The sequence below is a fragment of the Microcoleus sp. S36a_B3 genome (genome assembly GCF_036700745.1).
GTDB lineage: Bacteria > Cyanobacteriota > Cyanobacteriia > Cyanobacteriales > Microcoleaceae > Microcoleus.
In genome coordinates, this window is sequence record NZ_JAUBPN010000011.1 from 57,672 (window position 1) to 173,014 (window position 115,343).

A 115,343-nucleotide genomic window follows, 5' to 3' on the forward strand; every position below is an offset into this window, starting at 1 on the left:
GCACTAAATCAACCCGGATCTTCCAGTTTACCGCATTCTCGATCGTTCCAAATTGCTCAAGTTGAGGGATGTCCCAAGGCCGAAATGGTGCAATCTTTCGCAACGGCTAACTTTTCTATATACATTTGCAAAACCCAGGAAGGCGCTATTTTTTACCGAGGGCTCAGCAAAATAAATGGTAGCCAAATCAATGTCATGCAAGTAACTACAAGTGACGACGGCACTTATGAAGCGACTAACGGCAATATTATCTATTCGATCAATCCCGATCGCCTGCAAGTGCGGCAGAATGGTAAGCTAATCTTGACTGAAGCTGTCATCAAGTAACACGAACTGTTATTCAACGATCGGATAAATTTAGGGTGTATTTGATTCACTTAAAAAAATCAAGACAAGCAAAAACCTATTGATTCCTTAATAATCAAAGAGAATCAGTGGTAACGGTTATACAATTGACTAATTTTTGTTCAAATATCTCTCAATTAGGACGATCGCCACTATATCATCTACAGGCCGCGGCGGAGTCCGCATTCCCTGCGGAATCAAGCGAGAAAGTCCCGTAGGAGGGTACATTTCCCAGTAACGATCCTTCGCTTCTAAGCTGCTGAATCTCTCGTCAACCCGAACAATTTCGATCTCCGGCGACAAACTCTGCGTTAGTTTTTGTTTCCAACTCTTAGAAGTCGTTTGATCTCCGAGTACCAATAACTCAACGGGAAACTGTTCGCACAGAGATTGAATAGTAGATATGGCTGATTCTGACGGTACTACTTGATGGTAGCAGATGTTTCTGTCTCTACCCATGACGGCGATGCCGCACTTGTCTTTACCCGGATCGAAACCTAAAATCATATTTATTACTTCTATATTAATAAGTTGGTAGTTGCGCTGTTGTAGTCGAGGAAACCCAATCGCCAACCTATATCTAATCTGACACTTGCATTTTTGAATGTCTCAAAATCTTTTTGGGCGATCGCACTTATTTTGCTTGACTTTTTTGCAGGATTGACATATTATATCATCATGGGAATCCGTGGGGTCATATAATGTCTAAAATCAGAAACCGGGTTTTTGCCACAATCTTTGCTTCCCCGTTTTAATTTATCGAAAAAACCCGGTTTCTTTCACCTCCGCGCAAAAATCAGAAACCGGGTTTTTGCCACAATCTTTGCTTCCCCGTTTTAATTTATCGAAAAAACCCGGTTTCTTTCACCTCCGCGCACAAACCCGGTTTCTCTCACCCCTGTACAGGCGGTGCGTCGTTATGAGATTGTCGATGTGATTTGCAAATTGTAGATGGCGACGCACCCTACTATCTAAAGAGTAGAGAAGAGTCCTCACAGGGAAGACGGGGAGGAAGGGACAGCCAAAGCTACCGCAACACGAAAACCCCCGTCCCCGTGCCCGTGCGAGTTGCGCGGGATGCAGCAGCGGTAGGCCGCACGGCACTGGAGCGCACGGTAGTTCCACGAACCTCCATGCAGCACACGGTAACTATTTATTTCATTTTTCCAAAAACCTCCGTCAGTCCCTGCGTCGTCATCGTTAATTTGCCACTTATCGCTGCACCATTCGCCAACCTGACCGTGCATATCATAAAGTCCAAAGGCATTGGGAGGAAAACTCCCCACATCCATTGTTTGTTGGCGGTCATAATTAACTAAATCTTTGGTAATTGTCTCGCCAAAATAGAAAGATGTTGTAGTTCCAGCGCGACAAGCATATTGCCATTCAGATTTTGAAAGTAAGCGATAAATCTTGCCTGTTTTTTCAGAAAGTTTTTGGCAGAATGCTACAGCCTCATTCCACCTTACACTTTCTACAGGACGTTTTTCACCTTTAAAGCGCGATGGATTATTTCCCATCACTGCTTGCCACTGTGGTTGGGTGATGGGGTATCTTCCTGCATAAAAAGTCGGTACTATTACTTGAGGCGGCGGACTTTCGTTATCGTACCTAGCTGATTTTGGTGCTTGCCAACCCATCATAAATTTGCCGCCAGGAATGTAAACCATTTCTAGTACAACTCCATTACCTAAGTCTTCAGGGAAGTAATGAGCAAAAGACTTTCTGGGACTGTTTTCTTTTCCTTCAGCATCGACTGTGATGACATCAAATTCAAATGTAGGGAGATATTCGTGAAACTGAGGTTTAATCTTTAAGTCATCTCGATCTTTCAGGAGTGAATAGGCAGCAAATTTCACCTGCATTGATTCATCGTGCAATGCTTGAATTATCAAATCTAAACCTGCTTCTCCATATTTGAGCGCTTCGGAGAGGGCGGCGATTCTCACTTCGACAATGGGTGAAGTTAATCGGCTTTTAACGCCGGGAATCCCTCCGAGTACCGCAGCATTGAGAGGAATTGAACTTTGACCGCCAAGGACGGCATCGTATTCTCTGGGTTGATTTTGATTGTCTGACATTACACCGCACGCTCCTGCATTTTAACAGTTGACAGTTGGCAGTTGGCAGTTGGCAGTTGATGGTTGGCAGTTGGCAGTTGGCAGTTGATGGTTGATGGTTGAATAGTATGGGAATTGAACCATTTATGCTTGACCGGTATTGGCTCTATTTCTGAGGTTATTTATGTCGGCGCATGATGTGGCGATTGCTATATATATGGCGGCACAGATTGCCATGATTTAATGATATGTGAAGGGCGCGACAATGTCAAGCAAAATTGTAATTTTATTGCCCAAAATCTTGGGTGTAATTCGATAGGTCGATCGCACTTATTACTTAACTTTCACATCTGGGCCGGCCGGTGGTTGTTGTCCGGTGCGGAAAACAACGACTCCGTTTTCCAGAGCAACTAAATCTATTTTCAGCGGGCCGGCGATGTACGTGACATCTGCGGCGATCGCCCGAACCTCCAGCGATTTCTCGTACTGCTGCAATCGATCGATAAAACCACCTAAAGTTTCAATCCGATTGTCCGCAACTTGCACTCTGCCGCCGACAACTCCGATCAAGCGAGCGCGAAATTGACAAGCTTCGATCAATTGCAGCAACTGCACCCGCACCTGTTCGTTTGTCAAAGTCACCGGATCGACAGCAACCGCTGCAATCACATCTCCGGCGCGGAATACAACTCGATTGATTTCGGCTTCGGCAAATACCTTAATTACCTTTTCTTCTCGCAGATAATTAGCGCCGGCGACGATTCGCACCACGTAGTCTTTACCGTCTTTAATCTGACTGATTAATTGATCGATTTCTGCTGTAGTAATTTGAATAATCTGTTTGCGAACCTTGGCATTTTCCGGCTGCATCAGTTCGACGGTGGTTTTATTTGCTTCTTGCAACAGTCGATCGATCGCCCGACTCGCCTTATCCGGTTCCAAGATGCGAACAACGCCAGCAGCTAAAATTTGACCGCGCCTGATCGCAACTGTACCCTCGCGGATGGCCTGAAAGTCCCGTTCCAAAACTTGCACTTGCTGCTGCAATAAAGTTTGTTGCTGTTCGAGTTTAGTTTGTTGCTGTGCGAGGGTTTCTAAAAGAGCTTCCCTCTCGGCAATTACTTTGTCCCTCTCGACAATTATGCGATCGCGATCGGCGAGATTTTGCACCCGCTGGGCAATTTCCTTGTCCCGCTGGGAAATTAGTTCGTTGCGATTGACAATTTCTGCGTCTCGCTTGGCAACTTCTTCCTGCCGCTGGGCAATTTCTGCGTCTCGCTTGGCAATTTCTCGATCGCGCTGGGCAATTTGAACTTTCACCTGCTCTCGCTGCTCGATCAACTGTTGGCGTTCCGCTTGCAGTTGGGCGATTTCCGAGCTCAAAGCTGTTTTTTGATCGGAAACTGTTTTCAATTGGTTCTCAGTGCGATCGAGCTGAGCTCTTGTAGTCGATCGGGCAGTTTCCACCAGTTTCAACTGTTCTTCGGTGCGGGATTTAGCAGCTTCCACGCTAGCAAGCTGTTCTTCCGTGTCCGATTTAGCTGCTTCTACCTGACTTAACTGCTCTTGGGTTTTAGACTTGGCTGCTTGCACGCTGTTGAGCTGGGCCCGGAGCGAGTTTAATTTTTTTTCTGTCCGAGCTTGCTCGGCATTAGCAGCTTGGAGCGATTGATTAATTTGCTCTAAATTGGCTTTAGCTTGCGCTTGAGCGGTTCTGGCTCCATTTAATTCAGTTTCAACTCGATTTTTTTCTTGAGTGGTTTCTTTGAGTTCTCTGCGGGCTTGGTTGAGCCTTTTTTGAATCTCGTCTATTTGAAAAACCCCGGTTCGCAGAGGCTTGCTGGTAGCAAACAAAATGGCCAAAGTAATTGCTGACAGGATGCTGCCGGCCATCACTGTCACCACAACAGCAGTGTCGCGGGGGCGAAGTTTGAACAAACTCAACCTTGCCTTGCCGACTTTCGTCCCGAGACGATCGCTGACAGTCGCGATCGTACCCCCCAACACTAAAATTACAAATACCAAGATGTATCCAGCAGTCATTCCGATTTTAAATTTAGGATGGTGGATTTTGGATTGAATCTAAAATCCAAAATCCAAAATCCTATACTTTCTCGGCATCAAGTGAATTGCTGGCTTAAGGCCACCGGGTTGTGGACAGTGATCTTTTTCTTGTGGATCGAGATCATGGTTTCTTGTCTGAGATCCCCCAGCAAACGAGTCACAGTTACCCGCGTCGAGCCGATCGCTTCGGCGATCGCCTGGTGGGACAGCTTCAAATCAATCGTAATCCCATCCGTACTGGGCACGCCAAAATCCCGGCACAGAATCAGCAAAAAGCTGACGAGTCTCGAACCCATATCTCGGTGTGCGAGGGTTTCGATCATCATCTCCGTTTGCAAAATCCGAGAAGAAAGTCCCCGCAGCAAAACCATAGGCAATTCTGCGTCTTCCTTGAGAGCTTTCTCGACTTGTTCGATCGGCAGCGAGATCAATTCTACCGGCGTAAACGCTACCGCGTGGTAAAATCTGTCCGAGCGGTGTCCCGTAATCAGAGACAGCACGCCGAACACGCTGTTTTCCCGCAGGAGCGCCACAGTAATTTCTTCGCCTGCTTCATACACCCTAGAGAGCTTCACAGCGCCTCTAAGCAGAACGTAGACGCGCTCAGCCGGGTCTCCAGGGAAAAAAATTGTCTTGCCCCGTTCAAAGTTTTCCACAATGGGTGGAAACGCCCCGCCGCTGATTTGGCGGAACACGGCTGCTAGCGGTCTATCATGTGTCACGACTAGATCCTTTGTACTAATCAATAGTTTGTAAATTGTCGATTAAGCTTATTGAGTAAATATACTGACCAACCTCCAATGTCCAGGGATTCTGTTACAGCCATCTAATGTTAAGTTAAACACACGCTGTATGATATTAAATCTAGCCATTCTCTTAACTTTTTCAATTCCGCCCATTTAGATCCACAACCAAATTAATCTCAATTGTGTCTCAATTGTCTGTCCATCAGTTAAATCTGAATCAGTTGTGTCTAAACTGGCGGAGTTGTCGGATATAGCCCACGAGAACGGTGCAAGTTGCTTCGAGAAGAAATACAGATGATAGATTTGACCGGAAAAAATGCTCTTGTTACGGGCATTGCCAACAATCGCTCGATCGCCTGGGGCATCGCCCAGCAGCTCCACAAAGCAGGGGCCAACCTCGGCATCACTTTTTTGAAGGATGAAAAAGGCAAGCACGAGCGCAAAGTCGCCGAACTTGTCGAACCGCTCAATCCCAGCCTGTATTTGCCCTGCAATGTCCAAAACGAGAGCGAAATCGAGTCTACTTTTCAAACCATCGCCGACAAATGGGGCAAGTTAGATATCCTGGTTCACTGCTTAGCCTTTGCCGGCAAGGACGAACTTTCAGGAGATTTCACCAACACCTCCCGCCAAGGCTTCTCCAATGCTTTGGATATTAGCGCTTACTCGCTGGTGCGGCTTTGTGCTGCGGCTAAACCGCTGATGGCGGAGGGCGGCAGCATTATCACGCTGAGTTATTTGGGCGGCGTGCGGGTAGTTCCTAATTATAATGTGATGGGCATTGCTAAGGCAGCTCTGGAGATGAATGTTCGCTATCTGGCGGCGGAACTCGGCCCGTTAAATATTCGGGTAAATGCGATTTCTTCGGGCCCGATTCGCACTCTGGCTTCGTCAGCAGTTGGCGGCATTCTGGACATGATCCACCACGTTGAGGAAGTGGCCCCGCTGCGGCGGACTGTGACTCAGCAGGAAGTGGGAAATGCTGCGGCTTTTCTGTGCAGCAATCTCTCTAGCGGGATTACGGGTCAAGTTTTATATGTCGATGCTGGTTACGAAATCATGGGAATGTAACAGCTTTTAAACAGTTGTCAGTTGACAGTTGTCAGTTGACAGTTGACAGTTGTCAGCGAAGTTTTTAGATAGTAAACAGTTGACAGCAAAATTTGCCAACAGTCAACTGTCAATAAGTAATTGGACAGAATTAATTACACACTGATTTTTTGCTGATTCTTTACTAGACAAGCCTTGTAGCCCAGAGTTTTGTGTAATTAATTGTGTCTTACTACTTAACTGTCCGTTGTCTGCTACAAAAGTGCTAATCCCAAATTACTAATTATCAACAATAACTATGAATGACAAATTGGGAATTATGGAAATAATCGATCGCCCTCCAGTACCTCCTGCAAATTCGGTTCAACCAGCCAGGGCCGCGTTGGTGAAACGCACGACACTGGAAACGGATGTCACTGCTAGCCTGAATCTCGACGGTGTGGGAACTTGCAAGGCGTCTACGGGGATTCCGTTTTTAGACCATATGTTGCACCAAATTGCTTCTCACGGATTGATCGATTTGGACGTGCAGGCGATCGGGGATTTGGAGATTGACGACCACCACACGAACGAAGATGTGGGAATTACCTTGGGCCAAGCCCTAGCAAAAGCTGTCGGGGATCGATCGGGCATTTCTCGCTTCGGACACTTCATCGCCCCTCTCGATGAAGCATTAATTGAAGTAGTCTTAGACTTTTCGGGACGGCCTCACCTAAGTTACAGCTTAGAAATTCCCAACCAGCGGATCGGCACCTACGACACCGAATTAGTGAGAGAGTTTTTTTCAGCGGTAGTGAACCACACTCAGATGACACTGCACATTCGACAGTTGCAGGGCGGAAATTCACATCACATTGTCGAAGCCGCGTTCAAAGCCTTTGCGCGAGCTCTGCGGATGGCGGTAGAAATCGACCCCCGGCGCGCCAGTCGGATTCCGAGTTCTAAAGGAGTTTTGTAGTTTCGGGTTTGTAGTAGCGCTTCTGGGCTACTGCAAACTTGTAAATCAAAATATATCTGCGATGTAGTTAAAAACACCTTGACTTCCCTCGCCGTACTTGCCGATAAATTGATCGATTAGTCGATCGCTACACCTTTCTATAGCATCAGCTATAGAACTTTGTGCTAAAACTTGACTAGCAGATTGACGCAAAACTTCAAACAAATTTACAGTAAAATCAGTATCTTCACTGACAAAATCCCACAGTTCTCGACCGATCAAAGTGCTCATTTCAGAATTCGGCAGAAGTTGCTTCAGCAGACCAAAAGTTACAGTCTTATTAGTTCTCTTGCCGTAAGCTATACCAATATAAGCGCGATCGCCTGCATTAATTTTTTCCTGAATTTTGTCAGCCCAATATACTATCTGGTCTTTATCCATATCATTCGGGCCGCTTTTGACCTGTATCCAGCATTTCTCACCATCACTGGTAGTTTTAATTGCATCCCATCCTGACTTACCGGGCGGACTTTCTGCACTTTCAGAACAAGATATCAATAGTTTTTCAATAAAAAACCCCATAGAAGTAACAATAGACCTAGTGGCTGCCATATAAACATTAAGTCTGACAACTTCTGCTGGAGTATCGAGATTTAACGCCCTAATTAAAAAAGGGTTGGGATGAATTTTTTCTAAAGTCAGATTTTCCACCATAGCTAACTGCCGCCTTGTAAAGTCCCGACAGATACTAGCTAGAAAATTTTCAGCTATAGTAAGTTGCAGAGAAAGCTTACCTGAAGATGTAAATGCTAAAATGCGTTCAATCTCATCAGGAGTAAATTTAAGAGCTCTTTTCCCAGAAATACTGCTGATACCGTTTCTAAGTGTTTCTGCTGTCAAACTCATGAATTCTTCTAAATCTGCAAAGTGACCAGCGAAAGATTGAGACTTTCTGCCAGGTAATCCCACTTCCTTTTCCAAGACAAATGTTAACAATTCATGAAGTTGATCTGACACTTTTATGTATCCTAAAATTAAATTCAAGTTTGAGTTATGCGAACAAGGAAAGTTGTTTAAATATTTCTCGCCCTTGTACTCGATCGCCTTTAATGACCTGGTAAAGATATTCACCGATCGCCTTTCCCAATAATACAGGAACCGCATTCCCAATCTGTCGGTATTTAGAAGTTGTTGAGCCATGAAAAACCCACTCATCGGGAAATGTCTGAATTCGCGCGCACTCTCTGACACTCAAAGGACGTAATTCATCAGGGTGGCACATATCAGTAGCCTTTTGATGGGGGCTTGTTGTGACAGTAGGCGATGGTTTCTCCCACGCTAACCGTCGATAAAAACCCACTTTACCACCTTCAGATTTATATGCCCCTCCCATTGCTGCTGCTTTTAATTCGCTGGGTAAATCCTTCCAGTTTTGACCAGCGGTTAACAAACGCAAATACTTGAGGCGACTTTCTGAGTAAGGGACAAATTCTGGCGGAGAATCTACTAAATCCTTTAATCCTTCTCTAAGTGTCAGCCATTTTGGTTTTTTACCAGTACCTTTTTGACTGTGAGTGGGCAGGGGCAAAGTAACTGGATCGTTACTTTTATAACCAATAAAAATAACTCTTTCTCTACATTGAGGAACGCCATAGTCAGCAGTATTGAGCAAATCATATACAACTTCATAACCAATTCGTTTCATCTCTGCCAAAATCACTTGTAAAGCTGCACCAGCAATCTCATCAGGTTCTAATTGCGGGCAACCTAAACCTCTGCGATCGTGAGGTCGATGTCGAATAGGAGCTGACAGTAACCCCTTAACATTTTCCATGATAAAAAAGCGGGGCTGAATTTCATCAACGATGCGTATGAAATCCATAAATAAGCTACCGCGCGGATCGCCAACAGACCCGCGTTTTCCGGCTGTACTGAAGGATTGGCACGGGGGGCCACCAGTTACTAAATCTACTTCATTAGAGCGCAGAGGTCTATCTAAACCTAAGATTTTTCCCCCTTCTTGCAATAGGGTTTCGGCGTTAATTTGGCAAATATCTCTCGGTACAGCACATGGTGATAAGTGAGGACGATTTAGAGAGATAGTTTTGGTAGCATCAGGTTCTATTTCTACTAAACTTACTGTTTGAAATCCTGCTTTTTCGAGTCCTAAATCTAAACCGTAGGCTCCAGCAAAGAGGCTAATAGTTATCGGTTTGTTGTCAATCAAAAGTTTTAGCCTCAAAACTAGGTATGGCTGGGATGAAAATTGTACTCTACTAAAATCCAAAAGCCAGAGCATCAAGCATATACTTACCCTTCTCCCGTCCGACTTCTTGATATATATCCAAAAGTTCTTCATAGGCAGTCTCTCCTCCTATGATATTCCAAAACTCCTGTCCCATAATTATAGCTTGATCGAAAGGCGTGTACTTCCTTGCCACTGACCATTTATAATCAGAACGATTTGGGCCGTAAGGATTGTAAGCCATAGCATAGTAAGATTGAGCATCAGGGCGATACTCTCCACACAGTAAATGAAACCTCAGCAGTCGTTGAATTACCTCCAAGCATTGTCCTTTGTTGGATTTTGACCCTTTAATTTCAAAGAAAAATTTTCTCCCGTCACGGGCAAGCACGTACAAATCTGCTTTGACCGATCGCCTAACTAAATGATTGTTTTTTTGAGCATCAAGAACAGCTTGGATCATTTCGTCAAAACTAGGTTTATTGGCATTTTTGTCTGCTGACTGCTCAAATAGCGCTATCTGACGCTCAATTTCATTGATAGCCTCAATGCTAACTTCGCCAGTAATTTCATAGCTTCTGTTTGCTTCTTGGTGATGTTCCAAAGCAAGGAGTTTTGCACATTCTTCATAAGTTGTGCCCAAGCTGCTGATGCAAAATCTCTCAAACTCGTTAATTCGCAGCAACTCTGACGGCATAATAGCAGCCTGAAACGGTTTCACTTGAGCTTTGGAGGACTCGCCTGATAAATATGCTGCTGGAATATCAAGTTTTGGTATTAGCCGTCCTCTGTATTCATTGACAAGATTTTCGATGAAAACTTCTAAGTATGCTTTGATGATGGCGCGTGTAATTGAGCTAATAGCTGACATTATTTTACTGCAAATATTCTGTTGACTAGACTTGTTGAAAAGTGTAATACCAAATCAAGCTTAAATATCCCCCTTATTTCTTAGTCCGCGGAGGCGGACTTTGTTTTTGTAGTTGCGGTTTCAACCGCCGAACCATCTATCGAGGGGGTAGCTCAATCTATCCAAACTTCGTCAAGAAACGGAAAGCATCCAATACGTGACTCGCGCAAACGTAGGGCGAAGTATTGTAAAAACCTTGCCACGCCGCCGCCTTATCTTCATCGTACCTGTCCGCTCTTTCCGAGTGTCTTCCCAGCCAATTAAGCCGCACCGCGTGACCCACTAATACATCTAAAACAATGTATTCTTCTACTTTCAATTCTGGGTTGCGCTGGGCGATCGCCGCCAACTCCATCAGCGCCTCAATATTGACTTGTCGGTATTCCGGCGCTACAATTTTGTTTAGCAAATGCTCGATTTGGAGCGCGAAATTCTTTTCGCCTGGGGTCATTTCCGCTAAAATAATATCGCTATCTAAGCGATTTCGACGCTCTAATTTATCGCCAATAATTAAGCCTTTGCAGTGCCGCAGCAATCCCCAAACACTCGGATAAAAATCCTTCGGTACGCGGTTGACTGCACCTTCCATTTGCCGCTTGCGCCGCCATCCACCCGCAGGCATTTTGGGTTCCTCAAACACGGACGCGACTACCCATTCAATATCTTTTTCCGGCTGTTTGACACGCAGTGATTCTTGCTGTTTGAGGATTTGATTCATTTCCTCATATTCTGCCAAGACTTGGCGCAGGCGATTTTTAATTTCAAAGGGACTTAGCTGCATTAAATATTCGTAAGCTTCATTTTGCGTAACTCGCAATTCGCGGGCTAATTCGCTAGTTAACAGCAAAATAAAGTAACTCACTCTCAGAGTTAGCAACCCTTTAAATAACTGCGGTTCGGCTTTAATTAGCAAGCCTAAGTAAATCAGAATTTCTTGAGTGAGAACTCGATCGCGAACGTCTTCTCCACAGAATTCGCGAATTTTGTCCATGATTTCTGTGTAAGAACCAGGCCGCGAAATCAGCGAATCTTCGCTGTAGGCTTTCCCGACAGCAATCTGTTTTTGCTTCACCAAAATGTCTGTTACCGCATCCGACAAGCTAATATCAACTTTGTCCAGCAATCCAGCAGCGTGACGGACAACGGCCCATTGAATTTTTGATTGCGAACTTTCTCCAGCTTTTGTATAAACTTCGTTGAGTAAATCCACAACTTCAACAGTTGCTTCCGCGCCGCCAAATCCTGTATCAAAGTTTAATCCTTTGAGGCGAATCAGCGTATGCAGCAACTCAATTTGTTCGTACAAATTCTCTGAGTTTTGCAGGCTGGTGAGCAATAATTGAGGATTAGTTTCGCACTCTAATTTAAATTCTTGGGTATGACCCAATGGCCAAGTTTTTTCGGGATTGTAACTCAGATAGGTGGGGGTTTCTACTGCACCTGTCACTGGAGATTCAGTGAATTCAAAATATTGCATGAAATCTATTCTCTCTGTGCCAGCAGTCAGCATTAACTGGTTAAGATTTCCGAGTTTGACAGGCGTATTTTCCGAGTTTCCGTCGCGGAGTTGCTTCATCAATTCCAGCAGTGCTTCGCGGCCGGTTTCGAGCATCGCGTGAGTCAGCATCAGCGTTACCGTGGGTCGTCCCAACTGATACCAGTGGCGGTGAATGTGAGCTATTTCGCTTTGAATTTTAGATACTAGAAAATGGTAGTCTAGAGTTAGGTAAAATTCTTCTCTGTCCAAGAATGAGGGAAGAAATACGATCGCCTCTCCGCGAATTTTGAACACCCGGGAAGTCGTCAAACTCCGCAAACGGCGCACGGGGCGGCCTGTTAAGCCTAGTGAATCGTTGCGTCCAATCTCCGCGTAAATAGCGGATAATTCTTTGGCTTGGCGGACTTGAATTGGTTCTACCTGTTTTGGAGTTTGCGCTGCAATACCGTTGGTGGCTAATTCTGCTTGCAAATCTTTGTCTTCAGCTAACAGGGCAATTTGCACTAAAGGTTCTCTGTGCCTGCCCACTGACAGGTGTCTTCCCAAGGGGTCAATATCGCCAACTGCGATTAATCCTTCGTTGAGTAATTGACCGAGAAAATACAAACTTTGCGCCCAAACTAGGGGAACATTTTCATTGGGTAGGCGCTGCTGGCTGCGGGGATTTAATTTTTCTGCTTCTATATTTTGGGCGGGGATGTAGTACAATTCTGGTAGAAGTGGCACACCAGCGCGATCGACTGTTAGAGATTCCAAACGCTGCTGGTACTCTTCGACTTGGGCTTGATTTCCCTCAAATATGCCGTCCAAGAACAAATAAGTAAAAAATAGCGGCCACTCGCATTCTATATGCTCGAACTGCTTTAATTCGGTCGGTTCGTAATGCAGGCGATCGACATCTTCCAAAACTGTTTGGTGTCCGTCCCGCAGAAACCGCTTGCAGCCGTAATTGCCTTGCAATTTGTCGATTATTTTATTTCTAGTTCGTTCTACTAATTCTTTATCTTCCACAGCAAAAGCCGGAAAACTAATCGCGCTCAATAAAGCTGCATCTACTTCTTTTGAACTAGATTCGCGAGGCAAAAGCGATTCCAAAGTTACGCGGCTTCTGGCAATTTCATCGGGCAAAACGTGAATCACTGATGTTTGAGAACCGTTAACTCCGAACAAATCCAATCCATTTATTGCTTCCAGCGCTGCTTTTGCCATGCCAACCGAACTAGCATTTAATTCTGCATTGCCGCGATTAACTTTATTGCCTCTTTCCCAAATTCCGTAATCGGGAGTGCGGTAAGCTCTACCAATGTAGTAGACTAAATTTTGCACGAAATTGACTTCATCGATTGTAAAAATTATATGCAATCCCGAAGCCGTCATTTGAGCAAGAATCAACAAAAATATAGATGTAGCATCTAACTGTAAATGTCCCCATTGGTCATCGCCAACAACAATACTACCAGTTTGAGTATTGTATTTAGCGTGTAGGGCATCTAGCGGCAACTGAGTATTTTTAAAACGTTCGACTTTGTTCGATTGCTGCATCATCGCAAACAGCAAGCCGCGCATCAATTTGACTGTGCTGTGTTCGAGTTCAAAGGTTCTACCGCGATCGCCGTCAATTTTGCGGTAAGCTAAACCCAAACCCCAAACTGCGAGAATGCTGTACACGTTATCCCGCACCCAAGCATCGGTATAGTCGCCGTGAGCGTTAACGGCGGTACTCGCCGGAAGCAAGCCAGTAATTGGGTTCTGGCGCTTGAGGATGACGTTTTTGATTTGCTGGTAGTAATGATCTAACTTCGTTTGTCGCTCTTTTGTTGCGATCGCCATTTCGTTTTCCTTGGTTTTCCTGATGCGAGTTCAATTGCGGTGAATAGACTTTTAAATATATCAGAGATTCTATCACTGCTCCGATTCTGCCAACAACAAAACAAGGTGATTGTCATGTCCAGCCGCAACAACAACAATAATAACCGCGTTCCTTTTGTAAAAATTGTCTACTCTACAGTGAAGGTTAATGGTAAAATTGAACTCGTGCCGATGGAATGGTACGCTGACGGCTCTGTCAAGAAAATTGAACGTTAATGAGCGATCGCACTTGGCAGCCTAACTCTAATGGACTTGCGCGTCGCGTACAAAAAAACCGGTTTCTGGGCCACGGAATGATGACTTACCAAAATCTTTGTGGCACAAACCGGATTTTTTTCGTTCAAAAGTAGTCTAGCATCGATCGCCAAACTAAGCTAATTTAAATAACTAGGTGTGTAGAAATCTCACAGAAAGAAATATGGATCGATCGCGCCCGCAATTTTCAGTGCTGGGACTACCAGTTCACATATTAGACGATTACGCAGGTTGGCTGATAGAGCGCCTGCATCAAGGCTTAGGAAGTCACGTCGTGACACTAAATGCTGAAATGGCAATGCAAGCCGAGAAAAATCAGGCATTAGGCGATGTAATTCGCTCTGCAGAACTCGTGATTCCAGACGGTTCGGGAGTGGTGCTGTACTTGCGAATGCGCGGCAAACCGGCAAAGCGCTATCCGGGGATTGAACTAGCAGAATCGCTGCTGCAAGAAGCCGGAAAATTGCCCGATTCCGAACCGGTATTTTTCTTTGGAGGTGCGCCGGGAGTGACGGCGAAGGCGGCAGAAACTTGGCAGCAAAAAGTGAAAGGATTGTCGATTTCTGCTCAACACGGCTATCTTTCTGCTGATGAAGAAAAAGACTTCCGTGAAAACCTCAAAAAAATGCAGCCCAAACTGATTTTTGTGGGCTTGGGAGTGCCTCGCCAAGAGTTTTGGATTGCGGAAAACCGACACCTTTGTCCGCAGTCTATTTGGGTGGGAGTTGGCGGCAGTTTCGATATTTGGGCGGGAACCAAAGACCGCGCACCGGCTTGGTTTTGCGACAATCATTTAGAATGGTTGTACCGGCTTTATCAAGAACCTTGGCGCTGGCGTAGGATGTTGGCTTTGCCACAGTTTGCATTGAAGGCTTTGGGGGATTTGCGAGGGTGAAAGTTTAATTAATAGAGTAATATCGTTTCCGGTTGCATCGGAATGATGTTAACTGTCAACTGTTAACTATTAACTGTTAACTGTTAATAGTGAATTTACTATTCCGCTGAAGAGAGGATTTAATATAACCGCAGATTCAAGGCAGATTCAGCACGGCTCGACGCAAATATTTTATTGAACGATAAAATTGGTTCGTAGCGCGGAATTTACCGCACTACGAACCTTTTTGTTATGGTAATTTATCGGACACGATATGAGTCTGTCGATCGCAAAATGTGGGTTGGGGGGGGGCGGGTTTACGGGTTTTATGGCTGATATTATAGATTGTTGGTGAACCCGCCGCTACAATAATTGTGGTTAATTTATTGACTAGACGATGTAAGGAGAATCGATCGCCCTAGCGCGATTAATTGCTACCAACGTCTGGTAAATTAAAGCTGAAATCTCGGCGCGGGTAATGTCCCGCTGCGGCGAAAGCCGATCGCGCGCCGGATAGTTTACTACAATATTCAAAGCAGTTGCTGTGGCTGCGGCGCTTAAAGCAAAATTAGGAATTTGCGATCGATCGGTGTAAACTTTCAAAACATCGGGATTGCCGCCCTTAAGTTCCAAACCGTTAACCAAAGATACGATCGCCTCAGTCTTAGTTAAATTCTGATTCGGGCCAAACTTCAACCCCGGAAACCCAGACAAAAACCCCGCCCGATTCGCCCGTTCGATCGCACTTCTCGCCCAAAAACTAGCAGAAACATCAATAAAATTTGTCGCCAACCGCTTCGGAATCGGACTAAACGCACTCACCAAAAGCGCCGCATATTGAGCGCGATTTAAACAGTCATCAGGTTTAAAAGAACCGTCAGGAAAACCGCTAATTATATTCCCCGCAGCCAAAGCCTCAATAAAGTTCTCCGCCCAATGTCCAGAAATATCGCTAAACCTCGCACCGCCAATATTCGGATTGCCGCCGCCCTTTCTCACCGCAGCTTGCACCGCTTTTAAAGCATTCACTTTTCCGTAACCGAACCAATCGCTGCGGCGGCTGCTAGGATCGTAATTTCCCATCCGATTTCCCAACTGCGGATCGGGCTGGGAATCGACAATTTTATCAGCAGTTTGTTCGAGAATTCCCCGCACTTCCCGCGCCGTCAAACGGGGGTTGGCCGAAAGCACTAAAGCTGCCACTCCAGCGACTACTGGAGTGGCGCTGGAAGTGCCGCCAAAGGTATTGGTGTAGTCCCCCGGATCGTAGCCGGCAACACCGACTCGATCGGCAGTAAACACCCCCAAACCGGGCAAATACTGCGTCACTTCCGGCGCAGTCGCAATAAATCCGGTTTCTGGCAGCCAAGTTCCCGGCGGCGCGTTGTTGCTGGGGGCGCACACCGAAATGCTGTTGCCCCAATTGCTGTAGGCTGCTTTTTTGTTGAGGGAAGTGGAAGCAGACACCGCAATCACATCGGGGTGCACGGCAAATCCTGCCAGCCAATTAGTTCGATCGCCCAAAATGTTATTCGGCCAGTCTTTCTCATCTACAGTACCGTTGACAGGGCGGTTGGCATTGCCCGCAGCGAACAGAATCACGCAGCCTCTACCGCCCCGCCCTTGGGTGGCGGCTTTGGTGATGACGGCACTCTGGCGCAGGGAAAGGGGATAGTAAACTGCCCCTGGGCCCCAACTGCAAGAGATGATGGCTGCGCCTTTTTCCACTGCCCAATTGAATATTTTTTCGATCGACTCGTCATCAAGAAAACCGCTAGTACGGATGGGCATCAGGGCGCATCCGGGGGCGACTCCGACAATGCCTTTGCCGTTTTCTTCTGCTGCGGCGACACCGGCGCAACTTGTGCCGTGGTTGTCCGATTCGGCAACGGGCATCGGGGAAGTGTCGCCGTCTTTGAAATCGATGGGTGAGACGATTTTGCCTTGGCCTTGAAAATCGGGATGTGTCAAGTCTACTGAATCGTCGGCGATCGCAATTACGATCGATCGCGCGCCGCGAGTCATATCCCAAGCCGCTTCTGCATAAATTTGAGCGTCGCCGACAAGTTCGTTGCCGCCTCGGTTATTGAGATACCACTGTTGGGGATAAAACGGATCGCGGGGTTTATAATGCTGCTGAGTTTCTACTAAAATATTGGGTTCAGCGATCAGAACTTCGGGATATCTTGTCAGGCGGTTGGCAATTTTGACCGGGTTTTCTGTTGCTTGTTTGTTGACTTCACAGACAAAGGTGTTGGGAATTCCTGAGACTGGCCGGACTATTGTTAAATTTGCTGCATTGGCGATCGACTTTCGCGATAGTTCGTCTACTTGTTCGCCAAATTGAATAGTAATTTGGTCTGTCAAATAAAAGAATGTACTCGGATTGTTCGCCGGACAATAAACATGGCTGGCAAAAGCTACAGCATCGCTAGCGCGGGCTGCTTGCATTGCTGCATCTAGGTTTTCTGGCCCAACGATATACTCTTCGAGATTACTTTGCCCGATGCGGCGGTTAAGTTTTGCCCCAGTTGTGGCAACCCAATTGTTTGAGGCTGATGCTATCGATGATGGGCGGACTGTAAAGCGATTGGGAACTTTTGACAGCAGCAATTCATCGCCGCCCCGCTGCAAAATCACTGCCAGACTTTCTTCGGGAACTCCAATACCTTGATAGTTTTGGAGAGTGTCGGAGGTTGGTTTGCTTGGTTGTACCATCAGAAATGTTCCTGTTTAATTTTGATGCAGAATAACGGGTGTTTGAAACCGCCTAGTCTCTTCAACCTGCGGAGGCAGGTTTTGTCTTTGTAGAAGCGGTTTCAACCGCCGTCTTATCTCTTATCTCAAATAAACACGCTAGGATTAACATTAAAGAATTCTCCTAGCGCCTTAGCTTGCGCCTTGCTAATCGCCCGTTTTCCATTAACCACCTCAGAGACTACTCCTTTGGAACCAATCACACCCACTAAATCGGCTTGTTTGAGTTCGCGAATTTCGATGAAATGCAATAGAACATCCTGGGGAGTCACTTCTGGATTTGGGTAATATTTTGATTCGTATTCTTCGATCAACAGCCCCCAGAGACTCAGTAAAGTTTCTTCTTCTAGTGTTAATTCTTCCTTAGACATCAGAAAATCGACTTCTGCGAGGGCAATATCGTTATCTTCTTCGTTCAGGATTGGCTTAGGCTGAGATTTTGCCAAAAGTTGACCGTAAGCTGTTTTTTCAATTGTGATGCTCATTTCTCATTCCTTTGCTTGCTTACTTAGACAGGGTTCTCAAATAGGAGGTGGGTGTTTGTTTCTAGGCATCATGATTTTAACCTTTGAACTAAATGTTTTGAATTCATTGAATACATCAGGGACTCTCTAATGAGCCTCCGATATATAGTTAGTGGGAATTAACCTATTGTTTGTTTAACTTCATCTTCATCATTCCACTGGATTTTGTTATATTCGGCATGGGTTAAAAACTTTTTAAAATATATAATTCTGGCTGTATAGTTGATTTTTACGATTAATCTATACTGATTGCCTTTAATATTAAATATGGTATATCCACAGACTCGATCGACCGATTTGGAATATGCCTGTCGAATCTCTTCTAGTGATTCCCAATCGTTATCTTTGATAGCTTTGCGCCAAAGTGCGATCGCAGCCTTGGCATCGTCGGGGTAGGGTTCGATCGCACTCTCAAGATTTTTCCGAGAAATTAGTCTCATTCGGGTACCGTTTTTACACGACATCTTCATGTTCTCACAACGAGAACCTACTGTCAAGTCTCTACTCTCATTTTTCCAAAAGAGCCTTTTGCCCGATCGAGCTCTTTGACATTTACACAAAATTGGTGTACACTTAGCCGGTTGCGATCGCCAATGGTACGATCGGCTCAAGCTAAATATCTTTTTAAAGTGCGCTGGGCGCAAAGTAATTTCATGGTATATTCTGGAACTGTTTGCTGGCTTCGCTTCACTGCCCGGATGACGATCGGGGCGATCGCACTTTTGACCCTGTTGCAACCGCTCCAAGCCCAAGCACAACAACCTTCTCGGCCAGATAACCAACAGCAAGTCGATCCCGCCGACGACCCCACAGACCCCAACAACCTCCGCCCTCTGACCCAAGACAGCAGCCTGCTGAGCGTTGCCGGAGGTCAGCGCTTGATGACAGAAGCCAGCGGTGCTATTTCCAGTCAAAATTATACTGTCGCCGCTCAAAAGCTCCAAGAATCCCGCCAAATTTTCAATCAACTATCCAACTTCTACCAACAACTCAGCAGCAGTTTTGCTGGAATTGATGTCCGCTTGGCCGACAGCAACCGCACCAAAGCTGTGGAAACAGCCCAAATGCGCGACGAAGCTACCTACCGGCTGGCTTTGGTACACCGGGCGCAAAACAAGCCGGAACTGGCTGTCCCCCTACTGATTCAGATTATTCGATCGCAGCAGCCAACTCGCGACTTGGGCAAAAAAGCTTACCAGCAGTTACTAGAATTGGGTTTTGTGGATGCGCCCTATCCGCGGCCTGCTGCAAATCAACCGCGATCGTCTAACAAATAGTTCCACTAAAATACTCAATACAGCCCTTTATCACAAATACCAATGGTTACACCGTCTCAAGTAGCAGAAATGATTAAGGCAGAATTGCCCGACGCTAAGATACAAGTTGACGATTTGACCGGCGGCGGCGACCACTACCAGGCGAGAGTAGTCTCTGCCGCCTTTGAAGGCAAAAGTCGAGTAAAGCAGCACCAACTGGTTTACGGCGCTCTCAAACAGGCAATGGCTAGTGAAGCTATCCACGCTTTGGCCTTGGAAACCTTAACTCCTGCAGAATGGGCAGCGAAAAGTCCAGTGGCTTAATTGTTGAGCTGCTCTCTGGAAATCACAAGTTTGCGCTTGTGTCAAGAGTTTCTAGAGAAACAATTGGAAACCAAAGAAACCAGTTTTGTTAACCGGAATCTATGGTTTTAACGAGAAATTTTCTCCAAAAACCAGGTTTCTGCGCCCTGAGAAACAACTGTCAACGTTTAAAAAAATTCAAACAATATTAGGAGCTACCATGACTACAGCACAGGAAAGAATTGACGGCTTGGTTAAGCAAAACAAAATCATGGTGTTTATGAAGGGCAATAAATTAATGCCCCAGTGCGGTTTTTCTAATACCGTGGTGCAAATTCTCAATACTTTGGGAGTGCCTTACGAAACTGTAGATGTGTTAGCAGACCAGGAAATTCGTCAAGGCGTTAAAGAGTATTCCAACTGGCCGACAATTCCCCAAGTTTATATCAACGGCGAGTTTCTTGGCGGCTCGGATATTATGATCGAGATGTATCAAAAGGGCGAATTGCAAGAAATTGTAGAAGTTGCTTTGGCTTCTTAAAATTAGACAAAACAAACATATCCCCGACTTATTAAATAAGTCGGGGATATAAGCTGTCACGCATTTAAATTGCCTATTCAGAGCGGGCGGGACACCCCACAAGACTTTGATTTTTTTTTGACATTCAATTTAAATGCCGCAACGGCTTAACAGCGATCGGGTTTGACGTTGAACTAGGTTGATTTACCGCAGAAGCAAGTTCGGCAACGGATTCGTAAGGGCAGATGTAACGGATATAAGGGATGTAACGGAGATCGGCAAGAAGGAATAAGGAAGAAGGAAGAAATAACAAACAACCAATTCCCGATGCCCAATTCCCGATGCCCAATTCCCAAATAATCCAGGGTTTATCAAACCGAATTTACTATTTAATAGTAGTCTGCTTCAGTTTGTGTCTGTGTCTGTGGCATTTCAAAATTTGACGGATCGTGAATGTAACGCGCTGCTTCTTCCTCTAATCTGTGAATCAGATAGGGTTCCAGGCTGTTACAATGTCGCAGGGCTGCGAGGTAGCCATCTAAGTAAAGGCGCAACTCATCGAAACGATAACCTCTATTCCACATTTCGACGAGGGCGTCGGTGAGTTTTTGGTAGTGCCGGATTGTTTGGGTATCTTGTAGCATGGTGTGAGTTAGAAATCCTTTGTGGTGTATAATGACGGCGGGATTTAGGAATAGCCTCGATGGCTGGGCTTGTTGCTCAGAACAGAGACAATTGCTAAATAAAAGTTTTTACCCTGCTCAACAGGCTACCCTCCATAAAAAATTTCACTCGCTGCAATGCAGTGGCTGGACTTTTTTGCGCGCACCTAAATAATTCGCTGCGCGTTTAGTAGAGTCGGGATGTTGGTGAATTTGATGAGCGCACTGGGTGAGTGTTCCGGCTACCGAGCGAACGGTTGGAGGAATTTTAGTTTCTGTTGCGCGATTTGTCAACCTCCTAGCACTAGGGGCCCTGTCGCGGGGTTCGGTAAAAGCAGGTGGTTGGGGCATAGGGTCGATCGGCTGTAGGCTGTCTTATTTTTATTGTAAACTCACCGCCAGAATGATTTAACCTTTCTGCGGGCTGACGATCCCAACTTGACAAAATCTTTAAAATTCATACTATCGGTTTGTTCGCCTCTATAAATAGAGCTAAAGCTTGAGTAGCGATGGTTACAAAACCTTGACAAAAGCTCTGTTAACCTGGTAGCCATTAGTGATAAGGGAAGCTCGCCGCTGTGGGATCTGTAAGTATTTCGATTGTTGAAGGAAATCCGCACCTGCGATCGCTCTTGGGCTGGCATTTACAGCAAGTCGGTCACTGGGTGCACCAGTCGGCGGATATCAGTCACGCTAGGGAAATATTTTTCAGCCGTCAGCCAACCCTAGTCATTCTGGATGCCCAATTGCCCGATGGGGACGGTTTAGAATTTTGTCGCTGGCTGGGGAAGCAGCAGCAATCGCTGATTTTGATGCTGTCGGCGCGGAATACGGAAGCGGATATTGTCGAAGGTTTGAAGTCGGGGGCTGACGATTACCTGACTAAACCGTTTGGGATGCAAGAGTTTATGGCCAGGGTGGAGGCTCTGATGCGCCGCAACCGCACGATGATACCGCCGGCGATGCTGGAATGCGGGCTGCTAAAAATTGATTTGGTGCAGCGCCGAGTCAGATTGTACGAGGAAAACATCGAGCTGACTCCTCAAGAATTCAGCCTGCTGTACGTGCTGGCTCAAGCTGGCGGAGTGCCGCTGTCGCGATCGGATTTGCTGCGCCGGGCCTGGCCTGATGCTATTGACAACCCCCGGACGATCGACACCCACGTACTCTCTTTGCGTAAAAAAATCGAAATCGACCCGCGACAACCGAGCCTAATTCAAACTGTGCGAAATGTCGGCTACCGGCTAAACCTGGAGTTTTTGAATACAAATCAATCGCATTCACCAGAACCCGGAGCGATGATTTCTGAGACTATTGTCAGCCGATAAATCTGATTTTAGGTTAGGAATTGATTGGCGATCGCATCTGTTTTCGCCGCCATGATAAAATCATTGCGGTGCAATCCAGAAATCGCGTGAGTCCACCAAGTAACGGTAACTTTCCCCCACTCGGTTAACAGCGCCGGGTGATGTCCTTCAGTTTCTGCGGCTTCGGCGACGCTGTTTGTAAAGGGGATCGCACTTTTGAAATCCGGGAATTTGTAGGTGCGTTCTAACTGGGGAACGCCATTTTTTTCGATCAAATTCCAGTCGGGAATTTGATGTTTGAGTTGGACAATTTCGTAAGCTGTGACGCGCGGAGAGTTTCGGCGGCAGGCGGCACAGCGTTCTTTTGCTAAAGGTTCCATAAATGGCTTGTTAGCGAGAAGATGCTAAAACATATTATAGACATTTTCTAATCTGAATGACTTAGAACAGGGCAACAGTCCGTTAAGAGTTACGTAGACATTGTGATGGAAATCGTTCATAAAACAGATGAGCAATCCTTGTAGCTGAACTTTTCGTCTATCATTCCACCGCACAAGCTCAGTATTTGCGGTTGTCCTATATGGATGCTTGTCAATAGATTCTAGTACACTTTGCCCAGGATCGATCGGTGCTTCGCTTTTACGCGCACTAAGGTTTTTTGAATTTCTCCGGTTCGCTTGGCAAGTTCGTTTACTTTGTGGTTGCGGAGGACAAAGTTTTTGGCCTAAATGTGTTGAGTTGAACTATTTGTTAGCAGAAGCATTCCCAGTTTTAAAGTTTCTAGTCGCAGCAAGTAGCTGGATGGAACGAAACCAGCAAAGGAGGCAGAGGCGATCGCTGGAATGACCAGAAATGATAAGATTTTTTTCACTTGAGGTACTCAAATGCGATTTTGAGGATAGACTTTACTACAGCGATACTTTTTTGTCAAGTGAATAAGACTTACCCACAGGTGGCCACACTGGTTAAATTATGAAAAATCCTCAAAGTTTAGAAGATTTACAAGATGTTATAGAATCTCAAAATTTGGCGTTTCTGTTGGGCAATTACAGGAAAGCATATTTCTTAATCAAGTATAGTTTGAATGACTATCTCAAAAGATGGGGATACTGGACTTTACTCCAAGAGTTGTACGAAAAAATATTACCTCATGTTGACGATCGCGAACGTTCCTATTGTTTGAGAACTATAGGTGCAATTCACCGGAATTTCGGGAATTGGGATTTAGCAGAAAAATATTTTCAAGATGCGTTATCAATTGCACAAAAAAAAGATAATAAGAGCGACATGGCTACTTCATTAGGGATGTTGGGAGGTATCGAGCGATGTCGCGGCAATTGGGATGAAGCTGAGAAACTCTACCGACAATCTTTGGCATTGAGAACAGAATTGGGCGATCGCTCAGGCATGACATATTCTTGGGGAGCGTTGGGGGATATCGAGCGATGTCACGGCAAGTGGGATGAAGCAGAGAGACTCTATCGACAATGTTTGGAAATGATGACAGAATTGGGCGATCGATCGGGCATGGCATTTTCTTGGGCATCGTTGGGAAGTATCGAGCGAAGTCGTGGCAAATGGGATGAAGCTGAGAAACTCTATCGGCAATCTTTGGCATTGAGAACAGAATTGGGCGATCGCTCGGGCATGGCATCTTCTTGGGCATCGTTAGGATATATAGAAAAATGTCGCGACAAATGGGATGAAGCAGAGAAACTTTACCGGCAATCTTTGGCATTGAGAACAGAATTGGGCGATCGCTCGGGCATGGCATCTTCTTGGGCATCGTTAGGATATATAGAAAAATGTCGCGACAAATGGGATGAAGCAGAGAAACTCTATCGGCAATCTTTAGCATTGAGAACAGAATTGGGCGATCGCTCGGGCATGGCATCTTCTTGGGGAAATTTGGGAGATATCGAGAAAAAGCGGGGCAATTGGGATGAAGCTGAGAAATTTTTTCGGCAATGTTTGGAAATGACGACAGAATTGGGCGAGCGCGAAGGGATAGCAAAGTCGATCGCTTGTCTCGGAGACAATGAGCTCGGTAGAGGCAATCTAGATACAGCAGAACAACTGTTAACAGAAGCTTTAGGAAAAATGCAAAAACTGGAGATGACTTGGCATATTGCCGAAGTTAACTACGATTTAGCACGACTTGAGCGAAAGCGCGGCAACACAGAAGTTGCTCAACAACATTACGATACAGCACATCAAATTTTTCAAGAATTGGGAGCCGCCAAGGATTTGGAGAAAATCGATCGAGAATGCCACAGCACCGATTAGAACAGGGATATGGGATTGAAGGAGGCGATCTTTGTTAACAACAAACACGTCAAACATTCAGTCCGGCAGGGGTTGAAACCCCTGCCGGACTTCGGGATAATGAAACAGGCCTGGGGGGTTAGGCGGCATCTGGGGCTTAGGCAATATCAACCGATCGCCTTTTTAATCAAATCCAACTTACCCTTATAGGGAGCATACCGCCATTTCAAATCCAGCCAAAAAGACTTTTGCAGCACGCTTTTGTAATGCGAAAAAGTATCAAAACTTGCTTTCCCGTGATAACTTCCAATTCCACTGTCGCCAACTCCTCCAAAAGGCAATGTTGTCACTCCCACTTGCATTACCGTGTCGTTGATACAAAGTCCACCTGATGAAGTTTCGCGCAAAACTCGCTGTTGTTTCTCTTTATCCTTCGAGAACAAATACAAAGCTAACGGTTTGGGGCGGGCGTTGATTTGGGCGATCGCCTCCCCGAAATCATCATACTCCAAAACTGGCAAAATCGGCCCAAAAATCTCATCTTGCATCACCGGCGAATCCCAAGAAACCTTGTCAATTACCGTAGGCGAAATATATCTATCTTCGGCGTTACTTTGGCCGCCCGCGACAATTTCCCCATCTTTGATAAACTCTACCAAACGTTTTAAATGATGCTGATTGATAATTCGCGAATAGTCCGGGCTTTGCTGAGGATCTTCGCCGTAAAATTCGTGAAGTGCTGTTTTAATTGCTGACATCAAATCCGGTTTTATTTTTTTGTCAACTAACAGATAATCGGGAGCGATACAAGTTTGACCGGCATTGATAAATTTGCCCCAAGCAATGCGTTTGGCGGTGTATTCAATCTGAATATCTGAGTCTACAATGCAAGGACTTTTGCCGCCCAATTCTAATGTTACAGGTGTGAGGTGTTTGGCGGCAGCTTCCATAACTATTTTACCGATTTTTGTGCCTCCGGTAAAGAAGATGTGGTCGAATTTTTCGGCTAGCAATTGTTTGCTGATTTCTACGCCTCCTTCGACGGCTGCTACGTAGGCGGGATCGAAGGTTTTTGAAATCATATCCGCGACAACTTCGGAGGTGTGCGAGGCGATTTCTGAAGGTTTGAGGATGGCGCAGTTGCCGGCGGCGATCGCCCCGACTAAAGGTGATATCATGAGCTGAAATGGGTAATTCCAAGGCCCGACGATCAAAACTACGCCTAAAGGTTCAGGGTAAATGCGGGCTGATGCGGGGAATTGGTCGATCGAAGTTGGCACTTTTTTCGGTTTTACCCAAGATTTCAGGTTTTTGATGGCATAATTAACTTCGGCAATGGATGCGATTTCAAAATAAGCCTCAAACTCCGGTCGATTCAAGTCTGCCTTGACAGCAGCGACTATTCGTGATTGATTAAGTTCGATCGCACTTTTGAGATGTTTGAGTTGTTCAATCCGAAAATCCACATCTTTAGTTTTTCCAGTCGCAAAAAATTGTCGCTGCTGGCGGATAATATCGCTGACACTCAATAGCATATTTTCTCCTGTATCTATATATATAAATGTTACAATAAAAAAATGAAAATATCAAAAAGCCATTTTTTATCTTCCTGTTTATCATTACTTTGCTTGTTTGCAGTCACAAGCTGCAATTCTAGTTCTCAAAAACAAATTGTTATTTGTTCCAAAGACTTTACAGAACAAGTCATCCTAGCAGAAATTTTAGCTATTCACATCGAAACCAAAACAGATATCAAAGTAGAACGCAAACTCAACCTCGGAGGCTCGCTTTGCCATCAATCCCTAGCAACGGGTAAAATTGACTTGTACGTCGAATATACTGGTACGGGTTTTACCAACATTCTCAAACAAAAGCCAATTTCTGACCCCAAAAAAGTCCTCGATTACCTCAAACAAGAATATCCCAAACAGTTTCAAGCAGAATTGACTGAACCGCTGGGATTTAATAACAGTTTTGCGATTATCATGCGCGGAGACGATGCCAAAAAACTTAACTTGCAAACTCTCTCGCAACTAGGAAAAGCTGCACCAAAATTGCGCGCGGGTTTCGGCCCGGAATTCAAAGAGAGAGAAGATGGATTTCCCGGATTAGCTAAAACTTACGGGATTAAATTTGCCGAAGAACCGAAGGAGTTGCTGTTAGGATTGCTTTATCAAGCGCTGCAACAAAAAGAAGTAGATGTGATTGCCGGTAATACGACGGATGGTTTGATTCAAAGTTTGGGTTTAGTAGTCCTGAAAGATGACAAAAACTATTTTCCGCCCTACGAAGCTGTTCCGATTGTGCGATCGCCAATTTTGGAAAAATACCCAGAATTGCGTCCAGTGCTAGCAGAGTTGGGCGGCAAAATCTCGGAGGAAGATATGCGAAAACTCAACTATCAAGTTGATGGAAAACAGGAGGATGCCGCCCAAGTGGCGCGGCAGTTTTTGCAGCAAAAGTTGGGCAACTCAAAGCCTGCGACTCCTGCGAAATAAAGGCAGGAATTATGTATGCAAAAAGTGGTTTGACACGCTACGTCTGGTAAGGTGTGCAGCCCACACATACATATACTTCTAGCGGATGTCGGCGTTAGCTTAATTTGCCAAGTTGCAAAACAGGAGCTTTGATTGATTCAATCTGGGACTCGGCAACTTCAACTGTAATTGCTTCGACATTGAAACCTTCTAAGCTATAACCGTCTTCTTCACCTTCCGGCATCGGGTAATGGTCAACAATAGTTGCTATAGCACCTTTTTTTAGATTGTAATTGGGGATGTCTTCGCGCAATGCTACTTGTGAAAAAAGTGCAAATTTCATGGCGGATTACCTCTTGTTAATCAGGAACTAATGTAACAAATCTCGTTTCGGATAAAGTGACTATCCAAACGGTTTTGACTTGTAAAGTTCTACCGTTTGGCCCTGTTAAACTGCCTCGAATCATGTACTTTTGACCGTATTTTGTGTTTTCCATTGGCTCCGCTTCCAATGAAAGTATCTGGACTCTCAAATCTCGATCGAGCTGCTGCCAGTTTTTTATACCGTAACCACCCCGAGCGAGAAACAGAGATTTGTCATCTTTAGGAAGCCGGATCAATAAATAGTTCGTCAGCTTTTCTGAAGGAATCACGGAGTTAAGGCTAAGTTGTGCCATTCGGTGAATTTCCTTTTAAGTTCCTTCGCTCAGCCGCCGCAAATTCAAAATATCGCTCATTTTTTTAATTTGCATACAAGTCCGCTCGAACTGTTCTTTATCCTGGATGTCCATGCACAAGTCAATTAATGCGGGGAATCCGGGATAGGTTTTGACTTGGGCGCTGCGGACGTTGACTTTGTTGTCTTTTAAATGCGATAAAACATCGTTGAGAACTCCGACTCGATCTAGGGCTTCAACTTGAATATTTACCGGATAAGTATGGGGGCGAGATTCGTTGCGGTTGCTGGAATTCCAACTCACGGGAACTAATTTATCTCCCGGTACGTTTTCAACATTGGAACAACCTTGGCGGTGAATGGAAATGCCGCGAGTGCGAGTCACTACTCCAATAATTGATTCGCCGGGAATGGGACAGCAACAGCCTGCTATATGGTAGAGCAATCCTTCTACACCTGCGATCGGCGATTTGCTCGGAGATGAACTCGGTACGGGTTTCGGTGCCGTCGATGCAGGTATTAGCAGGGGGATTTCCTGGGTTCCTCCGGGAGCAGATTCTATTTTTTGCTGCACTTTGACTAAATCTCGCAGGCGATTTACTACGAGGTTTAGGGTGACTTCGCCGTAGCCCAAACCGGCGATTAAGTCTTCGACGCTGTGGTAGTTGCAGCGCTGAGCTACTGATTGCATTGGTTCGGATTTCAGCAAGGATTCTAAGCCGTTTTTGCCTAATTCTTTTTCTAGCAATTCCCGCCCGCGAGCGAGGTTTTCATCTCGGTGCGATCGCTTCAACCACTGGCGAATGCGGTTTTTTGCTCCGTTTGTCTTGACAAAATTCAGCCAGTCGGAGCTGGGATGGCCGTTTTTTTGGTTCAAGATTTCTACAATATCGCCGTTCTTTAAAACCTTGTCTAGTGTCACCATCCGCCCGTTGACTCTCGCGCCGGTGCAGCGATTGCCAATTTCTGTGTGAATGCGGTAAGCAAAATCTACGGGTGTTGAGCCGGTGTTGAGTGAAATCACGTCTCCGTTGGGAGTAAAAACGTAGATATCTTCGTCGAATAAGTTGTCTTTAATACTTTGTAAATATTCGCGATCGTCTTTGAGGTCGCTTTGCCATTCTAGGAGTTGTCGCAGCCAAGTAAATTTTTCGTCGTCGCCGGTGACTGCGGTGCTAGAACCGCCGGTTTCTTTGTATTTCCAGTGGGCGGCGATCCCGTATTCTGCAATGTGGTGCATTGCTACTGTGCGAATTTGTACTTCGATGGGGCGGCCGCTGGTGCCGATGACTCCGGTGTGCAAGGATTGATAGCGGTTGGCTTTTGGTAAACCGATATAATCTTTAAATCGACCGGGGATCGGGCGGAATGAATCGTGGACGATCGCCAATGCGCGATAACAGTCATCGTTGCTTTCTACTATGATCCGCACCGCAGCAATATCGTACACTTGCTTAAACCCTTTTTGGCGGCGCTGCATCTTCCCGTAAATCCCGTACAAATGTTTGGGACGGCCGCTAACTTCATAGCATTTAATGCCTAAATTGTCAAGCTTTTCACGCAAACTATCTGTCACTTCTGCGAGTTGAGTTTCTCGATCGCCCCGCTTCTCGGCCACCAATTCCTGAATTTCGCGATAAGCATCCGGTTCCAGGTATTTAAACGCTAAATCTTCCAATTCCCACTTAAAGCGCCCGATACCCAAACGGTTCGCCAAGGGAGCAAAAATATCTCGGGTTTCTAGGGCAATACTGCGCTGCTTTTCTTCGGACAAATGCTCCAAAGTCCTCATGTTGTGCAGTCTGTCTGCTAGTTTGACGACAATCACGCGAATATCTTTAGCCATTGCTAGAAACATTCGGCGGAAATTTTCAGCAAGGCGCTCTGTTTTGCTGGAAAAATTAAATTTAGAAAGTTTGGTGACACCTTCGACTAATTGTCGCACTTCTGCGCCGAACCGCTGTTCTATTTCTTCGAGAGTAATATCTGTATCTTCAACAATATCGTGGAGAAAACCGGCGGCAATCATGACGTTGTTGCCGCCCATATATCGGAGTATCCCAGCTACAGCTACGGGATGGCAAATGTAAGGTTCTCCCGATTTGCGGTATTGTCCTTCGTGCAAGTCGCGGGCAAATTCAAAGGCCCGACAAATTAAACTGTTGTCAGTCGAGCAATTGGCGTTAGGGGCCGCATCAGTCTGCGATTGACCATTCAGGCATTCTTGCAGCCAATCGGGAACGACGGCAGGATCTATCGAAGGAGAGGCAGTGAGAGTGTTTGCGTTCATCGGGTACACCTTTAAAAATTAGAAATACAAATGGTTAAAAGTCAGCGTTCGGTTGAATTTCCGAAATTATGTGTGTAGCAATACTAAACTAATTGAATGCCACAATTGGCAATTCTCAAAAATCATCGATTTTTGTCTTAACTATATCGATTTAATTTTGAGTTTTCCCCCCCCCTCGCAGGTAGGAAAATATATTGACTCCACTGTCGCGGATGCGATCGGTCGATCGGGTAAAATAAGCATATTTTGGCGGCAGCAGTTGAGGTCAGTCTATTGGGGCATTCAAGATTTGAGATTTGAGATTGACTTTACAGATGCAATCTGGGATCTCGAACAAAAGTCTACAATTTGAGGATTGACCATGACGCGGGAGTCGGGGGCGCGGTACCTGTTGTTGGAGGTAGCGGGCGATCGGCATTCACAGGCAACGCTAAACTAAAAGCACGAGCTAGACCGATCGAGTCACGCTGGCAGCGTGATGAAATTTTCTCAACAAACAGGGAATTGCTGCAAAAATGCACGGCTTCCCTTAATATGAGCAAAGCTTAAGCAACAATCTACTTTGATTATAAAGAAAAATTTGTTTACAAAATCATGATATTGTCCGAAGACCGCCGCCAGTGCTACCAAGAATTACAGCAAGCACTCGAACAGCTACAAAGAACTGCTGCACAGGAAAATCTCGATCGGGCTGCGCTGGCTGCAGAATACACAAAAGTGCAACAATTTTTCGGAAACCAGATTATGAAAGCTAACAGCAGTGAGTTATACGCCTCAGAAACGCCTCCAGAGCAGTCCTATTTGACGGAAATTCACAAGCAACTGCGGTTATTGAGGACAGATGTCACGTTTTTGCAGGCTGCGAAGCAGCCAGCGACAGCACAGGCGAGGCAAACTGCGGCTGCTGAGCGACTAAACACGCTAATTGGCTACTGCGGCGCGCTGCTGCAAAAAAATTCTGGTTCTGAGCGGGCCCGCCCGGATGCAGAATTAATAACTGAATAAACAGGGAATTGAGAAGGCAAGGAGAAATCAAGTGGTGGAATGTCCAAAATGTAAACATCCCAACTTAGAAGGCGGCACCCTAGCCGGCCGAATGTCGGTGCAGTGGTGTCCCAACTGTTACGGTATCTGGATTCCAGGCAGAGAATACGAAGCTTGGCAGAAAGAGCAGAGCCAGTGGTACAACAAATCCCAGAAGCCAGAGGCGACAGGCACTCTCGGCATAGAATTCACGCCGTCTCCCTACGACAGCAAAGCAGCCCTGTGTCCCGAAGACGGTCATTATTTGTCGCGGGCAAAAGTTCCCTTCAGCAGAGTGCCCTTTTACATAGAGCGCTGTATGCTGTGCGGGGGAATTTGGTGCGATAACGGCGAGTGGGATATTCTCGAAAGTCTGGGATTCCACACCGAGATTGACAAGATGTTTTCTCCCAATTGGCAAGCCAAGGCCCGCGTCCAAGAACTCGCATCTCGGGAACGTCAAGTGCTCACAGATAAGCTAGGCCCGGATATTGCCGGATATGTGTTGGAACTGGCGGAAGTTTTAGCAGACCATCCGCACGTTGATTGTGCGGCTACTTATATACTGCGGAGAGCTGAGTTGAAGCGAAGGGAAATTTAGTCTGTTGGCAGTTGGCAGTTGGCAGTTGGCAGTTGGCAGTTGGCAGTTGGCAGTTGGCAGTTGGCAGTTGGCAGTTGGCATTAGTCATTAGTTATTAGTCATTAGTTGTTAGTTATTAGATACTGACTAATGGCTAACAACTAACTAGCTACTGACTGCTGATAAATAATAACTAATATCATGTTTGCTCAATTATCATTAAAAAATGTTTGTAGTAAGTATAGATTTCTCCCGTCACCCCGACAGATGATTCTGTGTTTTTACTACAAAGGATTAACGATTAAAAATCATATGACTGGACATGATATACCCAGTAACAAACAGCTAATAACAACGGTCAACAACTAATAACAATAGCCAACAACCAACAACCAATAACCAGTAACTAACACCTAATAACGAATAACCAATAACAATAGCCAACAACCAACAACCAATAACCAGTAACTAACACCTAATAACGAATAACCAATAACAATAACTAATAACTAATAACTAAGGACTAATGACTAATGACTAATGACTATTCTTTGTTTTCCATTGAAAATCTGCGAGTAGCTTATCCTCAGCGGCGGGGCCAATCCGGTTGGGCGGTTGACGGCGTTTCTCTGAGGCTGGAAGCAGGGGAAAAACTGGGATTGGTTGGGGAGTCTGGGTGCGGTAAGTCAACTTTGGGAAGGGCGGCGATGCGGTTGCTACCGGATTCGACGCAGATTGAGGGGCGGGTTGATTTTGCTGGAGAGTCGGTGTTTGAGATGGATGCTTCGCGACTGAGACGGTTTCGGGGCGAAGCTGTGGCGTTGATTTTTCAAGATCCGATGACTCGTCTCGATCCTTTGATGACTGTCGGGGAACACTGTATCGAGACTTTGCAGGCTCACAGACCGAATTTGAATCGCAAGCAGGCTAAGCAACGGGCGATCGAGATTTTGGAAGCTGTGAAAATTCCCGCCTCTCGCTGGTCGCAATTTCCCCACGAATTTAGTGGCGGAATGCGGCAAAGAGTAGCGATTGCTTTGGCTCTTTTGCTCGATCCGAAGTTAATTGTGGCGGACGAACCGACTACAAGTTTGGATGTAACTGTCGCCGCTCAGATTATGCAGGAATTAACCAGACTTTGCGCGGAACGGGGAACGGCTATTTTGTTGATTTCTCACGATTTGGCGATGGTGGCTGAGTATTGCGATCGCATTGCGGTGATGTACGGCGGCAAAGTGGTGGAAACTGGGTCGGTGCTGGATGTTTTTGAACGCCCGCAACATGAATATACTCGATCGCTCCTGAAAGCAGCTTTGCACATTCAGAAGGAAGAAGGAAGAGGGGAGAAGGAAGAAGGAAGAGGGGAGAAGGAAAATTATCGCCTTAAGTCCGAGTCAAATTTACCTCTTTTGACTGTGACGGATTTGCAGCAGCACTACAGTTTAGAAAGCAATTTATTAGAGCAGTTGTTTTCCGGGAAACAGCAGGTAATTAAAGCCGTAGATAATGTTAGCTTAGAGCTAGAACGGGGAGAAACCTTGGGGCTGGTAGGGGAGTCAGGCTGCGGCAAAAGTACCTTGTCGCGCACGATTTTGCGCTTGATTCCTCCGACTGGTGGCAAGGTTGAATTTCAAGGAATAGATATCACTGCTCTGAGTAACGATGCTGTCAGGAAGCACCGCCGCCAAATGCAAATGATATTTCAAGACCCCCACGCTTGTTTGAATCCGATGATGACTGTCGGGCAAAGTATTGCTGACCCTTTGTTGATTCACAAATTAGCTAAGGGAGAGGAAGCTAAAAAACAAGTAATCCAAATGTTAGAGCGGGTGGGTTTGACTCCAGGGGGGGATTTCTTTCGCCGCTATCCGGGGGAATTGTCAGGAGGACAACAGCAGCGGGTTTCGATCGCCCGCGCTTTGATTACTCGGCCGCAACTGATTATTTGCGACGAACCAGTGAGTATGCTGGATGCTAGCGTGCAGACTCAAGTATTAGAGCTGATGTTGGAGTTGAAACAGGAATTTAATTTGACTTATCTGTTTATTACCCATGATTTGTGGGTGGCGAGATTTTTTTGCGATCGCATTGCGGTAATGAATGCCGGAAAAATTGTGGAAATCGGCAAGACTAGGGAGATTTTTACTAATCCGCAGCACCCTTATACTCAGCAGTTATTGCAAGCAGCTCCTTTATTGGCTCGGACTCAATAAACCAATCTAAAATTGGGGAAATTTGATATCAGCCACCAGCTTCTAGATGGATTTCGGAAATTTCTGATTAAATTGGTTAAAGTGAAGGGATACTTTTCAAATCATCCCACGGACACCAAGCACTATATGGCAGAATCTGACCTAGGCAGTTTTGCGGTGGCTCCCGAAGCCTCACTCGCAATCGCAGAGGATGAGGACACCGAGATCGATCGTCCGACGGTAACTCGATCGTCAGCATACAACAACTGGTCTGCCGACGATCCCGTGGGAGCTTTGTTCAAAGAAATGTCTCGCTATCCTCTACTGACTGCCACCGAAGAGGTGGAGTTAGCTCGTCGCGTTCAAGAATTGGTAGCCCTTCTGGAAGTAGAAGAGCGTTTAAAACAGGAATTGGAAAGAGTGCCAACAAAAGCTGAACTCGCTGCAGCTTTGGGGGTGAGCGAAAGTCAACTGCAACAACTTCGCCACCAGTGTCAGTCGGCGAAACGGAAAATGATCAGCTCGAATTTGCGGTTGGTGGTTTCGATTGCGAAACGCTATCTCAACCGAGGCGTGCCTTTTCTAGATTTAATTCAAGAAGGAGCTTTAGGTTTGAATCGAGCCGCCGAAAAGTTCGATCCTGAGAAGGGTTACAAATTTTCTACCTATGCCTATTGGTGGATTCGCCAAGGAATTACTCGGACAATTGCCAATCAAGGGCGGACTATTCGCTTGCCGGTTCACATTGTCGAACAGTTAAATAAACTCAAAAGAGTTTATCGGGATTTAAGGCGTTCTCTTCAACGAAATCCTACGGAAACTGAAGTTGCTAGAGAAATGGAAGTTACTGCTGAACAGCTTCGTTACCTCCAGCAAGTACGCCGGCAATCTTTGTCACTCAACCACCGCATTGGTACGGAAGAAAGTTCGGAACTTTTGGATGTTCTGGAAGATAGCGCGACGCAATCTCCAGAAGCTCAGATGAATGAGATGATGATGCGCCAAGATATTTTGGAGGTGTTGGACAGTATTTTGACTGAACGGGAAAAAGAGATTGTGGCGATGCGTTACGGTTTGATAACCGGCGAACCTTACACTTTAGAAGAAGTCAGCAGTTTGTTCAATTTGTCCCGCGAACGAGTCCGTCAAATTCAAAATAAGGCAATGCGAAAGTTGCGCCGCCCTCAAGTGACGGAACGATTGAAGGGCTGGTTGAAATGAGCTAAAAAATATTGAATTGGCCTTTTTTAAAGTCTTAAATATCGAGTGTATGGTTAACTGGTTAACCAGTTAACGGGCAGGAGCCTGGTAACGAGTAGAAAAACATTTCGCACTGTGGAATGCGAGTCCGCAACTGAGCGAGCGGACTCGCATTCCACACTGCGAACCAATTTTAAAGCGGTCAATTGACCGGACATGATATGACTACTGACTACTGACTACTGACTACTGACTACTGACTACTGACTACTGACTACTGACCACTGACTACTGACTACTGACTACTGACTAATGACTACTGACTTCTGCTATATTTTTAATTATTGATTGTCGCTTACTACTTAATTGATTTATGTCTGATGAGGTGATTTTGCGTCCAGCTACCCGCGCAGATGTGCCGGTGCTGTTTGATTTGATTAAGGCTTTGGCTGAATACGAAAAATTATCTCATGCCGTTACTGGTAATGCGGTTGATTTGGAAAATCATTTGTTTGGCGCGAGACCTTTTGCAGAAGCGATTCTCGCAGAGTCGGAAAATCGTGTTGTGGGTTGGGCGCTGTTTTTTTATAATTATTCTACTTTTTTGACTCAGCCGGGGATTTATTTGGAAGATTTGTTTGTGCTTCCTGAGTTTCGAGGGCGGGGAATTGGCAAGTCTTTGATTGTTTATTTGGCGCGGTTGACAGTTGAAAGAAACTGCGGGCGTTTGGAGTGGAGTGTGTTGGATTGGAATGAATTGGCGATCGGATTCTACAAGGGTATTGGTGCTGATGTGATGCCCGAATGGCGGATTTGCCGGGTTGCTGGCGAGTCTTTGGCGAGTTTGGCTTCGAAGTAATTCGATCGGCGGGCGATCGTCCTCCGACTCTCAGAAACCGGGTTTTTTGGGGGCTTTGCGGCCTGCAACCTCTGTATTTTCGCCAAAAACTAGATTTCGACGCACCCGTGCGTCAATTCTCAGAAACCGGGTTTTTGTGGGCTTTGCGATTGAGAAGGAAATATTTTCGCAAAAAACCCAGTTTCTCGTCCCCCCTGTTTTGCTAGGTAAATTCCAGTCAATAATTGCCCAAAATATAGGAAAATTTAAGTAAAAGTAGATTTATATTGAGAGAGCAGATCGTGGTTATTTGGGTAAACGAGCAAATCGATCCATCGGGCATTCTTTATTCTTGCATTGCTTGTTGCGATGAGACTCAAGCAAAGGAATGTCACGAATCTTTTGAGCAGAATTTGACGGCAGATCAAAAGCAGCAGGGCTGGGTTGCTACCTTGCGGACTGTTAGTTCTTGGGATGAGGTGCCTGTTAATGCTTTGAAATTGAACTAATGAGTGCAAGTCATCAGCAGCTTTAGTCTCGCTTTGTTTCTGTTCATCGCAACGGCCGAAAAACACAGCACATAAGTTCGGAAAATGCAAGATAAGTCGATCGCACATTTGTCAAGTTAACAGAAGTCTAGTTTTTTGAATTTGAAGCTAAAAGCCTGCAATCGTTGGGGGCTGGGAGTCGATGGTGCCCGATGGTTGCCGGAATTGGGGCGGGAATTTGGGATCGCCGGAGTGCTGCAGGCAGCCTAGCACGAAAAAGTCTGCTTCGGGCGATCCTCTTCGAGGGTTACGCTAACGACAAATCGCATTTTTCAAACTGATTTTAGGATTAAAATTAATAGATAAAGGCATTTCAAATTGTCAAATTAATTTTTTATGATTGAGACATTATTTCATGCTTATACGCCTCTAATTATCTGGACGGGCTTGGGACTGCTGGTGTTTAAGTACATCCCAGTTGATTTTCCTAAACTGCTAAGCCACTTTCTTTTCTGGATCGGGATACCGCTGCAAATTCTAGTTTTAGCCCGTCAGAGCGATTTTTCGGGTGCTGTGGGATTCACGCCGGCGATCGCCATATTCGTGTTATTTCTGAGTACGAGTTGTGCTTGGCTGACTTGGGTATTATTGCGTAGGCTGAGTGCGGCCCACATCAAAAAGCCCTATTTTCAGGGCAAGAATTCTCTGGTAAATTTATTATTAGTAAATTTTAATTCCCTGAAGCGATCGAGCCAAGGGAGTTTTATCCTAGCTGCGATGTTAGGGAATACGGGCTTTGTCGGATTAGCAATCACGCCATCTATCATCAGCACCGATAACAACAACTGGGCTGTCTTATACAGCGTCACTAACAATGTTATTGGAACTTATTGTTTCGGTATATTTATTGCTAGCTATTTCGGGAACTCGGAGCAAAAAAATCACTGGTGGACTCAGCTCCGGGATGTGCTAACAGTTCCCGCCCTGTGGGCTTTTTTAATTGGTTTTTATACTAGAAACATCCCCCTGCCCGAAACAGTGGAATCGGGATTGCAGGTAGCAGTTTGGGTGGTAATTGCCAGTGCTTTGCTCCTGGTTGGTATCCGTTTGAGATCGATTAAAACATGGCAAAGTTTTGAACTAGCGTTAATCCCGTCGCTGTTAAAAGTGGTAATTGTGCCGCTGCTGATCGGATTGGGTGCTAGTTTTTTTGGATTGAGCGGCGATCCGAGGTTGGTGTTGGTGTTGATGTCGGGAACGCCCACAGCTCTTTCGGTGCTGATTTTAGCAGAAGTCTACGAGCTCGATCGCGATTTGTTAGCTAGCAGCATCGCCCTCACTTCCCTCGGTTTGCTGTTGATGCTTCCGCTGTGGCTTGCTTCGTTTAGTTGACGTTGTTGCAAGACTTTTGAGAAGTGATATAACATAGAAATAACTTCAAAGAGGTTACAGGCATGACAACTATATCCAACGAACAAACAGCGATTATCCGTACAGAAAGAGGACTGACGGTCGCAGGTACGCGCATCACCATCTACGACATCATGGACTATGTGACTGCTCAATATCCGCCTAAGTTTATTAGGGGATTGTTTGACCTTACAGAAGCACAAATTAACGCCGCTTTAGCTTACATTGAGCAAAATCGCGCTGATGTTGAAGCTGAGTATCAAATTGTGCTTAAAGAAGCTGAGGAACTCCGGCTGTACTACGAAGAAAAAAATCGCGATCTGATTGCCAGAATTGCGGCGCAACCACCAAGACCTGGAACGGAAGCTGCATGGGAAAAGCTTCGAGCCGCGAAGGCAAAACTTGATGCTAAAGCGTGATTTTTTTGGGCGATCGTAATCTCAACGGACACGCCATAATTTTCTTTGGTTCAATTGCTAATCAAGGTTGGCTTGATATCATCCCAATTCGTTTTGTCACCTTTGCACAAATGGAATTACCCATTGATAGCGATGACAGGGTAGTTTGGCGACTTGCTCAAGAAAATTAGATGATTTTGCTAACGGCTAATCGCAGTATGAAAGGCAAGGATTCTTTAGAACAAGTAATGCGCGAAGAAAATACCCCTAATTCATTACCAGTGATTACGATTGGAAATGCTGATAGATTACTGAATGATTGGGAATATCGGGAACGTTGTGTTGAGAGTCTAATTGAGATTGTGCTTGGTATTAATGGCTATATGGGTGTGAGTCGGCTTTTCATCCCATGAGGGGGGGTCGAGATTGTTGAAAAAGTGCGATCGCTATTTGATTACCAATAAATGTAGTGTTTAAAAAGTGATACCCATGTTAAAAGAATTAAAAACCATTACTCTTGCAACTCTTCTGGTATTAGGAACAGCTAAACTGGGTTCTACTGCTCCTCTCCCTAGTCCTAATAATCAAGGGGATTATACGGGCAGATATTATCATACTTATTGGGAAGTAGTAGACCCTGACCCAAAGGGGTTAAATTGTCGCATGAATTCTTCTTTTGAAGAATTCATGCGTATTGACAACCGCACTCCATTTGATGTTTTTAATTGGTCTGTAGTTGGTGTTTTAAAACAGGGACAGCGTTTTGAAAGCTTTCCTGGAAATGCTGGTGTTACTTTCCTGGATACCAGGGGTTTACCTTGGCTTTTTGTAGGAAAAAACTACACTACTGGTGCGGCGCAAGGTTGTTTTATTCGCGCTAATAGTCAATTTGTCAAACCAGTACAGATGTCATCGACTCGCGTACAACCCCAAGCGAGTCAACCGCTTACAAGTTCTACAGCACTACCGATGAAGCTTGGTTTTGACGAAGGATTTGGATCGATTGTAGTACCAGAAAGTGATACCAGAGCATCGGCCTATGGAGGACGCTTAAGGCGATATGATGTTCACATTGCTAAAATGTTTGAAGTCACTCACTTTATGTGTCAGCAGGGAAATTTAACACCCGGTATTACTTGGAATTACGAGGCTGGGGGTGGCACGATTAATATGGGAAGTTTTGTAATAACCTGCCGACTTGCTAATCAAATAGCTAGTGCCTATGGTTTAGGTAAATCAGAACCTACGAATATTACTTTTTCGGCTGGTGAAATCGGTCGCCCCGATGTCAGCAGTTTCAACATTCCTATCCTAAATATTACAGGTGATAAAGTACCACGCTGGATAACTTTTGTGCAGGGATTTCAGCCAGTGAGGAGGTAGGGGATTTGTAAGATGTAAGGTGTGTCATAAGTAAAATTACTCTTTCATCTAAAATCAATCTCAATTTGACGCACCCTACATCTAAGCCTTGTGATTAAAATATTTTTATTTATCGTTATCATTGATTAATTTTTTATCAAACTCAATAACATCAGAAATTGTTTCTAAATTTTCAATTCTAGCTTGTAAAATTTGAAGTTTTTTATCATTTTCTGAATTTATGGGCTTTCCAAAAAACCAAATAGATGCAGTGCTTATAGTAACAGAAATAAGCACTGCAAAAGGCAGGAAAAAACTATTTTCTGTAAGAGCTAAAATTGGCACACAAGCTAAGAGTGAAAAGATAGATAAAACCCAAATCCAAATAGTTGCTATTAGACGAGTATCTTTTTTTTGTTCGCCAGAACCTAAGTGAACCATCAGATTTTATCCTTATCTACTGTATTAGCTGAAGTGTTGCCGATCCTTCCTACTGAAAAAAATTAAATTTATTAGGGAGTAATTTCTACATTTTGAGGAGGATGTAACAATTCCCAACCTTTATAGGCAAGATAACCAACACTAACAGCAGCTATCACAGGAACCGAAGCTGAAACTGCTAATCCAGCGACCATTCCACCACCTGCAACGCTACCAATTGCCGCTAAACCTGAAGTAACTCCAGCGGCACTTAGTCCAGCGACCGAACCAGCACCCGAAACAGTGGCAATTGTAGTTGCACTACCACCAAGAGCTCCAACAACCACTCCTGCTACAAAGGCTTCAGCTTTACCTGAATCACCTGGCGGATGAATAATTACTGTGGTATTATTGGTATTATTGGTATTAGTAGTTTCATTACAAATTAGATGGTCTGTATGGCTCATTTTGTCTGTCTCTATAGTACAGAAAATAGTTTCACCTGCAGCCCATGCCTGGTTAGAAAGTATAGGAACCTGGATAGTTAGGAAGAACACAGTCAGAGTTATGACGGCAACTAAACGATGCCAAAATTTTTTTGATTTCACAGTTTATATTCTCCTATTAGGTGCAAAATTTACGATTTACATATTCTTAGTATAATTATATTGATTAATATTTACCTTTGACAACTCAAAACCGTAGCATTCAGTATCCAATTTTTCTAACCATCCCGAACCAATTTAGTATAATTGGTACAATTAAGTTGACAAAGTAGGATTTAGTAGGATATAGTTCACTCAACCTCACTCAACCCTGACGCATGAATGTTGAAGATGTCGTAGAATGGGCGAATAATTCAATTTTTGACAAAACTGGAGAAAATCTCACACCCCTACAGGAAGCAATACTATCCGGTGTTTGGCAAAGACAAAAATATCCTCAAATAGCTAAAGAGTTTAATTGTAGTGAATCTCACGTTAAAAAAGAAGCTGCTAAGTTATGGGAAAAGTTGCGTGAGGAGTTAGGAAAAGACCTTAATAAATTAAATTTTCGTTCCAAGGTAGAGAAAAAATATAGGGTTTCTAACATTTCTCATTTACATGACTCTTTATTACAAATTGATAATGTTATTTGTGGTCAATTTATACAAAATATTAAAAATGCAGAAACACAATCGCCCAATCCCCCAGATTCTCCCCAAAATAAAAATCAATCCCCAATCATCGATTTAACAGACGCACCCGAATTAACCAGCTTTTACGATCGCACTTCCGAACTCTCCACCCTCAAACAATGGATATTACAAGCCCACACCCGCCTGATTACCGTCTGCGGCTTAAGCGGAATCGGCAAAAGCAATCTCGCCCTCAAACTCATCGAACAAATTCAAACCGAATTTGATTGCATTATTTGGCGCAGCCTCAGCCACACACCCACACTCTCAACCCTCCAAACCGAACTCAAGCAATTGTTTGGGCGATCGCCACAAACCCCATTACCCACAATCATCGATTATTTTCGATCTTCTCGCTGTTTAGTAATCCTTGATGACGTACAGAATATTTTTAAAAGCAATCAATTAGCAGGTCAATATTTAACAGACTATGAAGACTACGGCAAATTTTTCAAACAAATTGCCACATCCTCTCATCAGAGTTGTTTAATCCTCCTGAGTTGGGAAAAACCCAGAGAAATAACTGCTTTAGAAGCCGGAAACAAAGCTACACAAACCTTACACCTCAAAGGGTTATGAGAACAAGCGGCAGAAATTCTTAGAGAAAAAGAATTGACAGATGAGGAAAAATGGCCAGACTTAATCGGCATTTATCAAGGTCATCCTTCCTGGCTAAATATCATCGCCTCAACAATTATCGAATTATTTGACGGTAGCGTTTCCCGGTTTTTAGCCAATAAAAATGATATTTATTTAGGCGATTTAGAGCCACTTTTAGAATCTCACTTAGAGCGTTTATCGGAATCCGAAAAAAAGGTAAGCTACTGGTTAGCAACTCAAGATGAAGCTGTAGATATTTCACAACAACCTGCTGACAGTGAATTATCCAAATCTGAATTTTGGCAAGCCATACAATCTTTAGCGCGGCGCGGCTTAGTGGAAAAAGTGTTAGTAGGAGGGCGATCCAAGTTTCAGATTAATCGTGTATTTCAACAATACATTCATTCAATCTAAGTAACATTCCACCCCTTTATATTTCTTAGTCTGCGGAGGCAGACTTTGTTTGACAAGACGCGGTTTCAACCGCCGGGTTTATATAGTAGCGGTTTCAACCGCCGGTACTATCTTAACCCAACGCGAAAAGATTGCCCCATCGCTTGAAATTCTTGAGTTTCTTCCCGCTGTAACTGCTGTCTAATTTTGGCAAATTTCCTAACTGTTTCCACAGAGTACAAGCGTTCTCCACAGCTTAGGCAAACTTCAGCGGATACTTTTAAAATAGCAGTATGGTTGCCACCTCGTAAAAGTTTCTCGACTTCTTTTATAACTATTTCACCGCCACAAATAGGGCATTTTTCTACAGATAGCATTGTTAATTTCTCCTTTGTATCCAATTAATCCATCGATTCGCATCGGGGCGATAAACTGTAATTAGGATGGCTAGTTTATTACTAGGAACATAAGACCAAACACTGTGAATAGGATCGCCTCTAAAGCTTTCACCATAGATTAAGTATCGGGGATAAGGTTTTTCTTTGGGATAATTTTCGATGATTTCACCATAAAGGACGGAAAAGTAGATTTCATCAAATGAGAGACTATCGTTCTCTGCTTCTTCGTCAGCATGGTCCGTAATTCGCACCCGATTTTCTAATATTGCTTCTACGATATCGTTGAGATTCATTCGTTGAAAGTTAAATCTTACATAACCTATGGATGGTTTCACCAGCTCCAAAAGCAATTAAACCATACGATCGCACTTCTCAACTTCTACATCGATCGCATAAAAGCATTCACCGCATCATATTGATCCGCCATCCGCGAATAAAACTCGATCGATCGCAAATCCAACTCCGGCAAAACTTCACTCTTGCTCACCAACTCATACCCCGTTGGACGCAAACAATAAACCGAAATTACCCCATCCTCCCAAAACCAAACCTCCCGCACACCCACCCGACGATAGATTTCCAGCGTATCAATTCCACCACTCGTCACTGTTATCTCGATCGCCAAATCTGGAACCGACTTGCGCGTACCCAAACAGTAAGACTCATCTGGTTCCTTCCGTGCACCCAACTCCTTCATCCCGATAGTTGTACTACCACGGGCATAAAAACGAATGTCCTTCGTCCGCATATAAACCTCTAAAACCTGACCTAAAGTTTTTTTAGGTTCTTCATGTTCCTCAGAAAAAGGAGCCATAATTTCTAAACACCCATCCAAATAAGTTAAACGCGCCCCAGTGTCCGCCAAATCTGCATCCAACTTTTCCAGAGTTTCCCATGTCACGTTTGACAGAAAAGCCGCACCTGTACCCAATCCTGCTTTAGAAATTGCGACAACCATTTGACTCACCTTTTACGATCGCTTTTCCATATTAGCGAATATTAGCTGAAAACTTAAATCAAATTGCTCTAAAATTTCGCAGTACAATCAACAATAACTGCACGGAAAAGACGATGAACAAAATAATAACTGCTACTGGTTTGCCTCCTGTATTCCCTGAATGTACCGAATTGCCAGAGGAAGACGGTAGATTTCTAAAAAATTTTCAGGAGCACCCCAGAGCATCATTCTGACAGATTCGATCGGGTTAGTTGTCGAGTGACTGCATCCAGAGGGACAATATGCGATCGGGCAAGATTGTGGCATTTACTGGCGAGAAACCGACCCGCCAGAGAAAGGCGCAGAAACACCGGATTGGTTTTATGCGCCCAACATACCAGCAACTCTCGACGGTTTTCGCCGCTCTTATGTACTTTGGTGGAAATACATGGCTCCACCCTGTAATAAGGGGGGAATAAGGGGAGTCAATTTGACTTTTGCAACTCGACTAAACGCCAGAGAGAGGACTCGCATTCCGAACGATCGAACGAAAGACGCCCAATTTCCCAACTCTCCTCAATCGATCAGCAAACTCGGAGAAGTCAGCACAAAGACATCCCTGGTTCCCACCCCTTCCAATTCCGGTTTAATCGGCGTAGTAAAGTGGAAAAATTGGTGGTCGTCAACCAGCAACAAGTCTCCCGGCTGCAGAACTTTATTAAAAACAGGCTTCTCTTTTTTAGCCAAATACAAATGCGTTTCGCCGCCCACAACATTAGTGCGATCGACCGAGAAAATCCCGATAAAATCAGTACCGTCTTGATGAATGCCTTCCGGTGCGGGGTTGCCAAAATTGTGCGGCGAACAAGTCGTCCTGATTTGATGCACTCCGATTTCAGCTTCCGGGTGAATTTTGCAGGAGTCGAAAAAAGCAAAAATTAGTTGTTTGAAGTTATCGAAGGCAATTAGCCGATCGTCCAATTCAGCAAATTCCCGCCTGATATCACCCGCTACCGGATTGTATTCTTTACTTTGAAACAAATAGCCGTGAGGTAACTTAACTAAATCATTTCCGTTGACTGCAAACCGCGACAATCTTCTCGAACGATACTTACCTTTGACATACGGATCGACAGGCATATCGTCAAAAAACTCCTTGAAACCTTCTAGCTTAATCGAGTTTACTTTTTTAAAAGTAAACATGAAAGCATAATCCAAATGAATGGATTCTAATACCGTTTTCATATATTTTTCTCCCTGAAGCCTTGCTCCCCTCCCTAATTTTGCCTTAAGGAGGTGTATGTTTCTAGTCTAGCTTAGGTTTTTTGTAAGTGTCATCAAAAAAAATACAAAAATTGCAAAGATATCGTAAAGATGGCAAACGATATTCGAGCGACGCGCACAGGAATTCATTCCCGCAATCTAAAATCTAAAATCTAAAATCTAAAATCTAAAATCGATTGACTGCTTTCACCAGCGACTGACAGGCCCGCAGGAAGACGGCCACATCCACCCCAAGTGCAACGTACTGAACGCCAGCATCAATCCACTGCTGGGCGATTTCGGGGTTTTCGGCAAAAGTACCCGCCGCTTTGCCTGCACTGCGGATGGTTTGTACCGCCTCCTGCATCATGTCGATGACTCGGGGATCGCGCACTTGGCCGGGAATGCCGATCGACTGCGACAAATCGTAAGGCCCCAGAAAAATCACGTCAACCTGCGGCACAGTAACAATTTCTGCCAGATTCTCGATACCGCCTTTACCTTCGACATGAATCACAACTAACGATTCTTCGTTGAGTTTGTCCGTGATATTTGTACCTGCGGCGGTGTAAAGTCCCGCCCGCGTAGCAAAGGAAAGGCCGCGCGAACCCAGAGGACTGTATTTAGCACTTTTGACAGCCATTTCCGCATCAATTTTGCTTTCAATTTGAGGTACTTGAACGCCCGCGCTGCCGATGTCGAGAGCTCGTTGAATTTGCGGCCCGTCGTTTTTGCGGACGCGAACAATTGGTGCAATGCCGGTGCAGTCTGCCGCGCGGCACAAATCTTCAGCAGCAAGCGGGTGCAACGGGCCGTGTTCCATGTCGATGACGGCAAAATCAAATCCAGCGTGACCGCAGATTTCTATGAATGCTGGATAGGCGCAGTTCATGAATAAACCGAGAACAGTTTCGCCTTGTTTTATTTTTTGTTTGAGTTGGTTGTGACGCATAAATTTGATGGTTTTTTTAGCGCAGATGAACGCGAATTGACGCGGATTTTTTTAGATTTTATAGAGCATCAGAATAAGTAGGAATAAATTGATTTATGTTAAAAGAATTGATAGAAGGTTTTTGGCTGCTTTTGCTTCTATTTTAAAGGGAATTAAGCACAAAAACCAGACCAAAAAAAACATTCCTAGAATTGGCAAAAATATTGCTCCCACCGATGGTTCGACAAACCAAGCAAATAAAGAAAACGTTCCAATACTGCCAGTAGTCCACAGCCAAAGAATCATCAATCCTAGCACGATTTTATGCAATACCATCCTGATTTTGATGGAACAACCGAACGGTTGAGAATCGATATTTCCTTTGATAATTGGCAAAAATAAATTGCGGCCGATCGCAATGCGATTGATTTGGAAGGTATTTCCCGAAATTGTGCCTTCATAAGGTTTGGCAGGTGGCGGGGCGAAGGGTAGAATGATTCTAAAAAGTTTGGGAGGAGTGACAACTTCGTCCAACCTTTGCAAAACTTCAGAAAAAGTTAAACTTGTCGTAATTGTTAAACTCTCAAAAAAAATCAACGCTCTAAAAAATTTGACTATTTTGAGCACAAGCTCGCTCCTGATTTTAGATAGTGGTAGATGGTATTAATTCCGATTATATAAAACAATTTTGCCGTGACCGCACCGCAAAATACCAGTATACTGCAAAACAAACATTTAAATGCTATGAATATTTTTCGCTGATGTCAAGATTAATGCCCCAACCAGCGATGAAACTGCGACGGTATCTATTGTCGCTCAAAGGTCGATCGCCCGTCAGCTTCACCCTCAGCCTAATTACCTCAATCTCAACTATTACCCCAACATTACCCGCGCCGACTCGCCATCGAGACAATCAACTAATCGGCAGTTAAAAAGGCTTGCTAGCGTGGCGCACAGCGCACTTCACCGACATTATTGATTTGCCGGTCAAATTTCCTCTCAGGGAACTTCCGCACTGGATCGACCTGCATTGCACTCCTTCCCCAAATATCTTAAACTTATCTGCTATAGGGTGTGTTTAGCTGTATAACATCTGCGGTTTCTGCATCAATAAATGATTTAGACGATTCAATTCAGATGAAAAATCGAGTCAGTTTCACCTTGCGTTAGTTTTTATTAGAGTTAGTTTTGATAGTCGATTAGTGCTACAATAAAAAGTAATTTTTGCTAAAATTATGTTGTTTTAAATATGCCCGCAACTACTCTAACTAAGTTTGTTTGATAAGGATTTGATATTTTTTGGGCTTTTATGCCCTTCGGAAATTTTGGGTGTGTTTAATGATTTTGTCTGATTTATGCAAAACTTCATCAAAAGTTAGATTGCTTGAAATTATAGCGGTTATCAAAAAAGTGAAGTATGCCCAATGCCCAATCCCTCCGCTTCGCTCCGCCCAATGCCCAATGCCCGCTCCCGGATAGTACCTCATCTTTCTGAAAAAGGCTATATACCAATCTAAAAATGTAGCAAATACTTATAAGATTTAATGATTTTGCTCGTTGACTTAATCCTGATATTCAAACTGTGTTTTGTTGTTAAAATTTGTCTAAAATAAAACAACTGCCCCGATCGCACCGGGAAATACCAGTATTATAGAAATTCATTCACTTTTTGGTCATTGGCTGTAAGTGTATTGATTTGTGTTAAAATTTAACCTAAAATTTCTGATGAAACTTCCGAAGTATATGTTTTCGCTCAAAGGTCGATCGCTCGTCACCTTCACCCTCAGCCTAATTACCTCAATCTCAGTTATTACCCCAACATTCGCCGCACAGACTCGCAATCCCGACAAAGAGGAAACTTGCGACATTCTCGTAGCAGGCGGCGGGCTTGCAGGTGCGGCTACCGCCTACGAAGGTTTGCTGGCGGGGCGCACCGTTTGCATCACGGAAATTACTGACTGGGTAGGCGGTCAAATTTCCTCCCAAGGAACTTCCGCACTCGATGAAAGAGAAACTCAGCGATCGCTCTTATTTTACCCCCGCGGCTACCTAGAATTGCGGCGGCGAATCAAAGAACATTACGGGAGACTAAATCCCGGCGGCTGTTGGGTTAGCTATTCCTGTTTCATGCCCTACGACGGCCACAAAATTTTATTTGGCATCTTGCAAGATGCTGCCAAAAAAGGCAATGGTAAGCTAAAATGGTTTCCCAATACCATAATTAAAGAACTAGCAATTACTCCGGCTGTGGCGGAGAATGCCGTTGGCGGACAACAAATTAAAAGTGCGATCGCCATTCAACACAAACCCGCCCAAAACACCCCGCCAATCAACACCGAAACCCTTTCTACAACCATCGAAGATGCCTACCGTTACGAAAATTCGGCGCGATTTAACAAAACTATTATTCGGTTTATTCCCAAACCACCTAACCAATCAAATTCAAAACCTAGAGGTGCCGATTGGTTCGTGGTAGATGCTACCGAAACAGGCGAATTAATCGGACTTGCCGATGTTCCCTACCGCCTGGGAATTGACCCGCGTTCCCCTCTCGAACCTTCCTCCGCCAGCCCCGAAGGCGACCCTTACTGCACACAAGGTTTTACCTACACCTTTGCGATGGAAGCAACGAAGGAACCGCAGCAGCATCAAATGCCGTCTTTCTATCAACAATACGCTCCTTACTACAGTTACGAACTGGCCAGATTAGCCAGCTTTCCGCTAGTTTTCAGCTACCGCCAAATTAGGAGCATGAGACCGGATGAGCCGCGCCCTGCCGATCCCAAGCAATTCCCGATTTATCCTGGTGATATTTCGATGCAAAACTGGACTTGGGGAAATGATTATCGTCCGGGTTCTGCCCAGGATAATTTAATTTATTCTCGATCGCAATTGGAGGCTAACGGTCAACTGCAACCGGGCGGCTGGATGGGCGGTTTGCGAACGGAAACTTTGCGTCGCGGTGAAGAAAATGCCAAAGGATTTTTCTACTGGCTGGTAGCAGGAACTACTGACTCACAATTAGGTAATGGAGTGAAAAAGCCTTATCCTAATAATCGCTTTTTGAGCGGCTTGGATTCGCCGATGGGGACGGTTCACGGACTTTCTAAATATCCTTATATGCGGGAGGGTCGGCGGATTATTGGGCGACCGACTTTTACTCAGCCTCAAGGTTTTACGGTGTGGGAAGTTGATATGTCTCGTAATGATTTTAAGACGGATTTTTACCGCCAGAATTTGTCGGAGGAAGAGTACCGAGATTTGTGGTTGGCTGTGGGTGGTTTGAACGCGCCGGCTTTGGCTGTAGGAAGTCAGACTGTTGAGGAGACAAAATCTCGATCGCGCGCTACGATTTATCCTGATAGTGTGGGTATTGGTCATTACGCGATCGACTTTCACCCCTGCATGACCAACAGCCCGCCGGAAGCGCCGGGAAATACCGAACGCGAAGGCACTCGCAAAGGTCAAGGATCAGCTTATCCGTTCCAAATTCCGCTGCGGGCGATGATTCCTCAGAAGATTGACAATATGTTAGTGGCGGGTAAAAGTATTGCTGTTAGCCACACGGCGGCGGCTGCTTATCGAGTGCATTCTTTTGAATGGTCTGCTGGTGCTGCGGCGGGTGTTACGGCTGCTTTTTCCCTGGAAAATGGGATTGTTCCCTATGAATTGGTGGATGAATTGCCCTCCCGCGAGCCGAATTTGGAGGCGTTACAGTTGCGGTTGCAGCAAAATAAGAATCCGATCGCATTTCCGGGTACTTCTATTTTCAATAGTTCGTGGCAAAATTGGAAATAATCGCAGTTGGTAATCTGTAGGGCGGACATCCTGCCCGCCGCACAATAAAATTCACTCTTTGTGGAACAGGGTGGAACAGGCTTTCGGGCCTGTTCCTGACACCCCACAATTAACTCCTTACCAAGAAGAGCCTGTTAACAGTATAAAATAACCAATAAGTGAATATTTGACCAACAGCAATTTGTCATCCATCTTTCGATAGAAGTAATCAGAGACTGCTTTAGTCGGATAATATTAATAATCCCCAGAAATATTCCCCCCTTCCCCTTCAAACTCGTCAAAGGTAACGGTCATGTCAACTGCACAGCTCACAGCCAATCCCAATAATGTTTATGCCAAACAGTTACTCAGAACCTTAGTAGCTGTCAAAAAAGGGGACTTTTCAGTGAGGATGCCCATAGACCAGACCGGTCTAGCCGGCAAAATTGCTGACGAACTTAACGACATTATCGAGCTCAATCAGAGAATGGCCGCCGAACTCGATCGCATCGGCACAGTTGTCGGGAAAGAAGGCAAAATCGCCCAGCGCGCCACCATCGGCAACGTAGAAGGTTCCTGGGCAGCTAGCGTCAATTCTGTCAATACCCTAATTACAGATTTAGTGCAACCAACATCAGAAACCGCCAGAGTAATTCGGGCCGTAGCAAAAGGAGATTTATCGCAAACCATCCCCCTAGAAATAGAAGACAGACCACTCAAAGGAGAATTCCTCCAAACAGCCAAAATTGTCAACACAATGGTAGACCAATTGAGTTCCTTCGCCTCAGAAGTAACCAGAGTTGCTAGAGAAGTAGGAACCGAAGGCAAATTAGGCGTACAAGCAGAAGTGGAAGGAGTAGCAGGAACCTGGAAAGATTTAACAGATTCAGTTAACTCAATGGCCGGGAATTTAACAGCCCAAGTCCGCAACATTGCCGAAGTGACAACCGCTGTAGCCAATGGCGATTTATCTAAGAAAATTACCGTAGATGTTAAAGGGGAAATTCTCGAACTGAAAAACACGATTAACGTCATGGTGGATCAGTTGAGTTCCTTCTCATCAGAAGTAACCAGAGTGGCGCGGGAAGTAGGAACAGAAGGCAAATTAGGCGTACAAGCAGAAGTCAGAGGAGTAGCAGGAACCTGGAAAGATTTAACAGATTCAGTTAACTCAATGGCCGGGAATTTAACAGCCCAAGTCCGCAACATTGCCGAAGTGACAACCGCTGTAGCCAATGGCGATTTATCTAAGAAAATTACCGTAGATGTTAAAGGGGAAATTCTCGAACTGAAAAACACGATTAACATCATGGTTGATCAGTTGAATTCCTTCGCCTCAGAAGTAACCAGAGTTGCGAGAGAAGTTGGTTCCGAAGGCAAACTAGGCGGTCAAGCAGAAGTTAAAGGAGTTGCGGGAACTTGGAAAGATTTAACTGATAGCGTTAACTTCATGGCCGGCAGTTTGACATCACAAGTCCGCAACATTGCTGATGTGACAACCGCTGTGGCCAAGGGCGATTTATCTAAGAAAATTACCGTCGATGTCAAAGGTGAAATTCTGGAGTTAAAAAACACCGTCAACACGATGGTTGACCAGTTGAATTCCTTCGTATCAGAAGTGACCAGAGTAGCGCGGGAAGTAGGAACCGAAGGCAAATTAGGCGTACAAGCAGAAGTGCAGGGAGTAGCAGGAACCTGGAAAGATTTAACGGATTCTGTTAACTCGATGGCCAACAATTTAACAGCACAAGTCCGCAACATTGCTGATGTGACGACTGCTGTTGCTAACGGTGATTTATCTAAGAAAATTACGGTACAGGTTAAAGGCGAAATTTTAGAACTGAAAAACACCATTAACGTGATGGTGGATCAACTTAATTCCTTCGCCTCAGAAGTAACGCGGGTGGCGAGGGAAGTGGGGTCGGAAGGTAAACTCGGCGGTCAAGCAGATGTCCGAGGCGTAGCAGGAACCTGGAAGGATTTAACGGATAGTGTTAACTTTATGGCCGGCAGTTTGACGGCGCAAGTGCGGAATATTGCTGCGGTGACGACTGCTGTAGCAAATGGCGATTTATCTAAGAAAATTACTGTTGATGTTAAAGGTGAAATCCTAGAGTTAAAAAACACTGTCAACACGATGGTTGACCAGTTAAATTCCTTCGCCTCAGAAGTAACTAGGGTTGCTAGGGAAGTAGGAACAGAAGGGAAATTAGGTGTGCAAGCTGAGGTGAAAGGAGTTGCAGGAACCTGGAAAGATTTAACAGATTCAGTTAACTCGATGGCCGGGAATTTAACAGCACAAGTCCGCAACATTGCTGAAGTGACAACTGCGGTGGCTAATGGCGATTTATCCAAGAAAATTACCGTTGATGTTAAGGGCGAAATTCTTGAACTGAAAAACACGATTAATATCATGGTTGATCAGTTGAGTTCCTTCTCATCAGAAGTAACCAGAGTTGCTAGGGAAGTAGGAACCGAAGGCAAATTAGGGGTGCAAGCTTACGTGCGCGGGGTAGGCGGAACTTGGAAAGATTTAACAGATTCAGTTAACTTGATGGCGGGGAATTTGACGGCGCAGGTGCGGAATATTGCGGAAGTGACGAAGGCGGTAGCAAATGGAGATTTGTCCAAGAAAATTACCGTTGATGTTAAAGGCGAAATTCTGGAGTTGAAAGATACTATTAATGTGATGGTTGATCAGCTTAATTCCTTCGCTTCTGAGGTGACGCGGGTGGCGCGGGAGGTAGGAACTGAGGGTAAATTGGGCGGTCAAGCTGAGGTGAAAGGAGTTGCGGGGACTTGGAAAGATTTAACCGACAATGTAAACTCGATGGCGGAGAATTTGACGGCGCAAGTGCGGGGTATTGCTAAAGTTGTGACGGCGGTGGCGAATGGCGATTTGAAGCGTAAATTAATTCTGGAAGCTAAGGGAGAAATTGCGACTCTGGCTGATACGATTAACGAGATGATCGATACGCTGGCGACGTTTTCGGATCAAGTTACTACGGTGGCGCGGGAAGTTGGAATTGAAGGGAAATTGGGTGGTCAGGCGAAGGTTCCGGGGGCGGCGGGGACGTGGCGAGATTTGACGGACAATGTGAATGAATTGGCGGCGAATTTGACTACTCAGTTGCGGGCGATCGCCGAAGTGGCAATTGCTGTTACCAGAGGCGATTTAACGAGGTCAATTTCCGTCGCTACTGAAGGAGAAGTTGCCATTGTTAAAGATAATCTGAACCAGATGATCGTCAATCTCCGGGAGACAACGCATAAAAATACTGAGCAAGATTGGCTGAAAACAAACCTGGCTAAGTTCACTCGAATGCTACAAGGTCAGCGGGATTTAGAAACTGTTTCTAAACTAATTTTATCTGAACTGACACCGCTGGTTTCTGCTCAGCATGGTGTCTTTTTTATGATGGAATCTGTAGAACATGATCCGTTTCTCAAACTGTTAAGTACCTACGCCTACCGGGAACGCAAGCATATAGGAAATAGATTCAGTTTAGGTGAAGGTTTGGTCGGACAGTGCGCCCTGGAAAAAGAACGAATCCTGTTGACGGAAGTACCGGACAATTACGTTAAAATTAGCTCTGGGCTGGGAGAATCTGCACCGCTGAATGTCGTGGTTTTACCCGTACTGTTTGAGGGGAAAGTGACGGCGGTAATTGAGTTAGCTTCGTTCCGTCGCTTCAGCGAAATACATTTGACATTTCTTGACCAACTTACAGAAAGTATCGCGATTGTTTTAAATACAATTGGGGCGAGTATGCGGACGGAAGAGTTATTAAAACAGTCGCAGTCTTTGACAGAAGAGTTGCAAACTCAGCAAAGGGAACTAACGGAAACTAACAAGCGTCTCGAACAACAGGCGCAGTCGCTCCGCGCATCTGAGGAATTGTTGAAAAATCAGCAGGATGAGTTGCAACAAACGAATGAAGAATTAGAAGAACAAGCTGAATTGTTGGCGCTGCAAAATAAGGAAGTTGAGCGGAAAAACCGAGATATTGAACAGGCGAGGGCGTTGCTGGAAGAAAGAGCTGAACAGTTGGCTCTCACTTCTAAGTATAAGTCGGAGTTTCTGGCAAATATGTCTCACGAGTTGCGAACTCCGCTGAATTCGCTGTTGATTTTGGCTCGATTGCTTTCTGATAATCCTGACGGCAATTTGACTGCTAAGCAAGTTGAATACACGCGCACTATTTATTCGGCGGGAACTGATTTGTTAGAGTTGATTAATGACATTTTGGATCTGGCTAAGATTGAATCGGGCACGATGTCGGTGGATATTGAGCAAGTTTTGTTTGGGGATTTGCGAGAGCATTTGGATCGAACTTTCCGCCAAATCGCTCTGGATAAGAAGTTGAGTTATAAAATAGAGCTTGAGGCTGGGTTGCCAAAAGGTATCTATACTGATGCTAAACGGCTGCAACAAGTTTTGAAGAATCTTCTCTCTAATGCTTTTAAGTTTACTGAACGGGGTGAGGTGAAGTTGCGTGTCGAAGTAGTGCGGGAAGGGTGGAGTTTAGAGATTGAAGCTTTAACGAGTTCTGCTACTGTTTTGGCTTTCTCGGTTAGCGATACGGGGATTGGGATTTCTGCTGACAAACACAGGGTTATTTTTGAGGCTTTCCAACAAGCTGATGGTAGCACTAGCCGGAAATACGGGGGCACGGGTTTGGGTTTGTCGATTAGTAGAGAAATTGCTAATCTGTTAGGGGGAGAAATTAAGTTGACGAGTCGCGCTGGTGAGGGTAGTAAATTCACGCTTTATCTGCCGCAAACTTATCAAGAATCTGGCATAATGAACGATCGCGATTCTGGAACCGACAACCCAACGCCCCAGTTGCCGCCTGGTGTTTCTGTGACTGTTCCTGCGCCGAATTTCCATTTGCCGATCGCGCCTTATCCGTCGGTTACAATATCTGATGACCGAGAAAATATTGAGAGTGGCGATCGCATTCTTTTGATTATCGAGGATGATGTCAATTTTGCTCGAATTCTGGTGGATATGGCGCAGGAACAGGGTTTTAAAGCTTTGGTTGCTTTGCGGAGCGATATCGGTTTGGCGATGGCGCGAGAGTTCAAGCCAACTGCGATTATGCTTGATCTAAATTTGCCTGTGATGGATGGCTGGACGGTGCTCGATCGCCTGAAGCACGACGCGAGTACGCGCCACATTCCGGTTCACATTGTATCAGTTGAAGAAGGGCGGCAGCGCAGTTTGCAGTTAGGGGCGATCGCCTATTTACAAAAGCCTGTCAGTCATGAGGCGCTGAGCAAATCTTTGACTGATATTAAGGGTTTTGTGGATCGACCGGTGAAAAATTTGCTCGTTGTCGAAGACGACGCAACGCAACGTCTTAGCATTGTGGATTTAATCGGCAATCACGATGTTTCAACGACGGCTGTGGGTAGCGGTGCAGAGGCGCTAGAAACTTTGAAGTCTGGGCATTTTGACTGCATTGTGCTCGATTTGGGACTGCCAGATATGACTGGTTTTGAACTGATCGAACAGATCAAGCAAGAGCCGAATTTGAAAAGTTTGCCGATTATTATTTATACGGGCAAAGAGTTGACTAGAACTGAAGAAACTCAACTGAAGCGGATGGCGGAAACAATAATTATTAAAGATGTGCGATCGCCAGAGCGGCTTTTGGATGAAACTGCTTTGTTCTTGCACCGAGTCCAAGCAAATTTGCCGGAACCGAAGCGCCAAATGCTAGAGCAGTTGTATCAAACAGATTCGACACTTGCGGGCAAAAAAGTCTTGATTGTTGACGACGACGTGCGGAATATCTTCGCCCTCACGAGTATGCTGGAGCGCCATCTAATGCAAATTGTGTTTGCTGAAAACGGCAGAGAGGGCATTGCTCAGTTGCAAAATACGCCTGACATCAATATTGTGTTGATGGACGTGATGATGCCGGAGATGGACGGTTACGAAACAATGGAGGCAATTCGCAAGATGCCTCAATTCGGTTCGCTGCCAATGATTGCTCTTACTGCGAAAGCTATGAAGGGCGATCGGGAAAAATGTATCGAAGCTGGGGCATCTGACTACATCACGAAGCCTGTTGATACGGAACAATTGCTATCGCTGCTGCGCGTTTGGCTTTATAGATAATGGAAGTCATCAGTCATTAGTCATTAGTCATTAGTCATCAGTCATCAGTCATCAGTCATCAGTCATTAGTCATTAAGCTGTCGGATATTTAAATTGTATGTCAAAAAACAATTCCCCGTCTTGTGGGGTGTCCCGCCCGCCCTGAATATACAATTTAAATGCGCTACAGCTTAGTCATTAGTCATTGTGGATTGTGGGCTGTGGACTGTGGGCTGTGGACTGATGACAAATCACAAATAACTAAGGACTAATAACTAATAACAAATAACAAATAACTAAGGACTAAGGACTAAGGACTAAGGACTAATGACTAAGGACTAAGGACTAATGACTAATGACTAAGGACTAATGACTAATGCCCGAAACCCATGAACTTGAAACAATCGAAATTCAACTCCTACTAGAGGGAATATTTCGCTATTACGGATTTGATTTTCGTAATTATGCTCTTGCGTCTATCAAGCGTCGCATTTGGAACACTATTCGCTCGGAACGGCTCACTACGGTCTCTGGACTTCAGGAAAAGATACTCCATAATCCTGCCTGTTTAGAGCGTTTTTTGGTGGATGTTTCTGTTAATGTAACTACGATGTTTCGTGACCCTAAATTTTACATTAGTTTCCGAAAAAAAGTAGTACCGATGCTGCGTACTTATCCTTTTATTCGCATTTGGCACGCTGGATGTTCAACGGGAGAAGAAGTCTATTCTATGGCAATTTTGCTGCAAGAAGAAGGGCTGTACGATCGCTGTCGAATTTATGCTACCGACATGAACGAATTAGTGTTAAAAACAGCCAAGGCTGGTATATTTCCTTTGAAACAAATGCAAGAATATACGCAGCTCTACCACCAAGCAGGGGGCAAGAAAGCGTTTTCTGAGTATTATACTGCTGCCTATGAAAATGCTATTTTTGGGTCTTCACTTAAAGATAACATGGTCTTTGCTCACCACAACTTAGCAACAGATACTTCTTTTAATGAATTTAATGTAATTGTGTGCCGCAATGTGCTGATTTATTTCAATTCACAGCTTCAAGAGCGGGTACACAAGCTTTTTTATGAGAGTTTGGGAATGTTTGGAGTTTTAGGATTAGGACATCAGGAGTCTCTCACTTTTACACCTTATGAAAAAAACTATGAAGCAGTTGAAAGAAGTGACAAAATCTACCGCAAAATTAAATAAAAATATTTTTGAGATAGTGGTTGTTGGCACGTCTTTGGGAGGGCTAGATGCTCTGACTGTCCTGCTGGGAGATTTGCCACAAAGTTTTCCTTTACCTGTGGTTATTGTCCAACACCGCCATAAGACTTCTCCCAACAGGCTTACGGATTTTTTACAACAGCAAAGCTCTCTCCAAATCACGGAGGCCGAGGACAAAGAGCCGATCGCACCTGGCCGGGTTTACTTGGCTCCCGCTGACTATCACTTGCTCATAGAATTGCCTTGGGTGGAGAAATTTAGCCTTGATGAAAACGACGGTACAGCATGGAAGAGCGCGGCGGTGGAGCCGATAGACAATTCAAAATCCCCAATCCTCAGTCGCGTTTCTACTACATTTGCACTATCAACTGATCCTCCTGTCTGCCACGCGCGGCCCTCTATCGATGTGCTGTTTGAGTCTGCTGCTGATGCCTTTGGGGAGCGCGCTATTGGCATAATTTTAACAGGAGCTAGTTCTGATGGTACTGCTGGGCTGGCAAAAATTAAAGCTGAAGGAGGATTGACATTTGTGGAGGAACCGGCTTCTGCTTTTTGCCGGACAATGCCTGCATCTGCGATCGCAAATGTTGAAGTAGACTGGATTTTACCCCTTTCTCAAATCGCTCCCTGTTTGGTCAACTTGCTAACAATTAAAAATTAAAAAATTTATGAATGTGCAGCCCGAAGATCGAGTAAATGTCCTGATAGTTGACGATCGCTCAGAAAATTTGGTGGCTCTGGAAGCTATTTTGAAGAACCAGTCTTATAATTTAGTCAAGGCAAATTCAGGCGCAGAAGCTCTGAGATGTCTGCTTCATCAAGATTTTGCGGTAATTTTGCTTGACGTGCAGATGCCGGGAATGGATGGATTTGAGACAGCAACAATGATTCGCTCTAGAGATCGATCGCGATCGACTCCGATTATTTTTATCACAGCATTCAGCAGTAATGACACCCACGTATTTAAAGGTTATTCTCTGGGTGCGGTGGATTACCTCTTCAAACCGTTGGAACCGGAAATATTGACATCGAAGGTGGCGGTATTTGTGGAATTGTTCCAAAAAACTGCCGAGGTGAAGCGACAAGCAACAGAGTTAGCTGCTGTTAATAATGAACTCAGTAAAAGTGAAGAACGATTTCGGACTTTATGTGCTTGTTCGCCCCTGGGAATTTACTTAGCTGATGTTGCAGGCCGTTGTACTTATCTGAATCCCCGATGTCAAGCGATTTCTGGGTTAATTTTAGATGAAAGTTTGGTGTCAGTTTGGCAGCGTTCGGTTCATCCTGAAGACCGCGATCGCGTAGTAGCAGATTGGTCGGGTTGGATTAAAGAAGGTCAGGAATATTCGAGTGAGTTTCGATTAGCTGATAACGAAGATGTGCGTTGGATTAACGTACAGTCTTCGCCAATGTTTTCGGATTTGGGAATACTGCTCGGTCACGTTGGAACTGTTAGAGATGTCACAGACCGCAAGCAAGCAGAGGAAGAACGCGGCCGACTGCTCCGCGAACAAGTAGCGCGGCAAGAAGCTGAGAGAGCTAACCAGATGAAGGATGAATTTTTGGCTATTCTCTCCCACGAACTCCGTACTCCTTTAAATGCGATTCTCGGCTGGTCTAGGCTGCTTAGGGCAAAAAAGTTTGACCAAGCAACGGTTGATAAAGCTCTAGAGACTATTGAGCGCAATGCTAAATCTCAAGCGCAACTCGTTGAAGATATTTTAGATGTTTCGCGAATTTTGCGCGGAAAATTAAATTTTAATTTGTATCCGATTCAGTTAAAAAATGTGATTGAAATGGCAATTGATTCTCTGAAACCGTTGGCAGAGACAAAATCAATTGTGATAGTATTTCAAGCTGACTCAAAGGTTGGTAAAGTTATAGGCGATAGCGATCGCTTGCAGCAAGTAGTCTGGAATTTGCTTTCTAATGCGATTAAGTTTACTCCTGAAGGGGGTAAAGTAGATGTGCGGTTGGAGTTAGTGGGCGATGAGGCGCAAATTCAGGTAATTGATAGCGGAATTGGTATTAATCCTGATTTTCTGCCTTATGTTTTCGATCGCTTCCGCCAAGCTGATAGCAGCACAACGAGGTCTTACGGGGGTTTGGGGCTGGGATTGGCGATCGTCAGTCACTTGGTGGAACAGCACGGCGGTAACGTTAGGGCAGAGAATAATCCGGGCGAGGGTGCGAAATTCACGGTTTTTCTGCCAGTTGAGGGAAACGGGGAAGGTGCTGTTGATGATTGCTTTGAACTCGATGAGGTGTCAGAGGCTCTGCCAACTTTGGCTAATTTGCAATTGCTGGTGGTGGATGATGACGATGACACGCGGGACTTTTTGATTGCTGTACTCGAAGATGAAGGAGCTGTGGTGCGATCGGCGGCATCGGTGGCCGAGGCTCTAGCTGCACTGGAGAGTTTTTGGCCGGATGTGCTGCTGAGCGACATTGGAATGCCGCAAGCAGACGGCTATGAGTTAATCGCGCGGGTGAAAGAAATGGAAGTGCTGCGCGAGCGAAAAATGCCTGCGATCGCCCTGACGGCTTACGTGAGAGAGTCCGATCGCCGACAAGCGCTGGAAGCTGGTTTCCAGATGCACTTATCTAAACCTGTTGAGGTAACTAAGTTAATTGCAGGAATTGCCAACCTCGCAGGAATCCTCAGAAATCCGGTGGGCCTCAAAGCTGTTGCATCATTCAATTTAAAAGGCCACAGATCCGACGCTCAAAGGGACTCGGCGGTTGAAACCGCCTGAGAGTAAAACTATCGCTGATCGACAGCGACGGGGTATCTAAGCCGGATTTGGTAAGTGGTACTGCATTTAAATTGTATTGGGCGATCGGGCGGCACATCAAAAATCCTCAAATCCTCAAATCCTCTCCCCCTCTCCCCCTTTCTCCCGATCCCTCTCCCCATATCCCCCTTTCCCGTGCCGATTACCAAGAAAAATATTAAACTAGCTGAAAGGACGAGCGATCGACAGTTCGGAACAAGACACCGGTGTTTCCCCAAAAAACCGGACATTTACCGTTTTTTGCTTTAACCTGCCTTTCAACTACAAAATTACCTGACATTCAATACATGAATATTTTTAGCAGTCTGCTTTCCGCGCCAACTAAACAACCCCAAGTCACAAAACAGCGTCGAGGCATTGAAATTAAGTCGGAACGCGAAATCGAAATAATGCGGCAGGCGGCGAAAATTGTCGCAACCGTACTGAAAGAAATTTCGCAAATTGTGAAACCGGGAATGACTACTGCTGATTTGGATGTTTATGCCGAAAAACGCATCCGAGAAATGGGTGCAACTCCCAGTTTTAAAGGCTATCACGGTTTCACCGGCTCGATTTGCTCTAGCATTAATAACGAAGTTGTTCACGGCATCCCCAGCCGCAAAAAAGTAATTCGTGCCGGAGATGTTCTGAAAGTAGATACGGGAGCATATTACCAAGGTTTTCACGGCGATTCTTGCATCACGATCGCAGTTGTGGAGGTGACACCGGAATCTGCAAAATTAATTAGAGTCGCAGAAGAAGCTCTCTATAAAGGTATCGAACAAGTGAAGGCTGGAGCTTATTTGCTCGATCTCGCCGGTGCGATCGAAGATCATGTCAAAAGCAACGGTTTTAGTATCGTTGAGGAGTTTACCGGCCACGGTGTCGGGCGCAATTTGCACGAGGAACCGTCGGTTTTCAATTTCCGCACTCGCGAAATGCCGAATGTGAAATTGCGATCGGGTATGACATTGGCGATCGAGCCGATTCTGAATGCGGGTTCTAAGTACACTCGGACGCTGGCTGACAAGTGGACTGCTGTAACGGTGGATAATGCTATGTCGGCTCAGTTTGAGCATACTGTGTTGGTGACGGACACCGGTTATGAAATTTTGACCGATCGTTCAAAAGTTTAAGTCGGAATAGTTCAAGAATAGACAAGATTGTAAAAGTCCTTTTCATCAACTTTTAGGGCGCAAAGCGGATCTTCGTCCCACAAGAAAAAAAGATTTTTGTGGGATGAGTTTTTAGCTGATCTGGGATCGATTAACCGCAATACTAATATTAGTTCGTAGTGCAGACTTAAGTTCGCACTACAAACCAAGCGTTTTTGCGGTTAATTGAGCGGATATGATATTATAGCCACTCCTAACTATTTTGGTAATCTTGTCTGTTGCAGCAAAACAAAACTCAAAACTCTTGAGTTGAACCACAATTTTTTGAATTGCTTCTATAGATGGAGTGACAATAATAGTTAAATTCAGCTAAGTTCAAAGATAATAGCGATCAAACGTAAGGGTAACGGATATGTCAGCACGATTATTATTGGTAGATGATGAACCGGGCTTGCGGGAAGCGGTACAAGCTTATTTGGAAGATAGCAATTTTTCGGTTGAGGTTGCCAGTAATGCTCGGGATGGGTGGGAACTCTTGCAGCAGCACAATCCTGATTTGGTGATTTCAGACATCATGATGCCGCAGGTGGACGGCTATCAGTTTCTCAAGCAAGTGCGGGAAGATCCTCGTTATAAGGCTTTGCCGGTGGTGTTTTTGACGGCTAAGGGGATGACGGGCGATCGCATTCAAGGCTATCAAGCCGGCTGCGATGCTTATCTTTCTAAACCCTTCGATCCCGACGAATTAGTAGCAATTGTCACCAATTTGTTAGCGCGCCGCGCGGCTGCTAAGGAGACAGGCGAAAATGCTGAAAGTCCTGATATTGCTGCTTTGGCTAGCCAAATGGCGAGAATTGAGTCTTTGTTGAGCGGGCGAAGTTCGATCGTCCAAAGTGCTTCGCCGATTAAAATTGATTTGACTCCCCGAGAGCAAAGTGTTTTGGATTTGGTTGCTCAAGGTTTGATGAATAAAGAAATTGCTCGCCGTTTGGAAACAAGCGTGCGGAATGTGGAAAAGTACGTCAGTCGCTTGTTTAGCAAGACTGGTACTAACAGCCGTACTGAGTTGGTTCGCTACGCGCTAGAACACGGTTTGACTAAGTAGGATTCCTCTCGACTTTGCTTTGGGCTCTTCCTCCCCGATCTGCGTTACCAGGCTCTTCCTGGTAACGAGAATGCTGCAAAAAATTAAAAATGTTAAGATATAATTATTGACACATCTGCGGTGGGTATGGTATAGCAAATCAGCTAGCAGGCGGAAGCGCGGGGCTGCGATCGAACTTCTCACCGTTTTGACTCTGGGATTGACACTGGCGATCGAGCTCGGGAATTACTTAATTGGCAAACCTGACTGTTTAAGAGTTTTTACGTAGTAAACAGAAGTAGGAACCCTTGACAAAATACCCTCAGTTTCCGCCCGTGCAAACTTCGCGCGAAGTTTCAAAGCTCGAATTATATTTTATCTGACAACAAACTACTATTCATTAATAACAGGGATCTAAAGTAGTGGCGGATGTTGAATTTAGAGGAGAAAAATTTAGTTGATACCAGGAGGATCTCATGCGGAAAATTACGGCGCGACAAAGGATAAGTGCAATGATCGCACTGCCGATCGCACTAATGGCTAATACAAATCAAGCTTTGGCCGCCGATACTGTTCAGAAAATCGATCCAATTAAAGAAGTTTCAAGTTTTGGCGACGAGCTAGATTTTGAGATGGCGCTACCAACAACAATCGCCATTGAAGAAAGCGAGGATTGGGATCAACCTGATTTTTCAGCTACTAACTTAGATATGGAGATTACTAAATTTATGACAGAAAATCTGCCACTTATAACTATTGAGGAGCCGCCAGCCGTAGTTTATCTCAGTGCGGCCAGGGGTCAGTCCACCAGACAATGCCGGATTTCCGGGATATGTGAATGATTGAGTCAGATTTGTGCGGTTTGTGCGATCGGCTTTTCCAATAGGTATAATTCTCGCTGTGCGAGGGTAAAACAATCAGTAAAATCCAGCAGATTTTCCTGAACTTATGCCAATAACAGAGTATGTATTTTTTCGGGTATGCTTTAACTATATCTAGTAAAACAATCGGACAGTTTCAAGGCTTGGGCGTGGGGAGCTAGAAACTCGGTTTTTACGAGTTTTGGAAAAACGAGAAATATAAGAAGAAACCGGGTTTCTGAGTTTAGCACATTTGGTTCGTAGTGCGGACTTAATTCCGCACTACGAACGGTTTTGGATTTCTGAGGTTAGTATGCGTGCACGATGACATAGATCGGGCTAGTTTTGTAGCAACAAACTCGCTTGTATCAAAGTGATATCCATGCTTAAAAACCCGACAATCCGTAAGGTGCTAAAATCCGTTCCCGAACTTTCTTCTTTCTAGAGCATCTATTCCATCATAATTTTCAAAGACTATGATTAACTCGCACTGCAGCCAAGACACCGCAGCACAGCAAAACAAAAGTTCGCTGCAAACTCTCTCTCGCACTCTGTCGATGTCTCAGGGACAATTTTCGCTGATTTTAGTGCGGTGCAATTATAGTGCCATGAAAGAAGAAACTCTACGGCTATTGCGAGAGGAGTCTGGGATTGAGATTCGAGAAATTGTCCTCCCGGCATCTGTTAAAACTCTTTACACGACGATAGAAACCGAACTTGACGGTAGCAGGCCGCCAGCTTTAATGGTGTTTGGATTGGAGTCGGTAAGTGCGATCGATCGCGTGCTGACTTCTACCAACTACGTCAGGGAAGAATTTCGCAATAACTTTCCCTTCCCCATAGTGCTGTGGGTGACAGACAAAATACTCAAAAAAATGATTCGGTTAGTAACAGATATCGAGACTTGGACGACAACAGTAGAATTTGTGCAAGGCCCCGACGAATTGGTAGATTTTCTGGCAAAAAGTGCCGATCGCATTTTTGCCAGCATTTTAGAAACTGGCAATTGGCGCTTAAGTAATTGTGCCATTCTAGGAGCCAATTCTTTGACAGAACTAGAGTCAGCCAGCCAAGACTTGCAAACTTGCAACATCAGATTAGAACCGGCCATCGAAGCAAATTTGCAATTTATTCGCGCCAGAGAAGAATATGCTTTTCACCGCATCGATGCAGCCATTAAATTGTATCAAAAAAGTCTCGATTTTTGGAAATATCAAGTAGCATTCTTGGGGACGCAAACAGAATTTAGCGAATTATTATTTACCGCTCACCCCGCACCGGTTTTAGAAGGAATTCTGCTATTCCACATCGGTCTTTGCTACCGCTTCCAAGCAGAAAAGAACCGCAGCGATAACCGTCCTTACTGGACAGAAGCTAAGAATTATTTTCAGGAATGTATTAATGTTTTAGAACGCGCCGGACAGTGGGATGCTGTTGGTACATTCATCAATCAACTCGGGGAAGTATTGCAACATTTAGAAGATTGGGATGCACTCTGGAATTTAGCTATCAAAGCTCGGAGGTTACATCAAAATATGAAAAATTCAGCAGTTAATTTAGCTCAAGATTATGGCTTTTTGGCTAGAGTAGCCTTAGAGCAAAAAAACTGGGAAGGGGCGAAAGAATGGGCTTTAATCGCTCTAGAGGTTCTAAACTCCAAATTAAAAGCGACGGGACAGGGAATGCCTGTAAAATCGCAGCATAAAGGCTTGTATCTATTAATTTTAGCAGAGGCTCAGAGCGAGTTGGGCGAGATAGAAGAGGCGATCGCCCATTTAGAGTTTGCTCGCTCGGAAACCAAACCTTGCTACAACCCGCAACTGTATTTGCGGGTTTTAGAAATGCTGCGAGTAGTTTATTTTCAGCGGGGAGAATATCTCAAAGCATTTCAAATCAAGCAAGACTATCGAGGAGTAGAACATACCTATCGGTTTCGAGCTTTTATTGGAGCCGGAAAATTGCAGCCGCACAGAGAAGCGATAGATCCCGCCGAAACAGTTACCGCCGCTGCTACCATTGCTGACGAAATAACTGCTTCCGGTAGAGAACAAGACCTCAACCGATTGATATATAGAATGAACAATACACCAGACAAACTGACAGTAATTTACGGTCAGTCTGGAGTCGGAAAAAGTTCAATTATCACAGGGGGATTAGTCCCCGCTCTTAGACAAAAAAAGATAGAAATGCGGACTGTTTTGCCGATCGTCCTGCAGGTTTACAACAACTGGCCCCAGGAATTGACCAGACAGTTATCTGCTGCGAAAGCTGAAATATTCAATCTCGAAAGTTCTGAAGCAGTACCGAGTTCCGCAGAGGTTGATTTGACCCCAGCAGCAGGCGCAGTCAGTACAAATCTTGTTTCGACTGCGGAAAATCTGGAGATAATTAAGGATTTACAGCCTGTAGAAATAATCGTCAAAAAACAGGCGATCGAATACGAAAAAATTATCAAAGAACTGCAAATCAATTCCGAACATCTAGTGACAGTTCTGATATTTGACCAATTTGAAGAATTCTTTTTCGTGTGGAAAGAGCCAACAGAAAGGCAGATATTTTTTGATTTCTTGCGGGAATGTTTGAAAATCAAGTATTTAAAAGTCGTCCTGTCTTTGCGGGAAGATTACCTGCACTATTTGCTGGAATTTTCCCGACCAAAAAACCAAACACAATTCATCAATAATGATATTTTAGCGGACGTTCTTAGCAAAGATATTCTATTTTATTTGGGAAATTTTTCCCTAGCAGATGCGCGCTCGGTAATTTACACTTTAACTGAGCGATCGCAATTTAACTTAGAACCGGAGCTAATCGAAGAATTAGTCAAAGATTTAGCTGGAGAATTGGGAGAAGTCCGCCCGATCGAACTACAACTTGTCGGCGCTCAACTGCAACAAGAAAACATTAGAACTTTAAGCCAATATCAGGAACTAGGTAACAATCCTAAACAAAAATTAGTCGAAAATTTCCTCGAAGAAGTAATCAAAGATTGCGGCCCGGAAAATGAAGGGGCGGTGCGCCGAGTTTTGTATTTCCTTACAGACGAAAATGAGATTCGCCCCCTAAAAACTCGCGCCGAATTAGCCTCCGATTTAGCGACAGTTGCCGAATCTGAAAAGTTAGATTTAGTTTTAGAACTGTTAGTAAAATCCGGCTTAGTGTTTCAGTGGATGGAACTGCCGGCAGAGCTTTATCAACTGGTTCACGACTATTTAGTTAGCTTCATCCGCCAGCAACAGGAATTAGATAACAAGGCAGAATTTGAGGAATTGCGAAAGCAAAACAAAATTAACCGAGATGAAATTGACCAAATTCGCAAAGATAGAGAGCGAGATGCTTTGCTGTCGGAAGCTAGAGATAAACAGCGCCAAGCCCGAGACAAACAGCACGAAGCGGAAGCTCAACTTTACAAAAGTCGGAGATGGCAATTGCGGGTGGCGGTGTTGGGAGTGCTGGTACTCGGAGGAGTTTCGGGGATGGCATTCTATCAAGCAAAATTAGCAGAAAGCGCGCGACAAGAAGCGGAAACAAGTCGGACAGATGCCTTGAATTCGGCATCGGAAGCTTTGGTGGTTTCTAACGATCAAAATCAATTAGCAGTGTTGAAAAACAGTATCAAAATCGGTCGCGGTTCTCAGAAAAGTACAGCGCTACCTGTGGATACTAAAAATCAAATTACTGAGAGGCTCAGACAAGCTGTTTCAGGAGTGCAAGAACGCAATCGTTTCGAGCATCACGATAAGTCTGTTTTGGATGTAAGTGTCAGTCCAGATGGCAATTTTGTTGCTTCGGCAAGTGCTGACAAAACTGTTAAATTGTGGAGCAAAGAAGGTAAGTTATTAAAGACTTTTAAGCACGGCGATATTGTGACGAGTGTGAGTTTTAGCCCGGATGGGAAAACGATCGCGACTGGTAGTGCCGATCGCACAATTAAAATTTGGCAAGTAGATAATGACCAAAGTGCGATCGCTACTTTATCCGGCCACCGCGATATCGTCACCAGCGTTAGCTTCAGCCCCGACGGCAAAACCCTAGCTTCTGCGAGTCACGACAACACCGTAAAAATCTGGAATCTGGGAAACAAAAAATTGCTGCAAACATTGACCGGACACAAAGATTGGGTACTCGGCGTGAGTTTCAGCCCCGACGGCAAAACAATTGCCTCAGCAAGTGCTGACAAAACTATCAAACTTTGGAACCGACAAGGTAAAACCCAGAAATTTCAAATTAATCCCAAAACATTAACCAAACATTCTGACATTGTATACAGCGTTAAATTCAGCCCAAACAATCGAGAACTCGTCTCAGCCAGTGCCGACACCACAGCCAAAATTTGGAACCGAAAGGGTGAGGAAATCACAACTCTCAAAGGACACAACGATGAAGTTCTGAGTGCGAGTTTCAGTAGCGACAGCGAAAAAGTTGTCACCGGCAGCGCCGACGATACGGTAAAAGTTTGGAGTCGCAGCGGCACATTGCTAAGCACTTTTCGAGGAAATAAAGATGATGTAAGGGCAGTAAGTTTCAGTCGCGACGGCACGATTGCCTCCGCAAGTAAGGACAAAATGGTAAAAATTTGGCAACCGGACAGAACTCCGTTGAATCAGATTTTATATGGACACGAAGACTGGGTTTACAAAGTCAGTTTTAGTGCAGATGGCACAACAATTGTTTCTGCTAGCGGAGACAAGACAGTGAGACTTTGGAACACTGATGGCAGTTTATTAAAAATCTTAAAAGGTCATCAGGATTCTGTAATTTGGACGAGCTTTTCACCGGACAATAAAACTGTTGCTTCTGCCAGCAATGACAAAACGGTGAAAGTTTGGAGTTTAGACGGGAAACTGTTAGATACTTTGAAGCATAACGGCGTTGTTAGAAGCGTGAGTTTTAGTCCAGATGGCAAGATAATTGCCACCGCCAGCGGTGCCGATCGCAAATTGTACCTCTGGCGCTGGAACGGTTCTAAAGCAACTTTGCTGACAAAACTCGATCATACCAATCCAGTAATTAGCGTTAGTTTCAGTCCCGACGGCAAAACTATTGCTACTGCTACGGCTGCTGACAACAAGGAAAGCGGGAAAAACAATGTGGGTGAAATTGCTGCAGAAAAAAAAGTTTACCTCTGGCAATTTAACGGTTCGTCGGCGAAGCGTTTGACAACTCTCAACCACGAAGATACGGTGAGGAATGTGACTTTTAGTCCCGACGGTAAGACGATTGCTGCTGCTTGTGCTGACAAAAAAGTTTATTTGTGGGCGTTTGATGGAACGGCGGCAAATTTAACTGAAAAACTAGACCACAGCGATACTGTGGAAAGTGTTAGTTTCAGTCCAGACGGGAAGTTGATTGCGGCGGCGAGTGCGGGAAATACTGTTAAGCTGTGGAATTTTAACGGTAGGAAAGCGCTGCTATCTAAAACTTTGGAATTGGGCGATCGGGTGTTGAGCGTTACTTTTAGTTCTGATAGCAAAACTCTGGCTTTTGCTAATAGGGATAAGACTATAATTCTCTTACCTTTGCAAAATTTGGAACTGAATAATATTATTGCTCGTAGTTGCGAATGGGTGGGAGATTATTTGCAGAATGACCCGAATGTTACTGAGGGCGATCGAATGCTTTGTCTGGGGTTTGGGAAGCAAGCCTTCAATAAAAAGAAGTAAACCCTCAAGGATTATCCCTCTCGAACTCGATTTTATGCGGATGAAGAAAAAGTTGCTTTCCGATGCTGCAAACCTAGCTTTAAATAGAGATTGAAACATCTATCTGTTGACAGGTTTTTTAAGCTGTAAAATTGCGGTAAAATTTTAGTCATAAATTTAAATTCTTTGGCGGTTCGCCCGTCGCATCAACCCGCAATTCAAACAAAAGGTAAACCGCATGGACACCAACTCCCAAAATATCCAACCCGTTCCGCCCTTCAACGAGAAAAATGAGGAAACACCAGACATTGGTGGCGGTTTACCCGTAATTGAATATTGGGCAGAACATACCTTGTCCCCCGAAGGCCCGAAACTTTGGAAAACTTTGCTTCACAATAGTGCTTGTTTGTCCTGTTCTTGGGGCACTGGCGGGCAGAAAGGAGGCTTTACTAATGAAGAGGGCGAAAAACTTCAGCGCTGCATGAAAAGCGTTGAAGCAATCTCCGCTGAAATTAAACCTGCTGTTAAGACGAGCTATTTTGAACAGCACAATATTGCAGAACTCCAGCAATTAACTTCAATGGAATGTGACAGGCTGGGAAGGCTGAGTTTCCCGATGATTTTGCGCGCTGGTTCGTCTCATTACGATCGCATTTCTTGGGAAGAAGTTTATCAAATTGCCGGGGATGCGTTTCGCAAAACCCCCGAAAGAGTCGCATCTTACAGTTCCGGTCGCTCTTCCAACGAGGCGGCTTTTTTACTGCAATTGATGATGCGGGCGATGGGCTCTAATAACTTAGCAGATTGTTCGGATTTGTGCCACGCTCCCTCAACCACCGGGTTAAGCGAAATGTTTGCTACCCGCACCTCAATAGTGAGTCTAGAAAACTTGAAGCAAGCAGATTGCGTCGTGCTCGCGGGCGCGAATTCTGCCTACAATCATCCCCGCTTCATGAACGAGTTGATTAAAATCCGCGACAAAGGCGGTAAAATAATTATCATCAACCCCGTGATGGAAATCGGGTTAGTCAAATTTGGTTCTCCAGCATTTCCCGTCAAGTCGCTCATCCCCGGTTCCGATATTTCCTCGCTCTACTTGCAACCAATTCCCGGCAGCGACACTGCCTTATTTGTTGGCATTCAAAAATCTGTAATCGAACAAGGATTGCTGGATGAAAAATATTTGCAAGCCCACACCGAAGGCTGGGAAGCAGTAGTGCAGCACGCCCGCGAAACCGACTGGGAAACTATTACTACAACTTGCGGGGTTTCGCAAGCAGAAATTGAGGCAGCCGCCAAAATTATCGGCAATTCAAAGCGAGTTGTATTCGGTTGGGCGATGGGAATTACCCAACAAAAAAACGGCGTAGATAATGTTTTTAGCATCGCCAACACTGCTTTGATGACGGGAAATGTCGGCAAAACAGGGGCGGGATTAATGCCGGTGAGGGGACACTCAAACGTCCAAGGATTCGGCTCTATGGGCGTGACTGTGAATCTTAAAAAAGAAATCCAAGCCGCTCTCGAAAAGTTGTTAGATCGTCCCCTGAGCCGCGTTAAGGGTTACGAAACTCGATCGCTCATTGAAGCAGCAGATGCAGGCAAAGTCGATACGTTAATCTGTCTGGGCGGCAACTTGTACGCAGCCAACCCAGATTCAACTCAAGCAAAACGCGCTTTAGGTAAGATTGAAACTATTATCTACCTCGCAACCAAACCGAATTTAGGGCATTTTAACGGATTGGCAAAGCACAATACAATTGTGATTCCCGTGCTGAATCGCTTTGAAAACCCCCACAAAACAACGGTAGAATCTGGTAATAACTTTGTGCGTTTCAATGATGAAGGCGAAACTCACCTCAAAGATTCTGACTTAATTCCAGAAGTGCATTTTTTGACCGAATTGGCGAGCAGAATTCACGGCAGTTATCCAGTAAACTGGCGCCAACTGCAAGATACGCGATACATTCGACAATTGATTGCTAAAACAATTCCCGGCTATGAAAAAATGGCCACAATTGATGATACAAAAGAGGAATTTACCATCAGCGGGCGGATTTTTATGGAACCTAAATTCCCCACTGATTCCGGCAAAGCCAAGATGTTTGTCGCGCCTTTACCAGCACTAAAATTACCGGAAATTAAAGATTTTGGTGTATCGGAATCGGTGCGCGGTTTAGTGGTGGCGTTGATGACGGGACGCAGTTATTCTCAGCACAATACTGTGGTTTACAAAATTGATGACAAGTACCGGGGAATGCCGCACCGAAACTGCATTTTGATGAATCGCGAGGATGCGGAAAGCGCGGGTATGCAAGAGCATCAGCGGGTGACGGTGCAGGGAAATGTGGGGAAAATGGAAAATGTTGAGGTGATTTACGGGGCGGTTCGTGCGGGTGCTGCTTTGATGTTTTATCCTGAAGTTAATGTGATTTTTCACCCAGAGATTGAAAAGCGATCGGGCACGCCTGCTTACAAGCGAGTACCTGCTTTGGTATACGCATAAATTTGGGATTAGTAGTAAATGTAGGGTGCGTCAGCTATGATTATTTTCGGAACAAACAATCTCCGACTCATATCAAATCCGGTAGCATCAGAATGATTCAGATATATATTCTCTCCCTCTGTGTACTCTGTTTACTCTGTGGTTAAATCATTCCGATGCAAGCGGAAACGATATGACGCACGCCCGGAATTAATGGTGCGTCATAATTAGAGTTTTCCCGCACGATCGCAAATCTCGAATTTAACGCACCCTACTAATTTTGGTCAGCTCAAAAATCGGGGATTAATTGTTGATTTGCAAAGCTCTCCCGCGCCAAGTCCATCCCCAACCGGTTTCTGTTTTGATGGCGGAACCGATCGCAATTGCGGCAATTAACGCACCTCCCAAACCTCCCAACCACCAGTATTTCGTCGAACACTCGGAAATTTCGGCACCCAAGCGGCGCAAAGTGTAATGATGCCAAATTACGATTGCCGATAAACAAATAGTTAACAAGGTAATTGGTAATTGGTAATTGGTAATTGGTAATTGGCGATCGGTAATGATGTTAGCAATTTCGCCGTTAACCAGCAAAATACCTAATGCCAACCAGGGCATCGGATAAAGAAAAAACATTATGGCGGCCATGTAAACCATCATGCCCCAATTACGGTTAGCGCCGAGATACAAATTCTTTGTCCAGCCTTCCCACAAGGCGCTCCAAGACCGATACATCCGCACGGATGCCAAATTTGCCCCGGAATAAAGTCCGAGCTTTAAATTCGCACGTTTGATGCGTCTGGCTAATTCCACATCTTCGACAATTTCGCCGGCAACGGCTTCGTGTCCGCCGATTTTTTCGTAGGCCGATCGCCTAAATAGCATAAATGGGCCGCCTGCAAAAGCACTGTCTATTTTTGCAGGATCGTTAACAGCGGTAAAATCGAAGCAAACTGCTAAATGATTGAACATTAATGGCTGTACCAACCATTCGGCAAAACACTCGCAAACCAGGGCTGGCATACAGGTAAACAAGTCTATTTTCTCTGTTTCTGCTGTGGCAATTGCGGTTTCGATCGCCCCCGGTTTGAGCCGCACGTCAGCATCGATAAATAATAGGAAGTCTCCGGTTGCTACCTGAACAGCTTGGGCGCAGACCCAGTTTTTGCCGGCCCAATATTGGTTGGTAGGTCGCGGCTGACCTGCTAATATTTTAAGGCGGGGGTCGTTGAGTTCCTGTTGTAGGGTTTGGGCGATCGACTTAGTGTCGTCTGTCGATCGATCGTCTGCAATCAAAACCTCTAGGTTGTCCTCCGTCAGCGCTGTACTCTCCAAAATGGCGATCGCGCAATCCCGAATATTCTCAGCTTCGTTGTATGCTGGTACGATTACCGAAACTTTGGGGAAGAACCCGGTAGAGGGCTGTAACTGCTGAGCTGAACTGCTGTCAGTGCGAGGCGCATTTTGCACCGATCGGCGCAAATTCTTAGTGTAAGCTCTACTTACAATCAGAGAAAAAATTAACAGTGTTAACAATATCAAAGCGAACTGACCTCAAAATTTCGGTGCACAGTTTGTCTCCTTAAATATTAAAAAATATTAAAACAAAAAGCTAGTCGATCGCCCGGAAAGTTATTTTAGCGACCTCCTTTGCTATAATTTGTGAGCATCTTTGGCTTCGCCCGCAGCAAGGGGTCTTACCCCTCACCCGGTCAGCGACCTAAAAGCCGAGGATAAATATCAGTCAAGAGAGGATATGGCAATGGGCGAATTTCTGACAGTCGATGTGTTGGCGGACACGATAGCGATACTCGGTGCATTGGGTTTTTTCTTTTTAGGATATCAAGCTTTGCAGATGTTAAAAAGATAAACTATAGCCTTTCAAGCTCTCATATGAGGTACTATCGGGGATCGGGCATAGGCCAAACAGGGCATAGGGCATAGGGAATAGGGCATACCTCACTTTTTTGAGAACCGCTATATTAGGCAATTTACCATTCGGCGAGCAGTTGCGGTGGAATACAGTTAAATGCTGGTCGGGTGGGCATCGGGCTCGCCAAAAATCTGCAATTTAAATGTAAAATAACTGACGGGTCAAAAAACCGAAGCCCCCGACGCTATGAGTTTGGAAAGCCAACAATTTTAGACTTTTGTTCGAGTTTCCAGATGAATCTGTGAAGTAAATCTCAAATCTCAAATCTCAAATCGACGGACTTACTTACAACTCAAAACTACCGACTGTGAAACTGTTTCTTGCGAAAATCAACCAAAAAAAGGCTGCGTTATAATCATGGTGAGCCAACTTTTAGATGGACGCTATCAAATCATTGAAGTCATAGAAACAGGAGAATTTGGACAAACCTATCTAGCCAAAGATATTCGCCGTCCCGGTGAACCGCAGTGCTTTGTCAAACACCTGCGTCCGGGTACCAAAGAACCGAAATTAATTAATACTACGCGCCGTCTTTTCCAAAAAGAAGCAGAAGTTCTAGAAAAGCTCGGTCAACACGATCAAATTCCTCAGCTATTCGCTTATTTTGAAGAAAATGAAGAATTTTTCTTAGTTGAATCTTTTATTCCTGGTCACTCGCTATCAACGGAGATTGTACCGGGGAAGCCTTTAGCAGAAGAAAAGCTAATTCCTTTGCTGAAAGAACTGTTAGAAATTTTAGTGTTTGTACACGGACAGGGAGTAATTCACCGAGATATTAAACCGGCTAATTTAATCCGCCGCTATTCTGACAATAAGTTAGTGCTGATCGACTTTGGCTCGGTGAAAGAAATTCACATTGCTCAAAGACAAGCGCCGGTAACTGTGCGGATTGGGACGCTGGAATATATGCCGATCGAGCAATTTCAATACAACCCGCAACTCAACAGCGATATCTACGCCTTGGGAATGATTGGTATCCAAGCAATGACGGGTTTGCCGGCTTACGATTTGCCGAAACTGCGGGATTTGAAAAATTCTAATAAAGGCGAAATTGTTTGGCGGCATTTAGCAGTGTGTTCCCAAGCGCTGGCCGATGTTTTGGACAATATGGTGCGCTACGATTATCGGGAACGCTATCAGTCGGCGGCGGAAGCTTTAGCCGATTTGAGGAAAATTGGCGATCGATCGCGCGCGCGGATTCCCAAGCTGACAATATATCGCGAAGAAGTCGATCGGCGCAGCAGCAGCCGGGGTGACATTACAGTTGTCGGGCGGAGAATATTAGAAGAATTGCGCGTCAGTTTGGAATTGCTACCAGACGAAGCAGAGGCGATCGAAGATGAGGTATTGAACCCTTACCGCAAATACAGGCAAAAAGGCGAACGCTACGAACAATCGCTGCATGAAGCAATGCAGCAAGAATATCCCTTTTCTCTGGAAACTCGCGACGAGTTAAAGCGCTTGCAGCAAGTGTTAGGGCTTACCGACGAAGATGCCGCGAGAATCGAAGAATTAGTCGTTCCTAAATCTTTATTCGCTAAATTGTACAAGGCGATCGCCACAGTGTTGGACGGACACCGCAACCCCAACCCGAAAACAGAATTGCAGCCAACTCTGGCGGTATCCCCGGAGGTGGATCTGAACGGAAAAACCGATTTGTCGTTAGCGCAGCCCGCCCCTACGGGGGCTACGCCAACGGAGAGGATCGCGACTCCACCAGCAATTGTCCTCAAAGAACCTCGCAAATTCAATCCTTATCTCGCCGGAGCAACCTTTGCAGCACTCTTAGCGGCGATCGGCGGAATTTACGGATATCTCAAATGGCAAGAAGGCGAGCAAGGATTGCAACAAGAAGCCCAACAACTCAATCAAATTGAATCTCTCTATAAAGCCAGCAATTATGAAGGCTGCATCAACCAAATCCCCACAATTCCCAACACCAACAGCAGCTATGATTCCGCCCAAAAGTTACAGCAACAGTGCCAAGCAGGCCTACGCTGGAAAAACGCCAAAGTAAAAAACTTTGCCCAGCATTCAGATGCCGTCGGGGCAGTTGCTTTCAGTCCAGACGGGTTAATGTTAGCCAGCGGTTCAAAAGACAAAACCGTCCAAATTTGGGATTTAGCTACAGGCAAATCGATCCGCACTTTCGCCGGAGATTCATCCACCATTTGGTCGGTTGCTTTCAACTCAAGCGGTACAAAACTTGCGACAGGAACAGGTTTTTGGAGAGTGATGCTCTGGGATTTGAAAACAGGAGAAGGGACGCGCCTTCTCGACCACACAGCTTCTGTTTGGTCAGTCGCTTTCAGCCCCGACGACAAGCTGATTGCTAGCGGCAGCGGAGACAAAACCACGAAAATTTCGGATGCAGCAACTGGTAGTTTGATCTATAATTTGCCAGACCATACAGATTTTGTTTATTCTGTTGCTTTCACTCCCGATGGCAAAAGTTTAGTTAGCGGTTCTAAGGACAAAAAAATTACAATTGTTGATGTAGCAACGGGCAACTTGATCAAAACTCTTGAGGGACACGGCGACCAAGTGAGGTCAGTTGCTGTCAGCCCGGACGGCAAAACCATTGTGAGCGGTTCCTACGATGAAACTATTAAAATTTGGGATATCGAAACAGGAGATTTAATTCGGTCGATCAAGGGACATTCTGACGATATTGTCTCGGTGGCTATCAGCCCGGACGGAAAGTTTATTGCCAGCGGCAGCAAGGATAAAACTATTAAAATTTGGGACTTTGCTACCGGAGAATTGCTGAATACTTTGACCGGACATACTGATGAGGTTTATGTAGTGGCTTTTAGTCCCGACGGCAAAACTATTGCTAGCGGTTCTAAAGACAATACTATTAAGTTGTGGCTCAGGTAATTTGAAGGAAGAAGGAAGAAGGAAGAGGGAAGAAGGAAGAGGGAAGAAGGAAGAGGGGATCATCTCATTCTACTCGTTACCAGGCTCTGGCCTGGTAATGCAGATCTGGAGGCTCTGCCTCTATTATTTCAAGGGAAGCACAGCCTCTATATCTCAGTTCCCTGGCTGAAGCCAGGGAACCAGTTAAACAGATAATTGCGCTAGCGCTGCTACGGATCGCCTCTCATTTAATTGGAGTAATTAAGCTCATTTTCTAATGATTTGGGAAAGTGCCAAGCAGGTGTTTCTAATTCCTCCTCGCTAGGAGAATTTTCAGTTGAGTCCTCTCGGACTTTAAAAAAGTAGTAGAGGTTCGCCACAGTTAAATCAGATATTTCTTGCAAGTTCGAGCCAGCTAAAGCTTGATAGCCAGTGGCGATCGCCCGCTGGCTGACATACAATTCGTATCTCCGGCGGAGTTCCGGCGACACGGCGAAGGCTAATTGGTCGCGCAAGGATAGGAAGTGAGACTTTTGCTTTAAATTATCATAAACTGCGGGTTCCGCAGCTAATGCCGCGAATGCAGTGTGTACGTAGGTTTTTAAATCATCACCGCTGAGTCGATCTAAACTAGCTAACTGGTGCTGCTCTTTGGGAGACAAAGTTTGCATCCAATCAACCTCATTTTGCCAAAATTCTATTACACTTAAATCGTGACCCAAAATCCTAGTAACTTCGGGAAATAAAAAATTTAGTTCTGATTCCGATTGACATCCTTTAACAACAGTTAGAAGGTCTAGACGAATTTTTGATTGCAGTCCTAGGAGGCGATCGCTCGCCCTATCGTAGGCCCGCTGCAACTCAAACGTGAGCCCGATCGCCTGCTCGATCGCCCAAACACATTCCATTTGCCGGATCTGTCCGGCAGAAGACAGCCCCTCCAACAAACTGGGACGCTCATAAATATTTAAAGCCTCAAACAGCATATCCCGCCCGCCACTAATTTCGGAATTCCGAAGTTTAATATCGGGCAATGTCAAAGCAGACTGACAGCGTTTGACAGCCTTAGAAAAAATATCATAACCGTTAACCAGTTTCTGACGGTGCATTGCAAAATTAGAGTCGTGAGCCACCTGAAAAATCTGCTGGATCACCTCAACTCCCCGCTCCTTGAGGATATGTCTGAGATCGATAAATCCGTCTTTAATTTTTAACTTTTGGTGCTTTGCCTCTTCTCTAATTTTTAATACTTGGTCGAAGTTTACTGCTGACAAAACCGTATTCGAGACAGCCCCAAGACCAATCACAGCAACAGTTGCTTGCATCACCGCCAAATTAATTTTTAGACAGTTAAGCATTCTGTATATTTTTTGAAACCCCTGATGAGTTTGAGCAAGCTGCAACGGTGCCACAGTCACGTACACGGGAGCTACCAGCGGCTGCACGGGCCCGCCTCCGGCTAACTGTGCGAGCAATCCTAAAACTCCGCGATCGGATAGAGTTGCAGTTGTTGATGGATAAAAAACTTTGGCAATCTCGACAAACTCCCCCGTCACCGGATCTCTAGCTGCCGGGAGCAATTTTCCTGTTTTGGCAGCAGGCTGTATCAGGCCGCCAGTATTGAGTCGATCCTGAGTTTCAGGGGTGAACAGATAATCCATATTGTGACACCAGTTTAAAAAAAGAATACAACTGATGAAGCCCGTGTTCCAAACCGTTAGGTCATCTGTCATTCCCCATTTCCAATTCTAAAATCTAAAATATAAAATCTAAAATGGTGTGACTCAGTTTGTATTCAAAAAAGCAGATGTTCTGTATTGTATGCTATTTAGGGAAATGAGGAAAAAAAGGAAATGAATGAATATCTCAAGGTATTTCAGGCTATTACTCAGTTTAGCGATCGATTGTTAGCCGACGAATATAAGTCCGTGGAAATTAAACAGTCAGCTACCCACCTCAACTTAGATGTGGAACACTGCGTTGACGAAATGAAGCAGTCTGCCCTCAGACTCAAGAAGTTACTTGAATTATGTTTCAAAGATATATCTCAGGCGGAAGATGTCTGGAATAGCAAGCCCAGAATTGCTGAAGCGTCTCCTGTTGAGGTATGGGAGCAAATTGGCGAACTAAGCGGATGCGATGTAAGAATTCGCAGTTTAGGAAAACAGGGCAAATATGATGCTGTTGTTAAAGCTCGCAAAGCGTGGAGCGACAAAACTACCAAGTTAAAAAATCAGTGGTTTTTGTGGGACAAAAATTATCAAGTGTTTCAAAGAGATACTATCGGTTTTTTTGAACAAGATAATTTGCACAAAGAGTTGCGGAGTGAAGTCAATTACCAGGCGGAACGAGTGGTTTTGATTGTCGAAAATGAACTTAATTTAATTTTTAAAGAATTACAGTCGATTGATATCGAAAAGATTGAATTTTGTATAGAATGCTTCGACCTCCACAGTCAATTGAGATTTAGAGAGCGACTGCAATCAATAGGTGGCGAGATTGTGTCGAAGTTTACAGAACCTCTAAAATATTTACCGGAGTCTTATGCGAAAACTTTTAAAGAAACGCTGAAAGAGCCTGTAGAAACTCTGGTTCATAAAAGTAAATTGGGAATCAGTTTGATCGATTTTGAAGAGTCTTGTAAGGTAATTGAATCGCTCGTAGATGATTTGATATTAGAAATTTTTGAGGAGCGTGTGAAACTGGCAATTCACACAGTTGAAAAAACGATAATGTTCTACAATAATTTTTTAGAAAAGCAGGCTCGGTACCAGCAAGAAACAGCCCAAGAGCGAGTGGCGGAAAAAGATTGGATGGAATACCAGCGGCAGCAACTCAAGAAAATTGAGCAGTATATTGAAGCAGTTATTGGTTAGTGGTTAGTGGTTAGTGGTTATTGGTTAGTAGTTATTGGTTATTGGTTAGTAGTTATTGGTTATTGGTTAGTAGTTATTGGTTATTGGTTATTGGTTATTGGTTATTGGTTAGTAGTTATTGGTTAGTAGTTATTGGTTATGGGTTATTAGAACGAACAACTAATAATTAACAAATAACCACTAACAACAGTCAACAGTCAACAGTCAACAGTCAACAGTCAACAGTCAACAAATTATTGATATTGACCGCCGATTTCGTAAACGATCGCGCCCAAAGATGCCAAACTAGCTAAAATCAGCATTCCAGCGGGCATAAACTTGCGAGTTTTGACCAGGCGTACAATAAAGACTACTGCTAAAACAGCGGAGATTGCTGCTGCTAATGTTAAACCCCAAGTTTGTCCCATGAGTTGGGCGCTGCCGGCAAAAATTAGCAGCGAACCGCTAATCAGACCCGAAATGAGGGAGGCTTGGCTTTTGGCCTTGATGTAACCTATGATGCCGCCAATCAGTGTCAAAACGCCGTAGCCGATCGCCGCTGTTGTACCTAAATTCATTTTTAATCCTCACAATTTTACTCTTTGCATCTAAGTTTATACAGCGAGACCTGCTATTTCGGTCACAAATTGTTAGAAAATTTATTAAATCCAGTCAAGATATCTAACTGTTATACAATTGCCCTTATGTCAGCCCTAACCTCTGGTGCGATCGCCCAAATCCGTTACCTCCAACGCCAAGCAGCATCCCTGCTGCTGTATCAATCAGTCCTCACAAGCCCCACAGCTCAAGCCTTTCTCGACTTGCTGCAAGCTCTCCACCACAGCGAAATCAGCGCTTTAGACTGTCAGGTGGCTTACGGCAACTGGTTCAAAGTTCAGGCCGCTCAAAATCTGAGTTGGAAAGATGCTCTGATTTGGGAAATTCTCAAAGACGAAAATCCCTTTTCACGCAAGGCTCAACAAACAGATTTTGCGAGTTTGCCGCCCGCTTTGGTAGAGGCCGCCCGACACGATTTACAAGTGCTGCAAAATATTTACGAATGCAGCAGCGAACAGTTGAGCAAGTGGGTGCGGGTAGCGGGTCAACTTGACGTAGTGCCTCCGATTTGGCATTCCGAAACTGTAGCAGAACCGGGCGATAAACCCCTGTACGGACAACTGGAAAAATGGTCTGCTGCTGCGGAATCTTTGGCAGAATATTACCGAAAGTTTGGTACTGGTTTATTTGCCGAATATCGCGCTTTTAGCTGGCGTTCTGGGCAGTTGGCGGGTATTTCGCATCCCGATCGCATAAATTTGAAAGAGTTGGTTTGCTGCGATTGGCAGCGCGATGCTCTGGTGAAAAATACGGAGTTTTTGCTGGCGGGTTATCCGGCTTTGCACGTCTTGCTCTACGGGAGTCGCGGTTCTGGTAAGTCTTCTTTGGTGAAGTCGCTGCTAAATGAATTTGGATCTCGCAATTTGCGGTTGATTGAAGTATCTAAATCGGATTTGCAAGATTTGCCGCTAATTGTTGAAAAGTTGCGGGGAGTTCCTCAAAAGTTTATTATTTTTGTCGATGACCTTTCTTTTGAGGAAGATGATGATGCTTTTAAATCCTTGAAAGTGGTTTTGGAAGGAAATGTCACCGCCCGCTCTCAAAATGTGGTAGTTTATGCCACATCTAACCGCAGGCATTTAATTCGAGAGTTTTTTGATGACAGGCCTCGCCCCCGCGACGGAGATGAAGTTCACGCTTGGGATACGGTGCAGGAAAAACTCTCATTTAGCGATCGCTTTGGCTTGACTTTAACTTTTGAACCGGCGGATCAAAACACTTATTTAAGCATTGTCCGACATCTGGCAAAACTTGCTGGAATCAAGCTCGCTGCTGAAGATTTGGAGCACCGCGCTAAGGAATGGGCAACTCGTCGCAACGGGCGATCGGGCAGGAGTGCGCGGCAGTTTGTTGATTTCCTGAAAGCAGATTTAGCGCTGTTTGACAAGTAGATCGTCTGTACTCGAAGGGCGGGTTGTTGCTGAGATATACGAGGCAATTCAGGCTCTGAATCAACCCGCCCGACGAGCGCCGCCTGGTGAAATTAAAAATCTTAATTTTTTCATAATTTTCTTGATAATAAATAACTGACAAAATTTGATATGATTGGCTAAACTTCCGCAAAAAGCTCCAGAGTCCGAACCCGTCGGGACTCCATGAATCCACCACTAAATAATGAGGAAAATCTCATGGGTTTATTTGACAAAATATCGCAGACTCGCCAACAAACGGACGTAACGTTAGGGCCTGCCGAAGCATTTGCGGCGATCGCCCTAATTGCTGTAGCAGCCGACGGTTACATCAATGACAGCGAAAGTAAAGCGATTAGCATGACGCTATCTCGGATGCAACTGTTCCGCAGCTATCCCGATGACGTGATGAGAAAAATGCTGGAACGGCTGCTGATGATCCTGCAACGACAAGGAGTCGAGGTACTGTTTAATGCGGCTTTGGTAACACTTCCCGACGAACTTAAAGAAACAGTTTTTGCTGTAACAACTGACATCGCTTTAGCAGATGGCGAAGTGTCGGAAGAAGAAGAACAACTGTTAAACGCTCTTTACAGTTCCTTGGGGCTTTCCGAAGAAATTGCACTCAAGATTATAGACGTGATGTTGATTAAGAACAAAGGTTAAGAAAGAAGGAAAAGATCAAAAACTTAGGAGTTTTGACTTAAACAATCCGGGATGCATCCTGACTTGAAAAACCCGGTTTCTTCGTGTATTTTTCGTAGAAACCGGGTTTCGACCAGCCCTGGTTAAGTTTTGTTCAAAAAAGACAAGATTTTTTCATCAAAACTCACAACTCAAAACAGCTTGAAATGCCTTTCACTTACAACCGCACTGTTCGCTTCCAAGATACCGATGCTGCTGGAGTCGTTTACTTTGCCAACGTTTTGGCGATGTGCCACGAAGCTTACGAGGAATCTCTAGCAGCATCGGGCATCAATCTCAAAGCGTTTTTTAGCAATCGGGAAGCAGCTTTGCCCGTAATTCATGCTACTGTAGATTTTTATCGTCCTATGTTTGCGGGCGATCGGCTGATAATTCAACTAACGCCCAAACAAATAGCTGGCGATGAATTTGAAATTGCCTATCAAGTATTTTCTGGGGAAGTTGCAGGAAAAAGCGCGGCTAAAGCTCTTACTAAGCACGTCTGCATCGATGCAGTAACGCGAACTAGAAAACAGCTATATGAAGACTTAATCCAGTGGTTGAGGCAATTTGAGAGTTAAGATTTTACTTGAGTTCAATATTTTATATAATAGCAGGAAATGACAGTCAAATTTCTGTTTAGTTTAAAAGTTCTTCTAACTTGTTTATATTAAGTATAGCCTTTTTCAGAAAGATGAGGTACTATGCGGCATAGGGCATAGGCCAAACCGGGCATAGGGCATACCTCACCACGCTTGATAACCGCTATAGTTCCACTTAATTAAACGTGAAATACAGACGAATCAAAAACGAGAAGCTCTAAGCATTCTTCCTGATGACTGATGACTAGCCTTCGGCTTCGCGAGCGGCTAAAATGACTAATGACTAATGACCAATGACTAATGACTTCTTCTTATGACAAATCGCAATTATGCCATCATCGGTACGGGAGCTTTAGGCGGATTCTACGGTGCTAAACTGCAAAAAGCAGGTTTAGAAGTGAATTTTTTGCTGCGTAGCGATTACCAGACAGTCAAAAAACAGGGTTTGATAATCGAGTCTCCCGAAGGCGACTTCACCCTCCCGCAAGTCCGCGCCTACCACGACGCGCGCAAAATGCCTCAGTGCGACGTAGTAATTGTAGCGCTGAAAACAACTCAAAATCACTTGTTGTCTAAAATATTGCCTCTTTTATTAAAGGATGACGGCGTTGTTTTAGTATTACAAAACGGACTAAATGCGGAACCACAAATTGCTAAAATTGTCGGTGCAGAAAGAGTGATTGGCGGGCTGTGTTTCCTGTGTTCTTATAAAATTGGGCCCGGTCATGTCTCCCACCTAGATTACGGTACTATTACCTTGGGCGAATATGCCCAAGACTACAAAGCCATCGGTATTACTGACAGATTGCACCAAATTGCTGAGGATTTTCAACGGGCTGAGATTCCCATAGAAATGAGCGAAGATTTACTATTGTCAAGGTGGAAAAAGCTGGTTTGGAATATTCCTTATAACGGGCTTTCTGTGATTTTAAATGCGAGAACTGACGAACTAATGGCTAATCCCGATACTTTAATTTTGGTTGAGAAAATTATGGCGGAAGTGATAGCGGCGGCTAAAAGTTGCGATCGTATTATTCCCGATAATTTTATCCCAAATATGCTGGAATATACTCACAAAATGAAGCCTTACCGCACCAGCATGAAAATCGATTACGATGAATCGCGGCCGCTGGAAGTAGAGGCGATTTTTGGCAATCCGATACGGGTAGCCGAAAAAACAGGTGTTAAGTTGCCACAAATAGAGGTACTTTACCGAATGTTGAAGTTTGTGGATGTTCAAAGGCAGGAAGCTGAGAGGAAGAGAAGGCTGTTAGATTTGTCGTAATTAGTCAGTTGACTGTTGACTGTTGTCAGGAGTCAGAAATAAGCATGGAAAATTCTGCCTTCTGCATTGATTGCGCCTAATAATTATTGATATTTGAGCCCAATTTCTTGCAATTGTTCTCGATTGATTTTGCCTTGAGAATTGCGCGGCAATTGTTCGACGATTACCCAATATTTCGGTCGCTTAAACTTGCTCAACTTATCTTCTATTGCCACTTGCAGATTTTTGACAGTAACTTCGGAATTAGCGGGAACATAAATCGCTGTCACGACTTGACCCCAATCTTTGTCTGGCAAGCCAATTACAGCAACATCGGCAACTAAATTAGTATTCTTAATTGCGGCTTCGACTTGGGCCGGAAATACGTTTTCTCCGCCGCTGATAATCTTGTCGCTGCTGCGTCCGACAATATTTAAACAGTTATTGCGATCGATAAATCCTAAATCGTCTAATTGAAAATATGGCAAATCGCCAAATTTTTCAGGATAATAACCCAAGGCTAAGGATTTAGCATTAACTGCAATATTTCCAATTTGATTGGAACACAAAATCTCACCTTGGGGAGTGCGAATAGTTATTTTGGCGTGGGGTAAAACTTGACCGGAACTGTTATTGCCCGCGAGAAAATCTTCGGGTTTGAGTGTAGCAATTTGTGAAGCGGTTTCTGTCATGCCGTAACAGGGTGCTAGTTTGATTTGATGGTTTCTAGCTGTTGCTAAAAGTTCCGGCCAAGCGGGAGCACCGCCCAAAAGTACGGCACGAAACCGAGACAACCAATTAGCTGTATCTGGGTTTTGCAGCAGCCGTTGCAGTTGAGTTGGAACTAAGGAAATGAAAAATTCTTCGGGTTCAATATCGGCTTTTTTGCCGGATTCTAGTGCTTTGAACGGCTGGATTACCAGTTGGCCGCCTGTGGTGAACGATCGCACAAACTGCATGAAACCGCTGACGTGGTATAATGGCAAAACGCAGAACGAGTTAATTTTTTCAAGTTGAAAATATTCTTGAAAACCTTGGACTGATGCGGTTAGTGTTTCCCAAGTGTGGATGGCAAAACGAATTTTTCCCGATGAACCGCCGGTGGGAATCATGATGTTATCAAAACCGTTTTTAGTCGGTGAATTGAATCCGGGCGAATGGAATTCGGGTGAATGGAATTCGGGTGAATGGAATTCGGGTGAATTGAATCCCGGCGAATGGAATTCGCGGCTATACAAACGAAGTCCGCCTTCGCGGACTGTAAGAGAGGGAAATATTTTTTTTAACTCAGCATTTTGTCCTAAAATTAGGTCGGGTTCGACTAAATCAAAGACTTGTTCCCATTCTTGTTTTACCCAGTTGGGATTGCAGAGAAAAATTGGGCATTTGGCGGCGCGGGCGCTGATGAAACTGGCAAGAAATTGCAGGGGTTCTGATTCTGCGATGCAAATTTTTGGGGGTATTTTTGGGGCGGGATTTTTGGTGATTTGTTGAAATTGCCGATCGACTATTCGGGCAAATTCGCCGCTGTCACAACCGACAAGCCAATTATTTGGCAATTCAAAGGGTAGATTCAGGATATTTACTGTGAATTTTTTTGCCATAGATGCTTTAACCAAGTGTCTTGATTGTCGTCGAACCAGCTATCGGTACCGAAGCCTAGGGCTCTATTATTTATAGACAATTCTGTTGCTAAATTTAAGGCGGCTTGTCTCCCCATTTTGGTTTCAAATACTGATGAGAAAACTGCGTCTATATTGTGAGTTTGACAAAAGTTTCGCAGTTGGGATGGAAAACCGCAAATCGCAGGTTTAATGACGAAAATTCCCCGCCAACCTTGGCTGTAGCATTCTTGGATGCGATCGAGGTTGGCTGCGGATTCGTCTAGGGCGAGATCCGTGGCATAAATAGCATTCAATTCTACCATTTCCTGAAACTGGGCGATCGGCAGCGGCTGTTCCAAAAATTCAATATCTGCCGCCAAGTCGGGAGTTGCTTTTACTTTGTCGCAAGCTTCCAGCCATTTTTGGGCCTCGGAATAGGTGAGTCCCCCATTAGCATCTAAGCGTAAAAGTGCTGTTTGGCGATCGGCCAAATCGTGCATTGATTCAATTAGCTGCTGAAAAATCTTTAATTCTTGTTCAATTGCAGCAACACCAATTTTCCATTTAAACGTGCGATGTCCCTCCAACCAAAGCATCGGTAAAACCTGCAAAGCTGTGTCACCAGCAGGCAATAAACCGCTGTACCGACTTAAATCTTCGCTTTTCTCCCCCCCTTGGCAAGGGGGGGTTGGGGGGGGTGGATTTTGCTCGTTTGATAGTGCTGACTCAAAGCCAAATTGACAAGCTGGTAATTCAGCAGAAATCGCAAAAATCATCTCTGATGAAATATTAGCAGGTAACTGGTGACAAAAATCTAAAGCTTGCTCAACACTTTCCGAACCAAACCAACTTAAAGGGGCAATTTCTCCCCAACCAATGCGATTTTTTTCATCAATAAGTCGCAGAATAATTCCTTCTCGAATATCCCAAATGCCGTGACTTGTTCGCAGCGGGCGCTTAAATTTTCGCTGATAGGTGCGAAACTCGAATTTATATAGCATTTACTTTTAGTTAATCATAAAATCGTCTCGATTTATCAATTGTAGGGTGTGCATTGCGCACCAGAGAATCACAAAATGTGCAGGTTGTTACATACATCTAAAGAATGTGCGCAGTGCGCACCCTACGAGAAGAATGTGCGCAACTTTTATTAATCATAAAATTGTCTCACAACTTCCACAAACTTATCAATGTTTTCAAAATGGATATTGTGACCAGCGTTTGGTATAATGTTGAGACTAGCGGCCGGACAAAAGCTGGCAATTTCTGCATTGATAGCTTGAAATTTTTCATCATATTCTCCCGCTAGCAAGAGGATGGGGATTTGATTTTGTGTTAGTTTTTCCCAAAGAGATGGTTGGTTGCCGATTCCCAGGTTGCGGAGGGATTTGGCTACTTCTAAGGGATTGTTTGCTAAGCGGCTTTCGATGAGTTGGTCGAATTTGGGAAATTTTTTTAAGGATTTGAATAAAGGGCGATCGTACCAGTTTAAAATAAAATCTTTAATGTTGCTATTTTCCAGTTTTTGTGCTAGTTGTAAATCGGATTGCAGTCTGTGCGATCGCTCTTTTTCACTCTTCAATCCCGGAGAAGCTGACTCTAACACGACTTTCTCGAATCTTTCAGGAAAATGTAATGTCATGTACAGCGCCAATCGCCCGCCCATTGAATAGCCCAACAACAAACATTTGTCTATTTGTAAATCATCTAATAAGTCTATCAAAGCTTGGGCTGTATTTGACATATTGTAGCAACTTTCGTCGCCGCTGACTCTGGTTTTTCCGTGACCGGGAAGGTCTACGGCCAGACAGCAATAATTTTGAGATAGCAAGGAAATGACGCTGCTAAAATCTTGATTGTTGCCCGTAAATCCGTGCAATAATAAAATTGTTAACTGATTTTTATTGCCAGTTAAGGAATAGTAAAATTGATAGTTTTTAAATCTTTCCATATACAATTTTTACTATAATTACCGGATTTACTGACATCTAATTTCCGCAGTGCCAACAGAGATGACTGCCTGAAAACGAGTGAGAAACTCCATACCAAGAAGACCGTCTATGCGGATATTTGGCGGTATATCGTGGGCAACTACGTCAAGATTTTCTATTACTTGACCCACGCAATTAAACCAAGATACGTTAATTACAGGAACATAGATTATTCCTTATTACTGCTATGTTATCAGGTATCGAGCCAGTATACTCTATTGCGACAGATTTTCCATTCCTTAATGAAAGCTTGCTGTAAATTTCATCGCGTTCTGTTGCATGGGCTAAAACTTCCCCTCGAATCACGTTTAATTCTTCATCTAATTCAGGATTGACAATGAGCACCCACTCATCAGGATATAGGCGAAAAATTTCTTCTAAGCTCAATATTTTGCTAATTTCTGTTTGCGTACTCATGATTTAATTCTCTTTTTTTACGATGTAATGTGAGGTAAGGATTGCTAAACTAAAGAAGATTTTGAGAAGTCGCCCAACTTTACCAACTCCGCCAACTCCCTCAACTTAGCAAACCATACCTCCATTTTACCGGAATTCTCGATCGCCCGAACTACAACACAAACCCCAGCGCCAGCAGCAATCCGCTCGAAAAATGCAGCGCGACTGCAATAAACTTACAGTTGCTGACCTTTGCCGGTTGGTCGTGATACTCTGCGACATGGCCAGAAAGGTCGATCGCAAAAAACAAACTCCCAAAAATCAACAGCGTCCAAATTGGAAACATTTGCAACGCCACAAACAGCACAGTCAAAGCATAAATGCTGCCGCACGACCACTGCAACAACAGCGCACCTTTTTTCGTACCCAACCGGACAATCGGTGATTTTTTCCCCGCCGCCAAATCGTCATCAACTTGATGAAAATGCGAACAAAATAAGATGATACTCGTAGTAATTCCCACGATTATCGAAGCAGCAAAATTAGTCGCAGACCAAGTTTGAGTTTGACTGTAATAAGCAGCAGCTAAAGCTAGAGGCCCGAAGGTAAAAAAGCAAATTATTTCGCCTAAACCCTGATAGCCCAAACGAAACGGAGGCCCTTGATAGGTATAGCCGAGGGCGCAAGACAAAACAATTAGCAAAATTACTGTTGGGTCTTTTTGCCACCAGGAAATAGCGCAGATTCCCGACACTCCAACGGCTAAAAATAAATTGGCAATCCAGAAAACTAAAGCTTTATTTCCGGTTAAGTTAACTACGGAATGCGCTTTATTTTTATCGATGCCTGTTTCCGAGTCAAATACATCATTACTGAGATTCAGCCATGCTATAATTAAAATGGCTGACATTAAAAATGTCGAAAAGATTGACGAATTAATCGTTTTAGTTTCGGCAAAAGCTATTGCAGTTCCTACTGAAATAGGAATCACCGCAACACTGTACATAGGCGGCTTGATTGCGGCCAGCCACAATTTACTATTTGGACGTTCAATTATCTTTGTTGTCATTACACAAACTTGATGCAATTGATAGCAGCTTGGTAATTTTACAATTTTATTGGTGAAGAATGTCTGCTCCCCATCCGCTTGAGTGCGCCTCCGGCATCCGTCGATCGCCTTTGTGGGTTCTGGCGCGCCCGAGAATGCCCGCCAGTCAACCTCTGCGGGGTCGATCGCAGGCGAAGCCCAGACTTAGCGGCTCAATCTTAAGTTTTATGTCTAAATGTTTCGGTCGATCGCGCGTTGGCGCAGACCTAGAACAGGATCGTCTGTTTTTTGCCCGCAGCCTGTCCAAACTGTCGGGAAACTCGAAAGGTCATGTTTTGCGATCGACCCAGACCGTGGTTAGATCGAAATAGGGTTTCTAGCGCCCTACGCTTGGGCTCAGAAGACCGGGCGCTTGAAACCGCGTCTATACAAACAAAACCCCAGCTCAGAGGGGTTGAAGAGTGGGCGGTTAAAATTACGCTATCTTCTTCAGTTCGCGGAGGCGGACTTCGTTTGATTTGACAAGAAGCGGTTTCAACCGCCGACTTATCAATCGCGCATTGGGTTCTAGCGGGACAAAACCGCACTCTTTCTGACAAATCTGCTATTCTCGATTTCATGACAGTAATACCGCACCGCCCTAATATTTTGCAAGACCGCAATCAACTGCATAAGTTTCTGTTAGATTGTCAGCAGTCTTTAACAGAAAAAGATCGAACAAAAATAGTTAGTATTTCTCAGGAGATTTCCCCCGTCGATCCGCTAGCGGTACTGCAAGAAATTGCCGCACCCGACGGCAGACATTTTTATTTTGAAAAAAGAGACCCTCTTGGAGACAATAGTTTTGCCATCGCCGCCCTAGATTCCACCATCCATTTCACAGCAGCGGGAAGCGATCGATTTACCCTCACTCAAAATTTTATTCAATCTTGTCTTGCTCGAACAATTACCATCGGTACAGAACGCTTGCCCTTCAGCGGGCCTCACTTTTTTTGTAGCTTTGCTTTTTTCGATGAAAATTTCGCCACCAATTCTTATTTTCCACCGGCCACCATATTTTTACCAAAATGGCAAATTACTAGCCTAAAAGATAGCTGTACGCTAGTCGCGAATACCATCATCAGCCGAGATATAAATATTAAAGATATTGCCAAAAAACTTTGGTTAGAAATTGACAAAATTGCCTCTCTAAAATTTATTAAAAAACCTAGCAATAGCAACCTTCCAATATCTTTAAAACAAATTCCTGTAAATGATGCGGCTCAATTCAAAACATCTGTAAAATCTGCCTTAGAATCGATCGACTCTAAATATTTCAGTAAACTTGTGTTGTCTCAAGCCATAAATGTCATTTCTCCAACACCTTTTAATTTAATAGATTCCTTAAACAACTTGCGCCTTTCCTATCCAGGTTGCTACGTATTTTCCACCAGTAACGGCAAAGGTCAGCAATTTATCGGTGCCAGTCCCGAACGGTTAATCAGCATTTACAACAATCAGTTAGTAACATATGCCTTAGCCGGTTCTGCGCCAAGGGGAAAAACAGAGGTGGAAGATGCGGATTTAGGCAAAGGTTTACTGAACAGCGAAAAGGATATTAGAGAACATCAAGTTGTGATTGATTTTATAGTCGATCGCTTTTTGACTCTGGGTATAAATCCCGACTTTTCCCCGCTGCCGAAACTGCTGAAACTGTCAAATATTCAGCATTTGTGGACACCAATCACTGCTCGAATTCCCGTAGATATTCACTTGTTAAAAATTTTAGCACAACTGCATCCAACACCAGCGGTGGCAGGCCTGCCGAGGGATATTTCCCTACAGCAAATTCGCGCTTGCGAAAGCTACGATCGCTCTTTGTATGCAGCAGCCCTGGGCTGGATCGATCGCAGCGGTAACGGCGAATTTGCCGTGGGCATCCGATCGGCATTAATCGACGGATCTCGCGCTATACTCTATGCTGGCGCTGGTATTGTAGCAGGTTCGGAGCCGGAAAAAGAACTAGCAGAAATTCAACTGAAATTACAAGCACTTTTAAACGCTTTAGTTTAGGAATATAGCCTTTCAAGCTCTCATATGAGGTACTATCCGGCATAGGGCATAGGGCATAGGGCATAGGGCATAGGGCATAGGGCATAGGGCATAGGGCATACCTCACCGCGCTTGAGAACCGCTATATCTCATAAAAATACCATCGATCGCCAAAACAACAAAATGCTTGACTTTCGGAACACAAACACCCTCTGGGCTTCCATAATAGCCGAGACTTTGCAGCGACTGAAACTAACAACAGCCGTAATTTGTCCCGGTTCGCGATCGGCACCGCTAACAATAGCCTTCGCCCAAAATAATCAAATAGAAACTATCCCCATACTCGACGAGCGATCGGCAAGTTTTTTTGCATTAGGAATAGCCAAAAAATCCGGTGTACCAACCGCACTAATTTGTACCTCTGGAACCGCTGCAGCCAACTTTTTCCCTGCGATAATAGAAGCAAGAGAAAGCCGAATTCCGCTGCTAATTTTCACAGCAGACAGACCTCCCGAACTCCGCGACTGTCACGCCGGACAAGCCATAGATCAAGTGAAAATCTACGGCAATTATCCCAACTGGCAAGCCGAATTAGCAATCCCTTCAGCAGAATTAGGAATGCTAGGCTATCTGCGACAGACAGTAATGTATGCGATCGAGCGATCGCAATTTCCCACACCAGGCCCAGTCCACCTCAACATCCCCTTTCGCGATCCGCTGGTACCCGTTCCAGATCCTGCGGTACAATCCTTAGAAACACAATTTGATATCGAATATTTTTTTGCAGGATTAGAACCCATTATTGCAGGAGAAACCTCTACCCCCCCCAGCCCCCCCTTGTTAAGGGGGGGGGCAGGAATTACAGTAGAACAATGGCAGAAGTGTAGCAGAGGGATAATTATTGCTGGAGTTGCACAGCCTCAGAATCCAGAAAAGTATTGTAGCGCGATCGGCCGAATTTCCCAACTACTAAACTGGCCAGTTTTAGCAGAAGGATTATCGCCCTTAAGAAACCGCGCCCAACTCAACCCTCATCTAATTTCCACCTACGATACAATCCTGCGAAACCGCGAACTAGCAGAAAAATTAAGACCAGAAATCGCCATTCAAATCGGAGACTTACCCACAAGCAAAGAACTGCGAAACTGGCTAGACAAAACCCAACCCAAACGCTACATAATCGACCCCGCCCACCACAACTTCGATCCCCTACACGGCCCAACAATTCACCTGCGAACCTCCGTAGAAAACCTAGCAACTAATCTCGCAACTAAATTAACTCCAGTCCCCCCCCTTACCAAGGGGGGGTTAGGGGGGGATCGAACAGGCAAAAACTCCCCTCCAGACTCTCCAGTCCCCCCCCTTACCAAGGGGGGGTTAGGGGGGGATCGAACAGGCAAAAACTCCCCTCCAGACTGTCCAGTCCCCCCCCTTACCAAGGGGGGGTTAGGGGGGGTTCAAACCTCGCCATCAAACCAATACCTCCAACTTTGGCGCAACACCGAAATCCAAGTCAGACAAACAATAGACCAAAAAATATCAGAAATTAACAACATAATCGAACCCAAAGTTTCCTGGCTGCTTTCCCAAATTTTGCCGCTTGGAACACCGATATTTATTGCTAACAGTATGCCCGTGCGAGATGTCGAATTTTTCTGGAAGCCGAACAACTTAGAAATAAAACCATTTGTCAATCGCGGCGCTAACGGCATCGACGGCACACTGTCAACAGCTTTGGGAGTAGCCCACCGCAATCAAAGCAGCATATTGCTAACAGGCGATTTAGCACTTTTGCACGATACAAACGGTTTTTTAATTAAAAATAAATTTGTCGGTCATCTGACAATTGTTTTAATTAATAATAACGGCGGCGGAATTTTTGAAATGTTGCCCGTTGCCAAATTTGACCCGCCCTTTGAAGAGTTTTTTGCCACGCCGCAGGATATCAATTTTGCTCAGTTGTGTGCAACTTACGGCGTGGAACACGAGATAATCGACGATTGGGAGCAGTTAAAAGAAAAATTGTTGGCGCTGCCAAATAACGGGATTCGGGTCTTAGAATTGCTCACAAACAGGCGTACAGATGCTAAATGGCGGCAAGACAATCTCGGTAAATTTGCTAAAGGTTCGTAGTGAGGACTTTAGTCCTTTATTTAAGCATTTAAGGACTAAAGTTCTCACTACGAACCTATTATGAACACTATTTAAACTGCTGGTTGAGCTAGCAGCGGATCTAATTCTCCATCTCTATCAAGTTTGTGAATGTCATCGCAGCCGCCGAGGTGTTGGTTGTTAACAAAGATTTGGGGGACGCTGCGCTTTCCGTTGGCGCGTAGGGCCATTGCATTTCTGGCTGCTTCATCGCCGTCTATTTTGTATTCGGTGTAATTTACGCCTTTCCACCACAGCAAGGTTTTTGCCCGGATGCAGTAGGGACAGGTTTGCCAAGTGTAAATTTCTACATTGGCTTTGATGCGATCGGGCGATCGGCCCAAAATGGGATTGAGAAAATCAAGCATTTTCGGTACTGGGGTAAAAATTAAACTGATTGACAGATTAAATCATTTTAGCGAAACGCCATCGATCCCGCGTCCTACCAAAGGTTAGCCTGCTATGGAATTGCCCGCACCACCTTTGGCGCTGTGATTCGCGTCACACATTGACTAAACTCGGATCACTTACGTACACCCCAAATAATCACCTTCGGAACCTCATTAATATCACTGATCTTTTGAGGAAACCAGAGCATGATTAATATATCGAATTCAACCGCACTGCCATGAACTGCTTACAACTCCTCCCCGGCGCTATCTCTGAAATCATCGCTTCTGTCAGCGACACGGGCGTTTTAACTTTAGCCGATCGCTACGGTTTGATGGCCGCTACTTTGGACGAGTCCCTCAATGACGAAGATAGAGGCTGTGTCAACCGCCTGCTGCGGGCAGTGCTCAGAGGCAGGGTAAGAATCGTGAACGAACTTTCAGCAGCAATGTAAGGTGAGTCAGCGGTAGATAAAGATGGCGAAATTGGTTGGCAGCCGATCGCCCGCCGGAGTCCCTGAGACTTGATATAACGGCGACTTGAATTCGATTTAAAGTTTTCTCCTCTAACAAAACAACGGTTTTTTCGATGTGCAGCCTGTAACGGGCTGCTTTTTTTTGGACTGGTGGGCGGGTTATCAGAAACCGGGTTTTTTACGAAAAACCCGGTTTCTTAAGTCCCTGTGCGTTTTTCGGTACTTCCAAGTCCTCTAATCGCCGATTTTGATGTCGTACTGGCGGCAGAGGGCGACCAGTTTTTGTTGGAAGCGATCGCGCACACTGTCGGGAGAGACAATGACGCAATCTTCCCCGTACCGCAGCACATCTCGAAACAGCCAGAATATACTAGATACCCGCTTCACCACATGACGCACGTCTCCCACCATTTCATTTGCCACATCTTCATCCGGCTTGGATTCATAGTTGTCAGCCAATCCTTTTAAAAAGTGTAAGTGTACTTTGATGTAATCTATGCTTTCGCGCCAATCTTCACTGGCCGGTAGCAAGTTGACAATCTTGTCCAAGCGCAAACACCGATTGTGAGCTAATTCCGGGATTTCTCTAGGGTTAGCATCATCGCACCAGATTTCTAGGTACAAGCGCTTGTCGTAAAGGCGAATTTTGGCACTGCGGGCAGTAAATTCGCTCACTTTGTCTTGGCGTGACTGGTAAAACAGCCTGAACGGTTGGTCGTTGTCAATCAGTTGATTGAGTCGCAGCCGCCACGCTTCAGCAGTTTGGTTGACCTGTTCGAGTAATTCTTGGCGGATGGGAGGTTCCAGATTGCCTTTGTCTAAGAGTAAGGCCAGTACAATCTGGGCCGCTTCCACTTCGCCGGAGTCGTTCAGGAATTTGGCAGCTTTGCTCAAAGATTGCGCTTGCACAGAGTTGAGCGTGAAAGGTTCACCAACTTCTATTCGGTGTTGGGCGATCGCCACCAATAACCCGGATACGCTGGGGGATTTGCCCCAGAAGATGCCGAGGCGAAGGGCGATCGCCTCTAGCTGTTCCTTGGTTCCCGATGGAATCGAAAGTGTAATTGTCTCTTTTTTGCGAGGCATCAATAAAATTGTAAGTACATACTTGACATATGAGGTTTTAAGTGCCACTATCAATATTAGTGTAAATGCAGTCCCCTGTCACGCACTTAAAACCTCAAAAAAATCTGCCATGAATCCACCGATGCCCAATCTTTGGCGCATCAGGAGGTTTGATGAGACTTATGTTAATGACTAAAAACTCGCACCAATGGTGCGAAAAATTGGTTGCATTCATCGTCAGATGGTTTTAGAAAAGATTGAGAACGAGAATTTTATATCTGCATGACTCGCCCGTAAGAAATTGAGTGATTTTTTTAATATCAAATGAACCGATTTGGACGAAAAGATGTCACGAAAAAGTCTGCTTTTTGACGAAGAAACAACAACTTTAGACGATCGCTATTTTGCAGAAGTTCGTCCCCGGCTGTACGAACTGCATAGCAAACACTCACAGTACGGCAGTCGCCAAGGACGCACCCTCGCCGAACATCTCGATTCAGCTTGTCAGTTCGTCCTGACTGTTAGCAAACTTGCGGGAGTTCCCGACGAAAAACGCGCTTGCATTTTGGCCGCGACTGCCGTTCACGATTTGAATAAGCTGGCAGACGACGGACGCAATGTTAAAACTTTAGCCCGCGATCGCACCTTTCTGCAAGAACAACTCGATCGCGCCTGCGTTGCCCAATTCGCCCAAACTGACGAACAACTCGAACTCATCCGCCGCCTGATAGAACGCCATTCTGGACACAGCGCCAGCGATGGAACCCGCTTTTTGCCGGAAGACCCCAATATCAAACGTTGGGCCGCGATGTTGATTGGGGGTGACTTATTCGACTTGGGAATTGAAGAACACAAACGCATTGCCAAAGTCGAAACCGAGTTAACAGTTGCGTTGCAGCGTCCCAGTAAATTGTTTCATGTCAGTCTTTCCGAAGACCGAGGTTATCTGACTTCGCTGTTGCTGTCAGCTTGCGAAGAGGTTTTGCACGATCGCAATTTGCATACTCTCGCGATCGATCCCAACGGTCAAATTTTTGTCGGAGAAGCCTTTCCCGACGGCGATTTGAGCTTAATCATTGCTAAAAAATGGCAAAAAAAGATCGATCGCGTCTTTAGCAGCAACGTCGAACAACTCGTTAATGCCACCAAAGACGGCATCAAAATCGACCCGCAAGCCATTCAACAAAACCCCGAAGCAACCTTAGATGAAGTAGATAAATTACTGGCAAAAAAAGCCAGCGGTTACAAAGCTGAAAAAGTCACCAAAGACATTGAAAAGTACGGCGGCGATGCTGGAGAAACCGCCGTTAATGCTGCCGCCGCAGTCGGCTTGCATCCAGTATCAACTGCCGAGGAATTCGCCATCTCCGAGGGACTAAAAACCGCTTATCTCAGCTATCGTGCCGCCGAACTCAGTCCCAAGGATGTTTGGGATCGAATTGCCGTACAAGTCGGGCTTTCTCCCGAACAGCGGGCAGCATTGGAACCGTTTAACGCGCAGTACGGACGCTGTTTGTTTGCGGCAAAATCCATCGAGGGCGATCGCGAACAGATGCTAGCAAAGGTATTTGCTGCCTTAGAAGACTCATTTCAATTGCGTCCAACAGCAGAAGTAGAAGTCTCCGCAGAATTGGTGAATGCAGTTCGACAATTGCTTAACTTTTCTACACCCGCAAACTCGCAAGGTTTTAACGAACTAACAGCATATATTGAAGCCAACCCGCGCCAGCGATGTTCCTTGGGCATAACATCGCTGCAAGTCGGCGAATTGAGTTCGCCAAAAATGCCGCCGGGAACCAAAGTACAAGCTTTTTCCAACCGCCTTCCCGGTGGTATGATTGCCGAACCCAAGCGCAGGGCTGACAACTTATCAGCGCTTGGTTATCAGTTAATGGCAGTTGGTGCAAACTTTCCAAATGCAGTCAAACAAGACCCGCTTTATCTGCACTTTGCCCTGCCCAAAGGTTCGAGTGTGGAACTCAGAACAATTTGGCAAAACTTTCTGAAAAACACCGCAGCCAAGAACGAAGACGGCACAGTAACAGTTGATGAACTGCAACTTTACCGGGAAAATCGGCTAGTTTTTCAATCCAATAAAATGGTTGGGTTAGCACTGCCAAAACGTCCTGAATTTATCAACTCCACGGTGACAATTCCCGTACTTTGGGGAGAAGTCAATAACTCTGTGGCGTTGCTGAAATCGCTCAGGCTGGCATTGGAAATGAGTTTAGCCTTAGATTTGGGTTTTCCCTTTGTTTTAAGTGCGAATCTGGAAGTCGAACCAACTTGGGATTTTTTCGCCAAAGTTGATGGCATTCCATCATCATTGCAGCCGCTATTGAGTAACGGTCAGTATCGGCGGGATGGTCATTTTTCCGAAAAAGAACGATGTGCAGTAGTAACGGCAGAAAAAGTTTTAGAACGGCTGCGCTGTATTGGTAAACTAACAATTTCTGTAGCAAGTCTGAAGAAAAAAGATGATTGTCTGTACGACTTAGTGCGGGCATCAACTCGTCCTCTCAGCTTGTATTACGTCTTGCTGCGCTGGATTTTGCGAGAACAAGATGACCCCAATTTGGAGGCAATTTGGTCTCGCATTCGAGAACCTTTGAATACTTTATTGGAGAGTTTGATGTCAGAAGAACACGATCGCGTTTCTAGCTATCTCAAGCAAGCCGCACATATTGCCGAATTTGCCAGACTGCGGGGAAGTTCCTTTCGCCGGACTGCCCAAACTGAGCCGTTTTCGGAGTTTATCAAAGCCGTGCGATCGCGCAAATCTCACATGGATTGGGACACGATATTTGCCGCCCTCGCCCAGCAATATCACAACCGTCTCGATCGCATTCGCGAACATGGTGTGGGTGCGACAAAATACGAACAAATCAAGCAGTTCTATCAAGTTTTGAAACAACTGTTTGAGGAGGTTTATCACTCGCGTCCCGAAAGGCTATTAACTGATAGCAAAACTCTTGAAGCTGCCTATTTGTTCTTTTTGCAAGAAGCCCGTCAAGAATTGAAAGCTGAAACCGAAAAAAAGTCTGCAACCACATCTACAACCACATCTGAAAAAAATTAGGAGAGTTCAAAATGTCGATCGCAAAATTGCAACCATTCCTCGCCCCCAGCTACGAAAACTTTCCCAAAGGCCGCACCATTGGTATGGTTGTCCTTCGCACAACGCAATCGGAAACCATTTTCCGCACGGAAGGAACGGGCGAACCCATGTGCAGCGAATACGTGCAAGCTGGGATTGAAGATACCGAATCGATTCCTCGGTTAGTGATGACAAAACGCAAACAAGTTGCACCAGAAAGGCGGAAAGGACGCGAATTTTTGCGATCGCACAATCTCCTTCATACCGCGAAAACCAATGAACTTTGTGCTCTCAATACCAATGCGCCTTGTGAAATGTGCGTTGATTGCTTCCTCTACGGCTTCGCGGCGGGTGGAGAAGGGGCGCAAAAAAGCCGAGTTTGGACAGAAGATGCGTTTAGCGTACTGCATTCTACAGAACTGATTGGCGATCGCACGATCAATGCTATTTTTGAAACCGGAACTATGCGCGATGAAAAAGGTAACGCTTCGACGGCACTAAACACTAGCGAATATATCAAACCAGGAGTTCATTTCCTCGATATTCTCACCCTCAAAGATGTCACCGCAGACGAACTGCGCTACACCCTAGGCAACATTTTGCTAACCACTCGTTACGGCGCTGTTTCCAGCCGCGTCGGACGCATGGACAATCAAATTCTCGGTGTCTTTGGCGGCATTGCGGAATTGCCCAGTTCTCTGGAATTGGTACAAGGAGTTTACGACAAACTGAAAGCCAAAAATACCGCCCTTGAACATCCTTTAAAAACTCAATCTTTAGTGGATGCAACTCAGGAAATTATCAGCACTTGGACAAACAAACGAGGTGTTTCTATGCAGTTGTCCGCCGCCGAACGTGACGCGCTGATTGCGGATGTCGATCGCCATTGGTCGTTACCCGAACAAGAAACTTTTCTCAAACGCCTCGATGAATCCTATGCACCCTGGCGGAAGGTGAAAAGTGAAAACAAGAAAAAGGGAAAAAATAAGGATTAAAGAAGAGTAATTTCTATAGTCCTGGACGCAAGGGTAGCCAGAAACCGGGTTTTTTATCTAATCTTGTAGCTACAGCGAATAATTTTTGTAAAAAACCCGGTTTCTTTGGTATTTATGCCTCTAGGAATATTGAAATCATCTGCGTTAATCTACGTTAATCTGCGGTTTTCCTGTTGTATCAAAGATTTATGCAATTAAAGTCTACTTTTCAATCCGCAAGCTACGTTCCTCAATGAATCTCAACCATGACGCAATTAGAACTTGCTTTAAATTTTTCCACTGACAAGATTTCCTATTCAACTGCACGGTTAATCGAACTGTGGTGCGCCGAACCCGTGTTCTTTGCCTCGCGAGAACTTTCTGATACTTATTATACCGAAAGTGCGATCGGCAATTATGCCCTAGCCTACGCTTTGGGTTGGGCGCGATCGCCCTATCGACTCACGGGACAAGACACCGGAAGACCCCGATATATTGAGGATTTAACACCGCTTTCCGGTCAAAGCTACATCCTCCCCGCGTGGCCCGCAAACGGCACTGTATCCTTGCGATTTGAGCGGTTTAACGCCCTTTCTGACTCCTATTGGTATGCGATGACGAACAATCGCGTGGCAACAGCGCGGGAAGATGTACCACTGAGTCGATCGGGCAAAAAACCCAGTACCTACCGCCCCAGCAACTTCCCCCAAACCGGGCGATTGCGGATGATTGAACGGGGAAATCGGTTTCAAACATTGGTATTTGGCGATCGCGAATTACCCGAATACATCCGCGTCGGCAAATTCACCAGCAAAGTCCGCGTTGAAATCGTTAAAAAATTCGATGTTGTGCAACTTCCGAGGGGCGATTATCGCTGCAATACCTATCTCAGCGCCGCCGACTTGCCTGCTAATATCGAACTCCTAGCTTTCGACTTAATTTCGATGCCGCCCGCCTCGTTATTGAAGAACCTTTCCTTTCGCGGTGAGGCGCTGCAAGCTGGCGATTTCATTCTCCCAGCCAACCTTGAATTTTGCGGTCAAAATCACAATGGATAATCTAAAAATTCAACTCGAACCAGCCAGCATTTCTGCTTGTGATAAATTGCAGCCACAACTGGAATTTATGGGACAAGCCTTGCAGCATCAAGTCGATGTTTATGAAGCCTCAGAAAATCATGACATCATTCTCGACACCGCGCCGACTGGAACGGGAAAAACAAAAGCAGGATTGAGTGTTTCGCTGCACAATCCTCAACGAAATGCGATCTATATCGCGCCGACAAATGCCTTGATTGACCAACAAACAAAAACAGCAGAAGAGTTTGTTTGTAAAGCAAATTTGCCGCATCTCGTCAAAGCAGCTTCTGCTAAGCAAGTCAATTCGTGGTCAGAAGATTTAGTGGGGAAACGTTCTGGAGAAAAAATCTATAACGTTTTGCGAGAACCTGCGACAATCTTTCCTGAATGTGGTGGCGGTAGACCGATTTTGTTGGTGACGAACCCGGATATTTTCTACTACGCGACGTTTTTTGCATACAATAAGCTCGATCGCAGCAACATTGCCAGTGAATTTTACAGCAGTTTCTCAACAGTAATTTTCGATGAATTTCACCTTTACGATGCCAAACAGTTAGTCAGCTTGTTTTTCTATCTCGCCTTATCCAAAGAGTTCGGTTATTTTCAGCAGAACCGAAAAATTGTACTCTTGACGGCAACGCCTGAACCTGCTTGCGAAGAAGCGTTAAATGTTTTAGGAAAAAACGGTGTCAGAATTTATCGAACTGACAGCAAAAATCAAATCGATCGCCTACTTCCTTCTCAAACTCAAGTCAATCTCGAAATTCGCAAGCAGCCGGAAAAAGACAATCTGATTGCGGAAATTGTCGAAGAAGTGGTGCGGCGGCTGCGCGAATTTCCTGACGAAAATGGGGCGGTAATCCTGGATGCCAAGGATACATTAGGGCGCATTTCCGATGGACTGCGCGATCGCAGATTTGCCGATTTCTGCGGGCGGATTACAGGCGATACACCCAAGGAAGAACGCCCGCAGGCTGCCCAAAAACAAGTGATTCTGGCTACCAGTACCGTCGATGTGGGCTTCAACTTTGAACGGGATAATCCGCCATCCAGACAGAATCTCGATTGGTTGATTTTTTCAACGCGCGATCGCTTTTCATTTTGGCAGCGAATCGGGCGTGTAGGACGGGTTTTGGGGAAAACGCAAACCGATATTCCTTCAGATGCGATCGCCTATTTGCCCGATCGGGCGTGGGAACAAGGAATCGCACAACTTGACTGTAGCGGCGGGCGCAATTCCCTAACAGAAATGTTAGCAAGTTTAGACTGCATGAAACGTCCGTTTCTAGAAATTTATTGGCGGTCTGAAGCATTTCTAGAAATTGCCAAACCCTTACTCGAACTAGAAATTTTGCTGGACAATTTGCCCGAAGCCAGTTTAGTCACCCAGCTTTATCAAACCCTGCAAATTGTGTTAGGAGGTAAGCGAGATTGGAGTTATTACCGCCAGCGGATGAAAGTATTGCAAGGGGCGGAAAATGTAGCTAAATCTACAATCAAACAAATTCAAAAAGAGTGGCAATACGTTAAAGGCGGTCAAAACTGCGTCAAGAGTTTTATGCAAGCCAACTATCCCGAAGATTGGGAAGAAATTAAAGCTGGGAGAAGTGCGATCGAATCAATTGAGGACAAGATTTGCAAAAACCCAAAAGTCGCCGAAGAGTTGAAAGAGTATGCAACCATTCTCAAAGCCAGCTATGCGCCGCTGTTTAAATTCCGAGAAAGCTTGTTTGAAAATGTCAAAATTTACGATCCGCACAACTTCTTACTCGATGAAGTCGGCGAAACCAATCTCGATCCGATTCACCTGCTGAGATTTTATGAATTTGCCTCCGATGACAATGGAATTGTACTTACCCATCGCGCCGCCCAAACCTACGGACTCAAATTCGCCTTGCAAGTTGCAGATTTAGAAGATTTTTCTAACAACTATCTCTGCAAACTGTATGCTTTTAAGAATTGTACGATCGAACGCACTATCAGCGATATCGTTCGTCCCACAGCGCTAATTTCCCAGCTTTCACCGCCCTTAATGCCCGGTGTTATTGTCCGAGAACACCGGAAAAATCGCTGGGCAATTCTCAAACTCAGGAAACAAGGAGTCCAATGCTATCCAATTACAGTCAAAGATAGCTTTGGTGCCGAAAAAGAGTATACATTTTTTCCAAGCTTATCGGGCATTTTGGCGATCGCCTCCGCTGGCATTGCCTTAAAATGTCCTGACAATCAAGAATTCTGGGTAATTTAAACTATGCCGCACAGCCTGATCCTTAACCTCCTCCCCCTCTCCCCAATATCCCCCGGATACCTAACGGGAAGACACCTGCACGCCCTCTTTCTCACCCTCGTGAGCTCCGTTGACAAAGAACTTGGCAACTACCTGCACGAAGCTGCAGCAGATAAAGCCTTCACCCTCAGCCCTTTACAAACTAAAAAATGCCCTTTCAAAAAACACCATTCCTTGCAATGGGAACACTCACAACCCATTCCCGAACATACCCTTTGTTGGTGGCGAATTACTCTTCTTGATGACTCTCTATTTGGTAAATTAACTCAGCTTTGGCTGAATCTTAATCCCTCAAAACCGTGGCATCTGGGCCCTACTGATTTGTTGATTACTAAGATTTTGGGAACGCCACAAGTAGATATGCCTTGGGCTAATGCTTGCGATTACTCTCAATTGTACGATCGCGCTTCTGACACTAATCGAGCGATCGCCTTTAGCCTCGCTACTCCAACATCTTTTCGTCAAGGGAAATTTGATTCAGTTTTGCCCACGAGAGAATGCGTTTTTAACAGGCTTCTCACTCGCTGGAACAAGTACAGCGGTATTGAGATTTCTCCGCTGTCGCTCGATGCACTTTTTCCGAGTTTTGTCAATATCAAAACAGAAGTTACGAGTAATTATCACAGCAATTTTATCGGAGTTGTTGGGGAAGTTACTTATCGAATTTTGGGAGATGTGGAACCGTTGGCTATTAAACAAATTAATGCTTTGGCTGATTTTTCCTTGTACTGCGGGTTGGGGAGAAAAACACCGATGGGCATGGGTATGACGCGCCGAATTTTTGTTAAGAATTCTCAAGATTGAAGCAGAAACCAATAGGGTGAAGTCAACGTTTTAGTTAGGTTCGTCATTGCTTTGCGAGGACGATCGCAATGACAAATAAGAATTTTAAGCACAAATTATTGAGATTATGAATGATACTGATGATTACATTTCGATCGCATCTTTGAACCAATACTCCTACTGCGCCCACCGCTGCTGGCGGATGTTTTGCGCGGGGGAATTTGCGGAAAATCAGTATACCGTAGAAGGGACGAGTTTGCACGAGCGGGTTCACACTATGGGAGAACTTAATCGCGATGAAACTTGGCAAGTTCGGGCGATTTGGCTGAAGTCGGAACGCTACAGGCTGATTGGTAAGTCGGATTTGATTGAATCGGAGAATGGCGAGATTTATCCGGTTGAATACAAGCGCGGTAAGAAGGGGGAATGGGATAATGACGAGTTGCAAGTGTGCGCGCAAGCTTTGTGTTTGGAAGAGATGACGGGGAAAACAATTCAAACCGGATACGTCTATTACGCGCAGTCGCACCAGCGGCAAAAAGTCGAGATTTCTGAGGATTTGAGACAGGAGGCTGTGGTGACTATTTCGGCTATTCAAATTTTGTTGGGAACTGGCAAAATGCCGCCTGCAAATTACAGTAAACGCTGTCAGGGATGCAGTTTGTACGCTCAATGTTTGCCGCAGGTGAGTAACAAGATTCTTCGCTATCAAGAAGCCAGCTAAGTTGATAAATTTCAGTTTGTTTTAACTGAAAAGTTGGATCGATTTTAATTGGGTATTTCGGGTGGGGAATGCCGGGTTTATTTCAATTGTTGGCGAGTGTTAGAACCGACTCGATCTATGAAACTGGGGTTGATATCAAATCCGGTAGCATCGGAATGACTCAGATATATATTCTCGGACTCTGTGTACTCTGCGGTTAAATCATTCCAATCCAAACGGAAACGATATGAAACCCCTGGCGGACTTGCGGACTAGCCAAGCATCCCCTGGCGGACTGGCTCACAAATCAAAAGACAACTAATATATAACTTGAGGACTCAAAGATGGGAACACTTTACATCAATCAAGAAGACGCTTTTATCGGCAAAGTTGACGAACGCATTGTGGTAAAATGCAATAATAAAATATTGCAAGAAGTGCCTTTAATTCATTTAGATGCAATTGTTATTTTGGGACGGGCTACTGTTTCCCCAGCGGCGATTGCAGAACTTCTCAAACACAAAGTTTCCTTGACTTTTATCTCGGAGATGGGCGAATATCTCGGCACGCTAGAACCGGAATTAACCAAAAACATTTTCGTCCGCGATGCTCAATGGAAAGCTGCGGGAGAAACTCCTCAAGCTATTCACGCTGTTCGCGGATTTATTCGAGGTAAGCTGAAAAATTACCGCTACAGTTTGTACAAAACTCAAGGTCATTATTCGGAACTAAATTTGCAACCAGCGATGACTGTAATTCAGCATGTTATCAACAAGCTGAACAAGGTTGATAATATAAATTCTCTGCGCGGGCTGGAAGGTGCGGGAAGTGCAGCTTATTTTGGAGTTTTCAATCAACTAATTCGCGCTGAGGGATTTGTTTTTAAACCCCGACACAGGCCGGCGATAGATTCAGTAAATTCTTTGATGAATTTCGGTTACACTCTCTTGCGTCGCGATGTGCAAAGTGCGATCAATATTGTTGGTTTCGATCCTTATTTAGGATACCTCCACGTTCAGCGCTACGGCCGCGTTGGACTGGCTTTTGATTTGATGGAGGAATTTCGGGCTTTAGTTGTCGATAGCGTGATTTTAAATGCTATCAACAATCGGATATTGACTCCCAATGATTTTACTGTAGAACCTCTGAGCAATGTGGTGCGACTCTCAGAAGGTGGGCGCAAAGAATTTCTGAAGCTGTATGAAAAGAAAAAACAGTCAGAGTTCAAGCATCCTGTTGTGGGGCGCAAGTGCACTTATCGCGAAGCTTTTGAAATTCAAGCGCGACTGTTGGCGAAATATCTGATGGGCGAAATCGACCAATATCCACCTTTAGTTTTGAAATAATTATGCACATTCTGATTTCTTACGATATCCCGGAAGATAAGCGGCGGACTAAAGTTCACAAAATTCTCAAATCCTACGGGCAGTGGATGCAGTACAGTGTGTTTGAGTGTGCGGATTTGAGCGAAACGCAGTATGCTAAGTTGCGATCGCGCTTGGCTAAATTCATCAAGCCTCCAGAGGACAGTATCCTATTTTTTCCGTTGTGCGCTTGCTGTCAAGGTAAAATTGAGCGCATTGGTGGGGTAGTTCCGATCGATCGAACTATTTTCTTTGCATAAAAATTCGCCAACCTGTAGGTGTAAAATTTGGGGGGTCAAATTGGTAGGCTCTAATCTATATAGAGTAAGGGTTTGATGCTCCCTCTCCGAAAAATAGGTTGGCGAAATCGCTAGGACTGTTGCTGGATAAGGATTTTAAGTTGAGGTGCGATCTATGGTATTGACAGAGCGAAAGCTGAAATGGTATTCTCTGAGGAGGTTGGCGAAACTGAACCTTGAAAACCAAATAGAGCAATGGTTTCACACACCGGCGGCCGCAATAAACTCCACTCCCTTCTAGGGATTGAAACGCAAATTCACCTTTACTAGCCCAAATTGTTTGAGCCGCAATAAACTCCACTCCCTTCTAGGGATTGAAACTAATTGAGCATTAGCTAACTTCAGATTTTCATTTACAGCCGCAATAAACTCCACTCCCTTCTAGGGATTGAAACGTACACATTAGCTAGTAAGTTTACGAACAACAAGAGCCGCAATAAACTCCACTCCCTTCTAGGGATTGAAACATATTCAGATTGCAAGATTCAGTAGCGGTAGATTGCTTAGCCGCAATAAACTCCACTCCCTTCTAGGGATTGAAACTTTTATGCGCGGTGCCAATTTTAAATGTGGTCATAGGACGAGTTGCGCTAGCCGCAATAAACTCCACTCCCTTCTAGGGATTGAAACTTTTATGCGCGTTTCTTCTCCTTCTTCGGTTTTGCCGCAATAAACTCCACTCCCTTCTAGGGATTGAAACTCTAGTTTCTAGTTGTTAGTTGTCGCCCCTGGTTTTTGGCCGCAATAAACTCCACTCCCTTCTAGGGATTGAAACATTTCTTCACATTTTGGAGGTAAACTAGGGGGATTTGGAGAGAGCCGCAATAAACTCCACTCCCTTCTAGGGATTGAAACTTTTGACTTTGACTCAACGCAATCGACCTTTGAATGAGCCGCAATAAACTCCACTCCCTTCTAGGGATTGAAACAATGTGTCATACCCATGATAGAATTAATTAATAGAAACCGCCGCAATAAACTCCACTCCCTTCTAGGGATTGAAACGTGAAAAGTAGCAGTTGACTGTTAGCTGCAACCCACGCTAGCCGCAATAAACTCCACTCCCTTCTAGGGATTGAAACACCATGCCCCCAGTTGCCAGCAAACTTAAGAGAAGCCGCAATAAACTCCACTCCCTTCTAGGGATTGAAACTGATGAGGATACAACCGCTACCGATGGATTGACGCCGCAATAAACTCCACTCCCTTCTAGGGATTGAAACCTACCGCTCCAATTTAAAAGGGAAGGATTATCGGCCGCAATAAACTCCACTCCCTTCTAGGGATTGAAACAACACGCCATCGGGCCCAAGATCGGGATCTACGTAAGCCGCAATAAACTCCACTCCCTTCTAGGGATTGAAACGGATTAGCTTTAAGTACGATCGACCCGGCAACTCTAGCCGCAATAAACTCCACTCCCTTCTAGGGATTGAAACGCCAAAGTTGCTATTGATCGCACAATCACACCCTAAAGCGCCGCAATAAACTCCACTCCCTTCTAGGGATTGAAACCCAAAGTTAAAGGTAGCCCGATATAGTTTGCAATTTAGGCCGCAATAAACTCCACTCCCTTCTAGGGATTGAAACACGATCGATTGAGTGAATATATTTATGATAATGAAGCCGCAATAAACTCCACTCCCTTCTAGGGATTGAAACCATAAACATAAGTTTTACCGCTGGCTGCATCAGGCCGCAATAAACTCCACTCCCTTCTAGGGATTGAAACCACAGCTTAAATTATAGGCAAAAAATTCTTCTGTGCCGCAATAAACTCCACTCCCTTCTAGGGATTGAAACTGAAGAGTGTGGACTCGTTTATACGAACTATAGCCGCAATAAACTCCACTCCCTTCTAGGGATTGAAACAAGGTGGAGCGAGGGTGATTTTCTCCGCAATTGTCACGCCGCAATAAACTCCACTCCCTTCTAGGGATTGAAACATCACGACTACATACTGAAAGTTCACCTATGAAGTAGCGCCGCAATAAACTCCACTCCCTTCTAGGGATTGAAACAAGTAATCAGCTTTATATCGAGCGTAAATTTCCTTTCCGCCGCAATAAACTCCACTCCCTTCTAGGGATTGAAACTTACCGATACCACAACAAATCCTTGATGGCACAATCGCCCCTGAGCCGCAATAAACTCCACTCCCTTCTAGGGATTGAAACTAGTTGTCAATAAGCAGGGCTTAACCGCCCCCGGCCGCAATAAACTCCACTCCCTTCTAGGGATTGAAACTTTTTTTTATTGCGCTAGAGCCAAGATACGGCAATGCTAGCCGCAATAAACTCCACTCCCTTCTAGGGATTGAAACATTTTCAATAATATTCAGCAACCAATCGGGAGCAGGCCGCAATAAACTCCACTCCCTTCTAGGGATTGAAACAAATTAGTTCCGGCAGGCACATTACCCATGCCATAAGGCCGCAATAAACTCCACTCCCTTCTAGGGATTGAAACTTTCATCGTTGAGATTTGCGATAATCCCACGGCTTCTGGCCGCAATAAACTCCACTCCCTTCTAGGGATTGAAACGTTAACCTTTTTGCTTCAGGAAAAATCAGCAGCGCCGCAATAAACTCCACTCCCTTCTAGGGATTGAAACGATTTATGAAGGCTTTGGGATATGCGCCGTCTCAAGGCCGCAATAAACTCCACTCCCTTCTAGGGATTGAAACTTTTAATTTATCATCCCAAATCGCCATTCCCTCAGCAGCCGCAATAAACTCCACTCCCTTCTAGGGATTGAAACTCAAAAGCAATCGCTTATTAATTCCATTGCTCATCTTGCCGCAATAAACTCCACTCCCTTCTAGGGATTGAAACTTTGCCAATTCTTGCCTGAGTGATTTACTATCATCATGCCGCAATAAACTCCACTCCCTTCTAGGGATTGAAACTGGGAAGACAAATCTCACCCTCATCATAAGGAGGAGCCGCAATAAACTCCACTCCCTTCTAGGGATTGAAACTAATATTTGATAAAAGATAAGATTTTAATATACCCCGCCGCAATAAACTCCACTCCCTTCTAGGGATTGAAACAAATTTCCATACAGTAGGAAGCTTGGCTGGCACGCCGCAATAAACTCCACTCCCTTCTAGGGATTGAAACATAAGAGTAGAGATTGTTGTTTGACCATTGGACAGGGTTCCGCCGCAATAAACTCCACTCCCTTCTAGGGATTGAAACCCGATTTCATCCCTGCGTAATATGCCAGAAAAAATGCCGCAATAAACTCCACTCCCTTCTAGGGATTGAAACGTGTGGTGCAGAATGTGTATGTAAAAAGTTTAAAGCCGCAATAAACTCCACTCCCTTCTAGGGATTGAAACAAATCACCGCACAGGCCTCGGTCAGCAAACAAGGCCGCAATAAACTCCACTCCCTTCTAGGGATTGAAACAAGCTTTTTTACAATGACGGCACAACAATGGATGCAACGCCGCAATAAACTCCACTCCCTTCTAGGGATTGAAACATACCACAAATTGGAATGAGTGGGAAACCACAACTGCCGCAATAAACTCCACTCCCTTCTAGGGATTGAAACCAGCAACACCGTTAGCCGCGTTACGGGCTGCTGTGCCGCAATAAACTCCACTCCCTTCTAGGGATTGAAACTTGTGATGATTTTCAGTTGTGGATTGCCGAGGCTGTCAAAGCCGCAATAAACTCCACTCCCTTCTAGGGATTGAAACGGTAGGAGATGAACTTCGCGGGCTGATCGACGGTTAGGCCGCAATAAACTCCACTCCCTTCTAGGGATTGAAACATTTGCCGCGACTACCACCATATAGGGGATGCTCGGCCGCAATAAACTCCACTCCCTTCTAGGGATTGAAACGATATCAAATTGCAGAGGCTCGCCACCAAGGAATTCTGCCGCAATAAACTCCACTCCCTTCTAGGGATTGAAACAATGGTAAAATCAAGATAAATGAGAAAATCGACAAAAGCCGCAATAAACTCCACTCCCTTCTAGGGATTGAAACAACGTGGCGGTAATTCAATCAGCGGACGAGTCGGGCCGCAATAAACTCCACTCCCTTCTAGGGATTGAAACTTAACAATGCTTCCAATTTGGTTTATTTCAATATCATGCCGCAATAAACTCCACTCCCTTCTAGGGATTGAAACATGATACAAATGGCTGAAAGGTATACAGGGCAAGGGCCGCAATAAACTCCACTCCCTTCTAGGGATTGAAACTCGGAAGACAAATCTCACCCTCATCATAAGGAGGGCCGCAATAAACTCCACTCCCTTCTAGGGATTGAAACTTTGATTACTTGTTTTCTTGGCTATGATTCAAATACTTGGCCGCAATAAACTCCACTCCCTTCTAGGGATTGAAACCCGTTTATAACTGGCAAAAACTCCAGTGATTTGAGCCGCAATAAACTCCACTCCCTTCTAGGGATTGAAACAAAAGTGGAATAGTATCAGTAGCCTGGGTAACAACTGCGCCGCAATAAACTCCACTCCCTTCTAGGGATTGAAACTTTAAATAAACAACTGTAACACGGCGACAAGAATAGCCGCAATAAACTCCACTCCCTTCTAGGGATTGAAACGTTTTTTCCCCGCGAGCAGCAGCTAACTCCTGTGCATACTGCCGCAATAAACTCCACTCCCTTCTAGGGATTGAAACATCAACAAATTGCTTGTTTAGCTCGCGGTATTTTGCGCCGCAATAAAGCCGCAATAAACTCCACTCCCTTCTAGGGATTGAAACGTCCATATTCAATTGAATCCTGTATGTTCTTTCTCAAAGCCGCAATAAACTCCACTCCCTTCTAGGGATTGAAACACCCGGTCGCCGCTCCATCTGCCGGGTAACTTCCAGCCGCAATAAACTCCACTCCCTTCTAGGGATTGAAACTTATTACACTAGCCAACCCTCAAATTCTTTGATTGATAGGCCGCAATAAACTCCACTCCCTTCTAGGGATTGAAACAATTAAATATACAATTCTAAATTGATAAGGAGTATCAGCCGCAATAAACTCCACTCCCTTCTAGGGATTGAAACATTAAAATGTAAGGCAGTCGCCCCAACAATTCCGGCGCCGCAATAAACTCCACTCCCTTCTAGGGATTGAAACACTTTCTCCTTGGTATAATACCAATATAACATACCGCCGCAATAAACTCCACTCCCTTCTAGGGATTGAAACTTGAGTGCTTCCATGCCGAGATGTGGGAAAGACCGCCGCAATAAACTCCACTCCCTTCTAGGGATTGAAACCCGGCATTTATCCAATTCGTATCGTTTGGCCGCTTCTGCCGCAATAAACTCCACTCCCTTCTAGGGATTGAAACTTGCCAAATACCATTGATAAAGGAATAAAATTGAGTTGGCCGCAATAAACTCCACTCCCTTCTAGGGATTGAAACAGAAATAGTCTGATTTTTAAAAACCAGCTCATTGCCGCAATAAACTCCACTCCCTTCTAGGGATTGAAACTTTCTCTGACTGCTTCTCCAATTTCTTCAACTAAGCCGCAATAAACTCCACTCCCTTCTAGGGATTGAAACGTGGGTTTTTCAATTAAAAGTAAATATTTTTTAGCCGCAATAAACTCCACTCCCTTCTAGGGATTGAAACTTTGCGCTGGGGAAAGTTTGCCAAGGTGTAGGCACTTCTGGTGCCGCAATAAACTCCACTCCCTTCTAGGGATTGAAACAAATTGCCAGCGAGATTTTGCTAGCGGACTGGCAGGTGACTAGCCGCAATAAACTCCACTCCCTTCTAGGGATTGAAACAACCGCGATCGCAATATCCGAAAGCCTACGACAGAATCCGCCGGCCGCAATAAACTCCACTCCCTTCTAGGGATTGAAACAGGGCGGAGAAACACTGAGGCACTGCCGACTGGTTTGGTCGGTCTAGCCGCAATAAACTCCACTCCCTTCTAGGGATTGAAACCCATCCAGTTTGTCGATCGTTGCAGTGATGTCACGAGCCGCAATAAACTCCACTCCCTTCTAGGGATTGAAACTTTCCTCCAATCTACAAAATGATTTGTGAAACTAGCCGCAATAAACTCCACTCCCTTCTAGGGATTGAAACTTTTTCCAAAAGCGGGGACGACGACCCGCAACAAGCCGCAATAAACTCCACTCCCTTCTAGGGATTGAAACTTTTAAAACTTAGCAAATTAAACGGTTGAAGTTGAAACGCCGCAATAAACTCCACTCCCTTCTAGGGATTGAAACCCATCAGCTTGAGCAGTAGCAGCCCAATTTTTGTAATGCCGCAATAAACTCCACTCCCTTCTAGGGATTGAAACGAGCCATCTCGAAATTAGCCCCACAAGGTAAAAGATTAGAGCCGCAATAAACTCCACTCCCTTCTAGGGATTGAAACTTTAGAAGCTGTAAGATCGAGAATGCGATTAACGCCGCAATAAACTCCACTCCCTTCTAGGGATTGAAACAATTGCAAACTCAACATCAGAATCAGAAGGTTGAGCCGCAATAAACTCCACTCCCTTCTAGGGATTGAAACTGATGCTTCCTTTTTATATTGCGACTGCACCGCGCCGCAATAAACTCCACTCCCTTCTAGGGATTGAAACAGACTAATCAAAGTTAAAACAATAGGGAGCCAAAGACTAGCAAGCCGCAATAAACTCCACTCCCTTCTAGGGATTGAAACCACTTGTGGGGATTTCCCTGAAATATAGCGAAATATGCCGCAATAAACTCCACTCCCTTCTAGGGATTGAAACGGAATGCTGGCGCTACACCGAAAGAGCGATCTCTAAGCCGCAATAAACTCCACTCCCTTCTAGGGATTGAAACGAGATTTAAGCCTACGACCGACCGCTTACGAACGCCGCAATAAACTCCACTCCCTTCTAGGGATTGAAACTTACGGGATTGTGCCCGCTGCATAGCGAAAAAACTCGCCGCAATAAACTCCACTCCCTTCTAGGGATTGAAACTCTAGACGCCCCTATACCCATATACATCTCATCAAAAGCCGCAATAAACTCCACTCCCTTCTAGGGATTGAAACAACTTCATCGAGCACCCGCTTGCCCAAGGATTTGCCGCAATAAACTCCACTCCCTTCTAGGGATTGAAACTCGAAGTTCAGCGCTGCCTTTTGCACCTCCCACTGCGCCGCAATAAACTCCACTCCCTTCTAGGGATTGAAACCACTTGCAGGGCTTACCTTCGGCATTCACTTGGGCGCCGCAATAAACTCCACTCCCTTCTAGGGATTGAAACAGAGCGGGGTAGCTATGGGCGAGATTCCGCAATATAGCCGCAATAAACTCCACTCCCTTCTAGGGATTGAAACAATTGAACTTGATCCGCCCTGACTGGTATCCACTTAACTTTAGCCGCAATAAACTCCACTCCCTTCTAGGGATTGAAACTAGACAGCGATCGACCGTCCGCCAGTTATCTTTTGCCGCAATAAACTCCACTCCCTTCTAGGGATTGAAACTTAGAGCGCCGGGTGTGCCTGGTAAGTTTCGATGCCGCAATAAACTCCACTCCCTTCTAGGGATTGAAACACCGATAAAAATAGGTTTGTTTGAGCAAATAACGCCGCAATAAACTCCACTCCCTTCTAGGGATTGAAACCTATCGGTTCTGTCGTTGCCCTCATTAATGATGAGCCGCAATAAACTCCACTCCCTTCTAGGGATTGAAACGCGAAATCGTAACAGGGTTGCAGCCCCGTAACTGAGATAGCCGCAATAAACTCCACTCCCTTCTAGGGATTGAAACGAACTGCGTCTGCTTTAGATTTTGCTAGGATTTCAGCAGCCGCAATAAACTCCACTCCCTTCTAGGGATTGAAACGAAACGAGAATGACAACGGAGCCAGGGGGGAGACTAGCTAAAGCCGCGCCGCAAAAAACTCCACTCCCTTCTAGGGATTGAAACGTTGACCACCGCCGAAGTTCGATCGCTCATCGGGCCGCAATAAAGCCGCAATAAACTCCACTCCCTTCTAGGGATTGAAACCTCTATCTTTCAAGGGAATTTCATCAATTAACTTTAATGCCGCAATAAACTCCACTCCCTTCTAGGGATTGAAACTTTACGCCCAGGGCGATAGCTACTCCAAGAAGTAGTAAGCCGCAATAAACTCCACTCCCTTCTAGGGATTGAAACATTTTATACTCGCGATATTCGCGCTGAGGATAAGCCACGCCGCAATAAACTCCACTCCCTTCTAGGGATTGAAACAATAAGCGCATCAGCGGGAGTAGCGCCCCGCGTTGTCAAGCCGCAATAAACTCCACTCCCTTCTAGGGATTGAAACGTTATACAAAAACTCTTCTAAAGTTTGGTGAGCATCTTCAGCCGCAATAAACTCCACTCCCTTCTAGGGATTGAAACGGCTAGTAAAGGCGAATTTGCAACAGATACCAAAAGCGCCGCAATAAACTCCACTCCCTTCTAGGGATTGAAACTGCCAAACTATAAAATTATTGGCTCAAAAATAGATCGATCCTCACCCTGTTTATCCCCTCCAATAACCTCAAACAATCGATCGACTCCACAGCGCCAAGAAAAATGTTCAGCCACAAAACCAGGCCCCGCAACCCTAGCTTTGGCAGCTATTCCAGGCTGTTCGATCGCCCCCAGCATCAAATCAGTCAAATGTTCCCACTCAGGAGCTAACATAAACAAAGTTTCCCCCTCAACAACCACAGCCGTAAATTTACTCTCTATCCGCAGCGCAAAATCCGATCGCGTAAAATCATCCGTAGGGCCGCCAGCAGTGCAGATGACCAGCAAACCGCAAGCCGCAGCCTCCAACACCGGCAGATTAAAACCTTCCGCCAAATAGGGAGAAACATAAACATCCGCAGCTTGGTACAACTCAGCGACTTGAGCAAAAGATAGCTGCGTCCCAGTATAAATCAACCTCGGTAAAACCCTCGCTCTTTCGGCATCGTCGAGCACCACTCGACAGGCTTCCGCAATCTCATCTCTGGAAGGATAAAGCAGTTCAGAACCTTTTAAAACCAATCTCGCATGGGGATATTTGTCAACCACCGCAGCAAAAGCTTTTAATAAAGGGCGAATACCTTTGCGATCCGTTTGTCCGCCGATGTTTAAAAATATAAAATAGTTTGACCAGCCCAAATTGTCCCTGAGCGATTGACACCGATCGCCCTTTGCCGGATAATAAATCTGAGGATCGACTCCCAAAGGTACAACAGCAATGCGATCGGCCTCAACCCCGCTGCGAATTAAGCCCGCCTTTGACCACGCCGAAGGTGTAATAATTTTTACTTGTGAATTAACCGGAGTTTGGGCGATCGACCTTACCCCCATCGCATCCAATACACTGCGGGTAACAATCCCCCATTCTGTCGCTGCAAATACCCAAGTTTCGGCGCTGCTGGATACTGAAAAGTCCCACGGACAGTGCATTCGCAGCGTCACGTCGGCTGACTGATTTACCGCAGGGCTCGGAATGCTGCGGAGTAATGTTTCATTTGGGCGATCGAACAAACTAATTTTTGTTTCCCAAGCTGCGTCTATGTAGGGCATATCGCGGTGGAAAAGTTCTATTTCTTTTCGCGGGCGAGCCAGCATTTCTAGCAGTTGAAATTGATTTGCTATGCAGTAGGAATGATATATAAAACGCCAGCCTTCAACAATAATCTGCACTTTACAACTCCCGCTTTTAGAATTAAAATTTTAAATAATTATCACCAATTGGTAATTAGCCATTATCAACTATAGCAATCCTAAATGATTGTCTGTAGGGACACGGCACTGCCGTGTCCCTACAGATGGATTTTGGGGAAATCACATTTATGTTCGCCGCACGTGATAATGATTTAGGATTGCTATATAAATCAAGTAAGTAGTTACAAATACACATTCGATGGGGAGGGCGAGTTTTGCATTCATCTTCTAGCTTGTATCAGATATTCTTCGCTAAAGCCGCCCCTACAATATCCTATGTTCTTTATCTTTACCTATTTACTAATTTGTGTCCGCTTGAGGCTAAAACCTTTGAAAAATCTCGCTTTTAGTTAAGTTTCGATCCCTTGAAAAAAGGGGGTACAGGAGCCTTTTCAAAGTCCCCCTTTTTAAGGGGGATTTAGGGGGATCGAGGCTCGGCTGTAAACGATAACTACAAAGGTTTTAGGCTTAATTTGACACCAATTCCCAATTCCCAATTCCCAATTCCCTACTTCATCACTTGCCAATCCATAATCCGCCACTGTCCATCTTGACGGATTAAGTCGTAGCGCACGCGCAGGTCTTCGTTGCGAGAACTAACTAGCCGATCGCCATCGAACACTTTAGCTTTTTCTGTTACTTGGGCTTCTACTTGCGCGCGATCGGGATTAGTCGGATTTGTCGTAACCCCTTTAACTTGCAGGCTGTGCTGGTAACTCTGGTAGGCGTTGTTTTTCTGTTGAGCGTCTGCCATCAGTTGCCAGCGAGACAAAGCCGGTTCTGTGAGAACTTGCTTTAATTCTTCGACAGCGTGGTTAGGGCCCAAAGCCGCCGCTTTCGCCGACAGCCAGCTTTCAACTATTTGTTTGGCTGCTGCCTCAGTGACTACTCCCGACACTGCCGCGTTCGCCTCAGGAGCCGGGGAAGCCGCCGGGATTTCGATGGGCGGTGCTTCTAGGCTGAGCAAGGGTTGCTCTTCTCGCACGGATTGTAGGGCATTCGCCAACAAACTGAGTATTAACCACAGGATTAAGAGGCTCAGGACACCTCCGGCGACAAACAGAGCTAGCCTGTTTGGAGGCATGGACTTGACTTGGGCGGAAATTTGTGCTGCTTTGGTGCGTGTCCGATCG

The 115,343-nt window shown here is 44.9% G+C and carries 93 protein-coding genes, 1 pseudogene and 1 CRISPR repeat array (2 of these 95 cut by a window edge); of the genes and pseudogenes, 55 read left to right on the forward strand and 39 right to left on the reverse strand.

What is annotated here, in order from left to right:
- On the forward strand, positions 1–327 hold the 3' portion of the coding sequence (locus QUA01_RS14095) for a hypothetical protein (RefSeq protein WP_333093063.1). It extends 123 nt beyond the left edge of the window; only the last 327 of its 450 coding nucleotides appear in the window; its start codon lies off the left edge, out of view; its stop codon occupies positions 325–327.
- Positions 328–456: 129 nt separating this feature from the next.
- Here QUA01_RS14095 and QUA01_RS14100 read toward each other — a convergent pair whose 3' ends face one another.
- From QUA01_RS14100 to ntcA, 4 genes are all read right to left on the reverse strand, one after another.
- A complete protein-coding gene (locus QUA01_RS14100) occupies positions 457–852 on the reverse strand; it encodes a pre-16S rRNA-processing nuclease YqgF (RefSeq protein ID WP_333093062.1) in 396 nt (131 codons plus the stop codon).
- Between the two features lie 485 nt (positions 853–1,337).
- On the reverse strand, positions 1,338–2,426 hold the full coding sequence (locus QUA01_RS14105) for a formylglycine-generating enzyme family protein (RefSeq protein WP_333093061.1): 1,089 nt from the start codon (positions 2,424–2,426) through the stop codon (positions 1,338–1,340).
- Between the two features lie 312 nt (positions 2,427–2,738).
- The gene (locus tag QUA01_RS14110) at positions 2,739–4,448 is read right to left on the reverse strand and encodes a DUF3084 domain-containing protein (protein ID WP_333093060.1); all 1,710 of its coding nucleotides are present in this window, start codon (positions 4,446–4,448) and stop codon (positions 2,739–2,741) included.
- A gap of 77 nt (positions 4,449–4,525) precedes the next feature.
- Positions 4,526–5,191: a global nitrogen regulator NtcA gene (ntcA, locus tag QUA01_RS14115; RefSeq protein ID WP_442921548.1), complete on the reverse strand. Its 666-nt coding sequence runs from the start codon at positions 5,189–5,191 to the stop codon at positions 4,526–4,528.
- A gap of 318 nt (positions 5,192–5,509) precedes the next feature.
- Between ntcA and fabI the strand changes: the two genes are divergently transcribed.
- The gene (fabI, locus tag QUA01_RS14120) at positions 5,510–6,286 is read left to right on the forward strand and encodes an enoyl-ACP reductase FabI (protein WP_194068175.1); all 777 of its coding nucleotides are present in this window, start codon (positions 5,510–5,512) and stop codon (positions 6,284–6,286) included.
- Positions 6,287–6,584: 298 nt separating this feature from the next.
- Positions 6,585–7,223 (forward strand): imidazoleglycerol-phosphate dehydratase HisB, encoded by a 639-nt coding sequence (gene hisB, locus QUA01_RS14125; protein ID WP_442921550.1) that lies wholly within the window; start codon positions 6,585–6,587, stop codon positions 7,221–7,223.
- Positions 7,224–7,268: 45 nt separating this feature from the next.
- Here the strand turns inward: hisB and QUA01_RS14130 are convergent, their stop codons facing one another.
- The 4 genes from QUA01_RS14130 to QUA01_RS14145 form a co-directional block, all read right to left on the reverse strand.
- Entirely contained in the window at positions 7,269–8,246 is a 978-nt protein-coding gene (locus tag QUA01_RS14130; RefSeq protein ID WP_333093058.1) for a PmeII family type II restriction endonuclease, read from the reverse strand.
- A gap of 7 nt (positions 8,247–8,253) precedes the next feature.
- Positions 8,254–9,429 (reverse strand): DNA cytosine methyltransferase, encoded by a 1,176-nt coding sequence (locus QUA01_RS14135; RefSeq protein ID WP_333093057.1) that lies wholly within the window; start codon positions 9,427–9,429, stop codon positions 8,254–8,256.
- A 49-nt stretch (positions 9,430–9,478) separates the two neighbouring features.
- A complete protein-coding gene (locus tag QUA01_RS14140) occupies positions 9,479–10,318 on the reverse strand; it encodes a TdeIII family type II restriction endonuclease (protein ID WP_333093056.1) in 840 nt (279 codons plus the stop codon).
- Between the two features lie 157 nt (positions 10,319–10,475).
- Positions 10,476–13,685 carry a glycoside hydrolase family 15 protein gene (locus QUA01_RS14145; RefSeq protein WP_333093055.1) on the reverse strand — a complete coding sequence of 1,070 codons (3,210 nt, stop codon included), beginning with the start codon at positions 13,683–13,685 and terminating at the stop codon, positions 10,476–10,478.
- A gap of 114 nt (positions 13,686–13,799) precedes the next feature.
- Here QUA01_RS14145 and QUA01_RS14150 point away from each other — a divergent pair, with 114 nt between their 5' ends.
- Together QUA01_RS14150 and QUA01_RS14155 are read left to right on the forward strand one after the other, a co-directional pair.
- On the forward strand, positions 13,800–13,940 hold the full coding sequence (locus QUA01_RS14150; protein WP_194010489.1) for a hypothetical protein: 141 nt from the start codon (positions 13,800–13,802) through the stop codon (positions 13,938–13,940).
- 202 nt (positions 13,941–14,142) lie between these two features.
- On the forward strand, positions 14,143–14,874 hold the full coding sequence (locus tag QUA01_RS14155; RefSeq protein WP_333093054.1) for a WecB/TagA/CpsF family glycosyltransferase: 732 nt from the start codon (positions 14,143–14,145) through the stop codon (positions 14,872–14,874).
- Between the two features lie 369 nt (positions 14,875–15,243).
- Here QUA01_RS14155 and QUA01_RS14160 read toward each other — a convergent pair whose 3' ends face one another.
- The 3 genes from QUA01_RS14160 to QUA01_RS14170 form a co-directional block, all read right to left on the reverse strand.
- Positions 15,244–17,571: a S8 family serine peptidase gene (locus tag QUA01_RS14160; RefSeq protein WP_333093053.1), complete on the reverse strand. Its 2,328-nt coding sequence runs from the start codon at positions 17,569–17,571 to the stop codon at positions 15,244–15,246.
- Between the two features lie 125 nt (positions 17,572–17,696).
- Positions 17,697–18,095, reverse strand: coding sequence for a helix-turn-helix domain-containing protein (locus QUA01_RS14165; protein ID WP_333093052.1), 399 nt, complete (start codon positions 18,093–18,095; stop codon positions 17,697–17,699).
- Between the two features lie 158 nt (positions 18,096–18,253).
- A complete protein-coding gene (locus QUA01_RS14170) occupies positions 18,254–18,574 on the reverse strand; it encodes a type II toxin-antitoxin system HigB family toxin (RefSeq protein WP_333093051.1) in 321 nt (106 codons plus the stop codon).
- Positions 18,575–18,787: 213 nt separating this feature from the next.
- Here QUA01_RS14170 and QUA01_RS14175 point away from each other — a divergent pair, with 213 nt between their 5' ends.
- From QUA01_RS14175 to grxD, 3 genes are all read left to right on the forward strand, one after another.
- Entirely contained in the window at positions 18,788–19,411 is a 624-nt protein-coding gene (locus QUA01_RS14175) for a hypothetical protein (protein ID WP_194010484.1), read from the forward strand.
- 42 nt (positions 19,412–19,453) lie between these two features.
- Complete coding sequence (locus QUA01_RS14180) at positions 19,454–19,714, forward strand: BolA family protein (protein ID WP_194010483.1); 261 nt, start codon at positions 19,454–19,456, stop codon at positions 19,712–19,714.
- A gap of 199 nt (positions 19,715–19,913) precedes the next feature.
- On the forward strand, positions 19,914–20,234 hold the full coding sequence (grxD, locus tag QUA01_RS14185) for a Grx4 family monothiol glutaredoxin (protein ID WP_194010482.1): 321 nt from the start codon (positions 19,914–19,916) through the stop codon (positions 20,232–20,234).
- Between the two features lie 368 nt (positions 20,235–20,602).
- On the opposite strand, the gene QUA01_RS14190 is transcribed toward grxD, so the two are convergent.
- Positions 20,603–20,857, reverse strand: a complete 255-nt coding sequence (locus QUA01_RS14190; protein WP_194010481.1) for a DUF6761 family protein — start codon at positions 20,855–20,857, stop codon at positions 20,603–20,605.
- A 596-nt stretch (positions 20,858–21,453) separates the two neighbouring features.
- Between QUA01_RS14190 and QUA01_RS14195 the strand changes: the two genes are divergently transcribed.
- Positions 21,454–22,203 (forward strand): response regulator transcription factor, encoded by a 750-nt coding sequence (locus QUA01_RS14195; RefSeq protein WP_333093049.1) that lies wholly within the window; start codon positions 21,454–21,456, stop codon positions 22,201–22,203.
- Positions 22,204–22,211: 8 nt separating this feature from the next.
- Here QUA01_RS14195 and QUA01_RS14200 read toward each other — a convergent pair whose 3' ends face one another.
- Complete coding sequence (locus QUA01_RS14200; protein ID WP_333093048.1) at positions 22,212–22,562, reverse strand: 4a-hydroxytetrahydrobiopterin dehydratase; 351 nt, start codon at positions 22,560–22,562, stop codon at positions 22,212–22,214.
- 344 nt (positions 22,563–22,906) lie between these two features.
- Positions 22,907–23,053: a hypothetical protein gene (locus QUA01_RS14205; RefSeq protein WP_333118599.1), complete on the reverse strand. Its 147-nt coding sequence runs from the start codon at positions 23,051–23,053 to the stop codon at positions 22,907–22,909.
- A 101-nt stretch (positions 23,054–23,154) separates the two neighbouring features.
- Between QUA01_RS14205 and QUA01_RS14210 the strand changes: the two genes are divergently transcribed.
- Positions 23,155–24,468, forward strand: a complete 1,314-nt coding sequence (locus QUA01_RS14210) for a tetratricopeptide repeat protein (protein WP_333093047.1) — start codon at positions 23,155–23,157, stop codon at positions 24,466–24,468.
- A 146-nt stretch (positions 24,469–24,614) separates the two neighbouring features.
- Here QUA01_RS14210 and QUA01_RS14215 read toward each other — a convergent pair whose 3' ends face one another.
- Positions 24,615–25,982 (reverse strand): aldehyde dehydrogenase, encoded by a 1,368-nt coding sequence (locus QUA01_RS14215; protein ID WP_333093046.1) that lies wholly within the window; start codon positions 25,980–25,982, stop codon positions 24,615–24,617.
- Between the two features lie 42 nt (positions 25,983–26,024).
- On the opposite strand from QUA01_RS14215, the gene QUA01_RS14220 reads away from it, so the two are divergent.
- On the forward strand, positions 26,025–26,945 hold the full coding sequence (locus tag QUA01_RS14220; protein WP_333093045.1) for a glycine betaine ABC transporter substrate-binding protein: 921 nt from the start codon (positions 26,025–26,027) through the stop codon (positions 26,943–26,945).
- A gap of 94 nt (positions 26,946–27,039) precedes the next feature.
- On the opposite strand, the gene QUA01_RS14225 is transcribed toward QUA01_RS14220, so the two are convergent.
- From QUA01_RS14225 to QUA01_RS14235, 3 genes are read right to left on the reverse strand one after another with little or no spacing between them, the layout of a single operon-like run.
- Positions 27,040–27,267 (reverse strand): DUF4926 domain-containing protein, encoded by a 228-nt coding sequence (locus QUA01_RS14225; RefSeq protein WP_333093044.1) that lies wholly within the window; start codon positions 27,265–27,267, stop codon positions 27,040–27,042.
- 16 nt (positions 27,268–27,283) lie between these two features.
- Positions 27,284–27,601 (reverse strand): DUF6883 domain-containing protein, encoded by a 318-nt coding sequence (locus QUA01_RS14230; RefSeq protein WP_333093043.1) that lies wholly within the window; start codon positions 27,599–27,601, stop codon positions 27,284–27,286.
- Positions 27,602–27,616: 15 nt separating this feature from the next.
- Positions 27,617–29,890, reverse strand: a complete 2,274-nt coding sequence (locus QUA01_RS14235; RefSeq protein WP_333093042.1) for a RelA/SpoT family protein — start codon at positions 29,888–29,890, stop codon at positions 27,617–27,619.
- Positions 29,891–29,960: 70 nt separating this feature from the next.
- Between QUA01_RS14235 and QUA01_RS14240 the strand changes: the two genes are divergently transcribed.
- The 12 genes from QUA01_RS14240 to QUA01_RS14295 all read left to right on the forward strand — a co-directional run bounded on the left by QUA01_RS14240 (position 29,961) and on the right by QUA01_RS14295 (position 39,402).
- Positions 29,961–30,242, forward strand: a complete 282-nt coding sequence (locus QUA01_RS14240; protein ID WP_333093041.1) for a hypothetical protein — start codon at positions 29,961–29,963, stop codon at positions 30,240–30,242.
- A 242-nt stretch (positions 30,243–30,484) separates the two neighbouring features.
- Positions 30,485–30,895, forward strand: a complete 411-nt coding sequence (patD, locus tag QUA01_RS14245) for a heterocyst frequency control protein PatD (RefSeq protein WP_194010473.1) — start codon at positions 30,485–30,487, stop codon at positions 30,893–30,895.
- A 34-nt stretch (positions 30,896–30,929) separates the two neighbouring features.
- Complete coding sequence (locus QUA01_RS14250) at positions 30,930–31,514, forward strand: TFIIB-type zinc ribbon-containing protein (RefSeq protein WP_194010472.1); 585 nt, start codon at positions 30,930–30,932, stop codon at positions 31,512–31,514.
- A 512-nt stretch (positions 31,515–32,026) separates the two neighbouring features.
- Complete coding sequence (locus QUA01_RS14255; protein WP_333092301.1) at positions 32,027–33,706, forward strand: ABC transporter ATP-binding protein; 1,680 nt, start codon at positions 32,027–32,029, stop codon at positions 33,704–33,706.
- Between the two features lie 126 nt (positions 33,707–33,832).
- The gene (locus tag QUA01_RS14260; protein WP_333092300.1) at positions 33,833–34,906 is read left to right on the forward strand and encodes an RNA polymerase sigma factor, RpoD/SigA family; all 1,074 of its coding nucleotides are present in this window, start codon (positions 33,833–33,835) and stop codon (positions 34,904–34,906) included.
- Positions 34,907–35,258: 352 nt separating this feature from the next.
- On the forward strand, positions 35,259–35,744 hold the full coding sequence (locus QUA01_RS14265) for a GNAT family N-acetyltransferase (protein WP_194067756.1): 486 nt from the start codon (positions 35,259–35,261) through the stop codon (positions 35,742–35,744).
- Between the two features lie 281 nt (positions 35,745–36,025).
- On the forward strand, positions 36,026–36,232 hold the full coding sequence (locus QUA01_RS14270; RefSeq protein ID WP_194010468.1) for a glycogen debranching protein: 207 nt from the start codon (positions 36,026–36,028) through the stop codon (positions 36,230–36,232).
- 375 nt (positions 36,233–36,607) lie between these two features.
- On the forward strand, positions 36,608–37,603 hold the full coding sequence (locus QUA01_RS14275; RefSeq protein WP_333092299.1) for an AEC family transporter: 996 nt from the start codon (positions 36,608–36,610) through the stop codon (positions 37,601–37,603).
- 62 nt (positions 37,604–37,665) lie between these two features.
- On the forward strand, positions 37,666–38,040 hold the full coding sequence (locus QUA01_RS14280) for a DUF433 domain-containing protein (protein WP_333092297.1): 375 nt from the start codon (positions 37,666–37,668) through the stop codon (positions 38,038–38,040).
- Between the two features lie 5 nt (positions 38,041–38,045).
- Positions 38,046–38,210, forward strand: coding sequence for a hypothetical protein (locus QUA01_RS14285; RefSeq protein WP_333116142.1), 165 nt, complete (start codon positions 38,046–38,048; stop codon positions 38,208–38,210).
- Positions 38,211–38,432 (forward strand): hypothetical protein, encoded by a 222-nt coding sequence (locus QUA01_RS14290; protein ID WP_333092295.1) that lies wholly within the window; start codon positions 38,211–38,213, stop codon positions 38,430–38,432. It abuts the gene before it with no gap.
- Positions 38,433–38,508: 76 nt separating this feature from the next.
- Entirely contained in the window at positions 38,509–39,402 is an 894-nt protein-coding gene (locus tag QUA01_RS14295) for a hypothetical protein (protein WP_333092294.1), read from the forward strand.
- A 105-nt stretch (positions 39,403–39,507) separates the two neighbouring features.
- Here the strand turns inward: QUA01_RS14295 and QUA01_RS14300 are convergent, their stop codons facing one another.
- The gene (locus QUA01_RS14300) at positions 39,508–39,822 is read right to left on the reverse strand and encodes a hypothetical protein (RefSeq protein ID WP_333092292.1); all 315 of its coding nucleotides are present in this window, start codon (positions 39,820–39,822) and stop codon (positions 39,508–39,510) included.
- A gap of 71 nt (positions 39,823–39,893) precedes the next feature.
- The gene (locus tag QUA01_RS14305) at positions 39,894–40,409 is read right to left on the reverse strand and encodes a hypothetical protein (RefSeq protein WP_333092291.1); all 516 of its coding nucleotides are present in this window, start codon (positions 40,407–40,409) and stop codon (positions 39,894–39,896) included.
- Between the two features lie 215 nt (positions 40,410–40,624).
- On the opposite strand from QUA01_RS14305, the gene QUA01_RS14310 reads away from it, so the two are divergent.
- Together QUA01_RS14310 and QUA01_RS14315 are read left to right on the forward strand one after the other, a co-directional pair.
- On the forward strand, positions 40,625–41,557 hold the full coding sequence (locus tag QUA01_RS14310; RefSeq protein ID WP_333092290.1) for an ATP-binding protein: 933 nt from the start codon (positions 40,625–40,627) through the stop codon (positions 41,555–41,557).
- A gap of 33 nt (positions 41,558–41,590) precedes the next feature.
- Positions 41,591–41,992 carry a hypothetical protein gene (locus QUA01_RS14315; RefSeq protein WP_333092289.1) on the forward strand — a complete coding sequence of 134 codons (402 nt, stop codon included), beginning with the start codon at positions 41,591–41,593 and terminating at the stop codon, positions 41,990–41,992.
- Positions 41,993–42,099: 107 nt separating this feature from the next.
- Here QUA01_RS14315 and QUA01_RS14320 read toward each other — a convergent pair whose 3' ends face one another.
- The 3 genes from QUA01_RS14320 to QUA01_RS14330 form a co-directional block, all read right to left on the reverse strand.
- Positions 42,100–42,348 (reverse strand): YgiT-type zinc finger protein, encoded by a 249-nt coding sequence (locus QUA01_RS14320; RefSeq protein WP_193974639.1) that lies wholly within the window; start codon positions 42,346–42,348, stop codon positions 42,100–42,102.
- A 2-nt stretch (positions 42,349–42,350) separates the two neighbouring features.
- The gene (locus QUA01_RS14325; protein WP_333092286.1) at positions 42,351–42,662 is read right to left on the reverse strand and encodes a DUF4258 domain-containing protein; all 312 of its coding nucleotides are present in this window, start codon (positions 42,660–42,662) and stop codon (positions 42,351–42,353) included.
- 86 nt (positions 42,663–42,748) lie between these two features.
- Complete coding sequence (locus tag QUA01_RS14330; protein ID WP_333092284.1) at positions 42,749–43,327, reverse strand: Uma2 family endonuclease; 579 nt, start codon at positions 43,325–43,327, stop codon at positions 42,749–42,751.
- Between the two features lie 113 nt (positions 43,328–43,440).
- On the opposite strand from QUA01_RS14330, the pseudogene QUA01_RS14335 reads away from it, so the two are divergent.
- Positions 43,441–43,763 (forward strand): annotated as a pseudogene (locus QUA01_RS14335) (Uma2 family endonuclease); the annotation flags it as partial.
- Between the two features lie 119 nt (positions 43,764–43,882).
- On the opposite strand, the gene QUA01_RS14340 reads toward QUA01_RS14335, so the two are convergent.
- From QUA01_RS14340 to QUA01_RS14355, 4 genes are all read right to left on the reverse strand, one after another.
- Positions 43,883–44,551 carry a 2OG-Fe dioxygenase family protein gene (locus QUA01_RS14340; RefSeq protein ID WP_333092283.1) on the reverse strand — a complete coding sequence of 223 codons (669 nt, stop codon included), beginning with the start codon at positions 44,549–44,551 and terminating at the stop codon, positions 43,883–43,885.
- A gap of 205 nt (positions 44,552–44,756) precedes the next feature.
- Positions 44,757–45,521 (reverse strand): HpcH/HpaI aldolase family protein, encoded by a 765-nt coding sequence (locus QUA01_RS14345; protein WP_333092282.1) that lies wholly within the window; start codon positions 45,519–45,521, stop codon positions 44,757–44,759.
- Positions 45,522–45,614: 93 nt separating this feature from the next.
- Positions 45,615–46,127, reverse strand: coding sequence for a hypothetical protein (locus QUA01_RS14350; protein ID WP_333092281.1), 513 nt, complete (start codon positions 46,125–46,127; stop codon positions 45,615–45,617).
- Positions 46,128–46,242: 115 nt separating this feature from the next.
- Positions 46,243–46,413: a hypothetical protein gene (locus QUA01_RS14355; protein ID WP_333092279.1), complete on the reverse strand. Its 171-nt coding sequence runs from the start codon at positions 46,411–46,413 to the stop codon at positions 46,243–46,245.
- An 830-nt stretch (positions 46,414–47,243) separates the two neighbouring features.
- Here QUA01_RS14355 and QUA01_RS14360 point away from each other — a divergent pair.
- From QUA01_RS14360 to QUA01_RS14405, 10 genes are all read left to right on the forward strand, one after another.
- The gene (locus QUA01_RS14360) at positions 47,244–49,298 is read left to right on the forward strand and encodes an FAD-dependent oxidoreductase (protein ID WP_442921549.1); all 2,055 of its coding nucleotides are present in this window, start codon (positions 47,244–47,246) and stop codon (positions 49,296–49,298) included.
- 292 nt (positions 49,299–49,590) lie between these two features.
- On the forward strand, positions 49,591–55,404 hold the full coding sequence (locus QUA01_RS14365) for a HAMP domain-containing protein (RefSeq protein ID WP_333092277.1): 5,814 nt from the start codon (positions 49,591–49,593) through the stop codon (positions 55,402–55,404).
- A gap of 355 nt (positions 55,405–55,759) precedes the next feature.
- Complete coding sequence (locus QUA01_RS14370) at positions 55,760–56,587, forward strand: CheR family methyltransferase (RefSeq protein ID WP_194067749.1); 828 nt, start codon at positions 55,760–55,762, stop codon at positions 56,585–56,587.
- Positions 56,559–57,266 (forward strand): chemotaxis protein CheB, encoded by a 708-nt coding sequence (locus QUA01_RS14375; protein WP_333092276.1) that lies wholly within the window; start codon positions 56,559–56,561, stop codon positions 57,264–57,266. The genes QUA01_RS14370 and QUA01_RS14375 overlap by 29 nt, the downstream gene beginning before the upstream one ends.
- 7 nt (positions 57,267–57,273) lie before the next feature.
- Positions 57,274–59,361, forward strand: a complete 2,088-nt coding sequence (locus QUA01_RS14380; RefSeq protein ID WP_333092274.1) for a hybrid sensor histidine kinase/response regulator — start codon at positions 57,274–57,276, stop codon at positions 59,359–59,361.
- A gap of 326 nt (positions 59,362–59,687) precedes the next feature.
- On the forward strand, positions 59,688–60,515 hold the full coding sequence (gene map / locus QUA01_RS14385; RefSeq protein ID WP_194011501.1) for a type I methionyl aminopeptidase: 828 nt from the start codon (positions 59,688–59,690) through the stop codon (positions 60,513–60,515).
- A gap of 391 nt (positions 60,516–60,906) precedes the next feature.
- Positions 60,907–61,599, forward strand: coding sequence for a response regulator transcription factor (locus tag QUA01_RS14390; RefSeq protein ID WP_194011497.1), 693 nt, complete (start codon positions 60,907–60,909; stop codon positions 61,597–61,599).
- Between the two features lie 455 nt (positions 61,600–62,054).
- The gene (locus tag QUA01_RS14395; protein ID WP_333116117.1) at positions 62,055–62,420 is read left to right on the forward strand and encodes a hypothetical protein; all 366 of its coding nucleotides are present in this window, start codon (positions 62,055–62,057) and stop codon (positions 62,418–62,420) included.
- A gap of 494 nt (positions 62,421–62,914) precedes the next feature.
- A complete protein-coding gene (locus QUA01_RS14400; protein ID WP_333092272.1) occupies positions 62,915–68,101 on the forward strand; it encodes a WD40 repeat domain-containing protein in 5,187 nt (1,728 codons plus the stop codon).
- Positions 68,102–68,318: 217 nt separating this feature from the next.
- Complete coding sequence (locus QUA01_RS14405) at positions 68,319–70,586, forward strand: FdhF/YdeP family oxidoreductase (protein ID WP_333092271.1); 2,268 nt, start codon at positions 68,319–68,321, stop codon at positions 70,584–70,586.
- Between the two features lie 282 nt (positions 70,587–70,868).
- On the opposite strand, the gene QUA01_RS14410 is transcribed toward QUA01_RS14405, so the two are convergent.
- Positions 70,869–72,107: a glycosyltransferase gene (locus tag QUA01_RS14410; protein ID WP_333092269.1), complete on the reverse strand. Its 1,239-nt coding sequence runs from the start codon at positions 72,105–72,107 to the stop codon at positions 70,869–70,871.
- A 130-nt stretch (positions 72,108–72,237) separates the two neighbouring features.
- Here QUA01_RS14410 and QUA01_RS14415 point away from each other — a divergent pair, with 130 nt between their 5' ends.
- Positions 72,238–72,435, forward strand: coding sequence for a hypothetical protein (locus QUA01_RS14415; RefSeq protein ID WP_194070562.1), 198 nt, complete (start codon positions 72,238–72,240; stop codon positions 72,433–72,435).
- A 420-nt stretch (positions 72,436–72,855) separates the two neighbouring features.
- On the forward strand, positions 72,856–75,378 hold the full coding sequence (locus QUA01_RS14420) for a protein kinase domain-containing protein (RefSeq protein WP_333092268.1): 2,523 nt from the start codon (positions 72,856–72,858) through the stop codon (positions 75,376–75,378).
- A gap of 227 nt (positions 75,379–75,605) precedes the next feature.
- Here the strand turns inward: QUA01_RS14420 and QUA01_RS14425 are convergent, their stop codons facing one another.
- Positions 75,606–77,090, reverse strand: a complete 1,485-nt coding sequence (locus QUA01_RS14425) for a hypothetical protein (protein ID WP_333092266.1) — start codon at positions 77,088–77,090, stop codon at positions 75,606–75,608.
- Between the two features lie 120 nt (positions 77,091–77,210).
- Here QUA01_RS14425 and QUA01_RS14430 point away from each other — a divergent pair, with 120 nt between their 5' ends.
- Complete coding sequence (locus QUA01_RS14430) at positions 77,211–78,233, forward strand: hypothetical protein (protein WP_333092265.1); 1,023 nt, start codon at positions 77,211–77,213, stop codon at positions 78,231–78,233.
- A 233-nt stretch (positions 78,234–78,466) separates the two neighbouring features.
- Here the strand turns inward: QUA01_RS14430 and QUA01_RS14435 are convergent, their stop codons facing one another.
- A complete protein-coding gene (locus tag QUA01_RS14435; RefSeq protein ID WP_333092263.1) occupies positions 78,467–78,790 on the reverse strand; it encodes a TMEM14 family protein in 324 nt (107 codons plus the stop codon).
- Positions 78,791–78,916: 126 nt separating this feature from the next.
- On the opposite strand from QUA01_RS14435, the gene QUA01_RS14440 reads away from it, so the two are divergent.
- The 4 genes from QUA01_RS14440 (at position 78,917) to QUA01_RS14455 (ending at position 82,810) form a co-directional block, all read left to right on the forward strand.
- Positions 78,917–80,221 (forward strand): ATP-binding protein, encoded by a 1,305-nt coding sequence (locus QUA01_RS14440; protein ID WP_333092262.1) that lies wholly within the window; start codon positions 78,917–78,919, stop codon positions 80,219–80,221.
- Between the two features lie 237 nt (positions 80,222–80,458).
- Positions 80,459–80,905, forward strand: a complete 447-nt coding sequence (locus QUA01_RS14445) for a tellurite resistance TerB family protein (RefSeq protein ID WP_333092302.1) — start codon at positions 80,459–80,461, stop codon at positions 80,903–80,905.
- 185 nt (positions 80,906–81,090) lie between these two features.
- The gene (locus QUA01_RS14450; RefSeq protein WP_333092260.1) at positions 81,091–81,504 is read left to right on the forward strand and encodes an acyl-CoA thioesterase; all 414 of its coding nucleotides are present in this window, start codon (positions 81,091–81,093) and stop codon (positions 81,502–81,504) included.
- Between the two features lie 334 nt (positions 81,505–81,838).
- On the forward strand, positions 81,839–82,810 hold the full coding sequence (locus QUA01_RS14455; RefSeq protein WP_333092259.1) for a putative 2-dehydropantoate 2-reductase: 972 nt from the start codon (positions 81,839–81,841) through the stop codon (positions 82,808–82,810).
- Positions 82,811–82,893: 83 nt separating this feature from the next.
- On the opposite strand, the gene QUA01_RS14460 is transcribed toward QUA01_RS14455, so the two are convergent.
- The 5 genes from QUA01_RS14460 to menA all read right to left on the reverse strand — a co-directional run bounded on the left by QUA01_RS14460 (position 82,894) and on the right by menA (position 87,849).
- Positions 82,894–84,393, reverse strand: coding sequence for a 2-succinylbenzoate--CoA ligase (locus tag QUA01_RS14460; protein ID WP_333092258.1), 1,500 nt, complete (start codon positions 84,391–84,393; stop codon positions 82,894–82,896).
- Positions 84,372–85,394: an o-succinylbenzoate synthase gene (locus QUA01_RS14465; RefSeq protein WP_333092257.1), complete on the reverse strand. Its 1,023-nt coding sequence runs from the start codon at positions 85,392–85,394 to the stop codon at positions 84,372–84,374. The genes QUA01_RS14460 and QUA01_RS14465 overlap by 22 nt, the downstream gene beginning before the upstream one ends.
- Before the next feature lie 149 nt (positions 85,395–85,543).
- The gene (gene menH, locus QUA01_RS14470) at positions 85,544–86,344 is read right to left on the reverse strand and encodes a 2-succinyl-6-hydroxy-2,4-cyclohexadiene-1-carboxylate synthase (protein ID WP_333092256.1); all 801 of its coding nucleotides are present in this window, start codon (positions 86,342–86,344) and stop codon (positions 85,544–85,546) included.
- Positions 86,345–86,534: 190 nt separating this feature from the next.
- The gene (locus tag QUA01_RS14475) at positions 86,535–86,801 is read right to left on the reverse strand and encodes a hypothetical protein (protein ID WP_333092254.1); all 267 of its coding nucleotides are present in this window, start codon (positions 86,799–86,801) and stop codon (positions 86,535–86,537) included.
- A gap of 151 nt (positions 86,802–86,952) precedes the next feature.
- Positions 86,953–87,849 (reverse strand): 2-carboxy-1,4-naphthoquinone phytyltransferase, encoded by an 897-nt coding sequence (gene menA / locus QUA01_RS14480; protein WP_333092253.1) that lies wholly within the window; start codon positions 87,847–87,849, stop codon positions 86,953–86,955.
- 59 nt (positions 87,850–87,908) lie between these two features.
- Between menA and QUA01_RS14485 the strand changes: the two genes are divergently transcribed.
- The 3 genes from QUA01_RS14485 (at position 87,909) to menD (ending at position 91,992) form a co-directional block, all read left to right on the forward strand.
- A complete protein-coding gene (locus tag QUA01_RS14485; RefSeq protein ID WP_333092252.1) occupies positions 87,909–88,199 on the forward strand; it encodes a hypothetical protein in 291 nt (96 codons plus the stop codon).
- A 247-nt stretch (positions 88,200–88,446) separates the two neighbouring features.
- Entirely contained in the window at positions 88,447–89,880 is a 1,434-nt protein-coding gene (locus tag QUA01_RS14490) for an isochorismate synthase (RefSeq protein WP_333092251.1), read from the forward strand.
- Between the two features lie 162 nt (positions 89,881–90,042).
- Positions 90,043–91,992 (forward strand): 2-succinyl-5-enolpyruvyl-6-hydroxy-3-cyclohexene-1-carboxylic-acid synthase, encoded by a 1,950-nt coding sequence (gene menD, locus QUA01_RS14495; protein ID WP_333092250.1) that lies wholly within the window; start codon positions 90,043–90,045, stop codon positions 91,990–91,992.
- Positions 91,993–92,063: 71 nt separating this feature from the next.
- Here menD and grxC read toward each other — a convergent pair whose 3' ends face one another.
- Positions 92,064–92,378 (reverse strand): glutaredoxin 3, encoded by a 315-nt coding sequence (gene grxC, locus QUA01_RS14500; RefSeq protein WP_333092249.1) that lies wholly within the window; start codon positions 92,376–92,378, stop codon positions 92,064–92,066.
- Between the two features lie 260 nt (positions 92,379–92,638).
- Here grxC and QUA01_RS14505 point away from each other — a divergent pair, with 260 nt between their 5' ends.
- The gene (locus QUA01_RS14505) at positions 92,639–92,854 is read left to right on the forward strand and encodes a hypothetical protein (protein ID WP_333092248.1); all 216 of its coding nucleotides are present in this window, start codon (positions 92,639–92,641) and stop codon (positions 92,852–92,854) included.
- Positions 92,855–93,109: 255 nt separating this feature from the next.
- On the opposite strand, the gene QUA01_RS14510 is transcribed toward QUA01_RS14505, so the two are convergent.
- On the reverse strand, positions 93,110–93,961 hold the full coding sequence (locus QUA01_RS14510) for a helix-turn-helix transcriptional regulator (protein WP_333092247.1): 852 nt from the start codon (positions 93,959–93,961) through the stop codon (positions 93,110–93,112).
- Positions 93,962–94,286: 325 nt separating this feature from the next.
- Here QUA01_RS14510 and QUA01_RS14515 point away from each other — a divergent pair, with 325 nt between their 5' ends.
- The 8 genes from QUA01_RS14515 (at position 94,287) to cas2 (ending at position 104,487) form a co-directional block, all read left to right on the forward strand.
- Positions 94,287–97,019: a CRISPR-associated protein Csc3 gene (locus QUA01_RS14515; RefSeq protein WP_333092246.1), complete on the forward strand. Its 2,733-nt coding sequence runs from the start codon at positions 94,287–94,289 to the stop codon at positions 97,017–97,019.
- A gap of 11 nt (positions 97,020–97,030) precedes the next feature.
- Positions 97,031–98,032: a type I-D CRISPR-associated protein Cas7/Csc2 gene (gene cas7d, locus QUA01_RS14520; RefSeq protein ID WP_333092245.1), complete on the forward strand. Its 1,002-nt coding sequence runs from the start codon at positions 97,031–97,033 to the stop codon at positions 98,030–98,032.
- 245 nt (positions 98,033–98,277) lie between these two features.
- Complete coding sequence (gene cas5d, locus QUA01_RS14525; RefSeq protein WP_333092244.1) at positions 98,278–99,069, forward strand: type I-D CRISPR-associated protein Cas5/Csc1; 792 nt, start codon at positions 98,278–98,280, stop codon at positions 99,067–99,069.
- Positions 99,062–101,338 carry a type I-D CRISPR-associated helicase Cas3' gene (cas3, locus tag QUA01_RS14530; protein ID WP_333092243.1) on the forward strand — a complete coding sequence of 759 codons (2,277 nt, stop codon included), beginning with the start codon at positions 99,062–99,064 and terminating at the stop codon, positions 101,336–101,338. The genes cas5d and cas3 overlap by 8 nt, the downstream gene beginning before the upstream one ends.
- Before the next feature lie 3 nt (positions 101,339–101,341).
- Positions 101,342–102,181: a CRISPR-associated endoribonuclease Cas6 gene (gene cas6, locus QUA01_RS14535; RefSeq protein WP_194070253.1), complete on the forward strand. Its 840-nt coding sequence runs from the start codon at positions 101,342–101,344 to the stop codon at positions 102,179–102,181.
- 106 nt (positions 102,182–102,287) lie between these two features.
- Entirely contained in the window at positions 102,288–102,884 is a 597-nt protein-coding gene (gene cas4 / locus QUA01_RS14540) for a CRISPR-associated protein Cas4 (RefSeq protein ID WP_333092242.1), read from the forward strand.
- A 323-nt stretch (positions 102,885–103,207) separates the two neighbouring features.
- Entirely contained in the window at positions 103,208–104,209 is a 1,002-nt protein-coding gene (gene cas1d / locus QUA01_RS14545) for a type I-D CRISPR-associated endonuclease Cas1d (RefSeq protein WP_333092241.1), read from the forward strand.
- A 2-nt stretch (positions 104,210–104,211) separates the two neighbouring features.
- Positions 104,212–104,487 (forward strand): CRISPR-associated endonuclease Cas2, encoded by a 276-nt coding sequence (cas2, locus tag QUA01_RS14550; protein ID WP_106150523.1) that lies wholly within the window; start codon positions 104,212–104,214, stop codon positions 104,485–104,487.
- Between the two features lie 253 nt (positions 104,488–104,740).
- A CRISPR array of direct repeats spans positions 104,741–112,979; the repeat unit is 37 nt; unit sequence GCCGCAATAAACTCCACTCCCTTCTAGGGATTGAAAC.
- Between the two features lie 7 nt (positions 112,980–112,986).
- Here the strand turns inward: cas2 and QUA01_RS14555 are convergent.
- Positions 112,987–114,189 (reverse strand): glycosyltransferase family 4 protein, encoded by a 1,203-nt coding sequence (locus QUA01_RS14555; protein WP_333092240.1) that lies wholly within the window; start codon positions 114,187–114,189, stop codon positions 112,987–112,989.
- Between the two features lie 529 nt (positions 114,190–114,718).
- Positions 114,719–115,343, reverse strand: partial view of an IMS domain-containing protein gene (locus tag QUA01_RS14560; RefSeq protein WP_333092239.1) — the 3' end only. It continues 1,667 nt past the right edge of the window; only the last 625 of its 2,292 coding nucleotides appear in the window; the start codon falls outside the window, past its right edge — the gene reads right to left on this strand; its stop codon occupies positions 114,719–114,721.

Excerpts from the sequence above, each read along its gene's own strand:
- QUA01_RS14345 (WP_333092282.1), bottom strand. The coding sequence starts at position 45,521 with ATGCGTCACAACCAACTCAAACAAAAAATAAAACAAGGCGAAACTGTT.
- cas7d (WP_333092245.1), top strand. The coding sequence starts at position 97,031 with ATGTCGATCGCAAAATTGCAACCATTCCTCGCCCCCAGCTACGAAAAC.
- QUA01_RS14310 (WP_333092290.1), top strand. The coding sequence starts at position 40,625 with ATGAATGTTGAAGATGTCGTAGAATGGGCGAATAATTCAATTTTTGAC.
- map (WP_194011501.1), top strand. The coding sequence starts at position 59,688 with ATGAATATTTTTAGCAGTCTGCTTTCCGCGCCAACTAAACAACCCCAA.
- QUA01_RS14230 (WP_333093043.1), bottom strand. The coding sequence starts at position 27,601 with ATGGCACAACTTAGCCTTAACTCCGTGATTCCTTCAGAAAAGCTGACG.
- QUA01_RS14465 (WP_333092257.1), bottom strand. The coding sequence starts at position 85,394 with ATGCTATATAAATTCGAGTTTCGCACCTATCAGCGAAAATTTAAGCGC.
- QUA01_RS14380 (WP_333092274.1), top strand. The coding sequence starts at position 57,274 with ATGAATGTGCAGCCCGAAGATCGAGTAAATGTCCTGATAGTTGACGAT.
- QUA01_RS14165 (WP_333093052.1), bottom strand. The coding sequence starts at position 18,095 with ATGAGCATCACAATTGAAAAAACAGCTTACGGTCAACTTTTGGCAAAA.
- QUA01_RS14455 (WP_333092259.1), top strand. The coding sequence starts at position 81,839 with ATGACAAATCGCAATTATGCCATCATCGGTACGGGAGCTTTAGGCGGA.
- QUA01_RS14325 (WP_333092286.1), bottom strand. The coding sequence starts at position 42,662 with ATGAATCTCAACGATATCGTAGAAGCAATATTAGAAAATCGGGTGCGA.
- QUA01_RS14290 (WP_333092295.1), top strand. The coding sequence starts at position 38,211 with ATGATTTTGCTAACGGCTAATCGCAGTATGAAAGGCAAGGATTCTTTA.
- QUA01_RS14300 (WP_333092292.1), bottom strand. The coding sequence starts at position 39,822 with ATGGTTCACTTAGGTTCTGGCGAACAAAAAAAAGATACTCGTCTAATA.
- QUA01_RS14215 (WP_333093046.1), bottom strand. The coding sequence starts at position 25,982 with ATGCTATTGAGTGTCAGCGATATTATCCGCCAGCAGCGACAATTTTTT.
- QUA01_RS14190 (WP_194010481.1), bottom strand. The coding sequence starts at position 20,857 with ATGCTACAAGATACCCAAACAATCCGGCACTACCAAAAACTCACCGAC.
- cas6 (WP_194070253.1), top strand. The coding sequence starts at position 101,342 with ATGCCGCACAGCCTGATCCTTAACCTCCTCCCCCTCTCCCCAATATCC.
- menH (WP_333092256.1), bottom strand. The coding sequence starts at position 86,344 with ATGGAAAGATTTAAAAACTATCAATTTTACTATTCCTTAACTGGCAAT.
- QUA01_RS14320 (WP_193974639.1), bottom strand. The coding sequence starts at position 42,348 with ATGCTATCTGTAGAAAAATGCCCTATTTGTGGCGGTGAAATAGTTATA.
- QUA01_RS14425 (WP_333092266.1), bottom strand. The coding sequence starts at position 77,090 with ATGACAGATGACCTAACGGTTTGGAACACGGGCTTCATCAGTTGTATT.
- QUA01_RS14210 (WP_333093047.1), top strand. The coding sequence starts at position 23,155 with ATGAAAAATCCTCAAAGTTTAGAAGATTTACAAGATGTTATAGAATCT.
- QUA01_RS14265 (WP_194067756.1), top strand. The coding sequence starts at position 35,259 with ATGTCTGATGAGGTGATTTTGCGTCCAGCTACCCGCGCAGATGTGCCG.
- QUA01_RS14485 (WP_333092252.1), top strand. The coding sequence starts at position 87,909 with ATGTCTGCTCCCCATCCGCTTGAGTGCGCCTCCGGCATCCGTCGATCG.
- menD (WP_333092250.1), top strand. The coding sequence starts at position 90,043 with ATGCTTGACTTTCGGAACACAAACACCCTCTGGGCTTCCATAATAGCC.
- QUA01_RS14430 (WP_333092265.1), top strand. The coding sequence starts at position 77,211 with ATGAATGAATATCTCAAGGTATTTCAGGCTATTACTCAGTTTAGCGAT.
- grxC (WP_333092249.1), bottom strand. The coding sequence starts at position 92,378 with ATGCTTGATTTTCTCAATCCCATTTTGGGCCGATCGCCCGATCGCATC.
- QUA01_RS14150 (WP_194010489.1), top strand. The coding sequence starts at position 13,800 with ATGTCCAGCCGCAACAACAACAATAATAACCGCGTTCCTTTTGTAAAA.
- QUA01_RS14170 (WP_333093051.1), bottom strand. The coding sequence starts at position 18,574 with ATGAGACTAATTTCTCGGAAAAATCTTGAGAGTGCGATCGAACCCTAC.
- QUA01_RS14490 (WP_333092251.1), top strand. The coding sequence starts at position 88,447 with ATGACAGTAATACCGCACCGCCCTAATATTTTGCAAGACCGCAATCAA.
- QUA01_RS14435 (WP_333092263.1), bottom strand. The coding sequence starts at position 78,790 with ATGAATTTAGGTACAACAGCGGCGATCGGCTACGGCGTTTTGACACTG.
- QUA01_RS14475 (WP_333092254.1), bottom strand. The coding sequence starts at position 86,801 with ATGAGTACGCAAACAGAAATTAGCAAAATATTGAGCTTAGAAGAAATT.
- cas3 (WP_333092243.1), top strand. The coding sequence starts at position 99,062 with ATGGATAATCTAAAAATTCAACTCGAACCAGCCAGCATTTCTGCTTGT.
- QUA01_RS14365 (WP_333092277.1), top strand. The coding sequence starts at position 49,591 with ATGTCAACTGCACAGCTCACAGCCAATCCCAATAATGTTTATGCCAAA.
- QUA01_RS14445 (WP_333092302.1), top strand. The coding sequence starts at position 80,459 with ATGGGTTTATTTGACAAAATATCGCAGACTCGCCAACAAACGGACGTA.
- QUA01_RS14440 (WP_333092262.1), top strand. The coding sequence starts at position 78,917 with ATGTCAGCCCTAACCTCTGGTGCGATCGCCCAAATCCGTTACCTCCAA.
- patD (WP_194010473.1), top strand. The coding sequence starts at position 30,485 with ATGATATTGTCCGAAGACCGCCGCCAGTGCTACCAAGAATTACAGCAA.
- QUA01_RS14460 (WP_333092258.1), bottom strand. The coding sequence starts at position 84,393 with ATGGCAAAAAAATTCACAGTAAATATCCTGAATCTACCCTTTGAATTG.
- QUA01_RS14515 (WP_333092246.1), top strand. The coding sequence starts at position 94,287 with ATGTCACGAAAAAGTCTGCTTTTTGACGAAGAAACAACAACTTTAGAC.
- QUA01_RS14100 (WP_333093062.1), bottom strand. The coding sequence starts at position 852 with ATGATTTTAGGTTTCGATCCGGGTAAAGACAAGTGCGGCATCGCCGTC.
- QUA01_RS14330 (WP_333092284.1), bottom strand. The coding sequence starts at position 43,327 with ATGGTTGTCGCAATTTCTAAAGCAGGATTGGGTACAGGTGCGGCTTTT.
- QUA01_RS14510 (WP_333092247.1), bottom strand. The coding sequence starts at position 93,961 with ATGCCTCGCAAAAAAGAGACAATTACACTTTCGATTCCATCGGGAACC.
- QUA01_RS14450 (WP_333092260.1), top strand. The coding sequence starts at position 81,091 with ATGCCTTTCACTTACAACCGCACTGTTCGCTTCCAAGATACCGATGCT.
- grxD (WP_194010482.1), top strand. The coding sequence starts at position 19,914 with ATGACTACAGCACAGGAAAGAATTGACGGCTTGGTTAAGCAAAACAAA.
- hisB (WP_442921550.1), top strand. The coding sequence starts at position 6,585 with ATGGAAATAATCGATCGCCCTCCAGTACCTCCTGCAAATTCGGTTCAA.
- QUA01_RS14175 (WP_194010484.1), top strand. The coding sequence starts at position 18,788 with ATGGTATATTCTGGAACTGTTTGCTGGCTTCGCTTCACTGCCCGGATG.
- QUA01_RS14105 (WP_333093061.1), bottom strand. The coding sequence starts at position 2,426 with ATGTCAGACAATCAAAATCAACCCAGAGAATACGATGCCGTCCTTGGC.
- menA (WP_333092253.1), bottom strand. The coding sequence starts at position 87,849 with ATGACAACAAAGATAATTGAACGTCCAAATAGTAAATTGTGGCTGGCC.
- QUA01_RS14390 (WP_194011497.1), top strand. The coding sequence starts at position 60,907 with ATGTCAGCACGATTATTATTGGTAGATGATGAACCGGGCTTGCGGGAA.
- cas4 (WP_333092242.1), top strand. The coding sequence starts at position 102,288 with ATGAATGATACTGATGATTACATTTCGATCGCATCTTTGAACCAATAC.
- QUA01_RS14420 (WP_333092268.1), top strand. The coding sequence starts at position 72,856 with ATGGTGAGCCAACTTTTAGATGGACGCTATCAAATCATTGAAGTCATA.
- QUA01_RS14295 (WP_333092294.1), top strand. The coding sequence starts at position 38,509 with ATGTTAAAAGAATTAAAAACCATTACTCTTGCAACTCTTCTGGTATTA.
- QUA01_RS14155 (WP_333093054.1), top strand. The coding sequence starts at position 14,143 with ATGGATCGATCGCGCCCGCAATTTTCAGTGCTGGGACTACCAGTTCAC.
- cas5d (WP_333092244.1), top strand. The coding sequence starts at position 98,278 with ATGACGCAATTAGAACTTGCTTTAAATTTTTCCACTGACAAGATTTCC.
- QUA01_RS14225 (WP_333093044.1), bottom strand. The coding sequence starts at position 27,267 with ATGAAATTTGCACTTTTTTCACAAGTAGCATTGCGCGAAGACATCCCC.
- QUA01_RS14340 (WP_333092283.1), bottom strand. The coding sequence starts at position 44,551 with ATGAAAACGGTATTAGAATCCATTCATTTGGATTATGCTTTCATGTTT.
- cas1d (WP_333092241.1), top strand. The coding sequence starts at position 103,208 with ATGGGAACACTTTACATCAATCAAGAAGACGCTTTTATCGGCAAAGTT.
- QUA01_RS14140 (WP_333093056.1), bottom strand. The coding sequence starts at position 10,318 with ATGTCAGCTATTAGCTCAATTACACGCGCCATCATCAAAGCATACTTA.
- QUA01_RS14280 (WP_333092297.1), top strand. The coding sequence starts at position 37,666 with ATGACAACTATATCCAACGAACAAACAGCGATTATCCGTACAGAAAGA.
- cas2 (WP_106150523.1), top strand. The coding sequence starts at position 104,212 with ATGCACATTCTGATTTCTTACGATATCCCGGAAGATAAGCGGCGGACT.
- QUA01_RS14110 (WP_333093060.1), bottom strand. The coding sequence starts at position 4,448 with ATGACTGCTGGATACATCTTGGTATTTGTAATTTTAGTGTTGGGGGGT.
- QUA01_RS14260 (WP_333092300.1), top strand. The coding sequence starts at position 33,833 with ATGGCAGAATCTGACCTAGGCAGTTTTGCGGTGGCTCCCGAAGCCTCA.
- QUA01_RS14180 (WP_194010483.1), top strand. The coding sequence starts at position 19,454 with ATGGTTACACCGTCTCAAGTAGCAGAAATGATTAAGGCAGAATTGCCC.
- QUA01_RS14505 (WP_333092248.1), top strand. The coding sequence starts at position 92,639 with ATGAACTGCTTACAACTCCTCCCCGGCGCTATCTCTGAAATCATCGCT.
- QUA01_RS14200 (WP_333093048.1), bottom strand. The coding sequence starts at position 22,562 with ATGGAACCTTTAGCAAAAGAACGCTGTGCCGCCTGCCGCCGAAACTCT.
- QUA01_RS14405 (WP_333092271.1), top strand. The coding sequence starts at position 68,319 with ATGGACACCAACTCCCAAAATATCCAACCCGTTCCGCCCTTCAACGAG.
- QUA01_RS14220 (WP_333093045.1), top strand. The coding sequence starts at position 26,025 with ATGAAAATATCAAAAAGCCATTTTTTATCTTCCTGTTTATCATTACTT.
- fabI (WP_194068175.1), top strand. The coding sequence starts at position 5,510 with ATGATAGATTTGACCGGAAAAAATGCTCTTGTTACGGGCATTGCCAAC.
- QUA01_RS14145 (WP_333093055.1), bottom strand. The coding sequence starts at position 13,685 with ATGGCGATCGCAACAAAAGAGCGACAAACGAAGTTAGATCATTACTAC.
- QUA01_RS14360 (WP_442921549.1), top strand. The coding sequence starts at position 47,244 with ATGTTTTCGCTCAAAGGTCGATCGCTCGTCACCTTCACCCTCAGCCTA.
- QUA01_RS14275 (WP_333092299.1), top strand. The coding sequence starts at position 36,608 with ATGATTGAGACATTATTTCATGCTTATACGCCTCTAATTATCTGGACG.
- QUA01_RS14235 (WP_333093042.1), bottom strand. The coding sequence starts at position 29,890 with ATGAACGCAAACACTCTCACTGCCTCTCCTTCGATAGATCCTGCCGTC.
- QUA01_RS14395 (WP_333116117.1), top strand. The coding sequence starts at position 62,055 with ATGCGGAAAATTACGGCGCGACAAAGGATAAGTGCAATGATCGCACTG.
- QUA01_RS14255 (WP_333092301.1), top strand. The coding sequence starts at position 32,027 with ATGACTAATGACTATTCTTTGTTTTCCATTGAAAATCTGCGAGTAGCT.
- QUA01_RS14400 (WP_333092272.1), top strand. The coding sequence starts at position 62,915 with ATGATTAACTCGCACTGCAGCCAAGACACCGCAGCACAGCAAAACAAA.
- QUA01_RS14160 (WP_333093053.1), bottom strand. The coding sequence starts at position 17,571 with ATGGTACAACCAAGCAAACCAACCTCCGACACTCTCCAAAACTATCAA.
- QUA01_RS14370 (WP_194067749.1), top strand. The coding sequence starts at position 55,760 with ATGCCCGAAACCCATGAACTTGAAACAATCGAAATTCAACTCCTACTA.